Genomic DNA, 115,343 nt, shown 5'->3' on the forward strand with positions numbered 1-115,343 from the left:
CACCGTCGGCAACCCGCTCAAGCTCTCCGACTCTCCCACCACCATCACCACCCCACCCCTCCTCGGCCAGCACAACCAAGAGATCTACATCGGCGAACTCGGCCTGACACAGGAAGAGTTGCCGCAGCTCAAGGCGCAGGGCGTCATCTGACCGACCAGAGCCGATCCGAAGCGACCCGCCCCACCCGACCGGAGAGGTAGCCCCACCATGTCTTCTTCCGTATCCCGAACCGCGACGGTCACCGACCGGCTCGTGGAAGCCAACCGTGCCTACGCCGCCGGATTCACCGACCCGGGCATGGGTGCCCGCCCCGTCCTGCGTGTCGCCGTGGTGGCCTGTATGGACGCCCGTCTCGACCTGCACGCCGCGCTGGGCCTGGCGCTCGGTGACTGCCACACCATCCGCAATGCCGGGGGAGTCGTCACCGACGACACCATCCGATCACTGACGATCAGTCAGCGGGCGCTCGGCACACGCAGCGTGGCGCTGATCCACCACACCGGCTGCGGACTCCAGACCCTGACCGAGGGCTTCCGCCACGAACTGGAACTGGAGGTCGGCCAGCGTCCCGCATGGGCGGTGGAGGCCTTCCGGGACGTAGACCAGGACGTACGGCAGTCCATGCAGCGCGTGCGCACCTCGCCGTTCCTGCCGCACACCGACGACGTGCGCGGCTTCGTCTTCGACGTGACGACGGGGCTGCTGCGGGAGGTGGTCGCTAACTCATTCGGCCGAGTCTCCTGAATTGCTCGGCCGGACCTCTGGCGCGGCACCAGCGCATGCAGAATACTGTATGCAATCATCGTTCGACAGTGGATCACAAGCCACTCCCGAGGGGGTCGCCCCGTGTCGTACCGCACCGCTCTCTCCGAAGTCCTGGCAGACGTCGTAAGGCCCGTCGCCGAGGCGACCCGAGTGCAGGACAGATTCCCCCGCGGCACCGTCACTGCCCTCGGCCGGGCGGGGCTCCTCGGGCTCACCGTCTCCGCCGAACTCGGCGGTGGCGGAATGGAATTGAGGGAAGCTGCCGACGTGGTGACGCGGACAGCGCCCGTCTGTCCGTCCACCGCGGCCGTGCTCCTGTCCCACTACACGGCAGTCGCCGTGCTCGAGGCGTACGGCTGCCCCTGGGTGCGCGGCGAGATCGCCACCGGACGTCACCTCGCCAGTCTCGCGCTGGCCGAGTCGGAATCCGGGGCCGACGGCGGCGGGTCCGGAAACGCGGACCCGCTTCTCGCTCCGCGCTCGGTCGCCACCGGCTCCGGCGGTGTCGTTGCCCTGCGGGGCCGCAAGCGGGGGGTGGTCGCGGCGGGGGAGGCCGACACCTACGTCTGGTCCTCCCGCCCGCTCGCCGCCCCGGGCGGGCTGACGCTCTGGGCGGTCCCGGCGCACGCACCCGACCTGTTCGTCCCGGCTCGCCCCGGTGCCGAGGGTCCCCGTGGCACCGCGACGTCCACCGTCTTCGCCGACCCGGTGCTGGTGCCGGCCGAGGCGATGCTGGGCGCGGACGGCGGAGGGCTCGACGTGGTGCTGCGCACGGTCCTGCCGTGGCTCCTCGAACTGCGGGCGGCCGCGCAGCCGTTCCAACCGGCGGCCGCCGAGCCGTCCCGACCGCCGACCACCGAGCCGTCCCGACCGCCGACCATCGAGCAGGTCCGACCGCCGACCATCGAGCAGGTCCGGCCGACGCCCGCCGAGCCGGCGGACACCCGTCGCCAGGCCGACTCGCTCGCCGCGTCCTGAACCGCTGCGCAAGCAACCTCGCACCCTGGACGGCAGGGTTGTGTATACAGAAGTCTGTATGGAGTATTGACTGAGTCTCCGCACCTCTCGCCGGGGACCCGCGTGACGGAAGGCGAAGCGATCATGACGACCAGCGGCAGCGATGTGACGGTCGAGAGCGTGGTCCGGAGGGTGGTGGCCCGTCACCGCGGCGAACGCGGTTCGCTGCTGCCCGTACTGCACGCTCTCCAGGCCGAGTTGGGCCATGTGCCGCAGGAAGCGGTGCCGGTGCTCGCCGAGGAGCTCAACCTCTCCCGGGCGGACGTCCACGGAGTGGTGACCTTCTACCACGACTTCCGTCGCGAGCCCGCGGGCCGCACCACCGTGCGCATCTGCCGCGCCGAGGCATGCCAGGCCCTGGGCGCCGACCAACTGGTCGATTACGCCCGCGAGTCCGGCCTGACGCTGGGTGAGACGACAGCTGACGGCTCGGTCACCGTCGAGCAGGTCTTCTGCCTCGGCAACTGCGCGCTCGGCCCGTCCGTGGAGGCGAACGGACGCCTGTACGGCCGAGTCGGCCCCGCCCGACTCGGCGCGATCCTCGACAGGACGGTCTCCTCATGAGCAACCCCTCACGCTCCACCGCCACGGTGTACGTCCCCCGCGACTCCGCGGCCAGGTCCGTCGGCGCCGACGAGGTGGCGCAGGCGCTCCAACAGGCCTCCGTCGCAGGGGACTTCGCCCTGGACGTCGTACGCAACGGATCACGCGGCATGCTCTGGCTGGAGCCCCTCGTCGAGGTGGTGACTCCCGAAGGCCGTGTCGGGTACGGCCCGGTGGCCCCCGAGGACGTCGACGACCTCCTGGCCGCGGGCCTGCTCGACGGCGCCGACCACCCCCTCCGGCTCGGCATCGTCGACGAACTCCCGTGGCTGGCACGGCAGAACCGGGTCACATTCGCCAGGGTCGGCGTCACCGACCCCCTGTCGACGGAGGACTACGAGGCCCACGGCGGCCTCGCCGGACTGCGCGCCGCCCTGGAGCGGGCGCCCGCGGACGTGGTCGCCGAGGTCACCGCGTCCGGACTGCGGGGCCGCGGGGGCGCCGGATTCCCGGCCGGCATCAAGTGGAAGACCGTCCTGGAGTGCGCCGACGAGCTGAAGTTCGTCTGCTGCAACGCCGACGAGGGCGACAGCGGCACCTTCGCCGACCGCATGGTCATGGAGGGCGACCCCTTCATGCTCATCGAGGGCATGACGATCGCCGCGCACGCGGTGGGGGCGAGCGAGGGCTACCTCTACATCCGCTCCGAGTACCCCGACGCGATCGCCACGATGCGGCAGGCCATCGGGATCGCCCGTGAACACGGCTGGCTCGGCAGGAACATCCTCGGCTCCGCTCTCCACTTCGACCTGCACGTCCGCGTCGGCGCCGGTGCGTACATCTGCGGCGAGGAGACCTCCATGCTGGAGAGCCTGGAGGGCAGACGCGGCATGGTCCGCGCCAAACCGCCGATCCCGGCGATCGAGGGCCTGTTCGGCAGACCGACCGTGGTCAACAACGTCCTCACCCTCGCCACCGTGCCCGTCGTGATGGCCGAGGGCGCGCAGGCGTACGAGCGACTCGGCGTCGAACGTTCCCGCGGCACCCAGGTCTTCCAGCTCGGCGGCAACATCGCGCACGGCGGCATCGTGGAGACCGCGTTCGGCATCACCCTGCGCGAGCTCATCGAGGAGTACGGCGGCGGCACCCACTCCGGACGCCCCGTGCGCACCGCACAGGTCGGCGGCCCCCTCGGCGCCTACCTCCCGGAGTCGATGTTCGATCTGCCCATGGACTACGAGGCGTTCGCCGCCGCCGGTGCCATGGTCGGGCACGGCGGGGTGGTCGTGTTCGACGAGACCGTCGACATGGCCGCACAGGCCCGCTTCGCCATGGAGTTCTGCGCCGAGGAGTCCTGCGGCAAGTGCACCCCCTGCCGGGTGGGCGCGGTGCGCGGGGTCGAGGTGATCGACAAGATCGTCGCCGGCACCCACCGGGACGAGAACCTCGCCCTGCTGGAGGACCTCTGCGACCTGATGACCGAGGGCTCGCTGTGCGCGATGGGCGGGCTGACCCCGCTGCCCGTGCGCAGCGCCCTCACCCACTTCCCCGACGACTTCCTCGGCGGCCGTCGACTCCTCGACATCCAACCCGTACAGGCGAGTGGCCGCAGGGCGGAGGGCACGGCATGACACTCCTCAAGGAACCCGACTTCGGAACGCCGGAAAGGCCGGGACCGGCGACGGTGAGCGTGGAGGTGGACGGCCTGCCGGTGACCGTCCCCGAGGGCACCTCGGTGATGCGCGCGGCGGCCCAAGCAGGCGTCGACATACCGAAGTTGTGTGCCACCGACAGCCTGGAGGCGTTCGGCTCCTGCCGGCTGTGCGTGGTCGAGATCGACGGCCGGCGCGGCACCCCGGCCTCCTGCACCACCCCGTGCGCCGACGGCATGAAGGTGAGCACCCAGACCCCGAAGGTGGAGAAGCTCCGCCAGGGCGTCATGGAGCTCTACATCTCCGACCATCCCCTGGACTGCCTGACCTGCCCGGCCAACGGCGACTGCGAACTCCAGGACATGGCAGGGGTGGTGGGCCTCAGGCAGGTCCGCTACGGCTACGAGGGCGAGAACCACCTCGATGCCGAGAAGGACACCTCCAACCCCTACTTCGACTTCGACCCCTCCAAGTGCATCGCCTGCTCCCGCTGCGTCCGTGCCTGCGGCGAGGTCCAGGGCACCTTCGCGCTCACCATCGAGGGCCGGGGCTTCGACTCCAAGGTCTCGCCGGGCGCGGGGGAGTCCTTCATGGACTCCGAGTGCGTCTCCTGCGGCGCCTGCGTGCAGGCCTGTCCCACCTCCACGCTCCAGGAGCGCTCGGTCGTCGAACTCGGCATGCCGACCAGGTCGGTGGTGACCACCTGCGCCTACTGCGGGGTCGGCTGCTCGTTCAAGGCCGAGCTGCGCGGTGACGAACTCGTGCGCATGGTGCCGTACAAGGACGGCGGCGCCAACGAGGGCCACTCCTGTGTGAAGGGCCGGTTCGCCTTCGGCTACGCCACCCACCCCGACCGCATGCTCAAGCCGATGGTGCGCGACCGCATCACCGACCCCTGGCGGGAGGTCGAGTGGGACGAGGCGATCGGCACGGTCGCCCGGCGCATGCGCGAGATCCAGGACCGGCACGGCGCCGGCGCGATCGGCGCCATCACCTCGTCGCGCTGCACCAACGAAGAGGTGTACGTCGTACAGAAGATGGTGCGCGCGGCCTTCGGCAACAACAACGTCGACACCTGCGCCCGCGTCTGCCACTCCCCGACGGGCTACGGGCTCAAGCAGACCTTCGGCGAGTCGGCCGGCACCCAGGACTTCCGTTCGGTCGCCGAGGCCGACGTCATCATGGTGATCGGCGCCAACCCCACCGACGGGCACCCGGTGTTCGCCTCCCGGATGAAGCGACGACTCCGCGAGGGCGCGAAGTTGATCGTCGTGGACCCGCGCCGCATCGACCTCGTGCGCTCCCCGCACATCGAGGCCGCCCACCATCTCCAGCTGCGGCCGAGCACCAACGTGGCCGTCGTCAACGCGATGGCCCACGTGGTCGTCACCGAGGACCTCGTCGACCGGTCCTTCGTGGACGCCCGCTGCGAAGGCTTCGACGAGTGGGCCGAGTTCATCGCCCGCCCCGAGAACAGCCCGGAGGCCGTCGAGGAGATCACCGGCGTCCCGGCCGCCGAACTCCGGGCCGCCGCACGGCTGTACGCGACCGCACCCAACGGGGCCATCTACTACGGCCTCGGCGTCACCGAGCACAGCCAGGGCTCCACCATGGTCATGGGAATGGCCAACCTCGCGATGGCGTGCGGCAACATCGGCCGCGAAGGCGTGGGCGTGAACCCGCTGCGCGGCCAGAACAACGTGCAGGGCTCCTGCGACATGGGCTCGTTCCCGCACGAACTCCCCGGCTACCGGCACGTCTCCGACGACGCGGTCCGTACCGTCTTCGAGAACCTGTGGGGCGGACCCCTCCTCGCGGAGCCGGGACTTCGCATCCCCAACATGTTCGACGCGGCCATCGACGGCACCTTCCGCGGCCTGTTCGTGCACGGCGAGGACATCGCCCAGTCCGACCCCAACCTGGGGCATGTCACCGCCGCCCTCGAAGCGATGGAACTGGTCGTCGTCCAGGACCTGTTCCTCAACGAGACGGCCAAGTTCGCCCATGTCTTCCTGCCCGGCGCGTCCTTCCTGGAGAAGGACGGCACCTTCACCAACGCCGAGCGGCGCATCAACCGGGTGCGCTCGGTGATGAAACCGAAGACGGGCAAGCACGAGTGGCAGATCGTCAGCGAGATCGCCACCGCCATGGGCCACCCGATGTCCTACGACCGTCCCGCGCAGATCATGGACGAGATCGCCTCGGTCACCCCGACGTTCACGGGAGTCTCCTTCGAGCTCCTCGACAAGCTCGGCAGCGTCCAGTGGCCCTGCAACGAGGAGGCGCCCCAGGGCACGCCCATCATGCACGTGGACGAATTCGCGCGCGGCAAGGGCAGGTTCGTGGTCACCTCCTACGTGCCGACCAGCGAACGCAGCACCCGGCGCTTCCCCCTGGTCCTCACCACGGGCCGGATCCTCAGCCAGTACAACGTCGGTGCCCAGACCCGCCGCACCGGCAACGTCGCCTGGCACCCCGAGGACGTCCTGGAGCTGCATCCGCACGACGCCGAGGTCCGCGGCATCAACGACGGGGACATGGTCACCCTGGCCAGCCGGGTCGGGCGGACCACCCTGCGCGCGGAACTCTCCGACCGGATGCCGACCGGGGTCGTCTACACCACGTTCCACCATCCCGTCACCGGCGCCAACGTGGTCACCACGGAGAACTCCGACTGGGCCACCAACTGCCCGGAGTACAAGGTGACCGCCGTCCAGGTGGCGCTCGCCCGCCCCGACCGGACGGACAACACCGAGGACGCCGGGAACGACCTCGTGACGGTGGTGGACTGACATGACAGCGACCGTGCCGTCCGAGTGCCGGATGGCCAACGACATCGCCAGGAACCTCGCTCATCTGCCGGGGGAGGAGGCGGCCGAGGCGGTCGCGGGACACATCGGCAGGTTCTGGGATCCGCGCATGCGTGCCCGGCTGTACGAGTTCGTCGACGCGGGAGTGGAAGGGCTCGACCCCCTGGTGGTGGCCGCGGTGAAGCAGCTGCGCTGACCTGTGCGGTCTCCTCCCTGTACACCGCTCCACACTGCATACAGTATGGAGTAAGTGATCCCAAGGGCAGGTCTCCAGGGCCGGTCTCAAGGGCAGTCCCCTGGGCAGGGAGGAGCCGCTCATGCTGTTCCGGCAGCTCGAGTACTTCGTGGCGGTGGCGAGGGAACGGCACTTCGCCCGGGCGGCGGAATCCTGCTACGTCTCCCAGCCCGCGCTCTCCGCGGCGATCGCCAAGCTGGAGCGGGAGCTGAACGTCACGCTGATCAACCGCGGCCACAACTACCAGGGCCTGACTCCCGAGGGCGAGCGGCTCGTCGTCTGGGCCAAGCGGATCCTCGCCGAGCAGGACGCCTTCAAGGCCGAGGTCGCCGCCGTGCAGTCCGGCATCACCGGCACCCTCCGCCTCGGCACCGACCCCACCGCGTCCACGACCCTCGCCCTGCCTGTCGCCGCGTTCTGCGCGGCGCACCCGCTGGCCAAGGTCCAGGTCCGCTCACGGCTGTCCACGAAGGAACTCCACCGGCAGCTGCGCGACTACGAACTCGACGTGGCCATCGCCCACTTCGACCCGGACGACCAGGAGGGCCTCCAGGTCGTCCCGCTCTACCAGGAGCGGTACATGCTGCTCGTCTCCGACGACCAGCTGGTCTCCCAGAACCCGACCATGACCTGGGCGGACGCCGCCGAGCTGCCGCTCGCCCTGCTCACCCCCGACATGCGGATCCGGCAGATCGTCGACACGGTGTTCGCGGAGAAGGGGTTCGTGGTCACCCCACAGGTCGAGACGGACTCGATCGCCTCCCTCTACGCGCATGTGGGCGGCGGCGGTTGGGCCAGCATCGTGCCGCACACCTGGTTGCGCGCCATGCCGGTGGTCGGCCGGACCCGCGCGCTGCCCCTGATCGACCCGGAGGCCGGCGCCCAGGTCTCGGTGGCGATCCACGCGGCCACCCCCGGCTCGGTCGCGGCCCGCGCGTTCGTCAACGCGGCGACGGGCCTGTCCCTGGACGACTTCTTCGCCCGCCCCCTGCCGGCCGACCACCTCATGCACTGATCGGACCGACAGCTCCCGTCAAGCCGTCGCCGCACTTGTCACGCCGGGGCCGCCCCGTCACACCCCACCCGGCCATCACCCCCTCACGTTTTGACCCGCCCCATCACCGCCCTCACGTCCAACCCGCCCCGTCACCCCGCATACCGCGCCTGAACCGCCTTCCGGTCCAGCCCGCCCTTCGCCGTGTACGGCAGCGCGGCGGCCGTCTCCAGCCGCTCCGGGACCGCGAACGGGGCCAGATGTTCCCGGCAGTACCGCAGGATCTCCTCGTGCCCGGTGCCGTCCCCCTCCCGTACCACCACGACCGCCCCGACCCGCTGCCCGTACACCGGGTCCGGCACCGGGAACACAGCCGCCTCCGCGACTCCCGGGCAGCCCGCGAGGATGTCCTCCACCTGTTCGGGCGAGATCTTCTCGCCGCCCCGGTTGATGAGGTTCTTGATCCGCCCGGTCAGCGACAGATATCCGTCCTCGTCCAGTGCCCCCAGATCACCGGTGCGCAGCCAGCCGCCCACGAAGGTCCGGGCAGACTCCTCCCCGTCGTCCAGATACCCCCGGGCGACCGTGGGCCCCTGCACCCACACCTCGCCCTCGACACCCGCCGGGCAAGGACGCCCGCTGCCGTCCACGATCCGTACCTCGACCCCGGTCGGCCGGCCCACCGACCCCTGCCGCAGGGCTCCCCGCTGCGGCAGCGGTTCGCTGGTCGCCTGGTGGGTGGACTCGGTCATCCCGTACGCGGACAGCAGCGGCGCCCCGAAGGTCCGCTCCAGCGCCCGCTGGGTCGCCGTGTTGAGGGGCGCGCTGCAACTCCGCACGAACTTCAGCGGTGGTGCCTGCGGACCCGGGTGGTCCCGGTCCGAGCGCTCCAGCAGGATCTCGTGGATCGCCGGCACCGCCGTGAACCAGGTGGCGCCCGCCGCCCGCGCGTCGTCCCAGAACGTGCCCGCCGAGAACCGCCCCCGCTCCGGCAGCAGCACACAGCCCCCGCTGGCCAGGGAGGACAGCAGCGCCGCGAACAGCCCGTGGCCGTGGAAGAACGGCATCACCGCGACCGTGGCGTTCCCGGGCCCCAACTCGTAGCCGGCGCAGATGTTCCGGACGGAGGCCGCCACGTTGGCGTGGGTCAGCGGGACCATCTTCGCCCGGGCGGTGGTCCCGGCGGTGAACAGCACGAGCGCGTCCCGCTCCGACAACTCGGCCGAGGCTGCCGTGCCTTGATGTTCCTCGCACGCCGACACCTCCAGCGCCACCGTCGTCGTCCCCGCACCGGAGACGTCCACGCGCAACGGCCACGCGGGCACCGGCATCGCCGGCGCACCGGACACCGCCGTGTCGAACATGACGGCCTGTGCGCCCAACCTCGCGACACGAGCGGCGAGTTGCTGTTCCGGAAGGGCGGGGTCCAGGGGAGCGGTCACCAGCCCGGCCCGCGCCGCGCCGAGCAGTCCCACGACGAACTCGGCCGTGTTGGCGCAGATCAGCCCCACGGCGTCCCCGGGGCGCAGCCCCGCGTCGCCGAGCCGCGCGGCCACGTCGTCGGCGAGGGCCGCGAGCGCCCCGTACGACAGCTGCACGCGCTCGCCTCTCACCACGAGGGCGCGGGCCGAGGGGCGTTCACGCACCTGCCGGTCGAGGAGATCGGCGAGACCCGCGACCTCCGGAGGCCGGTACCTGTTCGCGTCGCGCACGGATGCCGCGGCCGGAACGGCCATGACCCCACCCCCTCGCACAGCTTCGACGAAACATCCTCTGCGAGCGTGCGGTGGCCCCCGGAGCGCGTCCAATACCCGCTGGCGAACGCCCGATAGCGGCTGTCTATCAAGGGAGTTGCCAGGCCCCCCACCTGCTCTCGATAGACGCCGTTTATCGGCTGGTCGCCGATGGGTCTTGGACGCGGGCGAGCGCGCTGCGGATGGTGAGAGAAGTAGCCGCTCCGGCAGGACCTGCCCAAGGAGGACCTCGGACCATGACCGCTCCCTCGACCGTGGAGACCGCGGCAGCAGCCGACGTTCCGACCGAGCTCACCGACGGGTACCACCTGGTCGTCGACGCGCTCAAGCTCAACGACATCGACACCATCTACGGCGTCGTCGGCATCCCGATCACCGACCTGGCCCGGCTCGCCCAGGCGCAGGGCATCCGCTACATCGGTTTCCGCCACGAGAGCAACGCCGGACACGCGGCCGCCATCGCCGGCTACCTCAACAAGAAGCCCGGCGTGGCCCTCACCGTCTCGGCCCCGGGCTTCCTCAACGGCCTGGTCGCCCTCGCGAACGCCACCACCAACTGCTTTCCCATGGTGCAGATCTCCGGCTCCAGCGAGCGCCACCTCGTCGACCTGAAGCAGGGCGACTACGAGGAGATGGACCAACTCGCCGCCGCCCAGCCCTTCGTGAAGGCCGCCTACCGGGTCAGCCGCGTCGAGGACATCGGCCGCGGCATCGCGCGCGCCCTGCGCACCGCGATCTCCGGGCGCCCCGGCGGTGTCTATCTCGACATCCCCGCCGCGGTGCTCGGCGCCATCATGCCCAAGGCCGAGGGCGACCGGACCCTGAGCCGGCTCGTCGACCCCGCCCCGCGCCAGCTCCCGGCACCGGAGGCCGTGGACCGCGCGATCGAGCTGCTGGCCTCCGCCGAACGCCCGCTGATCGTGCTGGGCAAGGGCGCCGCGTACGCCCAAGCCGACGTGAAGGTACGGCAGTTCGTCGAGTCCACCGGCATCCCCTACGTACCGATGTCCATGGCGAAGGGCCTGCTGCCCGACGGCCACCCGCAGTCGGCCGCCACCGCCCGTTCGCTCGCGCTGAAGAAGGCCGACGTCGTGATGCTGATCGGCGCCCGCCTCAACTGGCTGCTGGGCCACGGCCAGGCGGGGTGGAACCCCGACGCCAAGTTCGTCCAGATCGACATCGACCCCAAGGAGATGGACAGCAACCAGCCCATCTCCGCACCCCTCGTCGGTGACATCGAGTCGGTGCTGGACGCGCTGGCCGAACGCACCAAGCCGGGCCAGATCACGGCCCCTTCGGCCTGGCGCGAGGAACTCGGGGCACGCTCGGCGCAGAACGTCGCCAAGATGGCCGAGCGCCTGGAGGCTGACCCGCACCCCATGCAGTTCATGGGCGCCCTGAAGGCCGTACGGGACGTCCTGCGCGCGCACCCGGAGACGTACATCGTCAACGAGGGCGCCAACGCCCTGGACATCGCGCGCAACGTCATCGACATGCACGTGCCGCGGCACCGCCTCGACAGCGGCACCTGGGGCGTCATGGGCATCGGTATGGGCTACGCGATCGCAGCCGCCGTCGAGAGCGGCGCCCCGGTCGTGGCCATCGAGGGCGACAGCGCCTTCGGGTTCAGCGGCATCGAGATCGAGACGATCTGCCGCTACAAGCTGCCCGTCGTCACCGTGATCATGAACAACGGCGGGGTCTACCGAGGCGACGACACCAACCCGTACGACGACGAACCCTCGCCCACCACCCTGATGTCGGCGGCCCGCCACGACCTGCTCATCGAGTCGTTCGGCGGCAAGGGCTACCGGGCCACCACGCCCGCCGAGGTCACCGACGCCCTCACCGAGGCCCTCGCCCTGGGCGGCCCGGCGCTCATCGACTGCGTGATCGACCCCTCGGCCGGCACCGAGAGCGGCCACATCTCACACCTCAACCCCAAGGGCATCACCGTCGGCAACATCACGCCGGCCACCAAGTGACCACGTAACTTCACGAAAAGGAAGCAGACATGAGTGAAAAGCCGCTCGCCGGAATCAAGGTGATCGACTTCACCGGGGTCCAGGCCGGTCCCGCCTGCACGCAGATGCTCGCCTGGTTCGGCGCCGACGTCCTGAAGGTGGAGCGCCCCAACGGCGGTGATGTGACACGCCGTCAGCTCAGGGACATCGAGGACCTGGACGCCCTCTACTTCACGATGCTCAACAGCAACAAGCGTTCCCTCGCCATCAACACCAAGACCACCGAGGGCAAGGAGGTCCTGGAGAAGCTCATCAAGGACGCCGACGTCCTCGTGGAGAACTTCGCGCCGGGCGCCCTCGACCGCATGGGCTTCACCTGGGAGCGCATCCAGGAGCTCAACCCGCGCCTCATCTTCGGCTCGGTGAAGGGCTTCAACGACCAGTCGTCCTGGAACGACCTCAAGGTCTACGAGAACGTCGCCCAGTGCGCGGGCGGCGCCGCCTCCACCACCGGCTTCTGGGACGGCCCGCCCACCATCTCCGGCGCCGCCATCGGCGACACCAACACCGGGATGCACCTGGCCATCGGTATCCTCACCGCGATCATCGACCGGGGGAAGACCGGCCGGGGCCAGAAGGTCTCCGTCTCCATGCAGGACGCCGTCCTCAACCTCTGCCGCGTCAAGCTCCGTGACCAGCAGCGCCTGGAGCGGGTCGGCTACCTGGAGGAGTACCCGCAGTACCCGAACGGCGAGTTCACCGACGTGGTGCCGCGCGGCGGCAACGCGGGCGGCGGTGGCCAGCCCGGCTGGGTCCTCAAGTGCAAGGGCTGGGAGGACGACCCGAACGCGTACATCTACTTCACCGTCCAGGAGCAGAACTGGAAGCGCACCGCCGAAGTGATCGGCCACCCCGAGTGGGCCGAGGACCCGGAGTACGCCACCGCGCGCGCCCGCCAGTCGCACATCTTCGAGATCTTCGAGGAGATCGAGAAGTGGCTCGCGGACAAGACGAAGTACGAGGCGGTGAACATCCTGCGCGAGTGGGAGGTGCCCTGCGCCCCGGTGATGAGCATGAAGGAGATCGCCTACGACGAGGACCTGCGCAGGAGCGGCACGGTCGTCGAGGTCGAGCAGAAGGGCCGCGGCACGTATCTGACCGTCGGCAGCCCGGTGAAGTTCTCTGGGTTCAAGCCGGAGATCGTCGGCGCCCCGCTGCTGGGTGAGCACAGCTCGGAGGTGCTGGTCGAGCTGGGCTACGACGAGGAGACGATCGGTCGCCTCAAGGAGAGCGGCGTCATCGTCTGAGCGAACCGCCGAAGGGGCCGTGACCCACTGGGTCACGGCCCCTTCGGCAGGGTGAGGTACGGCTCAGACCGACGCTTCGGCCCGTCGCCGCATGAGCTCCCGCTCCCGTTCGCGCCGTGCGGTGACGTCCCGGACGACCGCACCGCAGTAGCTGCTGCCGTCGGGTCCGGACAGCAGCACCACGCTGAACTCGATGGACAGCTTGCGGCCGTCCGCGGCCAGCGCCGGCACGGTCAGCAGATCCGCGTCCCCGTACTTGCTGTACCCGCGCTCCATGGCGGCGTCGAAGCCCTCCTGGTGCCGCTTGCGGTGCCGCTCCGGGATGATGACGTCCAGACTTCGCCCCGCCACGTCGGCCGCGGTGAACCCGAAGATGCGCTCCGCACCCCGGTTCCAGTAACGGATCAGACCTTCGCTGTCGGTGATCACTATGCCGTCCGGCGCCTGAGCTGCCATGCCCAGCACCACCGCGGAATCCAGATCTTCCATGTCGCCTCCGAGCCGGGGCCGTTTGGATGAAGATAGTATACAGAATACTGTCGTCACGGACCCTGGTCGGACGGATATGCAGGTGAAGGGCACTCCGAAAGCTTGGTATTGTTGTCCATGTCGCCGCGGGGAACACCCCCGTCAAAGCGACAGACACCTGGTCCGGGTGGCGGAATGGCAGACGCGCTAGCTTGAGGTGCTAGTGCCCTTTATCGGGCGTGGGGGTTCAAGTCCCCCCTCGGACACCAGCTCATCGCACAACAAGAAGCGCCGACCCCGGCAGGGGCGGCGCTTTTCTTGTCCCGGGGCCGGACGGCTCAGCGCAGCTCGTGCCGGGTCCCCTCCGAGACGGTGCGCAGCTTGTCCGGGTTGGCCACGTTGTGGAGCGTCGAGATGCGGCCCTGCTCGTCGAAGTCGAAGGTGAGCGTGGCGATCACCCGGTCCGGGCCGCGGAAGACCACCCCCGGGCCGCCGTTCACCGAGGTCAGCTCCGCCCGCATCTGCCCGGGCTCGATGCCCTGGTAGGTCACGCTGCCGAGCGCCGCGAACCAACGGGCCACCGTCTCCGCTCCGACGACCGGCTTGAGGGCCTGCCGGACCTTCCCGCCGCCGTCGGTCCACAGCGTCACGTCCGGGGAGAGCAGCTCCATGAGGGTGTTGATGTCACCGCCGGTCGTCGCCGCGAAGAACCGCTCGGTGACGTCCCGTTGACGGGCCCTGTCCGCGGCGAAACGGGGCCGACGCGCCTGCACGTGTGCGCGGGCGCGGTGCGCGGCCTGCCGTACCGCCGCTTCCGAGCGTTCCACCGCCTCCGCGATCTCGACGTAGCTGAAGGCGAAGACCTCCTTCAGCACGAACACCGCCCGCTCCAGCGGAGTCAGCGTCTCCAGGACGACGAGCAGGGCCATGGACACCGAGTCCGCCGTGGCCACGTCGTCGGCGGTGTCCGGACCGGTGCGGATCGGCTCGGGGAGCCATGGCCCGACGTACGTCTCCCGCTGGTGGCGGGTCGAACGCAGCTGTTCCATCGCCACGTTGGTGACGATCCGGGTCAGATACGCCTTGGGGTCGGCGACCTGGGAGCGATCCGCCGACGACCACTTCAGCCAGGTCTCCTGGACCGCGTCCTCGGCGTCCACCGCCGTGCCGAGGACGCGGTAGGCGACCGAGAAGAGCAACGTGCGGTACCGCTGAAAAGCGAGCTGGTCGGGGCCGGCCTGCTGCGGCTGGGTCACTTGACGCTCCGGATCCGGGTGTGGCGGCCGCCGTGCGGCCAGAACGCGCCCGAGGCAGGAATCTTCTTCATACGGCCGAAGGTGGCCCAGGGTGCTGCGCTGACGATCTCCTTGTACCTCACGGCCCCCTTGCCGGTCAGCACGATCCGGCGCGGGCTGTCGTCGGGACGGGTGAACTGTACGACGGCGTCGCCCCGGCCCAGGCTGACGGGCGTGTGGTAATAGCCGAACCGGAACGGCCGGGGCTGCTTCCCGGCCAGGACCCGCAGGATCGACAGGGCCGCGTGCACGCCCGTGGGCATCCCGCTCTGGCAGGTCCCGTGCAGCATGCCGTAGCCCTGACGGACCGCCGCCGCGTCGCCCACGGCGTAGACGTCCGGGTGGGAGACCGAGCGCAGCGCGTCGTCGGTGACCACACGCCCGCGGTCGTCGACGGTCAGGCCCGCGGCGGCGGCCAGCGGTGAGACACGGGTGCCACTGGTCCACAGCACCACGTCCGCCGGAACGCCGGAGCCGTCCGCGAGTTCTACGCCGTCCGCCAGCACCCTGGTCACCTCGGCGCCGGCGCGCACCCGCACTCCGAGCCGGGCGAGCGCCGCGTCCACATGGGCCTTGGCCCTCGGGTGCAGCGTGGCCCCGGGCTCCTGCCGGCCCAGCAGTACCACCTGGAGCCGGGGGTGCCGTTCGGCGATCTCCGCGGCGGCCTCGACGCCGGTGAGTCCGCTGCCGCCGATCACCACCGTGCCGCCGTCGAGCCGTTCCAGGCGGTCGGCGAGAAGGGCGGCGGACTCCGGGCCGTCGAGGGTGTGGGCGTGCTCGTCCACACCGGGGACGGTGACGGTGTCCGCGATGCTGCCCAGGCCGTAGACCAGGGTGTCGTAGCGCAGGACCCGGTCGTCGTCGATCCGTACGGTCCTCGCCTCGGCGTCCACGGCGGTGACCCAGCCGCGGACGAACACGGCACCGGTGCCGTCCAGCAGCTCCGGGATACTCATCTCGGCCGTCTCCTGGCCGGTGGCGGTCATGTGCAGCCGAAGCCGCTCGGTGAAGGTGTCGTACGGGTTGACCAGCGTCACCCGCAGAGCTCCCCGCTTCCTGCTCCGTGCGGCCAGTTGTATCGCGGCGGAGAGGCCGGCGTATCCGGCCCCCAGGACCAGGACCTCGTGGCGCCGGGCCGCTGCCGAGTGCGTCGTCTTCATGGTCTGCCATCGCTTTCGTGTAGGTCGTTCCCGCCGTGCGGACGACCACCAGACGCAAGTGGGCCTCCGGAACGTGAGGCGAGATGCGTGTGACCTGCACCACGCGCTGAGTCGGTTAATTCGTTTGACCCGGACCGCCCGCGAGGCGCTCAATACCCGGCATGGCCGACATCCAGGGCACCTACGACGACCTGTTCTCCGCCGTCCCCGACGGACTGGCGGCGCTGCTGGACGAAGGGGACGTCGGCGGCTCGGTGGCCGTCTTCGTGGACGGTGAACCCGTGGTGGACGTGTGGGGCGGCTTTGCCGACGCCGGCCGGTCCGTGCCGTGGGCCGAGGACACGATCACCAACGTGTACTCCACGACCAAGACGATGACGGCCCTGTGCGCACTGATCCTCGCCGACCGCGGAGCACTCGACCTGGACGCCCAAGTCGTGCGGTACTGGCCGGAGTTCGCCGCCCAGGGCAAGGAGAAGGTGCTGGTGCGGCACGTGCTCTCGCACACCGCGGGACTGCCCCACTGGGAGGGGCCGGTCGAGGAGCTGTACGACTGGCAGGCCGCCACCGCCCGGCTCGCCGCCCAGCCGCTTCTCTGGGAGCCCGGCACCGCCGCCGGATACCACTCCGCCACCCAGGGCTTCCTGATCGGCGAGGTCCTGCGCCGGATCACCGGACGGACCGTCGGGGAGTTCCTCGCCGACGAGGTGACGGGCCCGCTCGGCGCCGACTTCCACATCGGGCTCGCCGCCGCCCACGACCACCGGGTCGCCCTCACCGTCCCACCGCCCGGCCGGGACGAGGACTACACCGCAGGCGCCGCCACCCCCGGCCCCGACGCGACACCCGCCTCCGCCACCGCCCTGCGCGTACGGGACGGCAACAGCGTGGCCTGGCGGCGCGCCCAGATCCCCGCCGCGAGCGGCTTCGGCAACGCCCGCTCCATCGCCCTCGTACAGTCCGCGCTGGCCTGCGGAGGGGCGGTCGGGGGCGTACGGCTGCTGTCGGCGGCGGGCGCCGCGCGGGCCACGGAGGAGCAGTTCAGCGGTGAGGACCGCGTGATCGGCATGACCCAGCGGTACGGCCTCGGCTACGGACTCTTCGGCACCGGCTTCGGCTGGGGCGGCTGGGGCGGCTCGCTCGTCATGATCGACCCGGACGCCCGCATGGTGGTGGCGTACGCGACCGACCAGATGCGCGAACCCGCCCAGGACACCCGGGGGTTGGGCCTCGTCATGGCCGCCTACGACGGCCTCCAGGGCCTGCGCCGCTGATCGCGAAAACCCGGTGCGCAGGGCCGGCCGGCTCCCTACACTCGCCATGACCAGGAACGGTCGCCAGGGACACGAGTGAGGGGAGTACGGCCATGTGCGTGCGCACAGCTCTCGCCGTTCTCCGGACGTCGTACGACGTGATCCTCGTGTCCCCGCCCCTCCGGTGCCCGCTGCGCGGCCGGCACCGGACGCCCGTCACGCCTGTCTGAACGGCCCTCTCACCGCCGTGGCACGTCTTCCTGACGTGCCGTCATGTCGTACGGGTCATCGCGCCGCCCTGTCACCACCGCACCGAAAGGCCACGGGCCGTGCGCACCAACCACCTCAACCCGCTCTCCGTCGTCCGCAATCTCGGCGTCCTCGCCCACGTCGACGCCGGCAAGACCACCGTCACCGAGCGGATCCTGTTCGCCACCGGGACCACCCACAAGCGCGGCGAGGTCCATGACGGCACGACCGTCACCGACTTCGACCCGCAGGAACGGGACCGCGGGATCACCATCTTCGCGGCCGCCGTCAGCTGCGCCTGGGCGGGCCACCGCCTCAATCTGATCGACACCCCGGGCCATGTCGACTTCGCCGACGAGGTGGAGCGCTCGCTCAGGGTGCTCGACGGGGCGATCGCGGTGTTCGACGCGGTCGCGGGCGTGGAGCCGCAGAGCGAGTCGGTGTGGCGGCAGGCCGACCGGCACGGTGTGCCGAGGATCGCCTTCGTCAACAAGCTGGACCGCGCGGGCGCCGACCTCGACACGGCCGTGGAGTCGATCCGGCGGCGGCTGCACCCGGCCCCGCTCGTCGTGCAGCTGCCCATCGGCCGCGAGGACGGCTTCACCGGTGTCGTCGATCTCGTCGGGATGCGGGCGCTGACCTGGACCGACGGCGGCCCGGTCGAGGAAGGGCCGGTGCCGGGCGTCCTGCGCGAGGAGGCGCTCGGCCGACGCCGGCTCCTGGAGGAGGCCGTCGCCGAACGGCACCCGGCCGCGCTGGAGGAGTTCTGCGACCGCGAGACCCTCGCCGCGGACACCCTCACCGCCGCCCTGCGGGATCTCACCCGCAGCGGCGACGGCGTGGTCGTCCTGTGCGGCTCGGCCTACCGCGACCGCGGGATCGAGCCGCTGCTGGACGCGGTGGTGGCGTACCTGCCGTCGCCGCTGGACGTGCCCGCCGTACGCGGTGAGCAGGGCGAGGAGCGGCCCTGCGACCCGGCCGCGCCCCTCGCGGCACTGGCGTTCAAGGTGAACGCCGGCCCGACGGGACGGCTGACGTACGTCCGCGTGTACTCGGGAACGATCGAGAAGGGAGCCACCGTGTGGGACGCGGGCGCGCGGCGCAGCGAGCGCGTCGGACGGATCCTGCGGGTCCGGGCCGACCGGCACGCCCCGCTGGAACGGGCGGTCGCCGGTGACATCGTCGCTCTCGTCGGGCTGAAGTCGGCCCGCGCGGGCTCGACGCTGTGCGCGCCGGACGCCCCGCTGGTACTCGAACCGCCGAGCGCGGCCGAACCGGTCGTGTCCGTCGCGGTCGAGCCCCAACGGTCCGTCGACACCGACCGGTTGGCCTCGGCGCTCGCCCGGCTGGCCGAGGAGGACCCCTCGCTCGTCGTCCGCACCGACGCCGAGACCGGCCAGACGCTGCTCTCCGGCATGGGGGAACTGCATCTGGAGGTGGCGGTGGAGAAGGTACGGCGTGAGCACGGGCTCGGCCTCAACGTCGGCCGCCCCAGGGTCAGTTACCGCGAGACGGTCGGGCGCGGGGTGTCCGGACTGGTCTTCCGGCACGTCAAACAGGACGGCGGGGCAGGGCAGTTCGCGCACGTCGTGCTCGACGTCGAACCGGCCGAGGAGGGCTTCGAGTTCCGTTCGGCGGTCGTCGGCGGGCGGGTCCCGCAGGAGTACGTCCGCGCGGTCGAGGCCGGCTGCCGGGACGCCCTGGCCGAGGGACCCCTCGGCGGGCACCCGGTCACCGGGCTGCGGGTCACCCTCACCGACGGGGCGACCCATGTGAAGGACTCCTCGGACACCGCCTTCCGCACGGCGGGCCGGTTCGGCCTCCGGGAGGCCCTGCGGGCCTGCGCGATGGTCCTCCTCGAACCGGTCGTCGAGGTCACGGTCACCGTGCCCGAGGACGCGGTCGGAGCGGTCCTCGGCGACCTCGCCGCGCGCCGCGGCCGGGTCTCGGGCTCGGCCGCGCGCGGTGGTTCGGCGGTCGTCACGGCAACCGTGCCGCTGGCCGAACTCTTCGGCTACGCGACGAGGTTGCGCAGCCGGTCGCAGGGCCGCGGCACGTTCACGGCCAGGCCGACGGGGTACGCACCGGCGCCGGCCGAGGCCGCGGTCCGGCGGTAGCGACCGGGTGGCCCGACCGGGTCTGGTGGCGACCGGGTGGCCCGACCGGGTCTGGTGGCGACCGGGTGGCCCGACCGGGTCTGGTGGCGACCGGGTGGCCCGACCGGGTCTGGTGGCGACCTGGTGGCCCGACCGGGTCTGGTGGCGACCGGGTGGCCCGACCGGATCCGGTAGCGACCGAGTGGCCCTCCCCGACCCGGGAGGGCCACACCCGCGATCCGGGCCGGCTCAGCAGTCCCTGAACTCCGGCGACTGGTTCAGCACCTGCGAGCGCACCGACGTGAAGCGGGCGTAGGTGTCGCCGTCCACCGACTCCGGGCGGAACGCCGCCACCCGGTGGCAGTTCTGGAAGGCCAGGGCCACGCCGAAGTGACGCTCCAGGCTGCCCCGGATGGCGTCGCTGGCGAGGGCGCGCAGGAGCTGGCCGCGCTCCTTCTCGGACGGGGGAGGGGTCTGGTTGTCGGCGAACTCGGCGATGCCGCCCTTGAGTCGGGTGGCGAGGTCCGCGATCAGGTCGTAGGCGTAGGGGAGGGAGGTGCGGACGGTGTCCACGAAGTCCTCCTCGCGGACGGTGCCCTGCTCGGCCTCGGCGAGGAGCTTCGGGGAGACGTCGAGAGACATGCGCTGCGGTTCCTGTTCTGTCGGGGGAGAGGAAGAGAAGGACGGGGTCAGGCGAGGGCGGCCGGGCCCGGTGTGAACTGCGGGTCCACCTGGGCCGTCAGGTCCAGGCCGGTCGCCGCGTTCGCCCAGGAGCGGGCGTTGCGGAGGTGGAACTCGACCGCGTGCCCGTGGAGGGCGGCCCAGTCGCGGGGGTGGGCGTCGACCGTGTCGCGCAGGATCGACAGGGCGTGCCGGTTGTGGGATTCCAGTGACTCCAGGTCGCCCTCCGCGCGGCCCTGTTCGGCCGCCCGCACCCAGGGCGACTGGACCAGGTGGGTCAACAGGTCGTCACCGACGTGCTCCTTGAGGAAGAGCAGGTCGTCCTCCCCGGTCACCTTGTTGCCGACCACGGCGATCCGGATCCCGAACTCCCGTGCATGATCGCGGTACTGGCGGTAGACCGAGACGCCCTTGCGGGTGGGTTCGGCGACCAGGAAGGTCACGTCGAAGCGGGTGAAGAGGCCGGAGGCGAAGGCGTCCGCGCCCGCCGTCATGTCGACGACGACGTACTCGCCGGGGCCGTCGACCAGGTGGTTGAGGTAGAGCTCCACCCCGCCCAGCTTGGAGTGGTAGCAGGCCACCCCCAGGTCGCTCTCGTCGAACTCGCCGGTCACCATCAGCGGGACGTCACCCACCCGCCGGACATGGCGGGCGTGCAACTCGTCGTCGCCCAGCAGGCGCAGCAGACGCGAGCCGCGTCCCGGCGGCGTCGTCTTGATCATCGCCTCGCGGGAGGCGATGCGCGGATTGGTGCCGCGCAGGAGGTCCTTGATGTCGGCCACGTGTGCGCCTAGGGGAGGGGCGCCCAGGGAGGCCGGGTCGCCGTCGTGGCCGAGCGCCTCGGCGAGGTGCTGGTTGATGTCGCCGTCCACGGCCAGCACCGGTACGCCGGACCGGGCCAGGTGACGGGAGAGGAGCGCCGACAGGGTGGTCTTGCCGCTGCCGCCCTTGCCGACGAACGCGATGCGCACTATCGCTCCGTCTTTTTGAAAATGGATGTCATGTTGCTAGGTTCTATGGCGTCCGTTCGATCACTGTCAAATCGCCCCGCGATCAAGCTGGAAGGCTTAATGCATATGATGTGCAAGTGCGTAACTACAGCATCAGGGCTGCGGGCCCGGACGACCTCGACGGTGCGCGAGCCGTGATGCTCGACACCGTCTACCGCGACTTCGGAACCGGATACGTGCCCCGCTGGCACGGCGACATCGTCGACCCGGCCGCCGCCTACCTGGCCCCCGCCCGCCACACCCTGCTCGTGGCCCTCGACCCGGACGACCGCCGGACCGTCGTGGCCACCGCCGCCCTCGACTCCCGCGGCCCCGCCCACCCGCCGAACCCGCGCGAACTCGCCGAGCGCTACCCCTCGGGCGAGACCGCGCAGCTGCGCCGGATCTACGTCCGCCCCGAGCACCGCAGGCGCGGCCTCGCCCGGCGCATGGTCGGCGACCTGCTCGCCTTCGCGGCCGCCGACGGCGGCTACCGCTCGGTCTACCTGCACACCGACCCGGCCGTCCCCGGCGCCGAACCCTTCTGGCGCTCCCTCGGCAAGGTCGTCCACGACGAGCGCGAGACCACGGGCGGCGTGAGCAACGTCGTCCACTTCGAGATACCGATGGGGCGATAGAACCACCATGCGACGCCGACACCTGCTGGGCTCCCTGCTGCTCGCCCCCGCCCTCACCGCCTGCTTCGCGTCCGCGGGCGGCGACTCCTCCGACCAGGGAGGCGACGGCTCACGCCTGCGCGTCGCCCTGGCCTTCCCGCCCGCCGAGAACCTCTTGCCGTACGGCGCCGACGCCACCCTCCTCAGCCGCCTCGGCGTCACCGAGGGCCTGACCGCCCTCGACGCCAACGGCGCCGCCGCCCCCGCGCTCGCCGAGTCCTGGCGCCGCGAGAACGACCGCAGTTGGCTGTTCACCCTCCGCGAGGCCACCTTCCAGGACGGCTCCGAGGTCACCCCTACCGCGGTCGCCGCCGCCCTCACCCACGCCATCGAGGCGAAGCCCGCCCCTGCCGCGCTCGCGGGCGTGACGCTGAAAGCAGAGGCGGCGGGGGACGCCGTACGGGTCACCACCAGGACGGCCGACCCCGTGCTGCCGCTGCGGCTGTCCAGCCCCAACCTCGCCGTGTTCGCCCCCAAGGCCTACACCGCGGCGGACGTCGACCCGGTCGGCACCGCCACCGGACCCTTCGTGCTGACCAAGGTCACCGGCTCCGGCTCCGCCGCCCTCGACCGCTTCGACGACTACTGGGGCGGCCGCGCCCAGGCCTCCGGCATCGACGCCCGTTTCGTCGCCGACGGCACCGCCCGCGCCAACGCCCTGCGCACAGGCCAGGTCGACATCGCCGAGGCCATCCCCGTCGCCCAGGCCGCCTCCCTCGACAAGGCCACCCTCAGGGAGACCGCGACCACCCGCACCACCAGCCTCCAACTCAACACGGAATCGGGCCCGTTCAAGGACCCCGAGCTGCGCGCCGCGGCCCGCGAGGCCGTCGACGGCTCCGCACTCGTCAAGGGCGTCTTCGAGGGGTACGCCGATCCCGGCGCCGGCATCTACGGACCGGCCGTCACCTGGGCCGAGGGCAAGCGCGTCCCGCCCACCGGACGGGCCGCCGCCGCGCGGCCGAACGGCACCGCGATCACCCTCGCCACCTACGACAACCGCCCCGAACTCCCCGAGGTCGCCCAGGTCCTCCAACAGCAGCTCCAGAAGGCCGGGTTCAAGGTCACCCTTCAGGTGCGCGAGTACTCCCGGCTCGAAAGCGACGCGCTCGGCGGGAAGTTCGACGCGTTCGTCGGAGCCCGCAACAGCCTCGTCGACACCGGTGACCCGGTCGGCGTGCTCGCGAGCGACTACACCTGCGACGGCGGCTACAACCTCGCCCAGCTGTGCGACAAGAAGGTCGACAAGGCGGTCGCCGACGCCGACCTCGTGTCTGGCACCGGCGAACGCCAGGAGGCGGCCCTGCGCGCCGAGGCGGCGGTCCTCGGCACCGACGCCGTGGTCCCGCTGGCCCACCAGAGCATCATCGTCGGCGTCGGCACCGACGTGCGGGGGGTGCGCCTCGACCCGTACGAGCGCACCCTGGTCGGCACCGGAACGCGACGCTGATCCATGCGGCACCGCGTCGTCACCCTCCTGTGGCGGGCCCTGCTCGCGACGGCCCTGGTGGTCGGGATCGGCCTGCTGCCGTGGCTGTCCCGCACCGACCCGGCGCTCACCGTGCTCAAGGCCCGCTCGGCGGACCGTGACCCCGACCCCCGCACCCTGGCCGACATCAGAGAGCAACTCGGCCTGGATCAGGGCCCCTTGCACCTGCTCGGCCAGTGGCTCGGTGGACTGCCCCGCGGCGACGCCGGAAGGTCGTGGCTGAACGGCACGGAGGTCACCCCGGCCGTCGTCCAGGCGCTCGGGGTGTCTCTGCTGCTGGTGACGGCGGCGCTCGTGGTGGCCGCCGGCACCGCCGCCCTGGTGTGCGCCCGCACCCTCGGTCTCGGCGCGCAGCGGCGCCTGGACGGGCGGCGGGCCGGCGGCGGCGCCTCGGCGATGCTCGCCGCGCTCCCCGAGTTCCTCACCGCCTCCGTGCTCGCCACCGTCGTCGGCGTCCAGCTCGGCTGGCTGCCCGCCCTCGGCTGGTACGGCCCCCGGTGGACGATCCTGCCCGCCCTCGCCCTGGGCCTGCCCGCCGGGGCCGTGCTCGGCCGCCTCCTCGACGACCTGCTGCCCGGCGCCTTCGCCGAACCCTGGGCCCTGGCCGCCGAGGCGCGCGGGCTGCGCGGCCGTACCGTCGCGGCCCAGGCGGTCCGCCGCTGCGTGCCCGCCCTGCTGCCCAACCTCGGCCTGTTCGTCGTCGGCCTCACCGCCGGATCCGTCGCCGTCGAGCAGATCTACGACATCCCCGGCCTCGGCCGCACCACCCTCCAGGCCGCCCTCGCCCAGGACCTGCCCGTCCTCCAGGCCGGCACCCTAGCCCTGCTGCTCCTCGCGGCCGCCGCCACCGGCCTCGCCGCACTCGCCGTCCGCCTCGTCACCGGCCCGGCGCTCCGCGACGGCGCCCTGGACTCGCTGCACCGGCCGCGCCCGTCCGCCCGCAGCACCCTGCCGTTCGTGTACGGCGGCCTGCTGACGGCCGTCGTCACGCTCGGCCTGCTCCGCGACCCGCTCGCCCTCGACACCGGCGCCCGACTCCAACCCCCCTCCTGGACCCACCCGTTCGGCACCGACGCGCTCGGCCGGGACCTGCTCGCCCGGGTCGGACACGGTGCCCTCGACACCCTGCTCGTCGCCGTGGCGGTCAGCGTCGCCGCACTGATCGTCGGCGTGCTGCTCGGGCTGCTGCCCCGGCTGTCCGGGCCGCTCGTCGACACCGTCAACGCCGTACCGCCGGTGCTCGCCGCCCTGCTCGTCACCGCCGTCGCCGGGAACGGGGCCACCACGCCCGCCGTCGCCGTGGCCACCGTCTCCTGGGCGGCGCTCGCCGCGCACACCTCGTCCCTGCTCCGCCAGGAACGCGCCACCCCGCATCTCGCCGCCACCCGTGGCCTGGGCGCGAGCCGCTGGTACCTCCTGCGCCACGAACTGCTGCCCGCGGTCCTGCCGCCCGTCACCCGGCACGCCCTGCTGCGGCTGCCCGGTGTCGCCCTCGCCCTCGCCTCCCTCGGCTTCCTCGGTCTCGGCACCCAACCGCCGTCCCCGGAATGGGGGTTGCTCCTCGCCGAGAACCAGCCCTACGCCGAACGCGCCCCCTGGGCCATCCTCGCCCCGGCCGCCGCGCTGGCCCTGCTGGGAGCGCTCGCGGTGAGCGCGGCGGGCGGGGTGCGGTGGCCCGGGCGGCGCGTGTCGCGACCCCGTACCGCTCCCTCCGGCTATGAACGGCACACCGCTGCACGTGAGTTGGCGGAGACCGGATGACGTCCACCTCGGTCGAGACGCCCCGGGTCAGGCTCTCGCCGCTGCTGCGGTTGCTGATCCTCACCCAACTCGCCTTCAACCTCGGCTTCTTCGCCGTGCTGCCCTTCCTGGCCGACCACCTGGGACGGGCCGTCGGGATGGCGGGCTGGCTCGTCGGGTTCGTGCTCGGCCTCAGGACCTTCAGCCAGCAGGGGCTGTTCGTGGTGGGCGGGGCGCTCGCCGACCGGTACGGGATCCGGCCCGTCGTCCTCACCGGATGCGCGCTGCGGATCGGCGGGTTCGGGTGGCTCGGGTACGCCGGGCGGACGGCGGCGGTCATCGGGGCGGTGCTGCTCATCGGGTTCGCGGCCGCGCTGTTCTCACCGGCCGTGGAGTCGGAGGTGGCGCGGCAGGCCGTCCTCCACGAGGAGGCGGGCGGCCACCGTACGCGCGTCCTCGCGTTGTTCACCGTCGCCGGGCAGGCGGGCGCGTTCGTGGGGCCGTTGCTCGGCGCGCTGCTGCTGTCGGTGGACTTCCGCACGGTGTGCCTCGCGGGCGCCGGGATCTTCGTGCTCGTCCTCGCCGGACACGCGTGGCTGCTGCCGCAGCGTGTTCCGGGGCGGCAGCAGGTGCAACTCAGGGGCGGTATGGGGACGTTGGTCCGCAACCGCGGTTTCCTCGCGCTGTGCTGCGCGTACGGCGCCTACCTGCTCGGCTACAACCAGCTCTACCTCGCCCTGCCCGAGGAGGTGGAGCGCGCCACCGGTTCGCAGTCGGCGCTGGCCTGGCTGTTCGCGTTGTCCTCGCTGCTGGTGGTGACCGCCCAGCTGCCCGTCACCCGCTGGGCCGGCTCCCGGTGGGCGCTGCGCCGGTCCATGGCGGCGGGACTGCTGCTGATCGGCGCCGGGTTCGCGGTCGTCGCGGCGGCCCGGCCCGCCGACTGGACCGGCGTCCGGGGACTGGTGCCGTCGGCGGGGTTCGTCGTGCTGCTCACCCTCGGGCAGATGCTCGTCGCCCCGGCAGCCCGCGCCTGGGTCCCCGACCTCGCGCCGGAAGGACGCCTCGGCCTCTACACCGGCGCGCTCTCCTCGGTCTCCGGCCTGATCGTCCTGGCAGGCAGCTCCCTCACCGGCTCCCTCCTGGACACCGGCCTGCCGACCGCGGTGCCCTGGCTGGTGCTGGCCGCGGTCCCGGTCGCGGCGGTCGGGCTGCTGCCGCGGGAGGAGGACGCCGACCGCCTGTCCGGGGAGCGTGGTTCGTGAGGCCGTGGGGCAGGGGGTGCCGGGCTCGGTTCGCGGGCGGGTGCGGGTGCTTGGGGGCTGGTCGCGCAGTTCCCCGCGCCCCTGGGGAGTTGCAGTCGACGCGCGCTGCAACGGCAACCGTGCCAGCGCAAGCGCAGGCCCTCGCGAGCCCCCACCGGTCGCCCACCCCGTGGGCGCCCGGCTCAACCTCACCCGGCGCCCGCACAGGCTCCCCGGCGATAAGGTCCCCCCATGGAGACTCAGGACATCCACGTGGAGATCGTCCAGGCGGCGGGGCAGGAACTCGTCGACGCCTTCGCGCGGATGCTGCCCCAGCTGTCCTCGACCGCCGAGGCACTCGACCTCGCCGCGCTCGACCGGATCCTGGCCTGTGACGCCAACACCATGCTGATCGCGAGGGCGTCGGGCGGGGCGGTCGTCGGTACCCTCACCCTCGTCATGTTCCCGGCGCCCGCGGGTCTGCGGGCCCGTATCGAGGACGTGATCGTCGATCACGCGGCCCGCGGTCAGGGTGTCGCGGGACTGCTGATCAGGGAGGCCATCAGGCTCGCCCGCGAGGCCGGGGCCCGCACCGTCGACCTCACCTCGCGCCCCGACCGGGCGGCGGCCAACCGGCTGTACGAACGCCAGGGGTTCCGACAGCGGGAGTCGACGGTGTACCGGGTTCCCCTGAAGGGCTGAGCCCCCTTCAAGCCCCTCTTGAAGCCCCATTCAGAGCAGAGCCCCGTTCAGAGCAGACCCCGTTCAGATCAAGGCCCCGCTTCAGGAAGCCACGACCTGCCGCCGTGCCGGCACCAGCTCCAGCAGCTCCTCCACCGCCGCCTGGTCCGCCCGGTGCGTGCGCCACAGCCACAGCACGTCCCGGCCGAACGACCAGAGCAGGGTCCCGAGGGCCAGTGCCACCACCCCGAAGGTCGCCGCGAACGGCAGGTACCCGGACGCGGCCACCAGCAGCAGGATCCCCTGGAGCGCGGCCACCGTCTTGCGGGCCATGCTCGGCGGCAGCGGGGCGTTCAGCCAGTTCCAGACACGGGCCGCCGCCACGAAGCCGTAGCGCATGCCGCCGATCAGCAGCACCCACGGACCCTGCGACATCGACACGTACACGCTGAGCACCAGGATCAGGAACGCGTCGACCTCCATGTCGAACCGCGCGCCCAGCGGGGTCGAGGTGCCCGTCGCCCGGGCCACCTTGCCGTCGACACCGTCGAGGATCAGCGCCACCGCCGTCAGGCCGACGAAGAGCGTGACCGGCGGGGAGTCCTGGAAGGAGTCCGCGACCAGGGCCGTCACTCCGCCGACCAGGGTGGCCCGGCCGAGCGTGACCCGGTTGGCCGGGCCGAAGGACCGCGGCCGGGTGCGGTGCAGCGCCCTGGAGAGCACGGCCCAGGTGGCGACGGCGAAGGCGAGGCCGGTCAGCCAGCCCGCCGGCCCCATGCCGATCGCCGTGCCGAGCAGAGCCAGCAACAGGATCTGAACGCCCGCTCCCACAGCGGTCTCCTGCTGGACCAGCCTTGCTTCGTAAGTGTTGTTCAGGGCCACCGCTGATTCCTCCGGCCAGATGACAGAGTCGATCAAGGCCGCGTACTGTGCGCGGCCTGTGCACACCTCGGTTACGTGACGAGGTACGTGCACGGGTTCCCGATCGTTCAGGAGGGTTTCGATGAAGGCCGCCGCACGCGCGTTCTGGCTCCGCTCGCCGGGGGAGGGCGAGCTGCGGGAGGTCGCCCTCCCCGCCCCCGGCGAGGACGAGGTGCTGGTCCGCTCGCTCTACTCGGGAGTCAGCAGGGGCACGGAGACACTCGTGTTCCGCGGCCAGGTGCCCGAGAGCCAGCACGCGGCCATGCGGGCACCCTTCCAGGAGGGCGACTTCCCCGGACCGGTGAAGTACGGCTACCTCAGTGTCGGCGTGGTGGAGGAGGGCCCCTCCGCGCTGAGGGGCAGGACCGTCTTCTGTCTGCACCCGCATCAGACGCGGTACGTAGTGCCCGCGAGCGCCGTGACGGTCGTACCGGACGACGTGCCGCCCGCACGGGCCGTCCTCGCCGGCACGGTCGAGACAGCCGTGAACGCCCTGTGGGACGCGGCCCCCCTGATCGGCGACCGGATCGCGGTGGTCGGCGGCGGCATGGTCGGCAGCTCGGTCGCCGCCCTTCTCGCCCGCTTCCCCGGCGTCCGCGTCCAGCTGGTGGACTCCGACCCGGCCCGCGCCGAGACCGCCGAGGCCCTCGGTGTCGGCTTCGCGTCCCCCGCGGACGCCCTCGGCGACTGCGACCTCGTCGTCCACGCCAGCGCCACCGAACAGGGCCTCGCCCGCGCACTGGAACTCCTCAGGACCGAGGGCACGGTCGTCGAGCTGAGCTGGTACGGCGACCGCCGCGTCGGCCTGCCGCTCGGCGAGGCCTTCCACTCCCGGCGGCTGACCGTGCGCAGCAGCCAGGTCGGCACCGTCTCCCCGGCCCGCGCCCACCGCGGTTACGACGGCCGGCTCGCCCTCGCGCTGGAACTGCTCGCCGATCCCAGGCTTGACGCCCTCATCACCGGGGAAAGCGCGTTCGAAGAACTTCCGGAGGTGATGCCCCTGCTGGCCAGTGGGGAGATTCCGGCCCTCTGTCACCTCGTGAGGTACGGCAAGACCGCCTGACCTGAGAAAAGAGTGAGATCCGGCTGAACAAGGGGACGCGGAGAGCCGTACTACACGGCATCCCCCGGCAGGGATCAGCCGGAGGACCAGACGCGCCGCACCTGGAGGGTCGTCCGTTGTTCAGCATCACCGTCCGCGATCACATCATGATCGCCCACAGCTTCCGCGGCGAGGTCTTCGGCCCCGCGCAGCGACTGCACGGAGCGACGTTCCTGGTGGACGCCACGTTCCGGCGCGAACAGCTGGACGACGACAACATCGTCGTCGACATCGGCCTCGCCACCCAGGAGCTCGGTGCCGTGGTCAGCGAGCTGAACTACAGAAACCTCGACAACGAACCGGACTTCGCCGGAGTCAACACCTCCACGGAGTTCCTGGCGAAGGTCATCGCGGACCGGCTCGCCGAGCGTATCGAGAAGGGCGCTCTCGGCGAGGGCGCCAAGGGTCTCGCGGGACTGACCGTCACCCTGCACGAGTCGCATGTCGCCTGGGCGAGTTACGAGCGTGCCCTGTGACCGACCTGACCACCGGGCGGGCGGCCACGCTGGACTACGTGCCCGTGCAGCACGCCGCCCTGAAGAAGGCCGAGATCATCCCGATGTCCCTGCGTTCCGTGCACTTCGTGATGCCCGGCGGCGTGGACGACCCGACCGCGCCGAGCGGCGGCAACGCCTACGACCGGCGGGTCTGCCTGGACCTGCCCGGCTTCGGCTGGCAGGTCGAGCGGCACGCGGTGGCCGGCAGCTGGCCCCGCCCGGGAGCGGCGGCCCGCGCCGAACTGGCCCAGACCCTGCGCGACCTGCCCGACGGCACCGTCGTCCTCATCGACGGCCTGGTCGCCTGCGGGGTCCCGGAGATCATCGTCCCGGAGGCGGAGCGCCTCGGCCTCGTCGTCCTCGTGCACCTGCCGCTCGGCGACGAGACCGGCCTCGAACCCGGGCTCGCCCTCGAACTCGACGCCAAGGAGCGCGAGGTGCTGCGGGCCGTGCCCGCCGTCGTCGCCACCAGCGACTGGGCCGTACGGCGACTCGTCTCGCACCACGGCCTCGCTCCCGAACGGGTCCACGTCGCCACCCCGGGCGCCGACATCGCCCCCCTCGCCTCCGGCACCGACGGCGTGTCCCGGCTGCTGTGCGTGGCCGCGGTGACGCCCCGCAAGGGCCAGCACCGGCTGATCGAGGCCCTCGCCGGCGCCCAGGACCTGCCGTGGAGCTGTGTGTGCGTCGGCGGGATCACCCAGGACCCCGAGTACGTCGCCCACCTGCGGATGCTCATCAAGCGGTACGGCCTCCAGGACCGCCTGCACCTCGCGGGACCCAAGGCCGGGGCCGAGCTCGACGCCAGTTACGCCGCCGCCGACCTGATGGTCCTCACCTCCTACGCCGAGACCTACGGCATGGCGGTCACCGAGGCCCTCGCTCGCGGCATCCCGGTGCTGGCCACCGACGTCGGCGGAGTGGCCGAGGCGGTCGGCCGCGCCCCCGACGGCGGGGTGCCCGGCATCCTCGTCCCCCCGGAGGACCCCGCCGCCCTCGCCGCCGAACTGCGCGGCTGGTTCGGCGAGGCGGACGTACGACGCAGGCTCAAGGCGGCTGCCCGGGGCCGGCGGGCCGCCCTGGACGGCTGGGCGACCACGGCCCGCAGCCTGGCCGGAGTGCTCGGCCGACTGCCGAACGAACCCAGGAGGGCGGCATGAGGAAGACGGCGACCAAGGAGAGCGGGAAGATCCCGGCACAGCCGGGCCCTCGAGAGGTGACGTCGGTGAAGCCTGCTGTCCCGTCCGACACGGAAACGGTCATCCCCGGTGCCGGACCCAGTGTCCGTCCCGGTGAGCGGCCCACCGTACGGCTGAGGGACGTCGGTCCCGACGACGCCCCCCGGTACGCGCCCGAGTGGCTGGAGCTGCGGGAAGGCCCCGATGCGGCCGCCCGGTCCGGGGATCTGATCGACCCGCTGCGGATCCGGCTGGCCAACCTGCCGGGCAAGGCGGGACTCGTCATCCACGACCTGGGCTGCGGCACCGGCTCGATGGGCCGCTGGCTCGCGCCCCGCCTGGACGGCCCCCAGCACTGGATCCTGCACGACCGGGACCCCTACCTGCTGCACTTCGCGGCCGTCGCCTCCCCGCGCTCCGCCGCCGACGGCAGCCGGGTCACCGTCGAGACCCGCCGCGGCGACGTCGGCCTGCTCACCCCGGACGCCCTCGCCGGCGCCTCCCTGGTGACGGCCTCCGCGCTCCTCGACGTCCTGACCCGCGAGGAGATCGACACCCTCGCCGCGGCCTGCACGGGCGCCGGCTGCCCGGCCCTGCTCACGCTGTCCGTGGCCGGCCGCGTCGAACTCAGCCCGGCGGACCCGCTGGACGAGGAGATCGCCGACGCGTTCAACGCCCACCAGCGGCGCGGCGGACTGCTCGGCCCGGACGCCATCACCGCCGCCTGCGAGGCGTTCTCCGACCGGGGCGCGACGGTACGGCTGCACCCGAGCGCCTGGCGTCTGGGTCCCGCCGACTCCGCGCTCACCGTGCAGTGGCTGCGTGGCTGGGTCGGTGCCGCCGTCGAGGAGCGGCCCGAGCTGAAGGAACGCGCCGAGCGCTACCTCCAGGACCGGCTCGAGGCGTGCCGCGCGGGCGAGTTGCACGTCGTCGTCCACCACAGCGACCTGCTGGCGCTGTCCCGGCCGACGGGCGGAGCGTCATGAGCGTGGAGACGGTGCGACCGGCCGGCGAGCGGCACGCGACGAAGGCCGGACGGCCGAGCCTGCCGGTCCGGAGCACCGACCGTGACACGGCGGGCTCCCGGGAGTGCGCGACGGTGTCCCACCGCGCCCTCACCCTGCGCACCGAAGTGCTCCAGACGGGCAACGACGTGCTCACGGCCCGCGCAGACGCCTTGGTGGCCCGCGCGGAGATTCTCGAAGCGGCCGGTGAGTCCGCCGCCGACCTGCGTGCCGCCGCGGCCGTCTCCGGGGACCGCATCGGCGTGATCGTGACCGGGCCCCGGCCCCGCCCCGCGCACACCCCTCGGTGGCGCAGCGCCCTGCGCTCCGTCCTCGACTCCCGCGCCCTGCGCACCCACTTCGGCACGGTCGCCGGTGTCACCATCCTCGCCGTGCTGCTGTGGCGCCTGGGCACCGGCGTCTTCGTCGAGGGACTGCGCCGGATCGACACCCCGGCCCTGCTCGCGGCACTCGCGATCGGTGTGCTGACCACCGCGTTCAGCGCCTGGCGCTGGCAGTTGGTGGCCCGCGGCCTGCGCATCCGGCTGCCGCTGGGCCCCGCCGTCGCCGACTACTACCGGGCCCTGTTCCTGAACGCGGCCCTGCCCGGCGGCGTCCTCGGCGACGTGCACCGCGCGGTACGGCACGGACAGAGCGCCGGGGACATGGGCCGCGGAGTGCGCGCGGTCGTCCTCGAACGGGCCGCGGGCCAGATCGCGTTGGCTCTCGTCGGCGGTGCCGTCCTGCTCACCATGCCGTCCCCGGTGCAGGCCGACGCGCTTCAGCTCGCCCCGGTCCTCGGCCTCGCCGGCCTGGGCGCGCTCGCCGTCGTCGCGGCCCTGCGCATGAACCGGGCCCCCTCCTCGCGCCGGGGCCGGGCCCTGCGCGCGACCCTCGCCGAGGCGCGCGAGGCACTGCTGTTCCGCCGCAACTGGCCCGGCGTCACGCTGTCCTCGGCCGCCGTCCTCGCCGGCCACCTCGGCATGTTCGTGCTCGCCGCCCGTATCGCGGGCTCCGGCGCCTCCGTGGCCGTCCTGCTGCCGCTGGCCGTGCTCGCCCTGCTCGCCATGGGAGTGCCCCTGAACATCGGCGGGTTCGGCCCCCGGGAGGGCGTCACCGCCTGGGCGTTCGCCGCGACGGGCCTCGGCGCGCAGGCCGGGCTCGCGACCGCGATCGTCTACGGCGTCCTCAGCTTCGTGGCGAGCCTGCCGGGCGCGGCCGTCCTGGTCGTCCGCTGGTACCAGGGGCTGCTGCGCCCGGCGGAGAAGCCCTACTCGGCGTCCGACGCGGTACCGGCATCGGATCCGGTACCGGCCTCGGATTCTGCCCCGGATTCGGCCCCGGTGCCGGATTCGGTCAGCATCGAGAAATACGTTCCGAAGGAAGCCGCGAGGCTCTCCAGCAACGCTTTCCCTTTTTCCGCGGAGCCCAGCGAAGGGCGCCCGATGACACCGGAATCGGTGTAACCGGACATACCGAGGGTGAGGAGATGACGACGGTCGTCCGCGATGAAATCGGAGGTCTCGTAACCGGGGCGGAGCGATTCGGGGTGCGCGTGCAGAAGAATGGAGGTCTCGATTTCTCCCGCATGCATGTCGGTGAGCAGCGAGGTGACCACTCCCGCGTCCAGCCGGGCCGCCTCCCAGTCCTCCGCGGCCGGGAACAGCGCCGTCCGCTCCCCGCGCGCGGACGCCTCCTGGACGACGTTTCCCAGCACGTAGTTGCCGCCGTGCCCGTTGACCACCACCAGGGCCTCGACGCCCGAGCGGCGCAGCGAGTCCGCGATGTCCCGAACCACCGCGTGCAGGGTGACGGAGGAGATGCTGACGGTCCCGGGCCAGGCCGCGTGCTCGTGCGAGCAGGAGATCGTCACCGGGGGGAGGAGGTGCACCGGGTACGCCGCGGCGATCTGCCGCGCGACGGCACAGGCGACGAGGGTGTCGGTCGCGAGCGGAAGGTACGCACCGTGCTGTTCGAAGCTTCCGACCGGAAGGACGGCGACCTGTGTTGAGACGCCCGCCCCTCGTGTCCGTACGTCTTCCGTAGTGTCCGTCGGCAACAGACCGTACGCCGCCGACCGTATTTCCGAACCACTCATCTTTTCTCGGCCTTTCGTCTCTGCTTAGGAACCAGATCATGACAGACAAAGTTGGCGTACTCGGCAAGAAGGCACCACAGCGTACGGGTGTGGAGCGCGTGGTGAATGCCCCGCTGCCCACCGTGTACGGGAAATTCCAGGCAGTCGGTTACCTCGATCACGACCGCGGTGACGAACAAGTCGCCCTGGTGCACGGGGACATCGGCTCGGAGGACGTTCTCGTCCGGCTGCATTCCGAGTGCCTGACCGGTGACGCGTTCGGCTCCCAGCACTGCGAGTGCGGCGACCAGCTCGACGCCGCGCTGCGGGCCGTGGTCAAGGCGGGCAGCGGGATCGTCGTGTACCTGCGCGGCCACGAGGGCCGGGGGATAGGCCTGCTCGCCAAGCTGCGTGCGATGGCGCTCCAGGCGGAGGGCCTGGACACCGTGGAGGCGAACCTCGCGCTCGGCCTGCCCGTGGACTCCCGGGACTACGGCGTCGCCGCCGGGATCTTCCACGACCTGGGCGTGAACTCGGTGCGGCTGATGTCCAACAACCCGCGCAAGCGCGAGGCCCTCGAGCGGCACGGCATCGAGGTCACCGAGACGGTGCCGCTGCTGATCACCCCGTGCGAGAGCAACATCACCTATCTGCGCACCAAGCGGGAGCGGCTCGACCACGTCCTGCCGCATCTGGACGCGGTGGCCCACCTGTCCTGATCGCCGGACGGATTCCGGGCCGGGAAATCCGGACAGGAAGAGGGAATGACCGACGACGTCCTCTTCCTCTCCGGAGCACAGGTCGCCCGCCTGCTCCACGTGGAGGCGGCCACCGCCTCGCAGCGCGCGGCCTTCACCGCGCTCGGCTCCGGGGCGGCCGACCCGCCGGCGAAGATCATGCATCCGAGCCGCTTCGACGACAGCGTGGCCTTCGCGTACGTCTCCCGGCTCTCCGCCGACTCCGGGGCCGTCGCGAAGTCCGGCAGTGTCGATCCGGGCAACGCGGCGGCCGGGCAGCACACCGCCCACGCCGCCGGCGTCGGCATCCAGGACGGGGGCGCCGCCCGGGCCGTGCTGCGGGCCGCACAGGGGGAGGCCGCATGAGCGTGGTCGTCGTCGGCGGCGGGGTCATGGGCACGAGCATCGCCCGCCACCTGGCCCGGGCCGGCGTACCGGACGTGGTCCTCGTCGAGCGGGACGAACTCGCCTCCGGCTCCACCTCCAAGGCGGCCGGCGGGGTGCGGGCGCAGTTCTCCGACGAGCTCAACATCCGCCTCGGGGCCCGCAGCCTGGAGGCGTTCGGGCGCTTCGAGCGGGACACCGGGCAGGACATCGGACTGCACCGGGTCGGCTATCTCTTCCTGCTGTCGACGCCGGAGGAGGTCGCCTCCTTCGAGGCGAGCGTCGAGCTCCAGAACTCCCTGGGCGTCCCGAGCCGCATGACCGACCCGGCCGAGGCCCGGCGGCTCTCCCCGCTCATCACCACGGACGGCCTGCTCGCGGCCGCCTTCTCGCCCGAGGACGGCCACTGCACCCCCGAGTCGGTGGTGCACGGCTACGCGGCCGACGCCCGCCGCCACGGCGCGACGATCCTGCGGCACACCGAGGTCACCGGCGTCGAACTCCACGGCGACACCATCACGGCCGTGGTCACCACCAAGGGCCGGATCGCCACCGACACGGTGATCTGCGCGGCCGGAGCCTGGTCGCGGGCCCTCGGTGCGATGGTCGGGGTCGACCTGCCGGTGGAGCCGCTGCGCCGCCAGATCGCGGTCACCGAGCCGGTGCCGGGACTGCCGCCCGACCTGCCCATGACCATCGACTTCACCAGCAGCCTCTACTTCCACGGCGAGGGCCCCGGCCTCCTCCTCGGCATGTCCGACCCCGACGAGAGACCCGGCTTCGACACCGCGACGCACGACCGCTGGATCCCCCGCCTCGCCGAGGCGATGGCCCACCGCGCCCCCGCCCTCCTCGACCTGCGCCGCACCGGTGGCTGGGCCGGCCTCTACGAGATCACCCCCGACCACAACGCCCTGATCGGCGAGGCCACTTCGGTCTCCCGCTTCCTGTACGCGACCGGCTTCTCCGGCCACGGCTTCCTCCAGGGACCGGCCGTCGGCGAGGTCGTCCGCGACCTGTACCTGGGCCGCGTACCCTTCGTGGACATCAGCCCGCTCAGCGCCGGCCGGTTCGCGGCCGACGCCCCGCGCCCGGAGGCCAACCGCGTATGACCGAGCTCCACCTGTGGCTGCGCCACGAGGTCCGTTCCACCGAGCGGCGCACGCCCCTCGTGCCGTCCGACGCCCGGCGCCTCGTCGAGGCCGGGGCAACGCTGACCGTCGAGGCGTCCCCGCAGCGGATCTTCCCGATCGAGCAGTACGAGGCGGCCGGCTGCGCGGTCGCCCCCGCGGGCTCATGGGTGGCCGAGGCGCCCCGGGAGGCGGTGGTCGTCGGCCTGAAGGAACTCCCCGACGAACCCGGCGCCCTGACTCACCGTCATGTCTACTTCGGACACGCCTACAAGCAGCAGCCCGGTGCCCCCGAACTGCTGCGCCGGTTCGCCGCCGGGGGCGGGGCGCTCCTCGACCTGGAGTACCTGGTCGACGACCAGGGCCGCAGGCTCGCCGCGTTCGGCTACTGGGCCGGCTATCTGGGTGCCGCCCTGGCCGTCCTCCAGCACCGGGGCAGGCTGACCGCGCCTCTCACGCCGACCTCGCAGCAGGAGCTGGAGGAGGTGCTGCGGCCGGTCGCCGGGGACGAGGAGTTCACGGCGCTGGTGGTCGGCGCCCTGGGCCGCAGCGGCCGGGGCGCGCGCGTCGCGCTGCGGGCCGCCGGACTCGACCCGACCTGCTGGGACCTCGACGAGACGAGGAACCTGGACCGGCCCGCCCTGCTCGCCCACGACCTCCTGGTGAACTGCGTCCTCGCCACCAGCCCCGTCCCGCCCTTCGTCCGCGAGGAGGACCTGGACGACCCGGCGCGCAGACTGCGCACCCTCTCCGACGTCACCTGCGACGTCGGCTCCCCGCTGAACGTCCTGCCGGTCTACGACCGCGTCACCGAGTGGACCGAGCCGGTCCGCCGGCTCCACAAGGAGCCCCCGCTCGACCTCATCGCCATCGACAACCTGCCGTCCCTGCTCCCGGAGGAGTCCAGCACCGGCTTCTCCGGCTCGCTGCTGCCCCTGCTGCTGGAGTTCGGCACCGGTGGGCCGTGGGGGCGCTGTCTGGAGCGGTTCCGTCAGGCGTGCCGTGAACTCGGCATCGAGGAAGGGGAGGCCCGCCGTGTCTGACCCGGTTCCCGCGACCGGCACCGTGCACTGGATCGGCGCCGGACTCTCCACCGGCAGCGGTCTGGCCGCACTGTGCGACACCGCCGACCGTGTGCTGCTGTGGCACCGCACCGAGGAACGGGCCGAACAGGCCCTCGAGGGACTGCGGCTCAACGGCCGGGCCGTGCCCCGTGCCTACACGCCGGCCGCGCTCGCCGCCGAACTGGCGCCCGGGGACGTCGTGGTGTCGATGCTGCCCGCGTCCGAGCACCCCGGCCTCCTCGCCGCCTGTGTGCGCGAGCGGGCCCACTTCGCCTGCTCCAGCTATGTGTCCGACGCCCTGCTCGAACGCGTGCCGGAGGCGCAGAAGGCCGGCGTCGTCGTCCTCACCGAGGCCGGACTCGACCCCGGGATCGACCACCTCTTCGCACACGACCTCGTGGCCAGGGCCGGCGCCGCGATCGGCGACACGACACCGGCGTCGTACGCCCTCACCTCCTACTGCGGCGGTGTCCCCGCCGTCCCGAACGACTTCAGGTACCGCTTCAGCTGGGCCCCGCTCGGCGTCCTCAACGCCCTGCGCTCGCCCGCCCGTTACCTCGACGACGGCACCCCCACCACCGTCGAGCGCCCCTGGGAGGCGACCCGGCGCCATGTCGTGGACGGCGAGACCTTCGAGGTCTACCCCAACCGCGACAGCGTGCCCTTCGTCGAGCAGTACGGGCTGCCGGACGCGTGGACGCCGCGGACCTTCGTGCGCGGAACCCTGCGGCTCGACGGCTGGCTGCGCGCCTGGGAGCCCGTCTTCGAGGAGCTGCGGACCGGCGACGACGCCCGGATCGCTTCCCTGGCCCAGGAGTTGGCGGCCAGGTATCCGACCACGGACGCCGACCGCGACCGGGTCGTGCTCGTCGTCTCCCTGGAAGCGCGCGCGGAGGACGGCCGCACCTGGTCCGGCGGCTACCTCCTGGACACGGTGGGCGACGAGGACGACAGCGCGATGGCCCGCTGCGTCTCCCGCACCCTCGCCCTGGGCATCGGCCACATTCTCGACGGCACCCTGCCGGCGGGCCTGAACCGCGCCGCCGAGACGGCCGCCCGCTCGCGGCAGTGGCTGGGCGAACTGGCCCGGGCGGGCCTGCACTTCACGCTGCGGGTGGACCAGGAGGCCGACGGGGCTGGCTGACGACCGCCTCGTGGACCAGACGCTTCAGGTCGGGGAAGACCTTCAGCGTCTTCGGCCGGACCTGGGTGTAGAACTGCACGCTCAGATCGCGGACCGGATCGACCCAGAAGGTCGTGGACGCGGCCCCGCTCCAGCCGAAGGTGCCGAGGCCCGCGGGGGCCACGGTGCGGGCGGGGTCGATCACCACGGAGACGCCGAGACCGAAGCCGAGGCCGTCGTTGCCGGGCTCGTCATGGGCGGGCTTGGTGCCGAACGCGCGCAGATCGGCGCCGCCCGGAAGGTGGTTGGAGGTCATCAGGCCGACCGTCTCGGCGGACAGCAGCCGGGTTCCGTCCAGTTCGCCCCGGCGGCGCAGCATCTCCGCGAAGCGGTGCACGTCGTGGGCCGAGGCCGCGAGGCCGCCGCTGCCGGACAGCAGCCGGGGGCGGCCCTTCAGCGGCAGTCCGGGGACCGGCTCGATCGTGCCGTCGTCCTTCTCGCCGTACAACTCCGAGAGTCTGTGCGCCTGTTGCTCGCTCACCCAGAAACCGGCGTCGGTCATCCCGAGGGGGCCGAAGATCCGTTCGGCGAAGAAGGCGTCGAGCGAGGTGCCGGACACGATCTCGATGACCCGGCCCAGCACATTGGAGGCGACCGAGTAGTTCCACTGCGTGCCCGGCTCGAACTGGAGCGGCAGGCCCGCGTACACGGCGACCGTCTCGGCGAGGGTCGAACCGGGCAGCACCGACGAGTCCAGACCGGCCTCGCGGTAGAGCGCGTCGACCGGGTGGGAGTGGTAGAAGGCGAAGGTCAGGCCCGCGGTGTGGGTCATCAGGTGCCGGATCCGTATCGGACCGTCGGCCGGGCGGGTCGTGAGGGTGTCACCGGCCCCGTCCACGTACACGCGCGGTTCGGCGAACTCCGGGAGGTGGTCGGCGACCGGGTCGTCCAGGGACAGCCGCCCCTCCTCCACCAGCAGCAGGGCCGCGACCGCGGTGACCGGCTTGGTCATCGAGTAGATCCGCCACAGCGTGTCGGTCTCGACGGGCAGTCCGGCAGCGAGGTCGCGCCGGCCGTGGACGGTGAGGTGCGCGACGCGGCCACCCCGGGAGACGCAGACCAGGAAGCCGGGCATCCGGCCCTCGTCGACGTAGTGCGCCAAGTGCTGGTCGAGGCGGTCGAGGACCTTCTCGTCCAGCCCCACCTCACCGGGATCGACCTCTTGCCGCAGCTGTGCCATCGTTCTCCTCCGTCACGTCCGTCGAGGCGCGGACCGGATACCCGCTCCGGACCGCCCTCAGACATCATCTTCGCTCAGGAAACCGTGACCGGCCGCGGGTCGGCGGGTAACGGCTGTGACGGGAATGCCGGGTGCGGGCGGGCGGGTTGATCGTGGTATGACTCAGGACGCGACGCAGGACGCACTGCTCCGGCTGCTCTCGCAGGGCCACGGCGGGGTACTGACCACGCTCAAGCGCGACGGCCGCCCCCAGCTGTCGAACGTCACCCACGCCTACTACCCCGACGAGCGCATCATCCGGATCTCCCTCACGGACGACCGCGCCAAGACCCGCAACCTGCGCCGGGACCCCCGCGCCTCGTACCACGTGACGACACCGGACCGCTGGGCCTACACGGTCGCCGAGGGCACCGCCGACCTGACCCCGGTGGCGAAGGACCCCCACGACGACACGGTCGAGGAACTGATCCGCCTCTACCGCGACGTCCAGGGCGAGCACCCGGACTGGGACGACTACCGCGCGGCGATGGTCCGCGACGGGCGCCTGGTGCTGCGCCTGCGGGTGGAGCGGGCGTACGGGATCCCGGCCAGGGGCGACCAGGGCTGAGCCCGGCCGGCCGCGCGGTGGGGGCGTCCTACGTCCCGGGGCGCAGGGCGGAAGGCCGATGCGCCGGGCGGTGCCGGCTGCCTACGCTGGCCCGCACACCGACACCGCGCGAAGAGGTCACCATGCCCGTGAACGGCCGTAGTCACATCCGCATCGCCCGCCCTTCCCGGGACCTCGCGGCCGCCGAGCGGTTCTGGGTCGAGGGGCTCGGGCTGGGGGTCGTCTGGCGTGCGGAGGGCGGTGCCGAACCTGGCGAGCACGACCTGCTGATGCTGGGCTGGCCGGACGCCGGCTGGCACCTGGAACTCGTCCGTGAACAGGGCCGGCCCGTCGAACCCCGGCCCACCGAGGAGGACCTGCTGGTCGTCTACGTCGACGGGCCCGTACCGGACGACCTGGTGGCCCGCCTGGAGACGCACGGCGGGAAGAGGGTGCCCTCGCCGAACCCCTACTGGAACGAGTGGGGCGTCACCGTCGAGGACCCGGACGGATACCGCCTGGTGCTGTGCTCCCGGAGCTGGAGCAACACGTAGGAGGCGACGGGTGGGAGCGCGGCCGGGCCCCCGGAGCCGTGACGGCGTCCGGGGGCCCGGCGGGACGTCCTCGTAGGGTCAGGCCGTGACCGTCTCCGGCCGCGGGGCCTCGCCGGGGGTGCGGGAGCCGAGGTCCTCCGTGGCGACCTCGTGGGTCTCGCGGGCGGTCAGCGCGGCGATCACCGGGGGGACGCACAGGGCCGCCGTGAACAGGGCCACCGACGACCAGTCCGTCCCGTCGGGACCCGCGATCTGCGCCGCGAAGGTCACCGCGAAACCGGCCACGGCGAAGCCGATCTGCGTGCCGATCGCCATCCCGGACAGCCGGACCCTGGTGGAGAACATCTCCCCGTAGAAGGACGGCCAGACCCCGTTCGCCGCGCTGTAGACGACGCCGAACGTGACGATGCCGAGCAGCAGGATGAGCGGGTAGGTACCCGTGGAGACCGCCCACAGGTACAGGAACATCATCACCGCGCTGCCCACCGCGCCGATCAGGAAGACGGGGCGCCGGCCGATGCGGTCCGAGAGCGTGGCCCACAGGGGGATCGCGGCGAGCGCGACCAGGTTGGCCAGCGCGCCCACCCAGAGCATCGAGGAACGGCTCATCCCGACCGCGTCGCTCGTGGCGTACGCCAGCGCCCACACCGTGAAGATCGTGGACACCGAGGCGATGACCGCGCCGCCGATCACCCGCAGCACATCCGCCCAGTGCTCCCGCATCAGCACCGCCAACGGCAGCTTCACGACTCCCGCGGCGGCGGCCTGCCGCTCGAACGCCGGGGTCTCGGCCAGCTTGCGGCGGATCACGAAGCCGGCCACGGCGACCCCGACGCTCAGCCAGAACGGCACCCGCCAGCCCCAGGACAGCAGCTGGTCCTCGGGCAGCGCGGCGACCGGCAGGAAGACCAGCGTGGCGAGCAGCTGTCCGCCCTGGGTGCCGCTGAGGGTGAAGCTGGTGAAGAAGCCCCGCCGGTGCGGTGGCGCGTGTTCCAGGCTCATGGAGTTGGCGCTGGCCTGTTCACCGGCCGCCGAGATGCCCTGGAGCACCCGGCACAGCACCAGCAGGACCGGGGCGAGGGTGCCCACCTGGTGGCGGGTCGGCAGACAGCCGATGAGGAAGGTCGACAGGCCCATCAGGACCAGCGTGAAGACCATGATCTTCTTGCGGCCGACCCGGTCGCCGAAGTGCCCCATGAAGAGCGCGCCGATCGGCCGGGCCGCGTAGGCGACCCCGAACGTGGCCAGGGACAGCAGGGTCGCGGTGGCCGGGTCGGATTCGTCGAAGAACACCTTCGGGAAGATCAGGGCGGCGGCGCTGCCGTAGATGAAGAAGTCGTAGTACTCCAGGGCGCTGCCGATCCAGGCGGCGGTGGCGGCCTTTTTCGGTTGCCCGACGGCGTCGGCGGGGACGGACACGGCGGTGCTCCTTCGGGGGGACTCCGGGAGCTACCCAGCTAATTAACGCACTGGGTAGTTAGTAGCGGTTGTCCGAGGATGTTGCGCCCGCGTTTCCCGCGTGTCAAGAGTCCCGGGCGGAGGGATTCAGTCCGCGACGCGGTCCGCGGTCAGGTACGCGATGACCATGTCCCCGAGCATCGCGCGGTAGTGCTCGCGCTGCTCCGGGGCGACCAGATCGCGGCCGAACAGCGCCCCGAAGGTGTGCCGGTTGGCCACCCGGAAGAAGCAGAACGAGCTGATCATCGCGTGCAGGTCCACCGCGTCCACGTCGGCGGTGAACAGCCCGGACTCCTGCCCCGAGGCCAGGATGCGGCGGATCACGTCGAGCGCCGGGGAGCCGATGCGGCCGAGCTTCTCGGAGGCGGCGATGTGCTCGGCCCCGTGGATGTTCTCGATGCTGACCAGGCGGATGAAGTCGGGGTGCTGCTCGTGGTGGTCGAAGGTCACCTCGGCGAGGCGCCGGATCGCCGCGACCGGGTCCAGGTGCTCGACGTCCAGCTCCTGTTCGGCCTCGCGGATCACGCCGTACGCCCGCTCCAGGACGGCCGTGAACAGCTGCTCCTTGCCGCCGAAGTAGTAGTAGATCATCCGCTTGGTGGTGCGGGTGCGGGCCGCGATCTCGTCGACCCGGGCACCGTCGTAGCCGGCTCGCGCGAACTCCTGGGTGGCCACGTCCAGGATCTCGGACCGGGTGCGGGCCGCGTCGCGGATCCGCCCGTGCGGTCGTGCCGGTTCGTCGACGGTGGTCATCGGGTCCCTTCGGGAAGTGCGGCCGGTGCCGCAGATTCTAGAAGGCGCGGGCGAACCCTTCCCCGGCGGCGGTCCGGCTGATATAGCTAACGTACTGGTTCGTACATTAGTGACGTTCATCGATCGGCTCAGGAGGTCCGCGTGGCCAAGGACTCGTTTCTCGTCGGACTGATCGGCGCGGGCGTCGGCCCCTCGCTGAGCCCGGCGCTGCACGAGCGGGAGGCGGACCGGCAGGGCCTGCGCTATCTCTACCGGCTCATCGACATCGACGCCCTCGGCGTACCCCCCGAGGCGGTCGGCGACCTGGTGCGGGCCGCCCGTGACCTGGGCTTCGACGGGCTGAACATCACCCACCCCTGCAAGCAGCTGGTCATCGGGCACCTCGACGCGCTAGCCCCGCAGGCCGAGGCGCTCGGCGCGGTCAACACCGTCGTCTTCGAGGACGGCCGGGCGACCGGCCACAACACCGACGTCACCGGTTTCGCCGCCTCCTTCGCGCGCGGGCTGCCCGACGTGCCCCTGGAGCGGGTCGTGCAGCTGGGCGCCGGCGGTGCGGGCGCGGCCGTCGCGCACGCCGCGCTGACCCTGGGCGCCGAGCGGGTCACCGTCGTGGACGCGCTCGCCGACCGGGCCGCCCATCTCGCGACCGCCCTGAACCGGCACTTCGGCGAGGGACGCGCGGCCGCGGCCGGCCCGGAGCGGCTGCCCGCACTGCTCGCCGGGGCCGACGGCGTGGTGCACGCCACCCCCACCGGCATGGCCGCCCACCCGGGACTGCCCTTCCCGGCCGACCTGCTCCGCCCCGAGCTGTGGGTCGCCGAGGTGGTCTACCGCCCGCTGGAGACGGAACTGCTGCGGACCGCCCGTGCGTTGGGCTGTGCCACGCTCGACGGCGGCGGCATGGCGGTCTTCCAGGCGGCGGACGCGTTCCGGCTGTTCACGGGCCGCGAGCCGGGCTCGGCACGGATGCTGGCGGACATCGCGGAGCTGGCGGGCGGGGTCGCGGCACCCGGGCGGACCACGCGCTGACGTCCTGGCTCGGCCCGCAACCACCGCTCGGTCACTGCCGGTTGACGGTGCGGGTGACACCCGCGAAGACCGTGGTCGCGAGGATCCAGCCCGCGATGATGAGGGCGTACGACAGCCACTGGTACCAGCCGCTCGGCGCGAAGGCGCCCTCCTGGCCGAAGGAGATCACCGGCAGCAGCAGGTCGAGGGTGAAGAACAGCGCGTTGAAGCGCGGGGCCTCGTCCGCCTTGAGCGGCGGCGGGTGGTGCAGGCCGTAGGCGATGGTGCCGACCGCGAGCAGGGAGACCAGCCAGACCCCGGCGCGCAGCGGGTGGAAGCCGTAGCCGACGGCCGCGTCCTGGACGTGGCCCCACAGCCGCCCGTACCAGGGCAGGGTGGCGCGGCGGCGGCGCTGCTTGGCGAGCTGGACCTGCCGGGCCGCGTAGTCGTCCCCGATCCTGCGGTACGCGGCGGTCAACTGCTCGTAGGCGTGCGGGACATAGCCCTCGCGGTCCCGCTCCAGCATCGGCAGCCGGCGCGCGGGCGGTTCCTGCGGGGTGAGCGAGGTGTAGACGAGCCCGTTGAACTGCACCTCGTCCGGAACCGACTCCGGCTCCAGGAAGAGCTCGTCGATCTGGGCGCGGCGCAGGGTGAGGGCGCCCTCCATGGCGGGGCCCTTGCGGATCCACAGCTCCCCGATGGTGGTGCTGCTCGCCCTGAGTGCCGCGTCGCCGGGGTTCGACAGATGCGCGTACGAGAAGTCGAGGCGGCCCGCGATCCGGGCGCCCCGCAGACCGATCCAGCCGAAGGTGTGCACCCGGCGCAGATGAACGTCGCCCTCGACGCTGAGGGTCTGGGCGTCGAGCACGATGTCGCCCGGGTTGCTGAGCCGGGCGTCGTTGAGGTTGACGGAACCGGCCACCGAAGTGCCGTTGAGCCGTACCTCGCCGTGGGCGCGCAGCCCCGGCGCCCACAGGTCGTCGCCGATGCTCATGTGGTTGAGCTGGAGCGCGGGCTCACCGGCGCCGTCCGCGACGATCTCGGCACGGTCCATGAACAGGGCCCCGGCGATCTGCGCCCCGCCCAGCCGCACCGGTCCGTTCACCCGGCAGTCCGTCAGCCGCAGCACCGCCTCGACGTGCACGGTGGCGGCGGTGAGGCCGGGCAGTACGGAGTTGCTGAGGTTCAACTGGCGCAGCCGGCAGCCGTACAGCAGCGGTACGTCGTCGAAGTGGCAGTGGCTGAGGCGTACGGCGTGGCCGACCGTCCCGTACTGGAGGGCGAGCACACCGGTGATCCGGGCGCCCGCCAGCTTCAGGGCGGGTATCTCCCCGTCCTCCCGCGGCCCGTTGAGCATCAGGAACCGCAACACGGAGGCCCGCACGGTGCGTTCGGGGCCCCAGCCGGCGCCGCCCGCCGCGTCCTCGTCGTCCGCCGCCCGGAAGTCCACGGCCTCGCCCCGGGGAAAGGCGCGCCACACCCGCCGTTCGGCCGGGGTCAGGTTGTTGATCTCCATCAGCGGTGACTCTCCAACGCACACGCCCCGGTGTCAACAGGTCCTCGACGACGCGGACGGCCCGGGAGCCTGTGCTCCCGGGCCGTCCGCAACTGCCGTACTAGGCGCGTGTGTTCCACTCCGCGATCACCGGCCGGTCGTGCTCCGTCGACAGCCGGCTCACCGTGCCCGTGGCCAGCTGGAAGAGCCGGCCGTCCGCCGGGGCGAGGCCCAGTCGGCGGGCTGTGAGGACCCGCAGGAAGTGGGCGTGGGCCACGAGGACCACGTCGCCTTCGCCAAGCGCGGTGTCCACCCGGGCCAGCACCCGGTCGGCCCGCCGGCCGATCTGCTCCGGCGACTCCCCGGGGTGCCCTTCGGGCCCGGGCGGGACCCCGTCGGTCCACAGGTCCCAGTCGGGCCGGGTCCGGTGGATGTCGACCGTGGTGACGCCCTCGTAGGCGCCGTAGTCCCACTCGTGGAGGTCGGGGTCGGTGACGGCCCCGGTGATGCCCGCCAGTTCGGCGGTGCGTATCGCGCGGCCCAGTTCGCTGGTGAGCGCGAGCGAGAAGGTCCGGCCCGACAGGAGCGGAGCGAGCAACTTGGCCTGTTCCTCGCCGTGCTGGGTGAGGGGCAGGTCGGTCCAGCTGGTGTGCTGTCCCGACACGCTCCACTCCGTCTCGCCGTGGCGGACCAGAAGAAGATCCCCCACGACGCGCCTACTTCTTCGCTTCGACGGCGTGGCCGCCGAACTGGTTGCGCAGCGCCGCGATCATCTTCATCTGCGGGGAGTCGTCCTGACGGGACGCGAACCGGGCGAAGAGCGAGGCGGTGATCGTGGGCAGCGGCACCGCGTTGTCGACGGCCGCCTCCACGGTCCAGCGGCCCTCGCCGGAGTCCTGCGCGTAGCCCTTCAGCTTGTCCAGGTGCTCGTCCTCGTCGAGGGCGTTGACCGCGAGGTCGAGGAGCCACGAGCGGATGACGGTGCCCTCCTGCCAGGAGCGGAACACCTCCCGCACGCTGTCCACCGACTCGACCTTCTCCAGCAGCTCCCAGCCCTCGGCGTACGCCTGCATCATGGCGTACTCGATACCGTTGTGGACCATCTTGGAGAAGTGCCCGGCGCCGACCTTGCCCGCGTGGACATAGCCGTACGGCCCCTCGGGCTTGAGCGCCTCGAAGATCGGCTGGAGGCGCGCCACGTCCTCCTTCTCACCGCCGACCATCAGGGCGTAGCCGTTCTGGAGGCCCCACACACCGCCGGAGACACCTGCGTCGATGAAGCCGATGCCCTTGGCGCTCAGCTCCGCGGCGTGCTTCTCGTCGTCCGTGTAGCGGGAGTTGCCGCCGTCGACCACGGTGTCACCGGGGGACAGGAGCTCGCCGAGCTCGTCCACGACGGACTGGGTGGCGGCGCCGGCCGGCACCATCACCCACACCACGCGCGGGGCCTCGAGCTTGTCGACCAGCTCGGCGAGGCTCGCCACGTCGGAGACCTCGGGGTTGCGGTCGTAGCCGATGACGGTGTGGCCCGCGCGGCGGATCCGCTCGCGCATGTTGCCGCCCATCTTGCCCAGGCCGATGAGTCCCAACTGCATGTCAGTGCACTTCCTTCAGTTCACGGTAGGCGGCCACCAGGGCGGTGGTGGAGGGGTCGAGACCGGGGACGTCGGCGCCCTCGGTCAGGGCGGGCTCGACGCGCTTGGCGAGTACCTTGCCGAGCTCGACGCCCCACTGGTCGAAGGAGTCGATGTTCCAGACCGCGCCCTGGACGAACACCTTGTGCTCGTAGAGCGCGATGAGCTGGCCGAGGACGGAGGGGGTGAGTTCCTTCGCGAGGATCGTGGTCGTGGGGTGGTTGCCCTGGAAGGTGCGGTGCGCCACCTGCTCCTCGGGCACGCCCTCCGCGCGGACCTCCTCGGCGGTCTTGCCGAAGGCGAGCGCCTGCCCCTGGGCGAACAGGTTGGCCATCAACAGGTCGTGCTGCGCCTTGAGTTCGTCGCTCAGCTCGTCGACCGGGCGGGCGAAGCCGATGAAGTCGGCCGGGATGAGCTTGGTGCCCTGGTGGATCAACTGGTAGTACGCGTGCTGTCCGTTGGTGCCGGGCGTGCCCCACACCACCGGGCCGGTCTGCCACTCCACCGGACGGCCGTCGCGCTGCACCGACTTGCCGTTGGACTCCATGTCCAGCTGCTGGAGGTACGCGGTGAACTTGGACAGGTAGTGGCTGTAGGGCAGCACGGCGTGCGACTGGGCGTCGTGGAAGTTGCCGTACCAGATGCCCAGCAGACCAAGCAGCAGCGGGGCGTTGGCCTCGGCGGGGGCGTTGCGGAAGTGCTCGTCGACGATCCGGAAGCCGTCGAGCATCTCGCGGAAGCGGTCCGGGCCGATGGCGATCATCAGGGAGAGACCGATCGCCGAGTCGTAGGAGTAGCGGCCGCCCACCCAGTCCCAGAACTCGAACATGTTGTCCGGGTCGATACCGAAGTCCGTGACCTTCTCGGCGTTCGTCGACAGGGCCACGAAGTGCTTCGCGACGGCCTTGTCGTCGTGGAGTCCGCCGGGGCCCTCGACGAGCCAGGAGCGGGCCGAGGTGGCGTTGGTGATCGTCTCGATCGTGGTGAAGGTCTTGGACGCGACGATGAACAGGGTCTCCGCCGGGTCCAGGTCCCGCACCGCCTCGTGCAGGTCGGCGCCGTCCACGTTGGACACGAAACGGAAGGTCAGCTCCCGTGCCGTGAAGGCCCGCAGGGCCTCGTACGCCATCGCGGGACCGAGGTCGGAGCCGCCGATGCCGATGTTGACGACGTTCCTGATCCGCTTGCCGGTGTGGCCGGTCCACTCGCCGGAGCGGACCCGGTGCGCGAAGTCGCTCATCTTGTCGAGGACGGCGTGCACGCGGGGCACGACGTTCTCGCCGTCGACCTCGACGACCGCGTTCGCGGGGGCGCGCAGCGCGGTGTGCAGGACCGCCCGGTCCTCGGTGAGGTTGATCCGCTCACCGCGGAACATGGCGTCACGCAGGCCGAACACGTCGGTGGCGGCGGCCAGTTCCTGGAGCAGGGCCAGGGTCTCGTCGGTGATCAGGTGCTTGGAGTAGTCGATGCGCAGATCACCGACGCGCACGACGTACCGCTCCGCGCGCCCCGGGTCCTTCGCGAACAGCTCGCGCAGATGGGGGGTCCCCTCGGCGCGGTGGTCCTCCAGGGCCGTCCACTCGGGGCGGCGCGTCAGCAGGGGGAAGTCAGACATGAGCAGGGGTCTCCTTGCCGGCCTCGCCCCGCAGGGCGACGGCGTACATCTCGTCGGCGTCGAGGCGGCGAAGCTCCTCGGCGATGAGTTCGGAGGTGGTGCGGACCTTGAGGGCGAGGGTGCGGGACGGCTGGCCCGGCAGGGACAGCGTGGCCAGCGGGCCCTCGGGGCGGTCGATGACGATCTCGCCGTTCGCGGTGCCCAGACGGACGGCCGTGACGACCGGACCGGCGGTGACCACCCGGTCGATCTTCACCTTGAGCCGTGCCTCCAGCCAGCGTGCGAGGAGTTCGGCGGCCGGGTTGTCGGCCTCGGCCTCCACCGCGCCGGAGGTGATCTGCGCCTTGGCCTGGTCCAGCGCCGCCGCCAGCATCGAGCGCCACGGGGTCAGCCGGGTCCATGCGAGGTCGGTGTCGCCGGGCGCGTAGGAGCGCACCCGGGTGGCCAGGACGTCGAGCGGGTTCTCCACCGCGTACAGGTCGGTGATCCGGCGCTGGGCCAGCGCGCCCAGCGGGTCCTTCGCCGGGTTCTCCGGCGCGTCCACCGGCCACCACACGACCACCGGGGCGTCCGGCAGCAGCAGCGGCAGGACCACCGAGTCGGCGTGGTCGGAGACCTCGCCGTAGGTCCTGAGGATCACCGTCTCGCCGGTGCCGGCGTCGGCGCCCACCCGGACCTCGGCGTCCAGCTTGGAGGACATCCGGTCGCGGGCGGTACGGGCGTGCCGCTTGATGACGACCAGGGTGCGCGAGGGGTGCTCGTGCGAGGCCTCCTCGGCCGCCTTGATCGCGTCGTAGGCGTTCTCCTCGTCCGTGACGATCACCATCGTCAGGACCATGCCCACGGCGGGCGTCCCGATGGCGCGGCGGCCGTGCACCAGCGCCTTGTTGATCTTGCTTGCCGTGGTGTCGGTCAGGTCGATCTTCATGGCCTGCGCCAGCTCCGTCCGTCTCGTGCGAGCATCTCGTCGGCTTCCTCGGGTCCCCAGGTACCCGACGCGTACTGCGCCGGACGTCCGTGGTTCGCCCAGTGCTCCTCGATCGGGTCGAGGATCTTCCAGGACTCTTCCACTTCCTGGTGACGCGGGAACAGGTTGGCGTCACCGAGGAGGACATCCAGGATGAGCCGCTCGTACGCCTCCGGGCTGGACTCCGTGAACGACTCGCCGTACGCGAAGTCCATCGTCACGTCCCGGATCTCCATCGAGGTGCCCGGCACCTTCGACCCGAACCGGACCGTCATGCCCTCGTCCGGCTGCACCCGGATGACGATGGCGTTGGAGCCGAGCTCCTCGGTGGCCGTCGTGTCGAACGGCGAGTGCGGGGCCGTCTGGAAGACGACCGCGATCTCGGTGACCCGGCGGCCCAGCCGCTTGCCGGTGCGCAGGTAGAAGGGGACGCCCGCCCAGCGGCGGTTGTCGACGTTCAGCCTGATGGCGGCGTAGGTGTCCGTGGTGGAGGTCTTGTCGATGCCCTCCTCCTCCAGATACCCGAGCACCTTCTCGCCGCCCTGCCAGGCACCCGCGTACTGCCCGCGCACGGCGCTCTTGCCGATGTCCTCCGGCAGCTTCACGGCCCGCAGGACCTTCAGCTTCTCGGTGAGCAGCGACTCGGCGTCGAAGGCGGCCGGCTCCTCCATGGCGGTGAGCGCCATCAGCTGGAGCAGGTGGTTCTGGATGACGTCACGGGCGGCGCCGATGCCGTCGTAGTAGCCGGCCCGGCCGCCGATGCCGATGTCCTCGGCCATCGTGATCTGCACGTGGTCCACGAAGGACCGGTTCCAGATCGGCTCGTACATCTGGTTGGCGAAGCGCAGCGCCAGGATGTTCTGGACGGTCTCCTTGCCCAGGTAGTGGTCGATCCGGAACACCTGGTCCGGCTCGAACACGTCGTGCACGAGGGCGTTGAGCTCGCGGGCGCTCTTCAGGTCGCGGCCGAACGGCTTCTCGATGACCGCGCGCCGCCAGGACCCCTCGGGGGCGTCCGCGAGGCCGTGCTTCTTGAGCTGCTTCACGACCTTCGGGAAGAACTTCGGCGGCACGGACAGGTAGAAGGCGTAATTGCCGCTGGTCCCGCGAGCCTTGTCGAGGTCCTCGACGGTCTGGCGGAGCTGCTTGAACGCCGTGTCGTCGTCGAAGTCGCCCGGGATGAACCGCATGCCCTCGGCGAGCTGCTGCCAGACCTCCTCACGGAACTCGGTCCGCGCGTGCTCGCGCACCGAGTCGTGCACGATCTGCGCGAAGTCCTCGTCCTCCCAGTCCCGGCGGGCGAACCCGACGAGCGAGAAACCCGGCGGGAGCATGCCGCGGTTGGCGAGGTCGTAGACGGCAGGCATCAGCTTCTTGCGGGACAGGTCGCCGGTGACGCCGAAGATGACGAGACCGGAGGGCCCGGCGATCCGGGGGAGACGCCGATCGCGCTCGTCGCGCAGCGGGTTCTCCCAGTCGGCGGTGATGGTCATTCCGCGTCAACTCCCTTGCTGTTCAGCGACTTGGTGACGGCGTCCAGCAGGTCCTGCCAGGCCACCTCGAACTTGGCGACACCCTCGTCCTCCAGCTGCCGCACGACTTCGTCGTAGGAGATCCCGAGCGCCTCCACGGCGGCCAGGTCGGCGCGGGCCTGCGCGTAGCCGCCGGTCACCGTGTCGCCGGTGATGCCGCCGTGGTCGGCGGTGGCGTTGAGCGTGGCCTCGGGCATGGTGTTGACCGTGCCGGGCGCGACCAGGTCGTCGACGTAGAGGGTGTCCTTGTAGGCCGGGTCCTTCACGCCGGTCGAGGCCCACAGCGGGCGCTGCCGGTTGGCGCGGGCGTCGCCGAGGGAGTTCCAGCGCTCACCGGAGAAGACCTCCTCGTAGGCCTGGTAGGCGAGCCGCGCGTTGGCGAGCGCCGCCCTGCCCTTGAGAGCGAGGGCCTGCTCCGTGCCGAGGACGGTGAGCCGCTTGTCGATCTCGGAGTCGACCCGGGAGACGAAGAAGGAGGCGACCGAGTGGATCGTGGCGAGGTCAAGGCCCCTCCTCGCGGCCTTCTCCAGGCCCGCCAGGTAGGCGTCCATGACCTCGCGGTAGCGCTCCAGCGAGAAGATCAGCGTGACGTTGACGCTGATGCCGAGGGCGATGACCTCGGTGATCGCGGGGAGGCCGGCCTTCGTCGCCGGGATCTTGATCATGACGTTCGGGCGGTCCACCAGCCAGGCGAGCTGCTTGGCCTCGGCGACCGTCGCCCGGGTGTTGTGGGCGAGACGGGGGTCCACCTCGATGGAGACCCGGCCGTCCCGGCCGCCGGTGGCGTCGTACACCGGGCGCAGCACGTCGGCGGCGGCGCGGACGTCGGCGGTCGTCATCATCCGTACGGCCTCGTCGACCGTCACGCCCCGGGCGGCGAGGTCGCTCAGCTGCTCCTCGTAGCCCGCTCCGGAGCCGATGGCGGCCTGGAAGATGGAGGGGTTGGTGGTGACGCCGACGACGTGCTTCGTGGCGACGAGCTCGGCGAGGTTCCCGGACTCGATCCGCTTGCGTGACAGGTCGTCCAGCCAGATGGAGACGCCCTCGTCGGACAGGCGCTTGAGTGCTCCCGCGGTCGCGGTAGCTTCGGTCACTTTGATCATCTTCTTTCTGGCGGTCGGATCAACCACGCGCGGCGGCCAGCGATTCCCTGGCTGCTGCGGCGACGTTCTCGGCGGTGAAGCCGTACTCGGCGAACAGGGTCTTCGCGTCGGCGGAGGCGCCGAAGTGTTCGAGGGAGACGATGCGTCCTGCGTCACCAATGAAGCGGTACCACGTCAGACCGATACCGGCCTCGATTGCGACGCGGGCTCGCACGGACGGCGGAAGGACCCGGTCCCGGTACTCCTTCGGCTGCTGCTCGAACCACTCCACGGACGGCATCGACACCACCCGGGTGCCGACCCCCTCGGCCTCCAGCCGCTCCCGCGCGGCGACGGCGAGGTGCACCTCGGAGCCGGTGGCGATGAGGACGACGTCGGGGGTCTCCTTCGACGACTCGGCAAGGACGTACCCGCCCTTGGCCGCGTCCGGGTTCGGCGCGTAGGTCGGCACACCCTGGCGGGTGAGCGCGAGGCCGTGCGGGGCCGGGTCGGTGGCGTGCCGCTTCAGGATCTCGGCCCAGGCGATCGCCGTCTCGTTGGCGTCGGCCGGACGGACCACGTTCAGGCCCGGGATGGCGCGCAGCGAGGCCAGGTGCTCGACCGGCTGGTGCGTCGGGCCGTCCTCACCGAGACCGATGGAGTCGTGCGTCCAGACGTAGGTGACGGGCAGCTGCATCAGCGCGGACAGCCGGACCGCGTTGCGCATGTAGTCGGAGAACACCAGGAAGGTGCCGCCGTAGATCCGGGTGTTGCCGTGCAGCGCGATGCCGTTCATCTCGGCGGCCATCGAGTGCTCGCGAATCCCGAAGTGGACCGTTCGGCCGTACGGGTCGGCCTCCGGCAGGGGGTTGCCCTCCGGGAGGAAGGAGCTGGTCTTGTCGATGGTGGTGTTGTTCGAGCCGGCGAGGTCGGCGGAACCGCCCCACAGCTCGGGCAGCACCGGGCCGAGCGCCTGGAGGACCTTGCCGGAGGCGGCCCGGGTCGCGACCGAGGCGCCCTCCTCGAACACGGGGATCGCGGACTCCCAGCCCTCGGGGAGCTGGCCCGCGACCACCCGGTCGAACAGCCGCGCCCGCTCGGGCTGCTCACCGCGCCACGCGGAGATCTGCTTGTCCCAGGCCGCGTGCGCCTCGGCACCCCGGTCCAGGGCCTGACGGGTGTGGGCGAGGACCTCGTCGGCGACCTCGAAGCTCTTGTCCGGGTCGAAGCCGAGGACGCGCTTGGTGGCGGCGACCTCGTCGGCGCCGAGCGCGGAGCCGTGGGCGGCCTCGGTGTTCTGCGCGTTCGGGGCGGGCCAGGCGATGATCGTGCGCATCGCGATGATCGAGGGGCGCCGGGTCTCGGCCTGGGCCGCCTTCAGGGCCGCGTGGAGGGCCTGAACGTCGATGTCGCCGTCGGCGCCGGGCTCGATGCGCTGGGTGTGCCAGCCGTAGGCCTCGTAGCGCCCCAGGACGTCCTCGGAGAACGCGGTCGCGGTGTCGCCCTCGATGGAGATGTGGTTGTCGTCGTAGAGGAAGACCAGGTTGCCGAGCTTCTGGTGGCCGGCGAGGGAGGAGGCCTCGGCGGAGATGCCCTCCTGGAGGTCTCCGTCGGAGACGATCGCCCAGATGGTGTGGTCGAAGGGGGACTCGCCCTCGGGGGCCTCGGGGTCGAACAGGCCGCGCTCGTAGCGGGCGGCCATCGCCATGCCGACGGCGTTGGCGACACCCTGGCCGAGCGGCCCGGTGGTGGTCTCCACGCCTGCGGTGTGCCCGTACTCGGGGTGACCGGGCGTCTTGGAGCCGTGGGTGCGGAAAGCCTTCAGGTCGTCGAGCTCCAGCTCGTACCCGGAGAGGAAGAGCTGGGTGTAGAGCGTCAGCGAGGTGTGGCCGGGGGAGAGGACGAAGCGGTCACGGCCGGTCCACTCGGGGTCCGCCGGGTCGTGCCGCATCACCTTCTGAAAGATCGTGTACGCCGCCGGGGCCAGGGCCATCGCGGTCCCCGGGTGTCCGTTGCCGACCTGCTGCACGGCATCGGCCGCCAGAAGGCGGGCGGTGTCGACGGCACGCCGGTCGAGTTCGGTCCATTCGAAGGTGTCCGGTGTCTGCGTGCTCATCTTCAAGAAGTCCTCGATCGGAGCGGGATTGCTGGTCTGACGTGTTCGAACTTAAAAGTCTGACTTTTACGGGGGAAGGTCGCGGTGTGCCAGCCTGTGGTGAAAGTGGGACACGGAACGCTTCAGGCGGGCGGCGCGAGAAGGACATGGCGGACAGAACGACCCAAGGCTCCATCCAAGGCGGAGCCGATGACGGCCAGGTGGACGGGATCAGAACGTTCCCCTTTCCCGTCGAGCTCAGCGTGGGCGGAGTGGGCATGCAGGTGGGGCCCATGGGAACCGACCGCACCTGGCATGCGGATGCCCCGCTGGAGCGTGTGCACCGCATCGACTTCCATGTCGTGATGCTCTTCGACGGCGGGCCCGTCCGCCACATGATCGACTTCGCCGAGTACGAGGCGACGGCGGGCGACCTGTTGTGGATCCGCCCGGGCCAGGTCCACCGTTTCTCCCCGACGAGCGAGTACCGCGGAACCGTGCTCACCATGCAACCCGGGTTCCTGCCGCGGGCGACGGTGGAGGCGACGGGGCTCTACCGCTACGACCTGCCGCCCCTGCTGCGGCCCTCGGAGCCGCAGTTGGCCGGACTCACAGCGGGACTGGCCCAGCTCCAGCGGGAGTACGAGGACACGGCGACCCTCCCGCTGAGCCTGCACACCGCGGTCCTGCGGCACACCCTGACGGCGTTCCTGCTGCGCCTCGCCCATCTGGCGGCGAGCTCGGCGGACGCGGGGCGGCAGGCGGAGTCGACGTTCACCCTGTTCCGGGACGCCGTGGAGAAGGGGTTCGCCACCAACCACAGCGTCAGCGCCTACGCCGACGCGCTCGGTTACTCCCGCCGGACCCTGGTGCGCGCGGTCCGCGCGGCGACGGGGGAGACCCCCAAGGGGTTCATCGACAAGCGGGTGGTCCTGGAGGCCAAGCGCCTGCTGGCCCACACGGACCTGCCGATCAGCCGGGTGGGGGCGGCGATCGGCTTCCCGGACGCGGCGAACTTCTCGAAGTTCTTCCAGCAGCACACGGAGATGACACCCGCTGCGTTCCGCGCGGAACTGCGCTGACTTCTCGGCACGTTCCGCGCGGAACTGCGCCGAGTTCTCGGAGAGTTGAGCGCGGGTCAGGTTTGTCATGTCCATTTGACCGAGTCTTTGCCGTGCATGACCCGTACGAGGGGCGAACTTTGCCCGGCGTGACCCGCGGTTCGCCCGGCCTTCACTCAGGGCCGGTCCGAGCCCCCTACTGTTGCCGCGCCGCCACCCCCACGAACGTCCGTCACCTCTGTCCGGAGGACAGTCATGGCCGCCGTCAAGGCACCCTCGCGCAACCGACGTTCCCTCTCCGCGCTCGCCGGAGCCCTCGCCCTCACCGCCGCCTCGATCGGCGTGTGGGCGGCGACCGCCACCACCGCCCAGGCCGCCGCTCTCCCCACCCCCGACCACGTGGTCGTCGTGGTCATGGAGAACCACGCCTACTCCCAGGTCATCGGCAGCTCCAGCGCCCCCTACCTCAACAACACGCTCAAGGCGGGGGGCGCGAACCTCACCCAGTCCTACGGCCTCACCCACCCGAGCGAGCCGAACTACTACATGCTGTTCTCCGGCTCCAACCAGGGCCGCACCGACGACAGTTGCGTGAGCGTCGGATCGATCTCCGCCCCCAACCTCGCCTCGGAGCTCATCGCGGTGGGCAAGACGTGGGCGAGCTACAACGAGTCGCTGCCCAGCCAGGGTTCGACGACGTGCAGCAGCGGCAACTACGCGCAGAAGCACAACCCCTGGTTCGGCTTCTCCAACGTGCCGACCAGCACGGCCAAGACGTTCGCGCAGTTCCCGACCGACTACACCACCCTGCCCAAGGTCTCCTTCGTCGTCCCGAACCTGTGCAGCGACATGCACGACTGCTCGGTCTCCACGGGTGACACCTGGATCAAGAACAACCTGGGCGCCTACGCCACCTGGGCCCAGACCCACAACAGCATCCTGGCCGTCACCTTCGACGAGGACAACAAGCTCTCCGGCAACCGGATCCCCACCCTCTTCTACGGGCAGCACGTCACCCCGGGCAGCACCAGCTCCACCACCTACAACCACTACAACGTGCTGCGCACGATCGAGGACCTGGCCGGCCTGAGCACCCACGCGGGCAACGCCGCCTCGGCCGCCGACATCACCGGCATCTGGAACTGACGCCGGTGTACCTCGCGGACTCCCGCTCCACGGACGCCCGCGGCACCCAGGCCGCCGCCGCACCGGACACCCCTCCGGTGCGGCGGCGGGCCGTCGTGCCGTCCACCGTGCTCGCCCTGGGCGCGGTCAGCCTCATCACGGACGTCTCCTCCGAGATGGTCACCGCCGTCCTGCCGCTGTACGTGGTCGCGGGCCTCGGCCTGTCCCCGCTCGGCTTCGGCCTCCTCGACGGCATCAACAACGGGGTCGGCGCCCTGGTCCGGCTGGCCGGCGGCCATCTCGCCGACCGGGGAGGCCGGCGGCACAAGCTCGTCGCGGGCCTCGGCTACGGCCTCTCGGCGCTGTGCAAACCGCTTCTGCCGCTCGCGCACACGCTGCCCGTCCTCGGCGCGGTGCTCGCGGTCGACCGCACCGGCAAGGGCCTGCGTACGGCCCCGCGCGACGCGATGATCTCGCTGGCCACCGAACCCGCCCACCGCGGGCGGGCGTTCGGCGTCCACCGCGCCATGGACACCACCGGCGCCCTCCTCGGGCCCCTGATCGCCTTCGCCGTCCTGCGGGCCACTGTCGACGGCTACGACGCGGTCTTCACGGTCAGCGCCTGCGTGGCCGTGCTCGGCGTCCTGGTACTGGTGCTGTTCGTGCCCCGGCACATCGACGCTCCCGCGGACGCCGTACGACCGCCTGAAGCCGTACGACCGCCCGACGCCGTACGGTCGTCCCAGCCGCCCGACGCCGTACGGTCGTCCCAGCCGCCCGGTGCCGTACGGCCGCCCCGGCCTCCCGAGCCGTCCCGGCCCCCGGCGGTGCGCGACGCGCTCGGGCTCCTGCGCCGGCCGGACCTGCGGCGGCTCACGGTGTGCGCGGCCCTGCTGGGCCTGACCACTGTCAGCGACTCCTTCCTGTACCTGCTGCTCCAGCGCGAGGGCGATCTGCCCGCCCACCTGTTCCCGCTGCTGCCTCTCGGTACCGCCGCCTCCTTCCTGCTGCTCGCCGTCCCGGTGGGTGCGCTCGCCGACCGCGTCAGCCGCCGCAGGCTCTTCCTGGCCGGCCACGGCGTCCTGCTGCTCGGCTACGGCCTGGTGCTCTGCCCTTGGCACGGCGTCCCGGCGGTGCTCGCCGTCCTCGTGCTGCACGGCACCTTCTACGCGGCCACCGACGGAGTCCTCGCCGCTGCCACCGCCTCGGTCGTCCCGGACCGGCACCAGGGAGCCGGGCAGGCACTGGTCGGCACCGGCCAGGCGCTGGCCCGGTTCGTCTGCTCGCTCGCCTTCGGCGCGGCCTGGAGCCTGTGGGACGGGCGGACCGCGCTCACCGTCACCGCGGCCGCGCTCGCCGTGAGCACCGTCGTGGCCGCGTCAGTGCTCCGGACCGTCGACGGGGCTCCCACGACCGCGACCCCCCAGGAGGCGCGCGCATGACACGGACGACCCGTCTGGTCACCCTCCTGGTCGCCGTCCTGCTGCTGGGCGCGGTCGGCACCGGGGCGGTGCTGCACGCCGCCCACCGCTCGGGTCTGAAGGACGAGCAGCAGGCCGACGGACCCACCGTGCGGGCCGGTACCGTCTCGCTGCGGCCCACGGCCCCGCGCCGGCTGCTGGTCCGCAACCTGGCCTGGGGCCCGCACCGCGACGAGATCGCGACCGTGCCCGCCGACGACCCCGGGGGCCCGCGCACCGCGTCGGGCGTGAAGTGCCTGCGCTTCCACGCCGCGGCCGGCACCGGCATCTGCCTCCAGGCCGTGCACGGCGCCCTGGAGGACACCTACCGCGCGGTGGTCCTCGACTCCCAACTGCGCGTACGGCACCGCTTCCCGGCCGCGGGCGTCCCCACCCGGGCCCGGGTCTCGCCCTCCGGACACATGGTCGCCTGGACGGTGTTCGTCAGCGGCGACTCGTACGCCGGGACGAACTTCTCCACCCGCACGGCCGTCGTCGACACCCGCACCTGGACGATCGACGACAACCTGGAGACCTTCCGCGTCATCAAGGACGGCCGGACCCACCACGCGGCGGACACCAACATCTGGGGCGTCACCTTCGCCGACGACGACCGCTTCTACGCCACGCTCGCCACCGGCGGCCGGACCTACCTGGTCCGCGGCGACGTCACCGCCCGCACCCTCACCACCCTGCACGGCAACGTCGAGTGCCCGTCCCTGTCGCCGGACGGCACCCGCGTCGCGTACAAGAAACGCGTCAAGGGGGCCTCGCCGGACGCCCCTTGGCGGCTGTACGTGCTGGACCTGCGGACCATGAAGGAGACCGCGACCGCCGAGTCCCGCAACGTCGACGACCAGGCCCTGTGGTCCGACGACCGCACCCTCGTCTACGCCCTGCCCGGTGACTACGGCTCGGACCTGTGGACGGTCCCCGCAGACGGCACCGGCACGGCCCGCCGTCTGATGACGTCGGCGGTCGCCCCCGCCTACCTGGGCTGAGGCGGGCCTGCCCCGGGAGACCGCGCCGGCCTCCCGGGGCAGGTTCGACCAGGCTGTCAGTGACCGAAGCTGAACCAGTTCACGTTCACGAAGTCGGCCGGCTGGCCGCTGGTGAAGGTCAGATAGACGGAGTGGGTGCCGGTGACCCGGCTGATGTTCGCCGGGACCGTTCTCCAGGACTGCCAGCCGCCCGTGTTGGCGATCGAGAAGCTGCCGACCGGGGCCGCCGTCGGGCTGTCCAGCCGTACCTCTACCAGACCGCTCACCCCGCCGGCCGCGCCGCTCGCCACCCGGGCGAAGAACTGGGTGGCCCCGGTGGAACCGAAGTCGACGTTCTGGTAGAGCGCCCAGTCGCCGTTGGCCAGCGAGGCGATGTTCTGGCCGCCCCCGGTGTCGGTCGTGGCCTCGGTGCCGACCCCGTTCTGGCCGTTGAAGGACTCCGCCTGGATCGTGCCGTAGGCGTCACGGCCGCCGGTCGGCGGGGGAGTGGTACCGCCTCCGCCCGAGGAGAGCACCTGCACGTAGTCCACGACCATGGGCACCCCGGACTGCGTGCCGGAGTCCAGCCCGCCGCCGAACGCGTCCGGGAACGCGCCGCCCATCGCCACGTTGAGGATGATGAAGTACCCGTGGTTGGTGGCGTTGGCCCAGGTCGTCGCGTCCACCTGGCTCGCGTTGACGGAGTGGAACTGGGTGCCGTCGACGTAGAAGCGGATCGTCTCGGGGCTCACCGAGCGGTCCCACTCCAGGGTGTAGGTGTGGAAGGCGGACTGGCAGGTCGCGCCGGGACAGGGGACGTTGTTGCCGATGCCCGTCGTCTCGTTGCAGGGGCCGCCCGGGTTGGTGCCGCAGTGCATGGTGGCCCACACGCGGTTCATGCCCTGGACGTTCTCCATGATGTCCAGCTCACCGACGCCCGGCCAGTTCTGGTAGTTGCCGCGGTAGGGCGCACCCAGCATCCAGAACGCGGGCCAGTAGCCCTCGGCGGCGGTGCCGGTGACGTTCGGCATCTGGATACGGGCCTCGACGCGCAGCTTGCCGCCGGCCGGAGGCTGGAAGTCGGTGCGGTTGGTCTCGATGCGGCCCGAGGTCCAGTTGCCGGCCGCGTTGCGCAGCGGGGTGATGCGCAGGTTGCCGTTGCCGTCCAGCGCCACGTTGCCGGTGCTGTTGGTCATCGTCTCGACCTCGCCGGTGCCCCAGTTCGCGGGGCCTCCCGGATACGAAGTCCCGGTCGCGTACTGCCAGTTCGAGGTGTTGACGCCGGTCCCCGCGGTGCCGTTGAAGTCGTCCACGAAGACCTGCGACCAGCCGGTCGGCGGGGTGGGGGCGGAGGCGTCGGCGGGGAGGGTGGCGGCGGTCGCGAGGGCCGCGGCCAGACCGAGGGTGCTCAGGACGGCGACGAGGGCCCGCCGCCGTCTGGGTATACCGGAGGTTTCGCTCATGGGGGTGCCTCTCGGGTACGGGGGGAAGTGAGCGCGGGTGTCTTCGGGAGCCTTTGAGAGCGCTCTCAAAGTGGGCCCAATGTGCTCGCAGTCACTCCGGCCGTCAAGAGGTTGAGCCGTGAAAGTCGTTTCGTCCCTGGTGAGTTCACCCTCTGAAACCGGGCGCGCCCACTGGACGGCGTACCCGTTGGAAGAGGCGCCCGCTAGACGGCGCTGGCCGCCTTCCAGTCCGCCCACGACAGGTTCCAGCCGTTGAGCCCGTTCGACGGCTCCACCGTCTTCTCGCCGGAGTTCTTCACGATCACGACGTCGCCGAGCATGGAGCTCTCGTAGAACTTGTAGCCGTCCACGGACCTGTCGCTCGCGCCCTTCGCGTCGTGCAGGCCGACGCAGCCGTGGCTGGTGTTCCTGTGGCCGAACACCGCGGTGGACGCCCAGTAGTTGCCGTGTACGAAAGTCCCGGAGGTGGTCAGGCGCTGGGCGTGCGGGACGTCGGAGATGTCGTACTCGTCGCCGAGCCCGACCGTCGAGGACTCCATGCGGGTCTGCTTGAACCGCTCACTGATGACCATGATCCCGGACCAGGTGGTGTGGTCGGAGTCGCCGCCGGAGACGGGATAGGTGGCGATGGTCGAGCCGTCGCGCCTGACCGTCATCTCCTTGGTGGCCAGATCGACCGTGCTGATCTGCTCGCGGCCGATGTGGAAGGTGACGTCCTTCGCCTGAACGCCGTAGACGCCGTCCGTGCCCTGGACGTCCTTGAGCCGCAGGCTCAGCGTGATCTTCGTGCCGGGTGCCCAGTAGGTCTCGGGGCGGAAGTCGAGCCGGGTGTCGCTGAACCAGTGGCCCACGATCTCCACCGCGGGCTCGGCGGTCACGGTGATCGCCTTCTGGACGGCGGCCCGGTCGGACACGGCGTGGGTGAAGTTCAGCGACACCGGCATGCCCACGCCGGAGGTGGAGTTCGCCTCCGGGGTGAAGTAGCCCACGAAGGTCTCGCCGGGGGACTTGGTGGTGAAGGTCGTCGTCCGGGCGGTCCCGCCTGCGGTGGTCGCCGTGACCGTGTACTTCGTGCCCGAGTACGGGTTCCTCGCCGAAGTCCACCTGGTCCTCGTCGCGTTGAGGGTCCCGGCCAGCGTGGAGCCGTCGTTGCCGGTCACCTTCACGGAGGCCAGCGTGCCGTCGGTGACGGTGACCTGGACGGGGCTCGCGAAGTCGGCCCTGGTGGTGCCGTCGGCGGGGGTGACCGCTATGGCCGCCTTCTTCGCGGCGGCCCGTGCGGACGGGGGCGCGGACGACTCCGTGGCGTCCGAGGCGTCCGCGGAGTCGCCGCATCCCGTCAGGACGGCGGCGGCGGGCACGGCGCCCAGGGCGGCGAGCAGCCCGCGCCGCGACCACCTCTCCCTCTCTCGTCCGGACCGGTTCGATATGTGCGGGACGCCCACGGCACACCTTCCTGAGATATCCGCCTTTGCGGGTGCATGCTGCCGCGCGCACATGTGCTGATCCTTGGAATCAGCGGTCCGCTTCCTGAGATTCCCGTGAGGACTCCGCTCGGAGGGGCGGTCCGGGCGCAGCCTCCCGCAGCCCGAATCGTTCGTGCGCCCGGCGCAGCGGCTCCGGCGCCCACCAGGCCCGGCGGCCCAGCAGCGCCATCGTCGCCGGGACCAGCAGCATCCGGACGACCGTCGCGTCGATCAGCACGGCCAGGGTCAGTCCGAGACCGATCTGGAGGATGGGCGAGAAGCCGCCGGTCATGAAGGCGCCGAAGACCACCGCGAGCAGCAGCGCGGCACAGGTGACGACCCGCCCCGACCGGCGCAGCCCGGTCACCACGGCCTCCCGCTCGTCCCCGGTGCATTGCCGTGCCTCCCGCATCCGGGCCAGGATGAAGATCTCGTAGTCCATGGCGAGCCCGAAGGCGATCGACACGACCAGCGGGGGCACGGTCAGGCTCAGTGCGCCCAGTCCTTCGCCGCCGAGCAGCCCGGCCCCGTGGCCGTCCTGGAAGACCCACACCACCACGCCGAGCGCGGCGCCCAGGCTGAGCAGGGTGGTCGCGATGGTGCGCAGCGGGAGCAGCACCGAGCCGGTGAAGGCGAACAGCAGGACGAAGATCCCGGCCAGGACGGTCAGTGCCGCCCAGGGCGCCCGCTCGGCGAGCATCGCGCGGAAGTCGACCAGCCGGGCCGCGACCCCGGTGACCTGGACGGGCTCGGCGCCGCGTATCTCCCGGACCCGTTCGACCAGGCCGGTGGCCGCCCCGCCGTCCACGCTGCCCGGCGGCCGCAGCTCCACGACCGTGGTGCCGCCCGGCAGGTCACGGGACTCGGCGTGCGGGACCAGGGCGCCGATCCGGCCTGCGGTCGCGGGGGTGGTGCCGGGCCCGAGGACGACCACCACGGGCGAGACCCCGGTGCCCTCGGGGAAGTGCGCGTCGACGGTGTCGTACAACTGCCGTGCCTCGGTGGTCGCGGGCAGCTGCCGGGCGTCGCCGATGGCGATGCGCAGGCCGGTCACGGGCAGGGCCAGGAGCAGCAGGACCGGGACGACGGTGACCAGGACGGCGGTCCGGCGGCGCTGCGCGACGCGGGCGAGGCGGGCGAAGACCCGGCCTTCCTCGTCCTCGGAGCGCGCCTTCGAGGGCCGGATCCGCCCGCCGAACCTCGATAGCAGCGCGGGCAGCAGCGTCACCGCGGCCAGCATGTCGACCACCACGACCGCGGCGACGGCCAGGCCGATGCTGCGCAGGAACACGCTCGGGAAGACCAGCAGTCCGGTCAGGGAGACGGCCACGGTGAGCCCGGAGAACAGGACGGTCCGGCCTGCCGAGGCGACCGTGCGGTGCACGGCCTCCACCACGTCGTCGGTGTGCCGGCGTTCCTCGCGGAAGCGGACCAGGGTCAACAAGGCGTAGTCGACGGCGAGTCCGAGGCCCAGCATGGTGGTGACCTGGATCGCGTAGACCGAGATGTCGGTGATCTGGCTGAAGACGAACAGGCCGAGGAACGCGCCCGCGATCCCGCTCACCGCGACCACCAGCGGCAGCGCGGCGGCGCGCAGTCCGCCGAACACGACGAGCAGCAGGGCGAGAACGACCGGCAGGGAGACCAACTCGGCTGTCTTCACGTCCTCCTGGGCCCGCTCACCGAGCTGCCTGCCGAGGAGTTCGCCGCCGCTGACGTGGACGTCGGGCGCGTCGATCCGCTTGACGGTCTCGACCGCCGTGTCCGTCGCCTCCTCCTCGGCCTCGTCGCTGAGACCGCCCTCGAAGGTGACGGGGATGACCAGGGCCTGTCCGTCGCGGGCGGTGAGGCCGGGGGTCGTGTACGGGTCCGGTACGTCGGCGACCCCGGCGATTCGCCGGACCTCGGCGACGGTCCGCTCGACCTGGGCGCGCAGGGCCGCGTCGGAGACGGCCTCGCCCGCGACGACCGCGGTGACGGACTCGCCGGTCGGGTCGATGTGGGAGAGGTGGTCGTCGGCCAGCTCGGACTCGGTGCCGGGGACGTCGGGCACGTCGTCGGAGAGGCCGGCGAAGACGCCCGTACCGAGGCCGAACCCCAGCAGCAGGAACGCGGCCCACAGGCCGATGACGGTGAGCGGGCGACGGGTCGCCGCCCGGGCGAGGGTGGAGAGCACGGGGGCCTCCCGGCGGGTTGGCGGTGGCTGGTGACACCGATGGCTGGTGACACCGGCGGTCGAAGGCAGCGGTGTTCGAGGGCCGCGCTGGTCGAAGGCAGCGGTGTTCGAGGGCCGCGCTGGTCGAGTGCACCGGTGGTGTGGGCACCCTCAGACTGCTGCTGTCGGCGTGCTCACCGGATCGCCGTCGCGGGCGGTTTCCGGGACTCCGCCGTACGGGTGAGGCCGGGCCCCGGCTCACTCCCACGGGGGAGGAATTCTCGGTACCCGTCGAGGAGTTGACCTTGGAGACAGCTACGAGGAGGCCGCATGTCCGAGGTACCACCCACCGTCCGTGAACTCCGTCTCGTCGTCACCGCGGACGACTACGACGAGGCGCTGCGCTTCTACCGGGACGTGCTCGGTCTGCCCGAGCGGGCCGCATTCTCGTCGCCCGACGGCAGGGTCACGATCCTGGAGGCGGGGCGGGCCACGCTGGAGCTGACCGACCCGAACCATGCCGCGTTCATCGACGAGGTGGAGGTCGGCAAGCGGGTCGCCGGGCACATCCGGGTGGCGTTCGAGGTGGACGACTCGACGGCGACCACGGCGAGGCTGGCCGAGGCCGGGGCGGAGGTGATCGCCGAGCCGACCCGCACGCCGTGGAACTCCCTCAACTCCCGGCTCGAGGCGCCCGGGTCACTGCAACTGACGTTGTTCACCGAGCTCGACGCATAAGAGCGTTCTCGACTGCCGGTCCGCGGGGGCTGGTCGCGCAGTTCCCCGCGCCCCTGAGGGCGCCTACGGCGCCCCCGGCGTCACCAGACCCGTCTCGTACGCGCGGATCACCGCCTGGACCCGGTCCCGCAGCCCCAGCTTGCTCAGGACGTTGCTGACGTGGGTCTTCACCGTGTGCTCGCTCACGAACAGGGTCGTGGCGATCTCGGCGTTCGACAGGCCCCGCGCCAGCATCCGCAAGGTCTCCACCTCCCGGGCCGTCAGGACGTCCAGGCAGCCGGGGGCGGGTCCGGTGGCCGTCTCCTCGCGGCGGCGGCGCACGATGTCCGCCACCAGGCGGCGGGTGACGGCCGGGGCGAGGAGGGAGTCCCCGCCCGCCACCACGCGGACCGCGTGGACGAGGTCGTCGCGGCGGACGTCCTTGAGCAGGAAGCCGCTGGCGCCCGCGTACAGAGCGTCGTACACGTACTCGTCGAGATCGAACGTGGTCAGCATGACCACCTTGCAGCTCGACCCCGCGCACACCCGGCGGGCCGCCTCCAGGCCGTCCATGACCGGCATCCGGATGTCGAGCAGGAGGACGTCCGGGGCGTGTCGGCGGACCGCGGCGACCGCCTCCGCGCCGTCCCCGGCCTCGGCGATCACCTCGATGTCCGGCTGCGCCTCCAGGATCATGCTGAAGCCGCTGCGGACCAGTTCCTGGTCGTCGGCGACGACCACCCGGATGCTCACCCGAGCGCCGCCTCCCGGCCGGCGCCTGCGGGCAGCCGTACGACGACCCGGAAGCCGCCCTCGGGGCCCGGCCCGGTCTCCGCGCTGCCCCCGCAGGCCGCCGCCCGCTCCCTGAGGCCGATCAGCCCGTGGCCGCCGACCATGCGCCCGGGCCCGGTGCCCTCGTCGGTCACCGTGAGTGTCAACTCGTCCTCTCCCCAGTCGAGTTCCACCTGTGCACGGGAAGCGTACGCGTGCTTGACGGTGTTGGTCAGGGCTTCCTGCACCGCGCGATAGGCGGCGACCTCGGTGTCCGGGGGAAGGGGGCGCGGGCGGCCACGGACGCGGAAGTCGACCCGCAGGCCGGTTGATTCGGAGACCTGGCGGACCAGGGACGGGAGCGCCGCGAGGTCGGGCTGCGGCAGCCGGGTGGCGCCGCTCCGGCGCTCCTCCTCCTTCAACACCCCAAGGATCCTCCGTAGTTGGCCCATCGCGTCCCGCCCGCTGGCCGCGATGGCGTCGAACGCCGCCTCGGCGCGGGCCGGGTCGCTGCGCACCACGACCGGTCCGGCCTCCGCCTGGACGACCATCAGGCTCACCGCGTGCGCCAGGATGTCGTGCATGTCCCGGGCGATCCGGGCCCGTTCCTGGGCGATGGCCCGCGCGGTCTCCGCGGCCCGCTCCCGCTCGAGGCGGGCGGCCCGGTCCTCGACCGCCGCGGTGTACGCGCGCTGGAGGCGGGCCAGCACACCGAGGCCGTAGGCGCAGACCATGCCGGTGAGGTGGAAGGCGTACTCGAAGGGCTGGGCGTGCTCCTTGAACTGCATGGTCAGCACGGCCCCGAGCAGCCAGCTCACCAGCATGCTGCGGCGCTGCCAGGGCAGGCCCTGGACAGCCATGGTGTAGAGGACGACGAGGCCGCTGTAGGGGACGTCGGGCGGAGGCGCATGGTAGTACGCCATCGCGGTGGTGACCGTCGAGACGGCCAGGGCGGTCGCGTAGGGGAAGCGGCGCCGCCAGATCAGCGGAACGGCCGTGCCCGCTCCCAGCAGCCAGCCGACCAGGGTGAGCCGGTCGTCGCCCTCGTCCGGGAACATCCACTGGAGGGACGCCGCGAACAGCACCAGCACGGCGAGCGCACTGTCGACGACGTACGGGTTGGCCGACCTCAGGCGGTTCACGACCCGGCCGTACGGGTGCGCCGACCTCGCGCGGGTCACGACCAGGTCGTAGCGGGACCGGGCGGCGGACATGGGCGGCTCCTCGGGGCCGGGGCCGTTCCAGTATCACGACGACGGGCCGGCCGGGGCCTCACCGGTGCGAGGGATTTCCGGTGCCCGGGCGGGGCGCGACCGCGGGCTGCCAGCCCAGCGCCCGCGAGATGCCCAGCGCCGCGAGCCGTACCGCCGGGACCAGGGCCGGTACCTGGTCGTCGGCCTGGGGTACGACGACCGACACGGCCGCGACCACCGTGCCGTCCGGGCCGCGCACCGGGGCGGCCACCGACAGGGCGTCGTCGGTGACCTGACGGCTGCTCACCGCCACGCCCGCGCGCCGCACTTCGGCCAGCACCCGGCGCAGCCGCGCCGGGTCGGCGATCGTGTGCGGGGTGAACACCGCGAGCGGACCAGCGCAGTACTCCTCCTGCTCCCGCGGCCCGCAGTGCGCCAGCAGCACCAGACCGACCCCGGTGGCGTGCAGCGGCCAGCGCGCGCCGACCCGGATGTGCACCCCGACCGCCGAACGCCCCGAGATCCACTCGATGTAGACGACGTCCGAGCCGTCCCGCACCGCCAACTGCACGTTCTCGTGGGTGGCTTCGTACAGGTCCTCCAGGTACGGCAGCGCGAGCTGCCGCAGCGCGACCCCGCGCGGAGCCAGCGCGGCGACCTCCCACAGCCGCAGCCCCACGTGGTAGATCCCGGCGTCGTCCCGCTCCAGCGCGCCCCACTCGGTCAGCGCGCCGACCAGCCGGTGGGCCGTGGTCAGGGTCAGTCCGGCCCGTCGGCTGATGTCGGTGAGGGACAGCGCCGGGTGGTCGTGGTCGAAGGCGGCGAGCACGGACAGCAGCCGGTCCGGCGCGGTGGGGGTTCCTCCGCGCGCACCGGTCCTGGAGTGCGGGGCCACGGTCACGGCCGGTCGACGACCCTCAGCAGGAGGGCCTGGAGCGTCTCGCGCTCGGCGGCGTCGAGCGGGGCGAGCAGGTCGTTGGTGACCCGTCGGCCGGCCTCGTCGGTGCCGCGCAGGAAGGCCCGGCCGTCCTCGGTCAGCACGACGATCTTGCTGCGCCGGTCGTCGGGGGAGGGGCGGCGCTCGGTCATGCCCAGCCGCTCCAGGTCGTCGACCAGGCCGACGATCGCGCTCGGGTCGTAACCGAGCCGGGTGCTCAGCTCCCGCTGGAGGGCGCCCTCGGAACCGGCGAGATACCGCAGCACCGCGTAGTGCCGCAGCCGCAGCCCCGACTCCTGGAGGAACGTGTTGAACAGCTGGCCCGAGCGCAGGCCGAGGCGGTACAGCAGATAACCGGTGTCCGCGTGCAGCCCGCGCATCCACGGCTCCTCCGCGTCCATGGGCTTCGGGGTCACGTGCTGGCTGGTGATGGCGAGCTCCCTGGGTCGGTACGACGTACAGATTCCAGCATGACTCACCCGGAGGTCTCCAACAACTATTGACGTCACCAATTATTGCTCTTAACTTCGACCTCGCAGTCGTACCCCTCGGGAAGGGACCCGCTCGTGCCCAGCATCGATCTCTCCGGCAAGGTCGCCGTCGTCACTGGCAGCGGCCGGGGCCTCGGCCTCGCCTACGCGCACGCCCTCGCCGCCCACGGCGCCTCGGTCGTCGTCAACGACGTGGACGAGGCGGTGGCCGAGCAGGCGGTGAAGACCATCACCGAGGCCGGCGGCCGGGCCGTCGCCGAGGTCGTCCCGGTCGGCACCACCGAGGCCGCCGAGCGGCTCGTGAACCGCGCGGTGGAGGAGTTCGGGCGGCTGGACATCCTGGTCACCAACGCGGGCATCCTGCGCGACAAGGTGCTGTGGAAGATGACCGACGACGACTTCGACGCGGTGATCACCACCCACCTCAAGGGGACCTTCACCTGCGCCCGCGCCGCCGCCGTGCGGATGCGCGAACAGGGTGAGGGCGGCTCGCTGATCCTGGTCGGCTCCCCGGCCGGGCAGCGCGGCAACTTCGGCCAGACGAACTACGCCGCCGCCAAGGCAGGCATCGCCGCGTTCGCCCGCACCTGGTCGATGGAACTGGGCCGCGCGAACATCACGGTCAACGCGATCGTGCCGGTCGCCGCGACCGCGATGACCGAGACCATCCCCGCCTTCGCCCCCTACATCGAGGCCATGCGCAACGGCGAACCGCTGCCGGACTTCCTGCGCAAGGGCGAGGGCTTCGGCACCCCCGAGGACTGTGCGGCCCTCGTGCCCTTCCTCGCCTCCGAGGCGGCCCGGGGCATCACCGGACAGGCCATCGGCATCGGCGGCGACAAGGTGGCACTCTGGTCCCATCCGCAGGAGATCAAGGCCGCGTACGCCGACGGCGGCTGGACCCCCGAGACGCTGGCCGACGCCTTCCCCACCTCGGTCGGTGCCGAGCTCCAGACGGTCGGCATCCCGGCGCCCAAGTTCCCGGAGGCATGATGGCCCCCTCGATGAACATCGACGACCTGGTCGCCATCGACGTCCACACCCACGCGGAGGTCTCCTCCAAGGGCCACTCCTCCCTGGACGACGACCTCCACGACGCCTCCTCCGCCTACTTCAAGGTCGAGGGCAAGCGGAAGCCCACGCTGGAGGAGACCGCCGCGTACTACCGCGAGCGCAGGATGGCCGCCGTGATCTTCACGGTGGACGCGGAGTCCGCGACCGGCACCGCGCCCGTCCCGAACGAGGAGGTCGCCGAGGCCGCCGCCGCCAACTCCGACGTGCTGATCCCCTTCGCCTCCATCGACCCCTTCCGGGGGAAGGCGGGCGTGAAGCAGGCCCGCCGGCTGGTCGAGGAGTACGGGGTGAAGGGCTTCAAGTTCCACCCCAGCATCCAGGGCTTCTTCCCCAACGACCGCTCGGTGGCCTACGACCTCTACGAGGTGATCGAGGAGACGGGCACCATCGCCCTCTTCCACACCGGGCAGACCGGTATCGGCGCCGGGGTCCCGGGCGGCGGCGGGATCCGTCTGAAGTACTCGAACCCGCTCCACGTGGACGACGTGGCGGCCGACTTCCCGCACCTGAAGATCATCCTGGCGCACCCGTCCTTCCCCTGGCAGGACGAGGCCCTCGCCGTCGCCACCCACAAGCCGGGCGTCCACATCGACCTGTCCGGCTGGTCGCCGAAGTACTTCCCGCCGCAGCTCGTGCAGTACGCGAACACCCTGCTCAAGGACAAGGTCCTCTTCGGCTCCGACTTCCCCGTCCTCACCCCCGACCGCTGGCTCGCCGACTTCGAGAAGCTGTCGATCAAGGATGAGGTGAAGCCGAGGATCCTCAAGGAGAACGCCGCCCGCCTGCTCGGGCTGACCAAGCCGTAAGGGGCCCCAGATGCGCAACGAGGGACTGGGTTCGTGGCCCGCACGCCGGGCCCGCAAGACCCCGCACCGCACCGCCCTGATCCACGGCGGCACCACGCTCTCGTACGCCGAGCTGCACATCCGCGTCACCCGCCTCGCGCACGCCCTGCGCGCCCGGGGCATCCGGCGCGGCGACCGGGTCGCCTACCTCGGCCCCAACCACCCCTCCTACCTGGAGACGCTGTTCGCGGCCGGAGTCCTGGGCGCGGTCTTCGTCCCGCTCAACACCCGCCTCGCCGGACCGGAGATCGCCTACCAGCTCTCCGACTCCGGGGCCAGGGCGCTCGTCTACGGTCCCTCGCACGCGGGCCTGGTCGCCGGACTGCCGGGCAGCACCGACGTCCGTACGTACGTCGAAGCCGGCGCCGAGTACGAGCAGTTGCTCGCCGGGGCGCCGGCCGAACCCATCGACGAGCCGGTGATCCCCGACGACACCTGCATCATCATGTACACCTCGGGCACGACAGGGCGGCCCAAGGGCGCCATGCTCACCCACGGCAACCTGACCTGGAACGCGATCAACGTCCTCGTCGACCACGACCTGATCGCCGACGAACGCGCGCTGGTCTCCGCCCCGTTGTTCCACACGGCGGGCCTGAACATGCTGACCCTGCCGGTGCTGCTGAAGGGCGGCACCTGCGTCCTGGTCGAGGCCTTCGACCCGGACGCGACCTTCGACCTGATCGCCCAGCACCGGATCACCTTCATGTTCGGGGTGCCGACGATGTTCGAGCAGGTGGCGCGGCACCCGCGCTGGGCGGACGCGGACCTGTCCTCCCTGCGCATCCTGACCTGCGGCGGCTCCCCGGTGTCGACCTGGCTGATCACCGCGTACGGGGAGCGGGGGCTCACCTTCCTCCAGGGCTACGGCATGACCGAGGCGTCCCCCGGCACCCTGCTGCTGGACGCCGAGCACTGCGCCAGCAAGGTCGGTTCGGCGGGCGTCCCGCACTTCTTCAGCGACGTCCGGGTCGTACGGCCGGACCTGGCGCCCGTGGACATCGGCGAGACCGGCGAGGTCGTGCTCCGGGGCCCGCACGTCATGCCCGGCTACTGGGGGCTCCCCGAGGAGACCGCCGCCTCCTTCACCGATGGCTGGTTCCGCAGCGGGGACGCGGCCCGGATCGACGAGGACGGCTATGTCTACATCGTCGACCGCATCAAGGACATGATCATCTCCGGCGGCGAGAACATCTACCCCGCCGAGATCGAGGACCTCCTCCTCGGCCATCCGGACATCGCCGAATGCGCGGTCATCGGCGTCCCGGACGAGAAGTGGGGCGAGGTCCCGAGGGCGGTCGTCGTCCCGCGCGAGGGCAAAGTGCCCGACCCCGACGAGGTGCTGGCCTCCCTGGCCGGCCGGCTCGCCAAGTACAAGATCCCCAAGTCGGTGGTGGTCGCGGACGAACTCCCGCGCACCGCCTCCGGAAAGCTCCTCAAGTCCCGGGTGCGCAAGCGCTACGGCAACAGTTAAGGAACCCCATGAGCCTCACCGTGAACGGCCTCGACGAACTGAAGAAGCTCGCGGGCAGCGACCTCGGCACCAGCGAGTGGATCGAGGTCACCCAGGAGCGGATCGACACCTTCGCCGACGCGACCGGTGACCACCAGTGGATCCATGTGGACCCCGAGCGCGCCAAGGACGGTCCGTTCGGCGCCCCCATCGCCCACGGTTACCTGACCCTGTCCCTGTTCATCCCCCTGTTCACCGAACTCCTGGACGTCCAGGGCGTGACGACGAAGGTCAACTACGGCCTCAACAAGGTCCGTTTCCCCTCGCCGGTGAAGGTAGGCTCCCGCATCCGCCTGGTCGGCAAGCTGACCGAGGTCGAGGAGGTGCCCGGCGGGGTCCAGATCACCGTCGACGGGGCGATCGAGATCGAGGGCGGCGCCAAGCCGGCGGCGGTGCTTCAGAGTCTTTCCCGGTTTTACGCCTAGGACTTCCGGGTGGAGGCAGTGGGGAACCGCGGGACCGTCGTGACTGGTCGCGCAGTTCCCCGCGCCCCTCAAGGGCGCCTGCCTCAGCCGGTGACGTCGACGAAGACCGGGTTCGAGTAGAACCAGGTGTCCGCCCACGGGTCGCCGTCGCCCGGCGCGTGCGGGATCGGGCCGTGCGGGTCGATCGCCGCACCGAGGTAACCCGCCCCGTGCCGGTTGCCGTCGCTGCCGCGCAGGCGGACGTAGAACGACTCGTCCCCGGCGGTCAGCGGGATGCGCAGGGTGTACGTCCCCTTCCGCCCCGACACGTCCCTGGTCTGTACGACCTTGGTGTCCGGCGCCCGCCAGCCGTCCCGGTCGGCCACCGGACCGCGCACCGCGCCCCGGATCACGTCCACGTGCGCCAACTCGGGGAGGATGCCCTGGGGGTTGGGGCGGGACGCGGAGGTGACCGTCACGTACAGCGTGAGCTTCTCGCCCTTGCGGACCCGCAGCCGGCCGCCCAGGGTGACCCCGCGCCCGGAGTCGCAGTCCCGCTTCACCCGGACGTCGAGCCCGTCCAGAAGGTGCCCATGGTCCACCCAGACGCGACCCGCGCGCAGACCCGCCATCACCGAGCGGTAGCCGTGCCGCGTCACACCGACGTGGGTACGGCTGAACTCGCCCGGCCAGAAGTCGCTGCCGGGCTGCGGGGTGTCGGTGTTCACCGGGTCAGGGAGCTTGCCGGTGTTGTCGAAGTTCTGCCCCGCGGGCCAGTCGCCGTTCTTCCAGGTGTCGAAGACCGTGCGGTGGTTGTCGGAGTTGGTGGTGATCGAGTACAGGCTGCCCTCGGCCAGCATCGAGTCCCACAGCCCGCCGACCGTCGCGGTCGCCCAGTCGAAACCGCCGTACGTCACATAGGCCTCGGCCGGATAGCCCGCCCAGGACTGCGCCGACGGCTTGTTCTCGTACTCGCCCCGGATCGACGTGGCGCCCCGCCACCCGGGGAGCGCCGCACCCTGGGCGCCCGGCGCGCCCTCCATGCCGATCATGACCTCGGGGGCCGCGTCCCGCCAGTTCCGCATCTCGTGCGGGGAGTCGATGCCGAGCCGCAGCGGATGGTTGGCGATGACGAGCACGTCGTCCACATAGCCCGAACGGCGCTGCTCCGCCAGCCACTTGATCGCCTTCACGGCGTGCGCCTCGTTGCGGGCGGTGTCGGCCGCGCCCGCGGAGCCCTCGGTGTAACCGAGCAGCTTGCCGTCGTAGGCCAGCTCGAACTGCGTGAGCAGATCGGTCTCGTGGGGGCCGGGCGCGGCGAACACCGTGCAGTGCTCGGCGGCCGGGATGTACCACTCCAGGCCCTGGAAGATCAGCTGACGCGGGTTCTCGGCGCGGGCCTTGACGATCTCCGCGTGCTCCAGCTTCGCGCCGAAGTTCGCGTGCCCGAAGTTGGAGTGCTCGTTGAACACCATCCAGTCCAGGCCGTACTTGGCGGCGGCCCGCGCCTGCTGGGAGAAGGTGTACTTCGCGTCGTGGCTGTAGACGGAGTGGACGTGATGGTCGCCCACCAGGTAGGCGAGGTGGGGGTCGTCGCCGCCCGGACCCCGCTTCCGGGAGGCGGCGAGAGCGGGAGTGGCGGCCGACCCGAGCGCGAACGCGGCGCCGAACAGGCCCGCACGGCGCAGGAGTCCGCGTCTGGACACGCCCTGGGCGTCGAGGTCGGCGGGGGAGACGGAGGGGTCGGCCCAGGAGGGGAGCTGCTGCTCGGTCATGGTGATCCTCGGGAAGGGGTCAGTGAGTCATGAAGGACGAGACGGGCAGCGCCCGCGAGACGATCCGGACGTCGCCGAGACGGCCGTGGAAGATCTGGTCGATCTTGTCGGCGTAGGTGTAGCCGCCGAGCAGCCACGGCTCGCCGACCGAGGTGATCCCGACGGCGGAGGCCTTCGGGTTGCGGACCACCGGGCAGCCCTGGACGTACAGCGTGGTGTGCCTGCCGTCGTTGACGACGGCCAGGTGCCACCAGGTCTCCAGCGGTGTCTCCTGGCCCCAGTTGGTGGCGATGCCCTCCTGGTTGAGCGGCCGCATGGCCCACTGCGGTTCGCGGTCGTTGGAGAGGGAGAGGGTGGCGAGCGGCTCGTCGGGGTCGTCGCCGGTCTTGCCCGCGGCGCCGCCGGTGCCCTGCCGACTGATCAGTCCCGCCCAGGCGTTGTGGTCCGGGTCCCAGTCGGCGGGCATGCGGTAGAACACCTCGATGGTGTAACCGTCCTTGAACTCCGCCGAGTTGAGCGGTGCCCCGTCGACCGTCCGGAGGTATGCGCCCTTCAGCGGGGACTTCCAGCCCCGGAACTCCAGGCTGCCGTGGCCGGGCTGGTCGGGGTGGTGGTCAGGGGACCAGCCCAGGGTGCCGCCGCCCACCGGTACCACGGTGAGGTCGTTGCCGCGGCCGGAGAGGTCACGGACGGTGCCGGAGACGGCCGAGTCGAAACGCCAGTACGCGGCCGTGCCCGGTACGAGCATCTTCGAGGCCGGGCGGGCGGCGCGCGCGGGCACCGGGGCGAAGCCGGCGAAGCGCTCCGCGAAGTCGACCTCGACCGTGAACCGGTCGGCGTCGCCGCTGAGTTCGATCTCCTGCCGCTCCAGCTCGTTGAGGCCCTTCCCGGCCCGGCCGAGGATCCACGGGGAGACCGTCTCCACGTCGATCACGCCCCGGTCCAGGTCGAAGCGGTACAGGCGGATCATGGCCGCGCCGCCGAAGTACCGGTTCTGGTAGTTCGTCAGGTGCAGGTGGACGTCGTTGCCCGCGCTGTTCTTCCGGGTGGCCCGGCCGGCGGGCCAGTAGTGCCCGTTGAGGGTGAGGAAGATCTGGTCGTGGTCCTTGACCAGCCGGTCCCACAGCTGCTGCCCGTAGTCGGACAGGGTGTCGTCCTCGACGACCAGTTCGTGGGTCGTGAGGATCACCGGGGTCCTCGGGTGGGCGGCCAGGACGCCTTTCGCCCAGGCGTATCCCTGGTCCGACAGCCGCCAGTCCAGGGCCAGGACCAGCCACTCGCGCCCGGCGGCCCGGAACAGGTGGTAGGTGTTGTAGCCGTCGGCGGAGGCGCCACCGAAGGTCCGGTGCCGCTTGAACCGGGACGGCCCGAACGCGTCCAGGTACGGCGTCGCACCGCGCTGGTCGGTGCTGGACGACTTCACGTCGTGGTTGCCCGCGAGGACGCTGTAGCCGACCCCGCGCCGGTCCAGCAGCTCGAACGCCTCGCTGATCGCGGCGAATTCGGGAGCCGCCCCGTTCTGTGTGAGGTCGCCCAGGTGGGACAGGAAGACGATGTTCTCGTCCTTCCCGTGCTCCAGCAGATACCTCAGCGAGGCCTCGACGGGGGCCTTGTCGATGCTCGGCCCGTCGAAGAGGTACTGCGTGTCCGGCATCACGGCGAGCGTGAAGCGCCGGCTGTCGGGGTCGGGGCGGTGGCCGGCCACCGAGGCGGGGGCCGCCTCCGCCACGGCGGGAAGGGTGACCGCGGCGCCGGCCGCGGCGCCCAGCAGCGCCGTGGCCCGCAGGAAACTGCGCCGGCCGGCACCGGCCTGCGGGGCCTCCTGGCCGTGGTCGTGCTCATGCGAAGTACACACGTGTGCTCCAAGACGGACGTGAGGAAGTCGGTGAGGGGGTGTTCAGAGCGCGCGCAGCGTCCAGCTCCAGCGGTGGACGCCCGGCGTGACGAGACAGGAAGCGGTGGTGTCGGGTCCGCAGGAGGCGGTGCCGAGACCCCGGTGGGCCGCGTCGATGTGCACCACACAGCCCGCCCTCGGGACGAGCTCGTCGTGATGTGCCACCGCGGTGAGATCCGCGGCGCGGTACCGGCCCACCCCGACCTGGCGCGGTTCGTCCAGGACGACCGAGAGGCCGGTGGCGTCCGGCGCCGAGAGCGTGAAGTGCCGTACACCGTGACGGCCGCCGCTCTCCTGCGGACGCAGATAGGGGGTGAACAACGCGTCCACGGGCAGCGAGTGGTGGCCGACCGGTGCCCCGAAGGCACGGTCCGGATACGACTCCCAGGGGCCCTGTCCGAACCACTCCATGAGGTCGAGCCCGGCGACCGTCTCGAACACCGACCCGACCCGCGCCACGTCGTTCAGGTCCTCCGGCAGCTCGGCCGACTCCGCCACGTGGATCCCACCCTCGACCGCGGTGAGGACCTGCACATGACGGACCACACCCGCCGCGCAGGCGTACTCGGCGTGCACCGTGACCCGGCCCTCGGACTCCCGTACGTCCGCGACCTTGCGCACCAGCGCGTCCAGACCCCAGTCCCGCCAGCGCGGGGCCATGCCGCCGAGCTCGTCGTTGTCGGTGGGCGCCCGCCAGAGGGAGAGCGCGGGGGCGGCCGTGAGCAGCGGATGGATCAGGAGGCCCTCGTCGTCGACCTCGACGGAACGATTCGGCACCGCGAGCGCCGGTCGGGGTGCGGCCTTGCGCAACCGCACCTGAGGCACGCACACCACCGTCCCGCGCGGCGCCCAGGGCTCGTCCCGGGCGGTGGTCACCCGCAGGGTCAGCCACGCCTCGCCGCCGTCCTCGGGCAGCTGGAACGGCAGCGGCACCGCCGCCGTCTGACCGGGCCGCAGATCGGGCAGTTCGGCGGGCGCGGTAAGGGTGCGGCCGTCGGCCAGCGACAGCTCCCACTGTCCGGCCAGCCAGTCGAGGCCCCGGAAGTGCTGGTGGTTGCCGAGCACGATGCCCTCGTGCCGGAAGCACTCGATGCGCACCGGCGCGGCGATCTCCCGGTGCTCGTACATCGCCGGCTTCGGGGTCCGGTCGGGGAAGACCATCCCGTCCGCGATGAAGGCACCGTCGTGGTCGGCCTCGCCGAAGTCACCGCCGTACGCCCAGCGGTGGCCGGGCGCGGCGACACCGTTGTCATAGAGTCCGGCGCCCCCACGCCCGACCGGTCTGCCGTCGTTCACACGCTGGAGGATGCCGTGGTCCCAGAACTCCCAGATGAACCCGCCCTGAAGACCCGGCGTGGACTCGATGGCCGCCCAATGGTCGGCGAGCGTGCCGTTGCTGTTGCCCATGGCGTGGGAGTACTCGCACCAGATCAGCGGCTTGGTCTGCCGGCCGGAGAGCGCGTGCGCCACGCACTCCTCCAGCGGGGCGTACATGGGGCAGGCGATGTCCGTGGCGTCGCCGGCCGCCGCCCAGTCGAGCTTGGCCGCACCCTCGTACTGGACCGGCCGGGTCGGGTCGTGCCGCCGCAGCCAGCCCGCGGCGGCGTCGTGGTTGGCGCCGTAGTCGGACTCGTTGCCCAATGACCAGATGATGACCGACGGATGGTTCTTGTCCCGCAGCACCATCCGCGCGACCCGGTCCACGAAGGCGTTCAGGTAGCGCGGGTCGTCGGCGATCTCGTGGGCGTGGTCGTGCGACTCGATGTCCGCCTCGTCGACGACGTAGAACCCCAGCTCGTCGGCGAGGTCGTAGAGCGCGGGGTCGTTGGGGTAGTGGCTGGTGCGGATCGCGTTGAACCCGAAGCGCTTGAGCGTGACCAGGTCGGCGCGCATGTCGTCGTACGACACCGTCCGCCCGGTCAGCGGGTGGAAGTCGTGCCGGTTCACGCCCCGGACGAAGATCCGCTCGCCGTTGACGAGCAGGTCCCGGCCGGAGATCTCGACGTCCCGGAAGCCGATCCGGTGCCGTGCGGTGTCGGCGACCGTGCCGTCGGCCCGGTGCAGCCGGACGGTCAGGTCGTACAGCTCGGGCGTCTCGGCGTTCCAGGTGCGCACGTCCTCGACGACGGCCTGGATGCGGGCCTCGCCGAGGAAGTCGGAGACCCGCTCGTCCTCGCGGTTGAACCGGTCGAACTCCGCGTCCTGCGTCAACGCCAGGCCGTCCAGCTCCCCGCTGACGTACCAGCCCTCGGGCAGCGCGCCCCTCGCGTCCCGCACGGCGCAGTCGACGCGCAACGAGCCGTCGTAGGAGGCGCGCACGGTCACGTCCGCCAGCCGCAGCGGGTCCGTCGCGTACAGCCGTACCGACCGGGTGATCCCGCCGTGCCACCACTGGTCCTGGTCCTCGATGTGCGAGGCGTCCGACCACTTGACGACCGTGAGGCGTACGACGCTGCGGGCGCCTGCGCTCACGAGGCCCGTCAGGTCGAACTCGGCCGCCAGGTGGGAGTCCTTGGAGATCCCGACGGGCCGCCCGTTCACGTGTACGAGGAGCACGCTCTCGGCGGCCCCGACCTGGAGCACGATCCGGCGTCCGGCCCACTCGGCGGGGACGTCCACCTCACGCTCGTACACCCCCGTCGGGTTGGCGGCGGGGGAGTGCGGCGGGAACTCGGGGAACGGCATGCGGACGTTGAGGTACTGGGGCAGGTCGTCGGTGCCCTGCATCGTCCAGACACCGGGGACGTGGGCCGTCGACCAGGAGCCGCCGACCGGCGTGTCCGGAGTGGGCAGCAACTGGAAGCGCCAGTCGCCGTCCAGGGGGAGTGCTCCGGAGCGCCGGTCGACGGCGTTCATGGGCAGCCGCCCCCACGAGGTCACCTCGGGCGCCTCCCAGGGGCGCAGGGCGATCAGGGGGTCGGTGGGGCGGGGGCCGCGGGGTGCGTCGGTCATGACCGTTCCGTAGTCGGTGGTGCGGGGGCGTGGCAGGACTGGCCGTGGCCGTGCAGGACCCGGCCCTGGAGGCCCCAGGCCGGGTCGACGCGGACGCCGAGCCGGTCCAGGGCGGTGGGGGCGATGTCGACGAGGCGCGGGGTGTCGAGCCGGGTGCCGCCCGCCATGCCGGGCTCGGCCAGCACGACGAACACCTCCCGCTCCGCGCGGGTGGCGCCGCCGTGGCCGCCGGTGTCGAGGTGCCCGTGGTCCGTGGTGACCAGCACGGTCCAGCGCTCCCGGGCGCGGGCGGGGTCCAGCCGGCGGGTCTCGACGGCCGTGAGGAGCCACCCGAGGTGGGTGTCCTGGGTGAGCAGGGCACGGTCGTAGGCGGGGCTGTGCGGGCCCTCGGCGTGGGCGGCCTCGTCGGTGGCGCCGAAGTAGACGAAGACGGCGTCCGGGTCGTCCTGGGTGAGCCAGCGCTCGGCGGTGCGGGCGACCAGGCGGTCCGCGGTGCCGTAGCCGTCGGTCTCACCGTCGTAGCGGACCCGGCGGCCGACGGCGGGGCCGAGGGTGCCGCGCCGGATCAGCTCCGGCCAGGACACCGCGGCCGCGGTGCGCAGCCGGCGCCGGGCGGTGCCGGCCCGGCTCAGGAAGTCGGGGTAGCGGGCGTAGTCGGCGCCCGCGAAGTCGTTGCCGCGTACGCCGTGCCGGTCGGGCCACACCCCGGTCAGCACGCTCGACCAGCCGGGCCCGGAGTCCGTGTACGCCATGCTGGTGGACGGCCCGTCCGGGGCCTGGCCGTCCACCTCTCCGTAGGGCAGCAGGCTGGTGCCGTGGGCGCCCGCCGCCATCAGGCCGTGCAGGACGGGTGCCACCGCGGGGGAGCGGGTGAGCAGGTCGTACCGCACCCCGTCCATCCCGACCACGAGCACCTTGCCGACGCTGTGACTCACCGCCCACCCCCTTCTCCAGTCGACCGCCCGGTGGGGCCGGACGGGGTGCTGGTTGCTTCGGCGGGCCGCCTGTCCGGGCCGCGGTGGGGCGGCGCGACGGTTGCGTGGGCGCGGCGCGGGCCGTCCCTCTCGACCACGGTGTGGCTCCCCGCGCACCCCCTTTCCTGCGGCGGCGGGCCGGCCAGAAGTCGCTGCCGGGCTGCGGGCTGCGCGGGGCGTCGTGGCCCGTCGAGCCGTGGGGCGGCGCGACGGTTGCCCGGGCGCGCCGCGACCTCGACCACGAGCACGTTGCCGCTGGTGTGGTTCACCGCCCACCCCCTTCCTCCCGGCACCCCGTCAGGTGCCCTGGACCGCGCCCTCGGTGGCGCCCGCGATGAAACCGCGGGCGAAGATGCTGAACACGATGACCAGGGGGAGTGCCGCCATCAGCACACCGGCCATGACCATGCTGTAGTCGGTGGTGTGGCCGACGTTGAGCTGGGCCAGCTCCACCTGGAGGGTCACATGGCCCGGGTCGGTGAGCACGACCAGCGGCCAGATGTAGTCGTTCCAGCAGTTGACGAAGGCGTAGATGGCGAGGAACGACAGCGCGGGCCTGATCATCGGCAGCGCGATGTTCCAGTACTGCCGGAAGAACCCGGCGCCGTCGATGCGGGCGGCGTCGAGGAGTTCGTCGGGCACGCCGTTCTGGATGTACTGGTGCAGCCAGAAGATGCCGAAGGCGTTGGCGAGGGACGGCAGGGCCAGCGCCTTGAGCATGCCCACCCAGCCGATCTTCGACATCAGGATGAACTGCGGCAGGATCGCCAGCTGGAGCGGCAGCATCATGAACAGCAGCAGCGTGCCGAAGAGGATCTTGCGTCCGGGGAAGTCGAACTTGGCGAAGGTGAAGGCCGCCAGCGAGTCGATGAACAGCACCAGGACGGTGGTGACGGTCGCGACCATCACCGTGTTGAGCATCGACCCGAAGAAGTCGATGGTGTTCAGCACGTGCCGGATGTTCTCCAGCAGGTGCGAGCCGAAGGTGAACTTCGGCGGGCTCTTGTAGATGTCCTGCGTGGTGTTGGTCGCCATGATGATCGTCCACGCGAACGGGAAGACCGAGACGAGGACGGCCACGATGAGAACGATGTGCGCCGTGAGGCCCTTGGGGCGGCGGAGTTTCCTGCCCGCCGTGGCCGGCCGTGCGGTGTCGAGGGCCGTCATGCCTTCCTCCCTCGTGTGGTGAGACGCCAGTTGACGGCGACGAGGATGATGATCAGGACGAAGAAGGCCCACACGATGGCCGCGCCGTAGCCGTAGTCGTTGTTGAGGAAGGCCGACTGGTAGAAGTACAGCAAGGTCGTCAGGCCCGCCTGGCCCGGGCCGCCGAGGTTGGCGTTGGCGGCGTTGCTGGCGAACAGGACCTGCGGTTCGCTGAAGCTCTGGAGGCCGTTGATGGTCGAGATGATGACCGTGAACAGGATGATCGGCCGCATGATCGGAATGGTGATCTGGAAGAACGTGCGGATCGGGCCCGCGCCGTCCATCTTCGCCGCCTCGTAGATCGAGCCCGGGATCGCCTGGAGACCGGCCAGGTAGATGATCATGTTGTAGCCGGTCCACTGCCAGGTCATCAGCAGCGAGATGACCACCTTGATCAGCCACGGATTGCTCAGCCACGGCACCGGCGAGATGCCGACTACGCCCAGGATCGCGTTGACCAGACCGAAGTTGTTGCTGAACACCGCGCCGAAGAAGATCGCCACGGCGACGATCGACGTCACGTTCGGCACGTACAGCGCGATGCGGTAGAAGCCCTTGAAGCGCCGCACCGAGTGCAGCAGCGTCGCCAGCATCAGGGCGCCGAAGAGGGTCGGCACGGTGGACAGCACCCAGATCACCAGGGTGTTGCGGATCGACAGCCAGAAGACCGGGTCGTCCCACAGGAACTTGAACTGCTGGAGCCCCACGAACTGCATGCTGCCCAGGCCGTCCCAGCGCTGGAAGGCCAGGTAGAGGGAGTAGAAGACCGGGAAGAACGAGAACGCGGCGAAGATCAGGTAGAACGGCGAGATCGCCAGGTACTGCCGCCAGTACGCCAGCGGACCCCGCCGTTTGGGCCGGGCCGAACCGGCGGGCGTGGTGCGCCGCGGGCGGAACCGGGCCGGGCCCGGCCCGCCGCGATGCCTGGGCACCGCGGCGGGACCGGTGACCGGAGGGGACGTCACCTCAGCTCACCCCCTGCCGCCGGGCGATCTGCTTGGCCTGGCCGACCGCGTCCTTCCAGGCGTCGTCGGGCTTCTTGCCCTTGGCCTCGATGTTGGTCAGTTCCGTCATGAAGGGGGCCATGACGGCGGCGTCGGCGGGCGCCTCGTAGGCCACCTTGATGGCCTTGGCGGCCGGGCCGAAGACCTCGATGATCTTCTGTCCGCCGAAGAAGGCGTCGGGGCCGGTCATGGCCGGCATGGCGTACGCGGCGGGCGCGGCCGGGAAGATGGCGGCGTCCGTGAAGCCGCGGGCGTCGTTGGCGGGGCTCAGGATCCAGCTGATGATCTTGAACGCCTCTTCGGGGTTGCGGCACTGCTTGGGCAGCGCCAGGTAGGAGCCGCCCTGGTTGGCCGGTCCGACCGGGTTGGCGCAGACCCGCCACTTGCCCTTGGTCTGCGGCGCCGCCTGCTCGATGTCCAGCGCGTGCCAGGCCGCGCCGAGCTCGGTGAGCAGGTTCTTGCCGACGGCGGCGTTCCAGGTGTTGTCGTTGATCTTGGCGTCGATGCCCAGGGTGTACGGCCGGACCGCCGTGGTCCACGCGGCGCGGATGTGGTCCCCGTCGCCGATGAAGTGGTTGTCCTTGTCGATGAACCGCTGGGTGCCCTGGCCGACCGCGATGTTGAAGACGGAGCCGATGTTGTTGACCAGGTAGGTGCCGGGGTTCTTCTTCTGGAGCTGGACACCGAGCTGGAAGTAGTCCTCCCAGGTCGTCACGAGCTCGGCGACCTTGGCGGGGTCGGTGTCCACCCCGCCCTTGGCGAAGAGGTCCTCGCGGTAGAAGAGCGCGGTGGGGCCGATGTCGATCGGGAAGCCGATCTGCTTGCCGTCCTCGGTCTGGGCCAGTTTGGTCTTCCAGTCCAGGTACTGCGAGGCGACCTTCTTGAAGCCGAGGTCGTTGAGGTCGAGGAAGCGGCCGGCGTTGGGCAGGAAGGACGCGATGTCCTCGCCCTTGATGCCGGTGATGTCGGGCACGGAGGTGCCCGCCGCGATGGTGGTGGTGAGCTTCTGCTTGAAGTCGCCGCCGATGGAGGCGGAGGTCAGCTTGACCTGGCCGGCGAAGTGCGTCTTGGCCTCGGCGACCACCTTGTCGCTGAGTGCGCCGCCCCAGTACCACAAGGTCAGGTCCTTGCCGTTCTTGGTGCCGCCCGAGCCCGAGCCGCCGCCGCAGGCGACGGTCAGTCCGGAGGCGGCCGCGGTGAGCGCGGCGGCCTGGAGGAAGCCTCTACGTGAAAGGTCCACGGGTCACTCCTGTTGTTCCTGTTCGTGGTGCTGAGGGGTGTGGGACGGACTGTGGGGGCGTTGTGAGGGTCAGTGGGGCCGGGGCGGGGTGACCGGGGCGTGGTGCACCGGCGGGCCGACGTCGGCCGGCAGCCGGTCGGTCAGGAAGCCGTACGTGCTGCGCAGCTCGGGGTCGGTCAGTGAGCGCCACCACCGGTCGACGCCGTACCAGCCGGGGGCCGCAAGGGCTCCGCCGTGCTCCTGGACGGAGAGCCCGGCCGCGAGCACGGCGAACCGCAGCCGCTCCTCCAGGGGCCAGCCGCCCAACGAGGCGGCGACGAACGCGGCGCCGAAGACGTCACCGGCGCCCGTGGCGTCCAGGACGCCGACGCCGAGGGCCGGGACGTCCGCGTACTCGCCGGTGCTCTGGTCGACGGCCACCGCGCCGTCGCCGCCGCGGGTGACCACGGCCACCGGCACCAGTTCGGCGAGCGTGCCGAGGGCCGCGACCGCGCTGTCGGTGCGGGTGTAGGCCATCGCCTCGGTCTCGTTCGGGAGGAAGGCGTGGCACAGGGCCAGCTGGTCCAGGAGGTCCTTCGACCACTCCTGGGTGGGGTCCCAGCCGACGTCCGCGTAGATGTCCGTGCCGTTCGCGGCCGCCTTGGCGAGCCAGGCGCGCGGTTCGGCCTCCAGGTGGACGAGGGCGGTGCGCGCCTCGGGCGGGTCGCCCATCAGCGCGTCCTGGGAGTACGGGGGCTCCTGGCCGTGGGTGACCAGGGCGCGGTCGGTGCCGTAGGCGAGGGCGACGGTGACGGGGGTGGGCCAGCCGTCCGCGGTGCGGGAGAGCGAGAGGTCGATGTCCTCCTGGTCGCACAGCACGTCCCGGCAGTGGTCGCCGTAGAAGTCGTCGCCGAAGACCGTGGCCAGCGAGGTGCGCAGGCCGAAGCGGGACGCGGCGACCGCCAGGTTGGCGATGCCGCCGGGGCCGCAGCCCATGCCGGCCGTCCAGATCTCCTCGCCGGGTGTCGGCGGCTTCCCGAGCCCGGTGAGGACGAGGTCGTAGAAGAGCAGCCCGGTCAGGAGCACGTCGGGCCTGTCGTCGTCCACGCGATGAGCCTCTCGTCAAAACTCGTCAATTTCGATGACGGGAATCGTGCGCTGCTCCGAGAGATTGGTCAATACCCGAGCAGAACTGAGCATGGATTTGATTGAAGATGACGAGTAGTGTTCACGCCGTGCTGGCAGAACGACGACACCAACTCATCCTGCGGGCCCTGCGCTCCGGTGGTCCCGCGTCCGTGACCGATCTCTCCGAGCAGCTGGGTGTGAGCCCCGCCACGATCAGGCGCGACCTGGTCAAGCTCGAGGAGGACGGCCTGCTCACACGTGTCCACGGCGGCGCCGTCGTGGAGGAGGGCGACCAGCCCTTCGCCGAGGTCGCCGAGGTGCGCGTGTCCGAGAAGGACGCCATAGCCGAGCGGGCCGCCGCCATGGTCGCCGACGGCCAGTCGGTGCTGCTCGACATCGGCACCACCGCCTACCGGCTGGCCCGCCAGCTGCACGGCCGCCGCCTCACGGTGATCACCAGCAACCTGGTGGTCTACGAGGAACTCGCCGACGACGAGGGCATCGAGCTGGTGCTGCTCGGCGGCATGCTCCGCCGCGAGTACCGCAGCCTGGTCGGCTTCCTCACCGAGGACAACCTGCGCCAGCTGCACGCCGACTGGCTGTTCCTCGGCACCAGCGGAGTACGCCCCGGCGGTCAGGTGATGGACACGACGGTCGTCGAGGTGCCGGTCAAACGGGCCATGATCAAGGCCGGTGACAAGGTCGTCCTGCTCGCCGACGCCGCCAAGTTCCCGGGTACCGGGATGGCGAAGGTCTGTGGTCCCGAGGACCTGGACGTGGTGGTGACGAACGCCCCGGCCGACCCGGTCACCCGCGCTTCACTGGAGGAGGCGGGCGTCCAGGTGGTCGAGACAGGAAAGGTGCAAGAGTGAGGCTCACGATTCTGGGCGGCGGCGGGTTCCGCGTGCCGCTCGTGTACGGCGCCCTCCTGGGCGACCGCGGCGAGGGCAGGGTCACCGAGGTCGTGCTGCACGACCTGGACGGCCGCAGGCTCTCCGCGGTGACCCGGGTGCTCGCCGAGCAGGCGGCACGCGTCCCCGACGCCCCCGCGGTGACCGCGACGACCGACCTCGACGAGGCCCTGCGCGGCGCCGACTTCGTCTTCTCGGCGATCCGCGTCGGCGGCCTGGAGGGCCGGGCGAACGACGAGCGGGTGGCGCTCGCCGAGGGCGTCCTCGGCCAGGAGACCGTCGGCGCCGGCGGTATCGCCTACGGCCTGCGCACGGTCCCGGTGGCCGTCGACATCGCCCGCCGGGTGGCCAGGCTGGCCCCCGAGGCCTGGGTCATCAACTTCACCAACCCGGCCGGACTGGTCACCGAGGCCATGTCCCGCCACCTCGGTGACCGCGTCATCGGCATCTGCGACTCCCCGGTCGGCCTCGGCCGCCGTATCGCGCGCGTGCTCGGCGCGAACCCGAACGAGGCGTGGATCGACTACGTCGGCCTCAACCACCTCGGCTGGGTCCGCGGCCTGAAGATCGCCGGCCGCGACGAGCTGCCCCGGCTGCTCGCCGACCCGGACCTGCTGGGCTCCTTCGAGGAGGGCAAGCTCTTCGGCGTCGACTGGCTCCAGTCCCTGGGCGCGATCCCCAACGAGTACCTGCACTACTACTACTTCAACCGCGAGGCCGTGCGCGCCTACCAGCAGGCCGAGAAGACCCGCGGCGCCTTCCTCGCCGACCAGCAGGCGCACTTCTACGACGAGGTCACCGACCCCGGCGTGAAGGCCCTGGACGCCTGGGACCGCACCCGCGCCGAGCGCGAGGCCACCTACATGTCGGAGAACCGGGAGACCGCGGGCGCCGGCGAGCGCGACGCCGACGACCTCTCCGGCGGCTACGAGAAGGTCGCCCTCGCCCTGATGCGGGCCATCGCCCGCGACGAGCGCACCACCCTGATCCTCAACGTCCGCAACCGGCGCACGCTCTCCGTGCTCGACGACGACGCCGTGATCGAGGTGCCCTGTCTCGTCGACGCCAACGGTGCCCACCCGGTGGCCGTCGCCCCGCTGCCCGGCCACGCCACCGGCCTGGTCTGCTCGGTCAAGGCGGTGGAGCGCGAGGTGCTGGCCGCCGCCGAGTCAGGCGCCCGCACCACCGCCGTCAAGGCCTTCGCCCTGCACCCGCTGGTCGACTCCGTGGGTGTCGCCCGCCGACTGGTCGAGGGGTACACCGCGGTCCACCCGGGGCTCGCGTACCTTAAGTAGCGCCCGCTTTCTGGAAAGCGCTTTCTCGAAGCTCTTCCGCCCTCCCTGGAGACTTTTCATGCACGACGAACGCACCCGCATCGAGGAGCGCGTCCAGCGCGCGCACGACCAGCGCATCAAGCCCGCGATCTACGCGGCCACCGTGCCCCTCGAGGTCGAGGCCTGGCAGGCGCCGGGTGAGCCGGTCTCCTTCGAGGAGGCCTCGGCCGCCCGCTACGAGCCCTTCGCGATGAACACCCCGTGGGGCCCGCCCTGGGGCACCACCTGGTTCCGGATGCGCGGCCAGGTGCCCGCGGAGTGGGCCGGCCGGCGCGTCGAGACCGTCATCGACCTCGGCTTCGTCGGCGACTGGCCCGGAAACCAGGCCGAGGCCCTGGTCCACCTGGCCGACGGCCGCCCCCTGAAGGCCGTGAACCCGCTCAACCAGTACGTCCCCGTCGCCAACCCCGCTGTCGGCGGCGAGCAGATCGACTACCTGGTCGAGGCCGCCTCCAACCCGGACATCCTCAAGGACAACTTCTCGAAGACCACGCCGATGGGCGACAAGCTCACGGCCGGCTCCGCGCCCCTCTACACCTTCCAGCGCGCCGACCTCGCGATCCTCGACGAGGAGGTCTTCCACCTCGACCTCGACCTCCAGGTCCTGCGCGGGCTCATGGTCCACCTCCCCGACCACGAGCCCCGCCGCCACGAGATCCTGCACGCGCTGGACCGTGCCATGGACGCCCTCGACCTGGACGACGTCGCCGGCACCGCGGCCGCCGTCCGCGAGGTGCTCGCCCCCGTCCTGGCCAGGCCCGCGCACGCCAGCGCGCACACCGTCTCCGGCGTCGGCCACGCCCACATCGACTCCGCCTGGCTCTGGCCGATCCGCGAGACCAAGCGCAAGACGTCCCGCACCTTCTCCAACGTCACCGCGCTCGCCGACGAGTACGACGACTTCATCTTCGCCTGCTCCCAGGCCCAGCAGTACGAGTGGGTGCGCGACAACTACCCGCACGTGTGGGCCCGCATCCAGGAGTCCGTGAAGAAGGGCCAGTGGGCGCCGGTCGGCGGCATGTGGGTCGAGGCCGACGGCAACCTGCCCGGCGGCGAGGCGATGGCCCGCCAGCTCATCCACGGCAAGCGGTTCTTCATCGAGCACTTCGGCATCGAGACCAAGGGCGTCTGGCTGCCGGACTCCTTCGGCTACACCGCGGCCTACCCGCAGCTGGCCAAGCTCGCCGGCAACGAGTGGTTCCTCACCCAGAAGATCTCCTGGAACCAGACCAACAAGTTCCCCCACCACACCTTCTGGTGGGAGGGCATCGACGGCACCCGCATCTACACGCACTTCCCGCCCGTCGACACCTACAACGCCCGCTTCTCCGGCGAGGAGATGGACCGCGCGGTCCGCAACTACTCGGAGAAGGGCGGCGGCACCCGTTCGCTGGCCCCCTTCGGCTGGGGCGACGGCGGTGGCGGCCCCACCCGCGAGATCATGGAGCGCGCCCGGCGCCTCGCCGACCTGGAGGGCTCGCCCAAGGTCGTCATCGAGCACCCGGACGACTTCTTCGCCCAGGCCCGCGCCGAGTACCCGGACGCCCCCGTCTGGGTCGGCGAGCTCTACCTGGAGCTGCACCGCGCCACCTACACCTCCCAGGCCCGCACCAAGCAGGGCAACCGGCGCTCCGAGCACAAGCTGCGCGAGGCCGAGCTGTGGGCGACCACGGCCGCGCTGCACGCGCCGGGCTACACCTACCCGTACGAGAAGCTCGACCGGCTGTGGAAGACGGTCCTCCTCCACCAGTTCCACGACATCCTGCCCGGCTCCTCCATCGCCTGGGTGCACCGCGAGGCGGAGGCCGAGTACGCGCGCGTGGCCGAGGAGCTGGAGGCGCTGACCGCCGAGGCGGTGGCCGCGCTGGGCGCCGGGAGCACCCGGGTCTTCAACACCAGCCCGTACGACCGCTCCGAGGTGGTCCGTACGACCGACGGGACGCCCGCCTTCGTCGAGGTCCCCGCGAACGGCAGCGCCCCGCTGGCCGACGCGCGGCCCGCACGCCCGGTGACCGTCTCCGGCCGGGTGCTCGACAACGGCCTGGTGCGGGTCTCCGTCGCCGAGGACGGCACCCTCGAGTCCGTCTTCGACCTGCGCGCCGGCCGGGAGGTCCTCGCCTCCGCGGGCAACCTGCTCCGGCTGCACACCGACCTCCCGAACTACTGGGACGCCTGGGACATCGACAGCCACTACAAGAACCGGTACACGGACCTCCTGGAGACCACGGCGATCGAGGTCGTCCCGGAGGACCCGCTCGAGGGCGCGATTCGCGTGACCCGCTCCTTCGGCAAGGGCTCGAAGATCACCCAGACGATCTCCGTGCGCGCCGGCAGCCCCCGCATCGACTTCGCGACCGAGATCGACTGGCACGAGGCCGAGAAGATCCTCAAGGCCGCCTTCCCGGTGGACGTCCGCGCCGCGCACTCCTCCGCGGAGATCCAGTTCGGCCACGTCCAGCGCCCCACCCACACCAACACCACCTGGGAGGCGGCCCGGTTCGAGGTCTCCGGCCACCGTTGGGTGCACGTCGCCGAACCGGGCTACGGCGTCGCGGTCCTGAACGACTCGACCTACGGCCACGACGTCTCCCGCACGGTCCGCGAGGACGGCGGCACGACCACCACGGTCCGTCTCAGCCTGGTCCGCGCCCCGCGCATCCCGGACCCCGAGGCCGACCAGGGCAAGCACCGCTTCACCTACTCGCTGCTGCCCGGCGCGAGCATCGACGAGACCGTCGCCGAGGGCTACTCCCTCAACCTCCCGCTCCGGGTGGCGGACGCGGCCGGTGCCCCCGAGCCGGTCGTCTCGGTCGACGGCCAGGGCGTCACCGTCGAGGCGGTCAAGCTCGCCGACGACGCGTCCGGTGACGTGGTGGTCCGCCTCTACGAGTCCGGCGGCGGCCGCGCCCAGGGCGTCCTGCGCACCGGCTTCCCGCTGGCCGGCGCCCAGGTCACCGACCTGCTGGAGCGCCCGCTGGAGGACGCCGAGGTCGAGGACGGCGGTGTGCGGGTGTCGCTGCGTCCCTTCCAGGTGCTGACGCTGCGGTTGCGGAGGGGCTGACGGATGGCGATGCAACCCTGGTTCACCGACGCCAAGTTGGGGATCTTCGTCCACTGGGGCATCTACGCCGTCGACGGCGTCCAGGAGTCCTGGTCGTTCTACGACGACATCGTCCCGCACGACCGGTACATGTCCCAGCTGGAGCGCTTCACGGGCGCCAGGTACGACCCGCGCGAGTGGGCCGACCTGTTCGCCCGGGCGGGCGCCAAGTACGCCGTCCTGACGACCCGTCACCACGACGGAGTCGCCCTGTGGGACACCGAGTTCGGCGACCTCAACCTCGGCAAGGACTACCTCGGCCCCTACGCCGAGGCCCTGCGGGAGAAGGACCTCAAGGTCGGCTTCTACTACTCCCACTCCGACTGGAACCACCCGGACTACGCCTCCACGCGCAAGCCGGGCCGCCCGCCGGAGCAGGAGGACAACCGCTACTCCGAGGTGGCCGCCGAGGACGAGGACCTGGACGCCTGGGAGCGGTTCATCGCCTACCGGGACGGCCAGATCACCGAGCTCGCCTCCCGCTACCGACCGGACCTGATGTGGTTCGACGGCGAGTGGGACCGCAGCGAGGAGCAGTGGCGCATCCCCGAACTCGCCGCGCTGATCCGGTCGTACGTGCCGGACGTCGTCTTCAACGCCCGCATGCTCAGCGAGGGCGACTACGCCACCCCCGAGCAGGGCGCCCCCATCGAACCGCCGGACGGTCCCTGGGAGTTGTGCCTGACGATCAACGACTCGTGGGGGTACCAGCACCACGACCACAACCACAAGTCGCTCGCCCAGCTGATCCGCTACTTCACCGAGACCATCGGCGGGGGCGGCAACCTGCTGCTCGACGTCGGCCCGATGGAGGACGGCACCATCCCCGAGCCGCAGGTCGAGCGGCTCGAAGGGCTGGGGGAGTGGATCGGGAAGCACTCCGAGGCGGTGTACAGGACCCGGCGCGGACTCCCCGCGGGGCACCACTACGGCCCCAGCACCCTCTCCGCGGACGGCCGGACGCTCTACCTGGTCCTCTTCGACGCGCCCCGCGCCGAGATCGGCCTGCGCGGACTCGTCACCCCGGTCCGCAGAGTCACCGTCCTCGGCACCGGCACGGAACTCGGCCACCGGAAGGTGGGCGGACTCCACGACGCCGTGGGCATCGTCTGGATCGACCCGCCGGCCGCGGCGGATCTCGACCCGTACGCCACCGTCCTCAAGGTCGAACTGGACGGGGAATTGGAGCTGTACCGGGGTTCCGGCCGGTTCTGACACAGCTGCGGTGCCTGCCGGTTGAGGGACCGGCAGGCACCGCTGGTTGAGAATCCGTTGTTCGAGGGACGGTGCTCAGCCGGTGAAGCCGGCCGTGATCGAGGTGAACTGCCAGTTGCTCTGGCTGATCCCGGAGCAGTTGCTCACCACGCCACCGCCCGGACACGGCCGGTCGCGGTTGACCGACCAGAAGGCGAGCCGCGCGATGTGGTGGCTGTTGGCCCAGTCCTTGATCTGGGTCCATATCGCCGGGGTCGTGTTCTCCTGCTGGTCGGAGAGCCCGTTCATGCCCGAGATGCCGATGTGGGCGTAGGCGGTCGCGTCGTCCCACCCGAAGGTCGACTTCAGCTTGGCCTTCAGCCCCTCCGTGGCGTTCACGGTGTTGCCGTACATGTCGGAGCCGCCGCCGAAGTCGAACGGCATGATGGTGAACACGTCGATGTTCGCGCCCAGCGACTGGGCCTGCTCGATGAGGCGGTTGCCGTAATAGGTCGGCCCGGTGGTCGAGGTGCCGAAGGTGACGATGGTCTTCAGGCCCGGGTTGTTGGCCTTGACCGTCTTCAGCGCGGTCAGGATCCTCGCCTGCACGGCCTCGTTCTCGAACTCGTCGGTGTTCTCGATGTCCATGTCGATCGCCTTGAGCGAGTAGGCGTCGATCACCTTCTGGAGGGCCGCCGCGAGCGCGCTCGCCGAGGAGCAGTTGGCCCCGAGCTTGCTGCCCTGCCAGCCGCCGAACGACGGCACGACGTCACCGCCGGCGGCCCGGATCTGGTTGATGGCGGTCTGGTCGACGCCGCCGGTCAGCGGCCGGGTGCTGTCCCAGGCGGGGGTGCAGCCACCGGAGTCCAGCATGAACGCCATCGTGAACCACTTGACGCCGGTCGCGCTCATCACGGTCGCCGGGTTCGGCGGATCGCCCCAGCCCTCGTACAGATAGGGCGCGGCCTGCTTGAAGCCGGTGCCGCCACCGGTGCCCGCGTCCGTCGTCACGCTCACGGAGTTGGAGGCGCCGGAGGTGTTTCCGGCCGCGTCCCGCGCCTTGACGGTGAAGGTGTACGCCGTGCTCGGCGAGAGCCCGCTGACCGTGGCGGTCGTTCCGGACACGGTCAGGACGTTGCTGGAGCCCCTGTAGATGTCGTACGCCGTCACCCCCACGTTGTCCGTCGACGCGTTCCACTTCAGCGACACGCTCGACGAGGTCTTGCCGGTGGAGGTCAGTCCGGTGGGCGCGGTCGGTGCCTGCGTGTCCGAACCACCGCCACCGCCGGGGCCGTCGAGGCTGATGTCGTCGGCGTAGTAGGTGCCCTGGGCGTACCAGCCGTGGACGTAGATCTGCGCGCTGGTCTGCGTGGACCCGGTGGTGAAGCTCGTGGTGAGCTGGCTGTACGCCGACGGGGAGGTCGTCCAGGTGGAGGGTCCGCCGGTCACGCCGAGGTACACGTACGAGCCGCGCACCCAGCCGCTGAGCTGGTACGTGGTGCCGGGCTGCACGGCGACGGTCTGGCTGCACTGCGCGTTGTCGCTCGAACTCACGGCACCCTGAAGGGCCTTGGAGCCACCGTGCGCGGGAGAGGAGACGACGGACCCGAGGTTGCCGGTGCAGGTCCAGGGGGAGAGACCGCCCGACTCGAAGCCGGGATTGGTCACGATGTTGGCCGCCTGGGCGGTCTGGGGAAGAGCGATGGCTCCGGCCAGCGCGAGGGCGGCGGAGCCGAGGAGAGCGAGAACTCTGGAACGTCTGAGTGGGTTGCGCACGCGATCTCCCTGAAGAAATGGGGGTGTTCGGGAGTGCAGAGAAGAGCGGGGGTGCGCAACCAAGTTGGTATGGACCAATGTCCCTGTCAAGACAGCGGACGGGAACTGGAACTTACTCAGGGGCGCGGGGAACTGCGCGACCAGCCACAGTTCACCCGCACCCGGCAGACAACCTAAAGCGGCAGTACCTCCGCCGCAGCCTCCATCGCAGGCGCCGGCGCGGGAACGGAGGGCAGCAGGGGCTGCTCCACCTCCTCCACCCGCTGACGCGGCACCGGCACCGACACCGGCCGAAGCTGCCGCGGCCCCGACACCACCGTGTAGTCCTGCCCCAGGAACGGCGGCTCGATCACCCCGGTCTCCTCACCGAGCGCCAACTGCACTGCCGCCCAAGGCACGTTGACCCCGCAGAGGGACAGCTGGTGCAGCCCGCCCGCAGGCCGCGTGTTGACATCCATCAGCACCGGGCGGTCGCCGAACATCCGGAACTGGATGTTGGACAGGTAGTGCAGTCCGAACCCCTCGGCGATCAGCCGCGCCGGCTCCAGCCACTGCTCGTCCTGCGTGAACCCGCGCCGACGGCCGTTCTTCGTGCGGCCGATCGCCAGCCGCACCCGGTTGTCGGTCCCGGTGAGCGTGTCCACCGACACCTCCGGCTGCTCCAGCCGCGGCATGACCAGCCAGTCCACCTGCTCGCCGGCCTGCTCGAGCGCCTCGACGACCATGTCCAGCGAGACGTACGGGCTCGGGAAGCCGTTGAGCTGCGCCAGCGAGAAGGGGGTGCGCGTGATCACGCGGAAGCCCACCCCGCCGGCGCCGGAGGCCGGCTTGAAGCACGCCTTGTGCCCGTCCGCCTCCAGCGCCTCAACGGCCGTCACCAGCTCGGCCGCGGTCCGCACCCGCCACCACGGCGGCACCGGGACACCGACCGACTGGACCGCCTCGTAGGCGACGACCTTGTCGTGGAAGACGGCCACGCCCTCCGGCGGCGGCGCCAGCAGCGCCGTACCGACGGCCGCGAAGTCGGCCCGGTGGGCCACGATCGCCGCCTGGTGCAGCCGGGGCACGAACACGTCGATGCCGCGCCGCTGGCACTGGTCGAGCGCGAACTCGACGTAGGCGGCGGGGGACAGGCCCTCCGGCTCCAGTTCGGCGGTGTCCGCCGCGGCCAGCACCGGCGAGTCGGGGTCGCCGTGCGTGGCGTGGATCTCGACGGCGCGATCGCTGGGATTTCGCCGCAACTGATCCATGAAGAACACGTTCTCCGCGTACGTGCGGTTGAGCCAGACGCGTACGCGAGAGAGCATGCAGGCCGCCTTTCGGGCATTTTCGGGCACGGCGAAGCGGGCCCGTGCCCGGGCAGGGTGATTGGAGGGACACCAAACCGCCCCTGGAAAGGGAAGTTCCATGCGGTGGTGTTGGGGCGATCATACGGCTTTCCCGGGGTCCCGCGTGCAACGCCCGTGTTACGGATTACCCGATCATGAACGCCCCCTGGGCGGTTCACTCTTGTACCAGGAAACCAAATGTGTTCTCGTGGTTCCACTCGGTGCTCGGAGGGGGCGAGAGGTGACGTCTACGGCCGGTGCCGCGGCACAGCTCCTGGCCATCAGCGATCTGCACATCGGCTACCCCGAGAACCGCGCCCTCGTCGAGGAGCTGCGTCCCGGGACCGACGACGACTGGCTCCTGGTGGCCGGTGACGTCGCGGAGACCGTCGCCGACGTCCGCTGGGCCCTCGAAACCCTGGCCGGCCGCTTCCGCCGGGTCGTCTGGGCGCCCGGCAACCACGAACTGTGGACCCACCCCAAGGACACCGTCACCCTGCGCGGGGTCGCCCGCTACGAGCACCTGGTCGCGATGTGCCGGGACCTGGGCGTCCTCACCCCCGAGGACCCCTACCCGGTCTGGGAGGGCCCCGGCGGCCCGGTCGCCGTCGCCCCGCTCTTCCTGCTCTACGACTACTCGTTCCTGCCGGCCGGCTGCACCACCAAGGAACAGGGCCTGGAGTACGCCCACGGCACCGGCATCGTGTGCAACGACGAGTACCTGCTGCACCCCGACCCGTACCCGACCCGCGAGGCATGGTGCCGGGCCCGGGTCGCCGAGACCGAGCGCCGGCTCGAAGCGCTCCCCGATGACCTGCCCATGGTGCTCGTCAACCACTACCCGCTGGACCGGCACCCCACGGACGTCCTGTGGTACCCCGAGTTCGCCATGTGGTGCGGCACCACGCTGACCGCCGACTGGCACCGCCGCTTCCGCGTCGAGACGATGGTCTACGGCCATCTGCACATCCCCCGGACCACCTGGCACGAGGGGGTCCGCTTCGAGGAGGTGTCGGTGGGCTACCCGCGGGAGTGGCGCAAGCGGCCGGAGCCGCCGGGCAGGCCGCGCCTGATCGTGCCCGGGGAGGTGGGCGCACGATGATCGAGGAACTCCTGCCGGACCCGGTGGTCGCCGTGGAGGCGTACGGCGCCGACGAGCGGGACGACGCCGGTCTGTACTCCGTCGAGGCCGGGCACGCCGGGCTGTACCCGGAGGAGGCCGCGCTCGTCGCGCACGCCGTTCCCAAGCGCCGCCGGGAGTTCACCCTGGTGCGCGCCTGCGCCCGGCGGGCGATGGAGAAGCTCGGTGTGCCGCCGCAGCCGCTCCTGCCCGGTGAACGGGGTGCCCCACGCTGGCCCGCCGGTCTCACCGGCAGCATGACCCACTGCGACGGCTACTGCGCCGCGGCCGTGGTCCGGGCCGCGGACCTGGCGTCCCTCGGCATCGACGCCGAACCCCACGGTCCGCTCCCGGAGGGTGTGCTGGAGAGCGTCTCCCTGCCGGGGGAGCGGATCAGGCTTCGGGAGCTCGCCGGGCAGCACCCCGCCGTCCACTGGGACAGGCTGCTGTTCAGCGCCAAGGAGTCCGTCTACAAGGCGTGGTTCCCCCTCACCGGCAAGTGGCTGGACTTCTCCGAGGCCGACATCGCGATCCACGTCGACCCCGAGGGGCCTCCCGGTGGCACCCTGCGCGCCGAACTCCTCGTGCCCGGCCCGCTGGTGGGCGGTGTGCGCCGCGGGGCCTTCGAGGGCCGCTGGACGGTCCAGGGCGGTCTCGTGGCGACCTCCGTGACCGTGCCGCACGCCTGAGCGGGCGGCACGGCCGAGGGCGCGGCACGGCCCCGGACGCTCCTACGGTTCCGGGGCGGACGCCCTTATGGCTCCGGCGGGCACCAGCCCCGCAGCAGCCTGAAGAACTCCTCCTCGTTGCCCGCAAGGCCCGCGTCCGCCAGCGCCTGTTCGGCCTCGGCGAGGACCGTCGGCGGGACCACCGGTGGCCGGGTGGTGTCGGGCGGACCCGACGCGGTGTCGAAAGCGGCCCGCACCGTGTGCAGCAGCCGCAGATACGCCTGGACGGCGGTGCGCTCACGGTCGGTCAGTACGGCGGTGGGCATCGGCGGCTCTCCCCAAGTCGTGGTCGGACATACGGCTGTGTGTCTCCAGCTTGCCGTCCACCACTGACAATCCGGTCTCCGTGCCCCTTCGTTCGCCCGCTTAGCGGAGGCGAAACCTCCCCGAAATCACCCTGGGGAAAGGGGTCCTACGCTGGGAGGAAGGGCTTTCGGCCGGCTCGCGGCGGCCGGTGAGACGGAGGGAGGTGGGCGCGTGGTCGACGACCCGCGCGGACGCCCGGTGCGCGCCGTCCGGCTGCGCCCGGTGGGCGACGCCGCACCAGAGCTGCGGTACCGCGTGGTGCACGGTTACCGCCGTGCCTACCGCATGGCCGGTGACGGCCCGGCACTGGTGCTCGTGCACGGCATCGGGGACTCCTCGGCGACCTGGGCGGACCTGATCCCCCCGCTCGCCCGCACCCACACCGTGATCGCCCCCGACCTGCTCGGCCACGGCGACTCCGACAAGCCGCGCGCCGACTACTCGGTGGCCGCGTACGCCAACGGCGTGCGGGATCTGCTCACCACCCTGGGCATCGAGTCGGCCACGCTGGTCGGGCACTCGCTCGGCGGGGGCGTGGCCATGCAGTTCGCCTACCAGTTCCCGGAGCGCACCGAGCGGCTCGTCCTGGTCGGCGCGGGCGGGGTGGGCCGCGAGGTCAACCCCGTGCTGCGGCTGGTCTCGCTGCCGGGTGCGCATCTGATGCTGTCGGCCCTGCGGCTGCCCGGGATGCGGCTGCAAGTGGGGCTCGCCGTGCGCCTGATGAAGCTCCTGGACACCGATCTCGGCCAGGACGCCCCGGACATCCTGAACCTCGTCGACGCGCTCCCCGACGAGACCTCCCGCAACGCCTTCATCCGCACCCTGCGCGCGGTCGTCGACTGGCGCGGGCAGGTCGTCACCATGCTGGATCGCTGTTACCTCACCGAGGGCATGCCGACCATGCTGCTGTGGGGCGACCGCGACAGCGTGGTGCCCGTGCGGCACGCCCACCGGGCCCACGAGGCGATGCCCGGCAGCCGCCTGGAGATCTTCGAGGGCGCGGGCCACTTCCCGTTCCACACCGATCCCGCCCGGTTCGTCTCGCTGGTCGAGGAGTTCACGGCCACGACGGGCCCGGCGCACTGGAGCCGGGAGCACTGGCGGGAACTGCTGCGCGAGGGACGGCCGGACGGTCCGCGCGCGCGTGCCGTGGAGCGGGACCTGAGGGAGGCGAGCGAACGCAGCGCCACGTGAGGGAGCGGATCTCAGCCCTGGGGCCCGCGATAGCCGAGGGACGCCTCGATCCGCCCCGCCAGGCGGTCCCGCTGCGCCGGCCCCCGCAGCGGCGAACCCGGGAGCAGCGTCCGGCACTTGCTGGCCAGGAGCAGACCGAAGCTCTCCGCGTCCCGCTCGTCGGCGAGCTCGAAACGGCTGCGCGCGGCGACCTTGCGGACCGTGGCCTGGAGGTCGGCGTCGTCGTGGAGGAGACGGGCCGCGACCGCGGCGCCCTCGACATGGTGGGAGCAGTGACCGGCGTTCATGTGCCACAGCTCGTGGCCGAGAATCACCAACTGGTGGTCCGGCGCGGTGCGTTCCTCGATCACGACGAGGTCCTGGTCGGCCATGTCGAGCCACAGTCCGCTCGCGGTGCCGGGCGGGAAGGGCGCCGTACGGAAGTGGACCGGGCGGCCCCGGCGTCTGCTCATCGCCTCGCACAGGGCGCCGTACAGGTGCTCGGGCCGGGCCGGCGCGGTCAGCTCCAGTTCCGCGACCAACTCGCCGCTGAGGCGGCGCATGTGCTTACCGATGCCCACAGTTGTCTCCCGGATCAGGACTCGGGCCGCTTGACGCTCTCCAGGAGCATGTCCAGCCACTCGGCGACCTTGTCACGGTGCTGGTCGGTGGGCAGCTGGGCGGCCCGCCAGGCGATCCCCCGGACACCGTGGTCCTGGAGCAGTCGCTCCAGCGGGTCGTGGGCGGCCGCGGCGGCCTCCCGCTCCCGGTCGGCGAGCTTGTGCAGCAGTTCCTGCTCGGTGCGCTGGAGCGCGCCCGCGAGCGCCTCGGGATCCTCGGCGGTGAGGAACCCGGCGTGCACCCGGAAAAACCGCTGGATGGCGTCGCAGTGCTCCATGGTGGGGCGGCGGTCGCCGTTGATGAGGGCGCCCGCCTGCTGCCGGGACATGCCGGCCCCGTCGGCGATCTCCTGCTGGGTGTACTTGCGGCCGCCCGGCTTGAGCCGGGTGCGGCGCAGCAGGTCGAGCCGTTGCAGGAACCGTGCCTGGACGTCCGGTTCGCCGGCCGTGCGTCCGCTCAGCAGCGCCTTGACGACGGGCTCGGGGACGCCGGAGGCCACGGACAGCCGCCCGGTGTCGAAGACCTGCGCGTGCGGGACGCCGAGCCGGTCGGCGAGTGCGGTGACGCGGGCGACGACGGCCGTCAGCACGACCGTTGCCGCGTCGTCCGGGCTCCCGAAGCCATCCGACACCGACAGATCTCCTACGTCTCTCACCCGACTTCTCACAGGCCCTCGCCGTGAACTTCCCGGAGAGTAGCCCGTTGTTCGAACTCACATCCAGGTCTCGCCACAACTGTGGCCAATTTCAGCCGTCAACCGTCATGGAATGCCACGATAGTTGACACGCCTCCTGACGGGGAAGCAGGATCAAGGCGCCGCGTGAAGGCCGCATAGGCAAGAGGGGTGACCTCCCGATGGCACATCAGGCAGGTGGGCAGCCGTCGGAACCGCGGCCCGGCCCCGAGGGGCTCGAAGCCCAGGCGTACCTTCAGGACTACGCCACGCTCCTGGAAGCCGTCCCCTTCCCGTCCGTCGTCCTCGACCACCGCTGGGACGTCGTTCTCGCCAACACTGCTTTCGCGTCACTTTTCCGCGCCGTTGGCCCGCATCCGACGGCCATGCCGGGTGACAACTTCCTCCGCTTCGTCCTGTTCCATCCGGATGCGAGCTCCGTCCTCGGGGAGCACGAATCGCGCTGGTGTCTGCCGGTGCTCGCGCAGTTCGCCGCCGCGGTCGAGCGGCACGGCCATGACCACGGGCTCCAGGCGATCCGGCGGGACATCGCCCAGGACCCGATCATGGAGGCCGCCTACCGGCACGGGCTGCCGCACTGGATCCGCGCGGTCGGCGTACAGGCCGTGGAGCACGACGGCTCCGTTCGGCCCCTGGTGCACCCGGATCCGCGGTGGGGTGCCACCGACTGCCGGGTCGTCGACGAGACCCCGCCCACGCTGCGCGAACTCGGCTGCACCAGACTGACCCTGGTGCTCCGCCCGGCCGGCGCCCGGCGCCGCCCGCGCCGCGCCGCCGGCCACCTCACGGTGGTGCCCGCCCCCGAGGCCTGACGGGCACCGTCGGCGTTCAGGTCGTCGACGGCGCCTCGTCAGTGATCGCCGGTCCCCGGGGAATCACGGCGTGCCACGGGGTCCCTGCCCCCGGTCCACGGCCGGCCCGGTGGATTCGCGGGCCGACCCCTGAATGCGGGCCGACCGCTGAATGCGGGCCGACCCCTGGATTCGGGTGGACCCCCTGGATTCGCTGACCGCTGTCGGCCCTACGCAAGCCGCTTGCATTTCTTGCGCTATTCTTGCGCGCATGACGCGACGACTTGCCGAGGTGGCGAAGAAGGTCGGGGTCAGTGAGGCCACGGTCAGCCGGGTGCTCAACGGCAAGCCCGGGGTTTCCGAGGGCACCCGGCAGGCCGTGCTGTCCGCGCTGGACGTGCTCGGCTACGAGCGGCCCACGCAGCTGCGCGGCGAGCGGGCCCGGCTGGTGGGACTGGTGCTGCCGGAGCTCCAGAACCCGATCTTCCCCGCCTTCGCCGAGGTCATCGGCGGAGCGCTGGCCCAGCTCGGGCTGACGCCGGTGCTCTGCACCCAGACCAAGGGCGGGGTGTCCGAGGCGGACTACGTGGAACTGCTGCTGCAACAGCAGGTGTCCGGGGTCGTCTTCGCCGGTGGGCTGTACGCGCAGGCCGACGCCCCGCACGACCACTACCGGCTGCTCGCCGAGCGCAGGATCCCGGTGGTGCTGGTCAACGCGTCCATCGAGGACCTCGGCTTCCCCGGGGTCTCCTGCGACGACGCGGTGGCGGTCGAGCAGGCCTGGCGGCACCTGGCCTCGCTGGGGCACGAGCGGATCGGGCTGTTGCTGGGGCCGGAGGACCATGTGCCCTCGGCGCGCAAGCTGGCCGCCGCACGGGCCGTGGGGGACCTGCCCGACGAGCATGTCGCCCGGGCGATGTTCTCGATCGAGGGCGGGCACGCCGCGGCCTCCCGGCTCATCGACCGGGGTGTCACCGGCATCATCTGCGCCAGCGACCCGCTGGCGCTCGGCGCCGTCAGGGCCGCCCGCCGCAAGGGCCTGGACGTGCCCTCCCGGGTCTCGGTCGTCGGTTACGACGACTCGGCGTTCATGAACTGCACCGAGCCTCCGCTCACCACGGTCCGGCAGCCCATCGAGGCCATGGGCAGGGCGGCCGTGGAGTTGCTGAACACGCAGATCAGCGGCGGTTTCGTGGCGCGCGAGGAGCTGCTGTTCGAGCCCGAGCTGGTGGTGCGGGGCTCGACGGCACCGCCGCCCCGTTCCTGAGATCCACCTACCTGTCAAATAATTTCAGATTGCGCGCGACATCTTGCGGACAGATGTCGCCGGTGCTTGAGTGTGCCCCGCCCACCGCTCCTGCCCAGAGGGGTCCACCGATGAGAAGCACCGGGTTCCGCCGTACGTTCGTCGCGCTCAGCGTCTGCTCGCTCGCCCTCGCCCTGACCTCCTGCGGGTCCGGCGGTGACGACTCCGCCAGTGGCAAGACCCGCATCACGGTCAACTGCATGCCGCCCAAGAGCGCCGAGGTCGACCGCCGGTTCTTCGAGCAGGACATCGCGTCCTTCGAGAAGCAGAACCCGGACATCGACGTCGTCGCCCACGACGCGTTCCCCTGCCAGGACCCCAAGACCTTCGACGCCAAGCTCGCCGGCGGACAGATGGAGGACGTCTTCTACACGTACTTCACCGACGCCCGGCATGTCGTGGACATCCACCAGGCCGCCGATCTCACCCCGTACGTCAAGGAGTTGAAGAGCTACGGCACCCTCCAGCAGCAGCTCCGCGACATCTACACCGTCGACGGCAAGATCTACGGCATCCCCCGCACCGGCTACTCGATGGGCCTGATCTACAACAAGAAACTCTTCGAGAAGGCCGGTCTCGACCCTGAGCAACCCCCGGCCACCTGGGCGGAGTTGCGCGCCGACGCCAAGAGGATCGCGGCACTGGGCGACGGCACCGTCGGGTACGCCGACTACAGCGCCCAGAACCAGGGCGGCTGGCACTTCACCGCCGAGCTGTACTCCCAGGGCGGCGACGTCGTCAGCGCCGACGGCAGGAAGGCCACCGTCGACACCCCCGAGGGCCGTGCCGTCCTCCAGAACCTCCATGACATGCGCTGGACCGACGACTCCATGGGCAGCAAGCAGCTCCTCGTGATCAACGACGTCCAGCAGCTGATGGGTTCGGGCAAGCTCGGCATGTACCTCTCCGCCCCGGACAACATCCCGATCCTGGTCAAGGAGAAGGGCGGCGACTACAAGGACCTCGCGCTCGCCCCGATGCCCGGAGGCAAGGGCACGCTCATCGGCGGCGACGGCTACATGGTCAACAAGAAGGCGAGCCCCGACCAGATCAGGGCCGCCCTGAAGTGGCTCGACCACATGTTCCTCACCCCCGGAGCGGGCTTCCTCGGCGACTACGCCCGTGCCAGGAAGGCCGACGCCCCGGTCGGCCTGCCCGAACCGCGTCTGTTCACCGGTGCCGCCGACGCCAAGGACCAGCAGGTCAAGAAGGCCAACGCCAATGTGCCGGTGGAGAACTACCAGGCCTTCCTCGACGGCAACCAGAGCCTGGACATGAAGATCGAGCCCCCGCACGCCCAGCAGATCTACTCCGTCCTCGACAGTGCTGTCTCCGCCGTCCTCACCAAGAAGGACGCCGACATCGACCGGCTCCTGGAAGACGCCTCGACCAAGATCGACGGCATCCTGGCCCGGGGCTGACCGCCATGACGAAGACGGCCGAGCGGCTCCACGAAGTCGCCGTCCCCCCGATCCAGGCGCCGCCTCCCGCAGGGGACCGGAGGCGGCGCCGCCTCGCCGACCAGGCCCGTGCCCACGGCTTCCTCCTCGGCGGACTGCTCTGCTTCGCCCTCTTCTCCTGGTACCCGGCGATCCGTGCCGTCGTGATCGCCTTCCAGAAGTACACGCCCGGCTCCGACCCCGAGTGGGTCGGCACCGCCAACTTCACCCGCGTCTGGCACGACCCGGAGTTCAGCGCCGCCTGGCGCAACACCTTCACCTTCACCCTGCTGGCCCTGCTCATCGGCTTCGCGATCCCGTTCGTCATGGCCCTGGTCCTCAACGAACTCCGGCACGCCAAGGCGTTCTTCAGGGTCGTGGTCTACCTCCCGGTGATGATCCCGCCGGTGGTCAGCGCCCTGCTGTGGAAGTGGTTCTACGACCCGGGCGCCGGCCTCGCCAACGAGGCGCTGCGCCTGGTCCACCTGCCCACCTCGAACTGGTCCAACGGCACGGACACCGCGCTCGTCTCCCTGGTGATCGTGGCGACCTGGGCGACCATGGGCGGCACCGTCCTGATCTACCTGGCCGCCCTCCAGTCCATCCCGGGCGAGCTGTACGAGGCCGCCGAACTGGACGGCGCGAACCTCCTCCAGCGCATCCGTCATGTGACGATCCCTCAGACCCGGTTCGCCATCCTCATGCTGATGCTCCTTCAGATCATCGCGACCATGCAGGTCTTCACCGAACCGTTCGTGATCACCGGCGGCGGCCCCGAGAACGCCACGGTCACCGTGCTCTACCTGATCTACAAGTACGCCTTCCTCTACAACGACTTCGGCGGTGCCTGCGCACTGAGCGTCATGCTCCTGCTGCTCCTGGGCGCCTTCTCCGCCGGGTACCTGCGCCTGACCCGGTCCGCGGAGGGGGACCTCGGATGAGCACCCGCACCCTGATCTCCCCGGCGGCGCTCGCCCGCCCCCGCGGCAGGGCCGTCTACTGGACCGTCCTCTCCTCGGTCGTCGTCCTCTTCGCGCTCGCCTTCCTCTTCCCGGTGTACTGGATGGTCACCGGCGCGATGAAGTCACCGGACGAGGTGGCCCGCACCCCGCCCACCCTCGTCCCCGAGCGGTGGCACCTCGGCGGCTACACCGACGCCTGGGAGCTGATGCAGCTCCCGCAGCATCTGTGGAACACCGTGGTCCAGGCCGCCGGCGCCTGGGCGTTCCAGCTGGTCCTGTGCACGGCGGCCGCCTACGCCCTGTCCCGGCTGAACCCCGCCTTCGGCAAGGTGATCCTGGGCGGCATCCTCGCCACGCTGATGGTCCCGGCCCAGGCCCTGGTCGTACCGAAGTACCTGACGGTGGCGGACCTGGGACTGCTGAACGACCCGCTCGCGATCTGGCTGCCGGCCGTCGCCAACGCCTTCAACCTGTATCTGCTCAAGCGGTTCTTCGACCAGCTCCCGCGCGACGTGCTGGAGGCCGCCGAGATCGACGGGGCCGGGAAACTACGGGTCCTGTGGTCGATCGTGCTGCCCCTGTCGCGGCCCGTCCTCGGGGTGGTGTCGATCTTCGCGCTGGTCGCCGTGTGGCAGGACTTCCTCTGGCCGCTGATGGTCTTCTCCGACACCGACAAGCAGCCCATCGGCGTGGCACTGGTCCAGCTGTCGCAGAACATCCAGCTCACCGTGCTGATCGCGGCGATGGTGATCGCCAGCATCCCGATGGTCGCGCTCTTCCTCGTTTTCCAGCGGCACATCGTCGCCGGGATCAGCGCGGGCGGCACGAAGGGCTGACCCCTCCCTCCGCAGAAAGGCAGGCTCCGTGGCACAGCAGGACTGGTGGCGCTCCGCCGTCATCTACCAGGTGTACGTCCGCAGCTTCGCCGACGGTGACGGAGACGGCACCGGGGACCTCGCCGGGGTCCGCGCCAGGCTGCCGTATCTCGCCGAACTCGGTGTTGACGCCCTGTGGTTCAACCCCTGGTACCTCTCCCCGATGAAGGACGGCGGTTACGACGTCGCCGACTACCGCGCGATCGACCCGGCCTTCGGCACCCTCGCCGAGGCCGAGAAACTCATCGCGGAGGCGCGGGAGCTGGGCATCCGGACGATCGTCGACATCGTGCCCAACCACGTCTCCGACCAGCACCCCTGGTTCCGGGCCGCGCTCGCCGCCGGTCCCGGCAGCCCCGAACGCGAGCTGTTCCACTTCCGGCGCGGTCGCGGCGCGCACGGTGAACTGCCGCCCAACGACTGGCCGTCCCAGTTCGTCTGCTCCACCGAGCCCGTGTGGACGCGGCTGCCCGACGGCGACTGGTACCTGCACCTGTTCACGCCGGAGCAGCCCGACCTCAACTGGGCCCACCCGGCGGTCCGCCAGGAGCACGAGGACATTCTGCGGTTCTGGTTCGAGCGCGGAGTGGCCGGCGTCCGCATCGACTCGGCCGCCCTGCTCGCCAAGGACCCGGACCTGCCCGACCTCGCCACCGGCCCCCACCCGCACCCCTTCGTCGACCGCGACGAACTCCACGACATCTACCGGTCCTGGCGGGCCGTCGCCGACGAGTACGGCGGTGTCTTCGTCGGCGAGGTCTGGCTCCCCGACACCGAGCGCTTCGCCCGCTACCTGCGCCCCGACGAGCTGCACACCGCCTTCAACTTCTCCTTCCTGGCCTGCCCCTGGGACGCGGAGCGGCTGCGCGCCTCGATCGGGACCACCCTCGCCGAGCACGCCCCGATCGGCGCCCCCGCGACCTGGGTCCTGTGCAACCACGACATCACCCGCACGGTGACCCGTTACGGCCGCACCGACACCGGCTTCGACTTCGCGGCCAAGGCGTTCGGCACCCCGAGCGACCTCGCCCTCGGCACCCGGCGCGCCCGCGCGGCGGCGCTGCTCTCGCTCGCCCTGCCCGGGGCCGTCTACGTGTACCAGGGCGAGGAACTCGGTCTGCCCGAGGCGGAGATCCCCCGCGAGCGGATCGAGGACCCGATGCACTTCCGCTCGGGCGGTACCGACCCGGGGCGGGACGGGTGCCGGGTGCCCCTGCCGTGGACGGCCGACGCCCCGCACGCCGGGTTCGGGGGCGAGCCCTGGCTGCCGCAGCCCGACGGCTGGGCCGCGTACGCCGCCGACCGCCAGGCCGCCGACCCCGCGTCGATGCTCGCCCTCTACCGCGAGGCGATCAGGCTCCGCCCGGCCTTCGGCGAGGGGCCGCTCACCTGGCTTCCCGCACCCGAGGGCGTGCTCGCCTTCACCCGGGACAACGGCGTCCGGTGCCTGGTGAACCTCGCCGACACCCCCGCCGAGGTGCCCGCGCCCTCCCGTGTCCTGCTGGCGAGCGGCCCTCTGGACCCGCGGGGGCGCCTGCCGAGGGACACCGCGATCTGGCTCCGAGCCTGAACCCCACCCCCACCGAGAAGGGATCAGCACATGCACGGATCTGTCAGGGGCATGTCAGCAGCGATCGGCGTGGTGCTCACCACCGGCCTGCTCACCGCCCTCGCCCCCACCGCTCACGCGGCCGCCGGCGCCACCCTCCCCTTCACCTCCGTCGAGGCCGAGTCCGCCACCACCACCGGTACGAGGATCGGCCCCGACTTCACCCAGGGCACGCTCGCCTCGGAGGCGTCCGGCCGGCAGGCGGTACGGCTCGGCGCGGGTCAGCGCGTCGAGTTCACCGTGCCGCGCGCCGCCAACGCCGTGAACCTCGCCTACAGCGTCCCCGACGGCCAGTCCGGCACCCTGAACGTCTACATCAACGGGACCCGGCTCGCCAGGACCGTTCCCGTCACCTCCAAGTACTCGTACATCGACACCGGTTGGATCCCCGGCGCCAGGACGCACCACTTCTACGACAACGCCCGCCTCCTGCTCGGCCAGAACCTCCAGGCGGGCGACAAGGTCGCCTTCGAGTCGACCGGCACCCAGGTCACCGTCGACGTGGCCGACTTCGAGCAGGTGGCGGGAGCCGCGGGCCAGCCCGCCGGGTCCGTGTCGGTGACCTCGAAGGGAGCCGACCCCAGCGGCAACGGCGACTCCACCCAGGCCTTCCGGGACGCGATCTCCGCCGCGCAAGGGGGAGTGGTGTGGATCCCGCCGGGCGAGTACCGGCTGACGTCCTCGCTCGGCGGCGTCCAGAACGTCACCCTCCAGGGCGCCGGAAGCTGGCACTCGATCGTGCACACCTCCCGCTTCATCGACCAGTCCGCATCCTCCGGCGGCGTCCACATCAAGGACTTCGCGGTCGTCGGCGAGGTCACCGAACGTGTCGACTCCAGCCCGGACAACTTCGTCAACGGCTCCCTCGGACCCGGCAGTTCGGTCTCGGGAATGTGGCTCCAGCACCTCAAGGTCGGACTCTGGCTGACGGGCAACAACGACAACCTCGTCGTCGAGAACAACCGCTTCCTCGACATGACCGCCGACGGCCTCAACCTCAACGGCAACGCCCGCGGAGTCCGCGTGCGCAACAACTTCCTGCGCAACCAGGGCGACGACGCCCTCGCCATGTGGTCCCTGTACGCCCCCGACACCGACAGCAGCTTCGAGAACAACACCATCACCCAGCCCAACCTGGCCAACGGCATCGCGATCTACGGCGGCACCGACATCGCGGTCAGGAACAACCTGGTCTCCGACACCAACGCCCTCGGCAGCGGCATCGCGATCTCCAACCAGAAGTTCCTCGACCCCTTCTTCCCCCTCGCCGGAACCGTCACCGTCGACGGCAACACCCTCGTGCGCACCGGGGCGATGAACCCCAACTGGAACCACCCCATGGGGGCGCTCCGGGTCGACTCGTACGACAGCGCCGTCAATGCCACCGTGAAGATCACCAACACGACGATCACCGACAGCCCCTACAGCGCCTTCGAGTTCGTCTCGGGCGGAGGGCAGGGCTATCCGGTCCGGAACGTCACCGTGGACGGCGCCACCGTCCGCAACACCGGGACGGTCGTCGTGCAGGCGGAGGCCCAGGGCGCCGCGACCTTCCGCAACGTCACGGCCGGCTCGGTGGGCTCGGCGGGCGTCTACAACTGCCCCTACCCGGCGAACTCCGGCTCCTTCGCGCTCACCGACGGCGGCGGCAACTCCGGCTGGAACACCACCTGGTCGGACTGCTCGACCTGGCCGCAGCCCGGCCAGGGCAACCCCGAACCGGACCCGAACCGCAACCTCGCCAAGGGCCGTCCCGCCACCGCGACCGGTTCCCAGGACGTCTACACACCCGGCAAGGCCGTGGACGGTGACCCGAACACCTACTGGGAGTCGGCCAACAACGCCTTCCCGCAGTCCTGGACCGTGGACCTCGGCGAGAGCCAGACCGTACGACGTCTCGTGCTGAAGCTGCCCCCGTCCTCGGCGTGGGGTGCGCGCACCCAGACCGTCACCGTCCTCGGCAGCACCGACGGCACCGGCTACTCCACGGTCGTCGGCGCGCAGGGCTACCGCTTCGACCCCGCGACCGGCAACACGGCCACCGTCTCCCTGCCCGCTGGTACCAATCCGAGGTACCTCCGCCTCTCCGTCAGCGCCAACACCGGCTGGCCCGCGGGGCAGTTCAGCGAAGTGGAGGCGTTCTCGACTCCGTGACCACGGCGTCCTGCACGGTCCCGCGTTTCGCCGCCTGGATCTGCTCGTACACATGGGTACGCAGTTCGGCGAAGCGCGTGGCCACCCGGGTGTGCACCTGGTCCCGCTCCTCGGGCAGATCGACCTTCAGCTGCTCCCGCACGACCGTGGGCGAGGCCGAGAGCACGATGACCCGCTCGCCCAGGTAGACCGCCTCGTCGATGTCGTGGGTGACGAACAGGATCGTGATGCCCCGCTCGCGCCACAGCTGTCGTACGAGATCCTCCAGGTCGGCGCGGGTCTGTGCGTCCACCGCCGCGAACGGCTCGTCCATCAGCAGGACCTCGGGCTCGTACGCCAGCGCGCGGGCGATGGCGACCCGCTGCTGCATTCCGCCGGAGAGCTGCCACGGGTAGGCGCCGGCCGCGTCCGGGAGACCGACCGACTCCAGTGCGTCGGTGACCAGCTCACGGCGTCGGGCCTTGGTCAAGTCCTTGTGCTTCAGCGGGAGTTCGACATTGTCGGCGACCCGCATCCACGGGAACAGGCTGCGGCCGTACTCCTGGAAGACGAAAGCCATGCCGGGCGGGGGGCCGGTCACCTTCCGGCCGGCCAGCCGGACCTCGCCCGCCGTCGGGGTGAGCAGACCGCCCATGCACTTCAGCAGGGTCGTCTTGCCGCAGCCCGACGGGCCCACCAGACAGACCAGTTCGCCCGCCTCGACGGTGAAGGTGAGGTCGCGGACCGCCTCCACCCGGCGCCCCGAGCCCTCGTAGACCTTGTTCAGGCCGGATACGCCAAGAAGTCCCTGCATGGACCGCCCTTTCACGTTCGGGGAACTCACGGGGACCGCCGGGCCGAGGCGCGCAGGCCGTGGTACCAGGCGAGGACCCGCCGCTCGACCAGCTGGAACACCACGGAGAGCAGACAGCCGAGCAGACCGAGCACGATGATCCCGGTCCACATGTCCGGTACCGCGAAGCTGCGTTGGAACTGGACGACGGTGAAGCCGATGCCGTTGCTGGCCGCGAACATCTCGCTGATGACCATCAGGATGATGCCGATCGACAGCGCCTGCCGCAGACCCGCGAAGATCTGCGGACTCGCCGAGGGCAGCACCAGGTGACGCAGGCGCGACGGGCCGGAGATGCCGTAGGTGCGGGCGGTCTCCAGCATCACCGGGTCGACCGCGCGGACACCCTCGACCGTGTTGAGCAGTACCGGCCAGACGCATCCGCTCGCGATCACCGTGACCTTCATGGTGTCGCCGATGCCCGCGAAGAGCATGATGACCGGGATCAGCACCGGCGGCGGGATCGCCCGCAGGAACTCCAGGACCGGTTCGCACACCGCCCGCACCCGCTGGTAGGAGCCGATCACGGTGCCGAGCGCCACCCCGGCCACGGCGGCCAGCGCGTAACCGGCCGTGAGCCGCCAGAGGCTGGGCAGGACGTCGTGACGCAGCCGCTCGGCGGTCCACACGTCCGGGAAGGTCTTCAGGATCGTGCGCAGCGGCGGCCAGAAGACGTCGGTGCTGTCCGCCGACGCCAGCCACCAGCCCGCGAACAGCAGTACCGGCAGGGCGAGCGCAAAGACCACTTGGAGAGCGATCCGTTTCACACCGCCACCTCCCCGCGCACCGACTGGTGCCAGGCCAGGGCGCGTCGCTCCACGGCACGCGCGCCCACGTTGACGAGCAGCCCCAGCAGACCGGTCACCACGATCAGCGCGTACATCTCCGGCACCGCCTGCGAGTTCTGTGCGACCCCGATCCGCGCGCCCAACCCCGGGGCCCCGATGACGAGTTCACCGGTAATGGCGAGGATCAGCGCGACGGCCGCGGCCAGCCGGACACCGGTGAAGACGTACGGCAGCGCGCTCGGCCACAGCACGTGACGGATCCGCGCCCAGGTGCCGAGGCCGTACGACCGCGCGGTCTCGTCGGCGACGGGGTCGACGTCCCGGACGCCGTAGAGCGTCTGGATGAGGACCTGCCAGAAGCCGGCGTAGACGACGAGGATCAGCACCGAGCGCAGTTCGCTGCCGTACAGCAGCACGGCCAGCGGGATCAGGGCGACGGAGGGGATCGGGCGCAGGAACTCGATGGTCGACGCCGTCGCCTCGCGCAGGTACGGCACGACCGACAGGAGGACGCCGGTGACGATGCCCGCGCAGGTGGCGATGGCCAGGCCCAGCGCCCAGCCGGTGAGGGTGTCGCCGAGGGCCGTCCAGAAGGTGCCGTCGGAGAGTTCGTCGGCGAAGGCGCGGGCGATGCGGCTGGTCGGCGGGAAGTACTCCTCCTTGACCAGGCCGAGCCGCGGCACCGCCTCGCCCAGGAGGAGGAAGGCCGCGAGTCCGGCGGTGCCCAGCAGGGCGTTCTGGAGTCTCACGGAAGGAGCGCGTCCACGTCGGGGGTCTTCTTGAAGAACCCGTCCTTCTCACCGAGCTTCGCCAGCGCTCCGATCGAGGCCCGGTCCGGCTCGGCCGGCCACTTCGGCAGGATCACCTGCTCCAGCACCGACGCCGGGATCTTCGTGTACGTCGTGATGATCTGCCGGGCCTCGTCCGGGTGCGCGTCGGCGTAGGCGAGGGACTCGGCGGTGGCCTGCTGGAACCGCTTCACCACGTCGGCGTTCTGCTGCTGGTACCGCGCGGAGGTGAAGTACAGGGCGACCGTGGTGTTCGCGGCCACGTCCACCAGCGGGGAGGCGATCACCTGGCCGCCCTGGCCCTTGATGGTGGCCAGCGCGGGCTCGACCGCGCAGGCCGCGTCGACCTGGCCCGCGTCGAGCGCGGCCGGCATCTGGTCGAAGGGGAGCTCCACGAACGTCACCTTGTCCGGGTCGCCGCCGTCCTTGCGGACCGACTCGCGCACCGCCGACTCGTTGATGTTCTTGAGGGTGTTGATGGCGACCTTCTTGCCCTCCAGGTCCTTCGCGGACCTGATCGGGCTGCCCGTCTTCACCGCGATGCCGGCGAAGTCCTTGCCCGCCACGCCAGTTGAGGCGATGCCGTTGGAGACCGCCTTGACCGGGACACCGTTGGTGCGGGCGATCAGCAGGGAGGTGACGTTGGAGAACCCGAAGTGGAACTGCCCGCCGGCCACGCCCGGGACGATCGCCGCGCCGCCGGACGCCTTGGAGATCTGGAGCTTCAGCCCGTGCCTGCCGTAGAAGCCCTTCTTCTGGCCCAGATAGACCGGCGCGACGTCGACGATCGGAATGAGGCCGAGTTTGACGGTGGTGGTGCCGCCTGACGACGATCCCGGGTCCGAGGCCCCCGAGTCACCGGACGAACCACAGGCCGACGCGGTGGCAAGTAACGCTCCGGCCGCGAGGACGACGAGCAGACGACGCATGGCTCCTCCTGTGCAGACTTCGTCGTTCCGACAGGCTGTGCGCAGACCGCACGGTACAACGTCAGCGTCGCGCAGGCCCAGATCGCCGACCCGCATCCGGAGCAACTGGTTGAGAACACAAGGGATTTACAGGTCCAGCACGAGCCTCTTCCCCCGGCACCGGGACACGCAGATCATCATCGTCTCCCCGGCCTGCCGCTCCTCGTCCGTAAGTACCGAGTCCCGGTGGTCCGGAGTGCCTTCGAGGACGTCGGTCTCACAGGTGCCGCAGGTGCCCTCGGTGCAGGAGAACAGCACCTCCACCCCACAGGCACGCACGGCGTCGAGTACCGACACGTCCGGGGCGACGGTGACCGTCGTGCCGGTCTGCGCCAGCTCCACCTCGAACTCGGTGTTCTCGCCCTCCTCCTGCTCCTTCGGCGCGAACCGCTCCACGTGCAGCAGTCCGGCCGGGCAGCGCTGCTCCACCGCGTCCAGGAGCGGGCCGGGCCCGCAGCAGTAGACGAGGGTGCCCTCGGGGACGCCGTCGAGCACCGACGGCAGGTCCAGCAAGCCGGTCTCGTCCTGCGGTGCGACGGTGACGCGGTCGCCGTAGCGGCTCAACTCCTCGGTGAAAGCCATGGAGTTGCGCGTCCGGCCGCCGTACAGCAGGGTCCACTGAGCGCCCTCGCTCTCCGCGGCCGCGAGCATCGGGAGGATCGGGGTGATCCCGATGCCGCCCGCGATGAAGAGGTAACGCGGTGCGGGCCGCAGGGCGAAGTGGTTGCGCGGACCGCGCACCCGCACCTTGTCGCCCTGGTTCAGGTGCTCGTGCACATGGGCCGATCCACCGCGCCCGACCGGCTCGCGCAGCACGGCGATCCGCCACCGGGCGCGGTCGGCGGGGTCGCCGCACAGGGAGTACTGGCGCTCCAGGCCCGGCCCGAGCAGCACGTCGATGTGGGCACCGGGCTCCCAGGCCGGGAGCTGTTCGCCCAGCGGGTGGCGCAGGGTGAGGGCCAGTACGCCGTCGGCCGCCGACTCGCGGTGCTCGACGACGAGTTCGGCTTCGTACGCGTCACTCATGAACGGTGTCCTCGCGGCTCGGGTCCTCGCGGCTCACTTCCGCGCGGCTCGTGTCCTTGCGGCTCGGGTGCGGACGGCTCGTGTCCCTGCGGGTGGGCGAGCATCCACTCCCACATCTCGATCGGGTCCTGCGCGGTGTGCTCGCGGCCGCAGTGGCAGGTGCCGTGCAGGGTGTCGGTGCCCGGCAGCCAGTCGATGCGGTAGATCTCCCCGGTGGGTCCGGCACTCACAGGACCTTCTCCACGGGCTTGTCGCCTTCCTCGACGAGACGGGCGAGGATGCGGCGGGCGGCGAGACCGCCGGTGTCGATGTTGATGCTGAGCTCCTGGTAACCGGCGCGCTCGGTGCCGAGCGTCCGCTGGAGCAGGTTGAGGGCGTCCACGTCCTGCATGACCACCGTGTGGTTGTTGCCCCGCAGGAACTCGGTGACCTCGGTGTCCTCGGTCGCCCAGTCGCGCGAGACCATCCAGAAGTCGTACACGTGCCCGTCGGCGGACGGTGTGATGGCGTAGGTGATCTCGGTGTGGAAGCCGTTCGGGTCGCTGCCGTCCGCCTCCGGCAGCACGCCGACCGGGGCGATGCGGCTGTGCAGCAGGTACAGGCAGGGAGCGTGGTACTCGATGTCCTGCCAGCGGGTGATCCGGCCCTCGATGCCGGTGGACTTCGCGTAGAAGGGCGGACAGGCGGCGTCGTCCATGTGCCGGCTCACCCGGACGATGCCGGCGCCCTCGTCGACCTCCGTGGTGATCGGCGTCTCGGCGACCTCGGGGGTGCCGATGTAACCGCCGTGCAGATACGTCTCGTGGGACAGGTCGAGGAGGTTGTCGACCAGCAGACCGTAGTCGGCGTCGATGGGCTCCATGCCGCGCACGGTGACCCAGCCGGGGGAGTCGAGGTGCCGGGCGCGGGGGATGGTGTCGGCGTCGGCGAGCGCCGGGTCGCCTATCCACACCCAGACCAGCGAGTCCTGCTCGACCACGGGGTAGGAGGCGACCCGGGCGGTACGCGGCACGCGCTTCTGGCCCGGCACGTACACACAGGTGCCCGTCGTGTCGTAGGTGAACCCGTGGTAGCCGCAGACCAGTTTGTCGCCGTCGAGCCGGCTGGGCTTCTCGTGCAGCGGGAACCGGCGGTGCACACAGCGGTCGGCGAGCGCGACGGGTGTGCCGTCCTCCTCGGTCCGGTAGAAGACGAGCGGCTCGCCGAGGACGGTGCGTCCGAGCAGTTCCTCGCGGCCGACCTCGTGGCTGTAGGCGGCGACGTACCACTGGTTCCTGGCGAAGGCGGTCATGTGCGGCATCGTTGCGGCTCCCGTCTGTCGTGGTGGTGGCATCGTCTTGGCGGCGGCCGGGGCCCGGCAATACCGCTTCCGTCTCACGGAAGGAGAGGGGCGGACCCCTGTCCCGGCACCGGTCGGACAGCGGTCGGGCACCGGTCGGCAAGCTAACTGTAAAGAACCTTGACAGTTATGTGGTCTAGTCCAATCATGGGCACCGATCCACCCCGCGTTTCTGTCCTTCCGCTGTCCCCGCCTGCCCTTTCCCCTGGGAGCGTCAGTGAGACGACTTCGCACACTGCTGTCCTGTCTGAGCGTCAGCGCTCTGTCCGCCGGGCTCGTCGGCCTCGGGGGAGGGGGCGCACTCGCGGCGCCCCTCTCGCCCTCGTCCTCCGGCTTCGGCAAGCCCCTGCCGGCCCAGGTGGCCGCCCCCTACGTCGAGTCCTGGACCGGCGGGAGCCCCGCCGACCTCGCCGCCGCCTCCGGCAACAGGTACCTCACCCTGGCCTTCCTCCAGACGGCCGCGCCCGGTTCCTGCACCGCCTACTGGAACGGCGACACCACCCTGCCGATCTCGAAGGCGGCCCTCGGCCGGGACATCGCCACCCTCCAGGCGCGCGGCGGAAACGCCATCCCCTCCTTCGGCGGCTGGTCCGCGGACACCACCGGCACCGAACTGGCGGACAGCTGCACCAGCGTCGACGCGATCGCCGGGGTCTTCCGGAGCCTGGTCACCACGTACGGCATCACCCGCATCGACCTCGACGTCGAAGGCGACTCGATCGACAACGCCGCCGGCATCGACCGCCGCAACAAGGCCATCGCCAAGGTGCAGCGCTGGGCCGAACGCACCGGCCGCACCGTTCAGTTCTCCTACACCCTGCCGACCTCCACCAAGGGCCTGGAGGCCAACGGCCTCGCCGTGCTCCGCAACGCCGTCGACAACGGCGCCCGCGTGGACGTCGTCAACCTCATGACCTTCGACTACTACGACGGCGCCACGCACGACATGGCGGCCGACACCGTGACGGCCGCCGAGGGGCTGCACGCCCAACTGGCCGCCCTGTACCCGAAGAAGAGCTCCGCCCGGCTGTGGCGCATGATCGGCGTCATCGAGATGCCCGGCATCGACGACTACGGCCCCGAGGAGACCTTCACGGTCGAGAACGCCGCCGCCGTCGAGAAGTGGGCCGAGGCCAGAAGGATCAACACCCTCTCCTTCTGGGCCCTCCAGCGCGACAACGGCGGCTGCCCGGGCACCGGGGGCTCCGACTCCTGCTCCGGCATCGCCCAGGACACCTGGGCCTTCAGCCACACCTTCGAGCGGTTCACGAGCCCAGGCCACAGCTAGCGGTCCACCGCAGAGCTGGGGCGTGGGCCCGGTGCGGAGAAACGCGCCGGGCCCACGCCCCAGCCGATTTCGCTACAAGTTCCGAAATTATTCGGGGCGAGGACGGCCACGTGGCCGAAACACGCGGTTCCTAGCGTCGGGACACACCACGCCACTGACCTCAGTACTCGTGAGGAATCCCGTGTCACAGGAGTCCCCGTGCCCCACCTCTCCCGCCGCACCGCCCTGCGGCTGACCGCCGGAACGGCCCTCGGCGCCGCGCTCCCCCTGGCCGGCTGCGGGCGCCAAGACGACGCGGCCGCTGCCTCCGGCGCCAAAAAGGTCGACGCGTCCCCGGCCACCGGCACCGTGAACGTCTGGGCCGCCCAGGGCGACGCCGACGTGCTCGGCTCGGTCGTCAAGCCGTTCAAGGCCGCCAACCCCGACCTGGTCGTGAAGACCACGCTGATCCCGAACGCGGAGTACTACACCAAGCTCCAGGCGGCCGTCGCGGCGCGCAAGGGACCGGACGTGGCCCAGTTCTTCCCCGAGTCGCAGGCGCAGTTCCTCGACTCCTCGACCCTGCGGCCCGTGCCGGACGGCCTGGTGGATCCGGGCAGCTTCTTCAAGAGCCTCTGGGACGCCGGCGTCGTGAACGACGTGGCCTACACGGTGCCCTGGTACGCGTACACGTACGCACTGGTCTACCGATCGGATCTGGCCAGGAAGGCGGGCGTCGAGGCGCCGACCACCTGGGCCGGGATGGAACCCTTCCTCAAGGGTCTCCAGAGCGCCGGTGCCGCCCACGCC

The 115,343-nt window shown here is 71.3% G+C and carries 99 protein-coding genes, 1 tRNA gene and 2 pseudogenes (1 of these 102 running past the window's edge); 56 read left to right on the top strand and 46 right to left on the bottom strand.

Annotated elements, in window-relative coordinates; all coding sequences use genetic code 11:
• From IF54_RS42015 to IF54_RS0104970, 8 genes and pseudogenes are all read left to right on the top strand, one after another.
• A pseudogene (locus IF54_RS42015) lies at positions 1-151 on the top strand (formyl-CoA transferase); the annotation flags it as partial.
• Positions 152-208: 57 nt separating this feature from the next.
• Positions 209-745: a beta-class carbonic anhydrase gene (locus tag IF54_RS0104940; protein ID WP_030314868.1), complete on the top strand. Its 537-nt coding sequence runs from the start codon at positions 209-211 to the stop codon at positions 743-745.
• 102 nt (positions 746-847) lie between these two features.
• Positions 848-1,744: an acyl-CoA dehydrogenase family protein gene (locus IF54_RS39415; RefSeq protein WP_037819333.1), complete on the top strand. Its 897-nt coding sequence runs from the start codon at positions 848-850 to the stop codon at positions 1,742-1,744.
• Between the two features lie 123 nt (positions 1,745-1,867).
• Positions 1,868-2,347 (top strand): formate dehydrogenase subunit gamma, encoded by a 480-nt coding sequence (locus IF54_RS0104950; protein WP_030314872.1) that lies wholly within the window; start codon positions 1,868-1,870, stop codon positions 2,345-2,347.
• Positions 2,344-3,957 carry a formate dehydrogenase beta subunit gene (locus IF54_RS0104955; RefSeq protein ID WP_030314875.1) on the top strand — a complete coding sequence of 538 codons (1,614 nt, stop codon included), beginning with the start codon at positions 2,344-2,346 and terminating at the stop codon, positions 3,955-3,957. Before IF54_RS0104950 ends, IF54_RS0104955 begins: the two co-directional genes overlap by 4 nt.
• Positions 3,954-6,770 (top strand): formate dehydrogenase subunit alpha, encoded by a 2,817-nt coding sequence (gene fdhF, locus IF54_RS0104960; protein WP_030314877.1) that lies wholly within the window; start codon positions 3,954-3,956, stop codon positions 6,768-6,770. Before IF54_RS0104955 ends, fdhF begins: the two co-directional genes overlap by 4 nt.
• Before the next feature lies 1 nt (position 6,771).
• The gene (locus IF54_RS0104965; protein WP_030314878.1) at positions 6,772-6,984 is read left to right on the top strand and encodes a formate dehydrogenase subunit delta; all 213 of its coding nucleotides are present in this window, start codon (positions 6,772-6,774) and stop codon (positions 6,982-6,984) included.
• Positions 6,985-7,105: 121 nt separating this feature from the next.
• On the top strand, positions 7,106-8,038 hold the full coding sequence (locus IF54_RS0104970; protein ID WP_030314880.1) for a LysR family transcriptional regulator: 933 nt from the start codon (positions 7,106-7,108) through the stop codon (positions 8,036-8,038).
• A 131-nt stretch (positions 8,039-8,169) separates the two neighbouring features.
• On the opposite strand, the gene IF54_RS0104975 is transcribed toward IF54_RS0104970, so the two are convergent.
• Positions 8,170-9,753: a FadD7 family fatty acid--CoA ligase gene (locus IF54_RS0104975; RefSeq protein ID WP_030314882.1), complete on the bottom strand. Its 1,584-nt coding sequence runs from the start codon at positions 9,751-9,753 to the stop codon at positions 8,170-8,172.
• 254 nt (positions 9,754-10,007) lie between these two features.
• On the opposite strand from IF54_RS0104975, the gene oxc reads away from it, so the two are divergent.
• Together oxc and frc are read left to right on the top strand one after the other, a co-directional pair.
• Positions 10,008-11,756 carry an oxalyl-CoA decarboxylase gene (gene oxc / locus IF54_RS0104980; RefSeq protein WP_030314884.1) on the top strand — a complete coding sequence of 583 codons (1,749 nt, stop codon included), beginning with the start codon at positions 10,008-10,010 and terminating at the stop codon, positions 11,754-11,756.
• A gap of 29 nt (positions 11,757-11,785) precedes the next feature.
• Positions 11,786-13,042: a formyl-CoA transferase gene (gene frc, locus IF54_RS0104985; RefSeq protein ID WP_030314886.1), complete on the top strand. Its 1,257-nt coding sequence runs from the start codon at positions 11,786-11,788 to the stop codon at positions 13,040-13,042.
• A 63-nt stretch (positions 13,043-13,105) separates the two neighbouring features.
• Here the strand turns inward: frc and IF54_RS0104990 are convergent, their stop codons facing one another.
• Positions 13,106-13,531, bottom strand: coding sequence for a PAS domain S-box protein (locus tag IF54_RS0104990; protein WP_030314888.1), 426 nt, complete (start codon positions 13,529-13,531; stop codon positions 13,106-13,108).
• Between the two features lie 160 nt (positions 13,532-13,691).
• On the opposite strand from IF54_RS0104990, the gene IF54_RS0104995 reads away from it, so the two are divergent.
• Positions 13,692-13,779: transfer RNA gene (locus IF54_RS0104995), tRNA-Leu, on the top strand.
• Between the two features lie 69 nt (positions 13,780-13,848).
• Here the strand turns inward: IF54_RS0104995 and IF54_RS0105000 are convergent.
• A complete protein-coding gene (locus tag IF54_RS0105000; RefSeq protein WP_030314890.1) occupies positions 13,849-14,766 on the bottom strand; it encodes an RNA polymerase sigma-70 factor in 918 nt (305 codons plus the stop codon).
• The gene (locus IF54_RS0105005) at positions 14,763-15,965 is read right to left on the bottom strand and encodes an NAD(P)/FAD-dependent oxidoreductase (protein ID WP_030314892.1); all 1,203 of its coding nucleotides are present in this window, start codon (positions 15,963-15,965) and stop codon (positions 14,763-14,765) included. The genes IF54_RS0105000 and IF54_RS0105005 overlap by 4 nt, the downstream gene beginning before the upstream one ends.
• 161 nt (positions 15,966-16,126) lie before the next feature.
• On the opposite strand from IF54_RS0105005, the gene IF54_RS0105010 reads away from it, so the two are divergent.
• Complete coding sequence (locus IF54_RS0105010) at positions 16,127-17,239, top strand: EstA family serine hydrolase (protein ID WP_030314893.1); 1,113 nt, start codon at positions 16,127-16,129, stop codon at positions 17,237-17,239.
• 308 nt (positions 17,240-17,547) lie between these two features.
• Positions 17,548-19,584, top strand: coding sequence for an elongation factor G (gene fusA / locus IF54_RS0105015; protein ID WP_030314896.1), 2,037 nt, complete (start codon positions 17,548-17,550; stop codon positions 19,582-19,584).
• A 228-nt stretch (positions 19,585-19,812) separates the two neighbouring features.
• Here the strand turns inward: fusA and IF54_RS0105020 are convergent, their stop codons facing one another.
• Together IF54_RS0105020 and IF54_RS0105025 are read right to left on the bottom strand one after the other, a co-directional pair.
• Entirely contained in the window at positions 19,813-20,205 is a 393-nt protein-coding gene (locus IF54_RS0105020) for an SCO5389 family protein (protein ID WP_030314898.1), read from the bottom strand.
• 47 nt (positions 20,206-20,252) lie between these two features.
• A complete protein-coding gene (locus tag IF54_RS0105025) occupies positions 20,253-21,215 on the bottom strand; it encodes an AAA family ATPase (RefSeq protein WP_030314900.1) in 963 nt (320 codons plus the stop codon).
• 116 nt (positions 21,216-21,331) lie between these two features.
• Between IF54_RS0105025 and IF54_RS0105030 the strand changes: the two genes are divergently transcribed.
• From IF54_RS0105030 to IF54_RS0105050, 5 genes are all read left to right on the top strand, one after another.
• The gene (locus tag IF54_RS0105030) at positions 21,332-21,871 is read left to right on the top strand and encodes a GNAT family N-acetyltransferase (RefSeq protein ID WP_030314902.1); all 540 of its coding nucleotides are present in this window, start codon (positions 21,332-21,334) and stop codon (positions 21,869-21,871) included.
• Between the two features lie 7 nt (positions 21,872-21,878).
• Positions 21,879-23,360 carry an ABC transporter substrate-binding protein gene (locus IF54_RS0105035; RefSeq protein WP_030314907.1) on the top strand — a complete coding sequence of 494 codons (1,482 nt, stop codon included), beginning with the start codon at positions 21,879-21,881 and terminating at the stop codon, positions 23,358-23,360.
• Between the two features lie 3 nt (positions 23,361-23,363).
• Entirely contained in the window at positions 23,364-25,160 is a 1,797-nt protein-coding gene (locus IF54_RS0105040; protein ID WP_030314909.1) for an ABC transporter permease subunit, read from the top strand.
• Positions 25,157-26,401 carry an MDR family MFS transporter gene (locus tag IF54_RS0105045; RefSeq protein ID WP_030314911.1) on the top strand — a complete coding sequence of 415 codons (1,245 nt, stop codon included), beginning with the start codon at positions 25,157-25,159 and terminating at the stop codon, positions 26,399-26,401. Before IF54_RS0105040 ends, IF54_RS0105045 begins: the two co-directional genes overlap by 4 nt.
• A gap of 231 nt (positions 26,402-26,632) precedes the next feature.
• Positions 26,633-27,082: a GNAT family N-acetyltransferase gene (locus tag IF54_RS0105050; protein WP_030314913.1), complete on the top strand. Its 450-nt coding sequence runs from the start codon at positions 26,633-26,635 to the stop codon at positions 27,080-27,082.
• An 81-nt stretch (positions 27,083-27,163) separates the two neighbouring features.
• On the opposite strand, the gene IF54_RS0105055 is transcribed toward IF54_RS0105050, so the two are convergent.
• Positions 27,164-27,943, bottom strand: coding sequence for a CDP-alcohol phosphatidyltransferase family protein (locus IF54_RS0105055; protein ID WP_020135587.1), 780 nt, complete (start codon positions 27,941-27,943; stop codon positions 27,164-27,166).
• A gap of 121 nt (positions 27,944-28,064) precedes the next feature.
• Here IF54_RS0105055 and IF54_RS0105060 point away from each other — a divergent pair, with 121 nt between their 5' ends.
• From IF54_RS0105060 to IF54_RS43230, 5 genes and pseudogenes are all read left to right on the top strand, one after another.
• On the top strand, positions 28,065-29,045 hold the full coding sequence (locus IF54_RS0105060; protein ID WP_030314915.1) for a 3-hydroxyacyl-CoA dehydrogenase NAD-binding domain-containing protein: 981 nt from the start codon (positions 28,065-28,067) through the stop codon (positions 29,043-29,045).
• A 116-nt stretch (positions 29,046-29,161) separates the two neighbouring features.
• Positions 29,162-29,560, top strand: a complete 399-nt coding sequence (locus IF54_RS0105065) for a 6-pyruvoyl trahydropterin synthase family protein (protein ID WP_020123858.1) — start codon at positions 29,162-29,164, stop codon at positions 29,558-29,560.
• Positions 29,557-30,741 carry a glycosyltransferase family 4 protein gene (locus IF54_RS0105070; RefSeq protein ID WP_030314918.1) on the top strand — a complete coding sequence of 395 codons (1,185 nt, stop codon included), beginning with the start codon at positions 29,557-29,559 and terminating at the stop codon, positions 30,739-30,741. The genes IF54_RS0105065 and IF54_RS0105070 overlap by 4 nt, the downstream gene beginning before the upstream one ends.
• Positions 30,738-31,745, top strand: coding sequence for a class I SAM-dependent methyltransferase (locus IF54_RS0105075; protein ID WP_030314921.1), 1,008 nt, complete (start codon positions 30,738-30,740; stop codon positions 31,743-31,745). Before IF54_RS0105070 ends, IF54_RS0105075 begins: the two co-directional genes overlap by 4 nt.
• Positions 31,742-32,917: pseudogene (locus IF54_RS43230) on the top strand (lysylphosphatidylglycerol synthase transmembrane domain-containing protein); the annotation flags it as partial. The gene IF54_RS0105075 and the pseudogene IF54_RS43230, both read left to right, overlap by 4 nt.
• Positions 32,918-33,033: 116 nt before the next feature.
• Here the strand turns inward: IF54_RS43230 and IF54_RS40930 are convergent.
• Positions 33,034-33,861: a creatininase family protein gene (locus IF54_RS40930; protein ID WP_078851881.1), complete on the bottom strand. Its 828-nt coding sequence runs from the start codon at positions 33,859-33,861 to the stop codon at positions 33,034-33,036.
• Between the two features lie 38 nt (positions 33,862-33,899).
• Here IF54_RS40930 and ribA point away from each other — a divergent pair, with 38 nt between their 5' ends.
• Genes ribA through IF54_RS0105110 form a run of 5 tightly spaced genes read left to right on the top strand, consistent with a single transcriptional unit; the run spans position 33,900 to position 38,299 of the window.
• Positions 33,900-34,559: a GTP cyclohydrolase II gene (gene ribA / locus IF54_RS0105090; RefSeq protein WP_030314925.1), complete on the top strand. Its 660-nt coding sequence runs from the start codon at positions 33,900-33,902 to the stop codon at positions 34,557-34,559.
• A gap of 45 nt (positions 34,560-34,604) precedes the next feature.
• Positions 34,605-34,943, top strand: a complete 339-nt coding sequence (locus IF54_RS39420) for a hypothetical protein (RefSeq protein WP_030314926.1) — start codon at positions 34,605-34,607, stop codon at positions 34,941-34,943.
• Positions 34,940-36,073, top strand: coding sequence for an NAD(P)/FAD-dependent oxidoreductase (locus IF54_RS0105100; protein WP_030314929.1), 1,134 nt, complete (start codon positions 34,940-34,942; stop codon positions 36,071-36,073). The genes IF54_RS39420 and IF54_RS0105100 overlap by 4 nt, the downstream gene beginning before the upstream one ends.
• Positions 36,070-37,134, top strand: coding sequence for a saccharopine dehydrogenase (locus tag IF54_RS0105105; protein ID WP_030314931.1), 1,065 nt, complete (start codon positions 36,070-36,072; stop codon positions 37,132-37,134). Before IF54_RS0105100 ends, IF54_RS0105105 begins: the two co-directional genes overlap by 4 nt.
• Positions 37,127-38,299, top strand: coding sequence for a saccharopine dehydrogenase family protein (locus IF54_RS0105110; RefSeq protein WP_030314933.1), 1,173 nt, complete (start codon positions 37,127-37,129; stop codon positions 38,297-38,299). The genes IF54_RS0105105 and IF54_RS0105110 overlap by 8 nt, the downstream gene beginning before the upstream one ends.
• Here IF54_RS0105110 and IF54_RS0105115 read toward each other — a convergent pair.
• Positions 38,259-39,518 (bottom strand): serine hydrolase domain-containing protein, encoded by a 1,260-nt coding sequence (locus IF54_RS0105115; RefSeq protein WP_051735333.1) that lies wholly within the window; start codon positions 39,516-39,518, stop codon positions 38,259-38,261. The two genes, IF54_RS0105110 and IF54_RS0105115, sit on opposite strands and share 41 nt — an antisense overlap.
• Positions 39,519-39,675: 157 nt before the next feature.
• Here IF54_RS0105115 and IF54_RS0105120 point away from each other — a divergent pair, with 157 nt between their 5' ends.
• Complete coding sequence (locus IF54_RS0105120; RefSeq protein WP_030314937.1) at positions 39,676-40,125, top strand: PPOX class F420-dependent oxidoreductase; 450 nt, start codon at positions 39,676-39,678, stop codon at positions 40,123-40,125.
• A 122-nt stretch (positions 40,126-40,247) separates the two neighbouring features.
• Positions 40,248-40,658, top strand: coding sequence for a VOC family protein (locus tag IF54_RS0105125; protein ID WP_030314938.1), 411 nt, complete (start codon positions 40,248-40,250; stop codon positions 40,656-40,658).
• Positions 40,659-40,736: 78 nt separating this feature from the next.
• On the opposite strand, the gene IF54_RS0105130 is transcribed toward IF54_RS0105125, so the two are convergent.
• Entirely contained in the window at positions 40,737-42,077 is a 1,341-nt protein-coding gene (locus IF54_RS0105130; protein WP_030314940.1) for an MFS transporter, read from the bottom strand.
• A gap of 126 nt (positions 42,078-42,203) precedes the next feature.
• The gene (locus tag IF54_RS0105135) at positions 42,204-42,869 is read right to left on the bottom strand and encodes a TetR/AcrR family transcriptional regulator (protein ID WP_030314941.1); all 666 of its coding nucleotides are present in this window, start codon (positions 42,867-42,869) and stop codon (positions 42,204-42,206) included.
• 141 nt (positions 42,870-43,010) lie between these two features.
• On the opposite strand from IF54_RS0105135, the gene IF54_RS0105140 reads away from it, so the two are divergent.
• Complete coding sequence (locus IF54_RS0105140; protein WP_030314944.1) at positions 43,011-43,898, top strand: shikimate dehydrogenase; 888 nt, start codon at positions 43,011-43,013, stop codon at positions 43,896-43,898.
• Positions 43,899-43,929: 31 nt separating this feature from the next.
• Here IF54_RS0105140 and IF54_RS0105145 read toward each other — a convergent pair whose 3' ends face one another.
• The 8 genes from IF54_RS0105145 to tkt all read right to left on the bottom strand — a co-directional run bounded on the left by IF54_RS0105145 (position 43,930) and on the right by tkt (position 54,318).
• Complete coding sequence (locus IF54_RS0105145) at positions 43,930-45,393, bottom strand: hypothetical protein (RefSeq protein ID WP_030314946.1); 1,464 nt, start codon at positions 45,391-45,393, stop codon at positions 43,930-43,932.
• A gap of 100 nt (positions 45,394-45,493) precedes the next feature.
• A complete protein-coding gene (locus tag IF54_RS0105150) occupies positions 45,494-46,081 on the bottom strand; it encodes a histidine phosphatase family protein (RefSeq protein WP_030314948.1) in 588 nt (195 codons plus the stop codon).
• A 7-nt stretch (positions 46,082-46,088) separates the two neighbouring features.
• Positions 46,089-46,967, bottom strand: coding sequence for a phosphogluconate dehydrogenase (NAD(+)-dependent, decarboxylating) (gene gnd / locus IF54_RS0105155; protein WP_030314950.1), 879 nt, complete (start codon positions 46,965-46,967; stop codon positions 46,089-46,091).
• A 1-nt stretch (position 46,968) separates the two neighbouring features.
• On the bottom strand, positions 46,969-48,621 hold the full coding sequence (gene pgi / locus IF54_RS0105160; RefSeq protein ID WP_030314952.1) for a glucose-6-phosphate isomerase: 1,653 nt from the start codon (positions 48,619-48,621) through the stop codon (positions 46,969-46,971).
• Positions 48,614-49,549, bottom strand: coding sequence for a glucose-6-phosphate dehydrogenase assembly protein OpcA (gene opcA / locus IF54_RS0105165; RefSeq protein WP_030314954.1), 936 nt, complete (start codon positions 49,547-49,549; stop codon positions 48,614-48,616). Before opcA ends, pgi begins: the two co-directional genes overlap by 8 nt.
• Positions 49,546-51,081: a glucose-6-phosphate dehydrogenase gene (gene zwf, locus IF54_RS0105170; protein ID WP_030314957.1), complete on the bottom strand. Its 1,536-nt coding sequence runs from the start codon at positions 51,079-51,081 to the stop codon at positions 49,546-49,548. Before zwf ends, opcA begins: the two co-directional genes overlap by 4 nt.
• A complete protein-coding gene (gene tal / locus IF54_RS0105175; protein ID WP_030314958.1) occupies positions 51,078-52,223 on the bottom strand; it encodes a transaldolase in 1,146 nt (381 codons plus the stop codon). The genes zwf and tal overlap by 4 nt, the downstream gene beginning before the upstream one ends.
• Before the next feature lie 19 nt (positions 52,224-52,242).
• Positions 52,243-54,318: a transketolase gene (gene tkt / locus IF54_RS0105180; protein WP_030314960.1), complete on the bottom strand. Its 2,076-nt coding sequence runs from the start codon at positions 54,316-54,318 to the stop codon at positions 52,243-52,245.
• 146 nt (positions 54,319-54,464) lie between these two features.
• Here tkt and IF54_RS0105185 point away from each other — a divergent pair, with 146 nt between their 5' ends.
• The 4 genes from IF54_RS0105185 to IF54_RS0105200 all read left to right on the top strand — a co-directional run bounded on the left by IF54_RS0105185 (position 54,465) and on the right by IF54_RS0105200 (position 58,944).
• Positions 54,465-55,379, top strand: a complete 915-nt coding sequence (locus IF54_RS0105185; protein WP_030314962.1) for a helix-turn-helix domain-containing protein — start codon at positions 54,465-54,467, stop codon at positions 55,377-55,379.
• A 234-nt stretch (positions 55,380-55,613) separates the two neighbouring features.
• A complete protein-coding gene (locus IF54_RS0105190) occupies positions 55,614-56,504 on the top strand; it encodes an alkaline phosphatase family protein (RefSeq protein ID WP_030314964.1) in 891 nt (296 codons plus the stop codon).
• 5 nt (positions 56,505-56,509) lie between these two features.
• Positions 56,510-57,925, top strand: a complete 1,416-nt coding sequence (locus tag IF54_RS0105195) for an MFS transporter (protein WP_030314966.1) — start codon at positions 56,510-56,512, stop codon at positions 57,923-57,925.
• Positions 57,922-58,944: a hypothetical protein gene (locus IF54_RS0105200; RefSeq protein WP_030314969.1), complete on the top strand. Its 1,023-nt coding sequence runs from the start codon at positions 57,922-57,924 to the stop codon at positions 58,942-58,944. Before IF54_RS0105195 ends, IF54_RS0105200 begins: the two co-directional genes overlap by 4 nt.
• A 56-nt stretch (positions 58,945-59,000) precedes the next feature.
• Here the strand turns inward: IF54_RS0105200 and IF54_RS0105205 are convergent, their stop codons facing one another.
• The 3 genes from IF54_RS0105205 to IF54_RS0105215 form a co-directional block, all read right to left on the bottom strand.
• Positions 59,001-60,386, bottom strand: a complete 1,386-nt coding sequence (locus IF54_RS0105205) for a glycoside hydrolase family 16 protein (protein WP_030314971.1) — start codon at positions 60,384-60,386, stop codon at positions 59,001-59,003.
• Positions 60,387-60,589: 203 nt separating this feature from the next.
• On the bottom strand, positions 60,590-61,831 hold the full coding sequence (locus tag IF54_RS0105210; RefSeq protein WP_030314973.1) for a L,D-transpeptidase: 1,242 nt from the start codon (positions 61,829-61,831) through the stop codon (positions 60,590-60,592).
• A 70-nt stretch (positions 61,832-61,901) separates the two neighbouring features.
• The gene (locus tag IF54_RS0105215; protein WP_030314976.1) at positions 61,902-64,028 is read right to left on the bottom strand and encodes an MMPL family transporter; all 2,127 of its coding nucleotides are present in this window, start codon (positions 64,026-64,028) and stop codon (positions 61,902-61,904) included.
• A gap of 309 nt (positions 64,029-64,337) precedes the next feature.
• Here IF54_RS0105215 and IF54_RS0105220 point away from each other — a divergent pair, with 309 nt between their 5' ends.
• The gene (locus IF54_RS0105220) at positions 64,338-64,745 is read left to right on the top strand and encodes a VOC family protein (RefSeq protein ID WP_030314978.1); all 408 of its coding nucleotides are present in this window, start codon (positions 64,338-64,340) and stop codon (positions 64,743-64,745) included.
• A gap of 63 nt (positions 64,746-64,808) precedes the next feature.
• Here the strand turns inward: IF54_RS0105220 and IF54_RS0105225 are convergent, their stop codons facing one another.
• Genes IF54_RS0105225 through IF54_RS0105240 form a run of 4 tightly spaced genes read right to left on the bottom strand, consistent with a single transcriptional unit; the run spans position 64,809 to position 68,005 of the window.
• Positions 64,809-65,477 (bottom strand): response regulator, encoded by a 669-nt coding sequence (locus IF54_RS0105225; protein ID WP_030314979.1) that lies wholly within the window; start codon positions 65,475-65,477, stop codon positions 64,809-64,811.
• Positions 65,474-66,709 (bottom strand): sensor histidine kinase, encoded by a 1,236-nt coding sequence (locus tag IF54_RS0105230; protein ID WP_030314981.1) that lies wholly within the window; start codon positions 66,707-66,709, stop codon positions 65,474-65,476. Before IF54_RS0105230 ends, IF54_RS0105225 begins: the two co-directional genes overlap by 4 nt.
• Before the next feature lie 58 nt (positions 66,710-66,767).
• Positions 66,768-67,589, bottom strand: coding sequence for an IclR family transcriptional regulator (locus IF54_RS0105235; RefSeq protein ID WP_051735334.1), 822 nt, complete (start codon positions 67,587-67,589; stop codon positions 66,768-66,770).
• Entirely contained in the window at positions 67,586-68,005 is a 420-nt protein-coding gene (locus IF54_RS0105240; RefSeq protein ID WP_030314984.1) for a MarR family winged helix-turn-helix transcriptional regulator, read from the bottom strand. The genes IF54_RS0105235 and IF54_RS0105240 overlap by 4 nt, the downstream gene beginning before the upstream one ends.
• Positions 68,006-68,191: 186 nt before the next feature.
• Between IF54_RS0105240 and IF54_RS0105245 the strand changes: the two genes are divergently transcribed.
• The 4 genes from IF54_RS0105245 to IF54_RS0105260 are packed head-to-tail and all read left to right on the top strand — an operon-like array spanning position 68,192 to position 71,973.
• On the top strand, positions 68,192-69,109 hold the full coding sequence (locus IF54_RS0105245) for an SDR family NAD(P)-dependent oxidoreductase (protein ID WP_030314986.1): 918 nt from the start codon (positions 68,192-68,194) through the stop codon (positions 69,107-69,109).
• Positions 69,110-69,120: 11 nt separating this feature from the next.
• Positions 69,121-69,996, top strand: a complete 876-nt coding sequence (locus IF54_RS0105250; protein ID WP_030314987.1) for an amidohydrolase family protein — start codon at positions 69,121-69,123, stop codon at positions 69,994-69,996.
• 10 nt (positions 69,997-70,006) lie between these two features.
• Positions 70,007-71,509 carry an acyl-CoA synthetase gene (locus IF54_RS0105255; RefSeq protein ID WP_030314988.1) on the top strand — a complete coding sequence of 501 codons (1,503 nt, stop codon included), beginning with the start codon at positions 70,007-70,009 and terminating at the stop codon, positions 71,507-71,509.
• Positions 71,510-71,517: 8 nt separating this feature from the next.
• On the top strand, positions 71,518-71,973 hold the full coding sequence (locus tag IF54_RS0105260; protein WP_030314990.1) for a MaoC family dehydratase: 456 nt from the start codon (positions 71,518-71,520) through the stop codon (positions 71,971-71,973).
• 83 nt (positions 71,974-72,056) lie between these two features.
• Here IF54_RS0105260 and IF54_RS0105265 read toward each other — a convergent pair whose 3' ends face one another.
• From IF54_RS0105265 to IF54_RS0105300, 8 genes are all read right to left on the bottom strand, one after another.
• Positions 72,057-73,727 carry a PHP domain-containing protein gene (locus IF54_RS0105265; protein ID WP_030314992.1) on the bottom strand — a complete coding sequence of 557 codons (1,671 nt, stop codon included), beginning with the start codon at positions 73,725-73,727 and terminating at the stop codon, positions 72,057-72,059.
• Between the two features lie 19 nt (positions 73,728-73,746).
• Positions 73,747-75,582 (bottom strand): LamG-like jellyroll fold domain-containing protein, encoded by a 1,836-nt coding sequence (locus IF54_RS0105270; protein WP_030314995.1) that lies wholly within the window; start codon positions 75,580-75,582, stop codon positions 73,747-73,749.
• Positions 75,583-75,624: 42 nt separating this feature from the next.
• A complete protein-coding gene (locus IF54_RS0105275) occupies positions 75,625-78,573 on the bottom strand; it encodes a glycoside hydrolase family 2 TIM barrel-domain containing protein (protein ID WP_030314999.1) in 2,949 nt (982 codons plus the stop codon).
• The gene (locus IF54_RS0105280) at positions 78,570-79,508 is read right to left on the bottom strand and encodes an alkaline phosphatase family protein (RefSeq protein ID WP_030315004.1); all 939 of its coding nucleotides are present in this window, start codon (positions 79,506-79,508) and stop codon (positions 78,570-78,572) included. Before IF54_RS0105280 ends, IF54_RS0105275 begins: the two co-directional genes overlap by 4 nt.
• A 336-nt stretch (positions 79,509-79,844) precedes the next feature.
• Positions 79,845-80,714, bottom strand: coding sequence for a carbohydrate ABC transporter permease (locus IF54_RS0105285; protein WP_030315006.1), 870 nt, complete (start codon positions 80,712-80,714; stop codon positions 79,845-79,847).
• Positions 80,711-81,685, bottom strand: a complete 975-nt coding sequence (locus IF54_RS0105290; RefSeq protein WP_199821185.1) for a carbohydrate ABC transporter permease — start codon at positions 81,683-81,685, stop codon at positions 80,711-80,713. The genes IF54_RS0105285 and IF54_RS0105290 overlap by 4 nt, the downstream gene beginning before the upstream one ends.
• Positions 81,686-81,719: 34 nt before the next feature.
• Positions 81,720-82,997 (bottom strand): ABC transporter substrate-binding protein, encoded by a 1,278-nt coding sequence (locus tag IF54_RS0105295; protein WP_030315014.1) that lies wholly within the window; start codon positions 82,995-82,997, stop codon positions 81,720-81,722.
• A 69-nt stretch (positions 82,998-83,066) separates the two neighbouring features.
• Complete coding sequence (locus IF54_RS0105300; protein ID WP_030315017.1) at positions 83,067-84,083, bottom strand: carbohydrate kinase family protein; 1,017 nt, start codon at positions 84,081-84,083, stop codon at positions 83,067-83,069.
• A gap of 128 nt (positions 84,084-84,211) precedes the next feature.
• Between IF54_RS0105300 and IF54_RS0105305 the strand changes: the two genes are divergently transcribed.
• From IF54_RS0105305 to IF54_RS0105320, 4 genes are read left to right on the top strand one after another with little or no spacing between them, the layout of a single operon-like run.
• Positions 84,212-84,976, top strand: coding sequence for a DeoR/GlpR family DNA-binding transcription regulator (locus tag IF54_RS0105305; RefSeq protein ID WP_020135535.1), 765 nt, complete (start codon positions 84,212-84,214; stop codon positions 84,974-84,976).
• Positions 84,973-86,310 (top strand): 6-phospho-beta-glucosidase, encoded by a 1,338-nt coding sequence (locus tag IF54_RS0105310; protein WP_030315020.1) that lies wholly within the window; start codon positions 84,973-84,975, stop codon positions 86,308-86,310. Before IF54_RS0105305 ends, IF54_RS0105310 begins: the two co-directional genes overlap by 4 nt.
• A 58-nt stretch (positions 86,311-86,368) precedes the next feature.
• Positions 86,369-89,410 carry an alpha-mannosidase gene (locus IF54_RS0105315; protein WP_030315021.1) on the top strand — a complete coding sequence of 1,014 codons (3,042 nt, stop codon included), beginning with the start codon at positions 86,369-86,371 and terminating at the stop codon, positions 89,408-89,410.
• Between the two features lie 3 nt (positions 89,411-89,413).
• The gene (locus IF54_RS0105320) at positions 89,414-90,664 is read left to right on the top strand and encodes an alpha-L-fucosidase (protein ID WP_030315023.1); all 1,251 of its coding nucleotides are present in this window, start codon (positions 89,414-89,416) and stop codon (positions 90,662-90,664) included.
• 75 nt (positions 90,665-90,739) lie between these two features.
• Here the strand turns inward: IF54_RS0105320 and IF54_RS0105325 are convergent, their stop codons facing one another.
• Entirely contained in the window at positions 90,740-92,419 is a 1,680-nt protein-coding gene (locus IF54_RS0105325) for a carbohydrate binding domain-containing protein (RefSeq protein ID WP_030315025.1), read from the bottom strand.
• Between the two features lie 173 nt (positions 92,420-92,592).
• Positions 92,593-93,726, bottom strand: a complete 1,134-nt coding sequence (locus IF54_RS0105330) for an ATP-grasp domain-containing protein (protein ID WP_030315027.1) — start codon at positions 93,724-93,726, stop codon at positions 92,593-92,595.
• A gap of 262 nt (positions 93,727-93,988) precedes the next feature.
• Between IF54_RS0105330 and IF54_RS0105335 the strand changes: the two genes are divergently transcribed.
• Both IF54_RS0105335 and IF54_RS0105340 read left to right on the top strand, forming a co-directional pair.
• Positions 93,989-94,849: a metallophosphoesterase family protein gene (locus tag IF54_RS0105335; RefSeq protein WP_030315029.1), complete on the top strand. Its 861-nt coding sequence runs from the start codon at positions 93,989-93,991 to the stop codon at positions 94,847-94,849.
• On the top strand, positions 94,846-95,556 hold the full coding sequence (locus IF54_RS0105340; protein WP_030315031.1) for a 4'-phosphopantetheinyl transferase family protein: 711 nt from the start codon (positions 94,846-94,848) through the stop codon (positions 95,554-95,556). The genes IF54_RS0105335 and IF54_RS0105340 overlap by 4 nt, the downstream gene beginning before the upstream one ends.
• 65 nt (positions 95,557-95,621) lie before the next feature.
• Here the strand turns inward: IF54_RS0105340 and IF54_RS0105345 are convergent, their stop codons facing one another.
• Entirely contained in the window at positions 95,622-95,861 is a 240-nt protein-coding gene (locus IF54_RS0105345) for a hypothetical protein (RefSeq protein ID WP_030315033.1), read from the bottom strand.
• A gap of 211 nt (positions 95,862-96,072) precedes the next feature.
• Here IF54_RS0105345 and IF54_RS0105350 point away from each other — a divergent pair, with 211 nt between their 5' ends.
• Complete coding sequence (locus IF54_RS0105350) at positions 96,073-97,095, top strand: alpha/beta fold hydrolase (protein WP_030315036.1); 1,023 nt, start codon at positions 96,073-96,075, stop codon at positions 97,093-97,095.
• Positions 97,096-97,106: 11 nt separating this feature from the next.
• Here IF54_RS0105350 and IF54_RS0105355 read toward each other — a convergent pair whose 3' ends face one another.
• Both IF54_RS0105355 and IF54_RS0105360 read right to left on the bottom strand, forming a co-directional pair.
• On the bottom strand, positions 97,107-97,637 hold the full coding sequence (locus IF54_RS0105355) for a hypothetical protein (protein WP_030315038.1): 531 nt from the start codon (positions 97,635-97,637) through the stop codon (positions 97,107-97,109).
• A 32-nt stretch (positions 97,638-97,669) separates the two neighbouring features.
• Positions 97,670-98,326 carry a helix-turn-helix domain-containing protein gene (locus IF54_RS0105360; protein ID WP_030315040.1) on the bottom strand — a complete coding sequence of 219 codons (657 nt, stop codon included), beginning with the start codon at positions 98,324-98,326 and terminating at the stop codon, positions 97,670-97,672.
• Positions 98,327-98,550: 224 nt separating this feature from the next.
• On the opposite strand from IF54_RS0105360, the gene IF54_RS0105365 reads away from it, so the two are divergent.
• From IF54_RS0105365 to IF54_RS0105395, 7 genes are all read left to right on the top strand, one after another.
• Entirely contained in the window at positions 98,551-99,201 is a 651-nt protein-coding gene (locus tag IF54_RS0105365; protein WP_030315042.1) for a hypothetical protein, read from the top strand.
• Positions 99,202-99,451: 250 nt separating this feature from the next.
• Positions 99,452-100,447, top strand: a complete 996-nt coding sequence (locus IF54_RS0105370) for a LacI family DNA-binding transcriptional regulator (RefSeq protein WP_030315044.1) — start codon at positions 99,452-99,454, stop codon at positions 100,445-100,447.
• A 110-nt stretch (positions 100,448-100,557) separates the two neighbouring features.
• Positions 100,558-101,907 (top strand): ABC transporter substrate-binding protein, encoded by a 1,350-nt coding sequence (locus IF54_RS0105375; protein ID WP_030315046.1) that lies wholly within the window; start codon positions 100,558-100,560, stop codon positions 101,905-101,907.
• Positions 101,908-101,912: 5 nt separating this feature from the next.
• Positions 101,913-102,866 carry a carbohydrate ABC transporter permease gene (locus IF54_RS0105380; RefSeq protein ID WP_030315047.1) on the top strand — a complete coding sequence of 318 codons (954 nt, stop codon included), beginning with the start codon at positions 101,913-101,915 and terminating at the stop codon, positions 102,864-102,866.
• Positions 102,863-103,723, top strand: coding sequence for a carbohydrate ABC transporter permease (locus tag IF54_RS0105385; protein ID WP_030315048.1), 861 nt, complete (start codon positions 102,863-102,865; stop codon positions 103,721-103,723). Before IF54_RS0105380 ends, IF54_RS0105385 begins: the two co-directional genes overlap by 4 nt.
• Positions 103,724-103,751: 28 nt before the next feature.
• Positions 103,752-105,332, top strand: a complete 1,581-nt coding sequence (locus IF54_RS0105390) for a glycoside hydrolase family 13 protein (protein ID WP_030315049.1) — start codon at positions 103,752-103,754, stop codon at positions 105,330-105,332.
• 51 nt (positions 105,333-105,383) lie between these two features.
• Positions 105,384-107,525, top strand: a complete 2,142-nt coding sequence (locus tag IF54_RS0105395; RefSeq protein WP_420790353.1) for a discoidin domain-containing protein — start codon at positions 105,384-105,386, stop codon at positions 107,523-107,525.
• On the opposite strand, the gene IF54_RS0105400 is transcribed toward IF54_RS0105395, so the two are convergent.
• The 7 genes from IF54_RS0105400 to IF54_RS0105430 form a co-directional block, all read right to left on the bottom strand.
• On the bottom strand, positions 107,494-108,318 hold the full coding sequence (locus IF54_RS0105400) for an ABC transporter ATP-binding protein (RefSeq protein ID WP_030315053.1): 825 nt from the start codon (positions 108,316-108,318) through the stop codon (positions 107,494-107,496). The genes IF54_RS0105395 and IF54_RS0105400 overlap by 32 nt on opposite strands.
• Before the next feature lie 26 nt (positions 108,319-108,344).
• Positions 108,345-109,124: an ABC transporter permease gene (locus IF54_RS0105405; RefSeq protein ID WP_030315055.1), complete on the bottom strand. Its 780-nt coding sequence runs from the start codon at positions 109,122-109,124 to the stop codon at positions 108,345-108,347.
• The gene (locus tag IF54_RS0105410) at positions 109,121-109,894 is read right to left on the bottom strand and encodes an ABC transporter permease (protein WP_030315057.1); all 774 of its coding nucleotides are present in this window, start codon (positions 109,892-109,894) and stop codon (positions 109,121-109,123) included. Before IF54_RS0105410 ends, IF54_RS0105405 begins: the two co-directional genes overlap by 4 nt.
• Entirely contained in the window at positions 109,891-110,862 is a 972-nt protein-coding gene (locus tag IF54_RS0105415; protein ID WP_030315059.1) for an ABC transporter substrate-binding protein, read from the bottom strand. Before IF54_RS0105415 ends, IF54_RS0105410 begins: the two co-directional genes overlap by 4 nt.
• A gap of 126 nt (positions 110,863-110,988) precedes the next feature.
• Positions 110,989-111,927, bottom strand: coding sequence for a PDR/VanB family oxidoreductase (locus tag IF54_RS0105420; RefSeq protein ID WP_030315061.1), 939 nt, complete (start codon positions 111,925-111,927; stop codon positions 110,989-110,991).
• Entirely contained in the window at positions 111,924-112,157 is a 234-nt protein-coding gene (locus IF54_RS0105425) for a hypothetical protein (protein ID WP_030315063.1), read from the bottom strand. Before IF54_RS0105425 ends, IF54_RS0105420 begins: the two co-directional genes overlap by 4 nt.
• A complete protein-coding gene (locus IF54_RS0105430; protein ID WP_030315065.1) occupies positions 112,154-113,227 on the bottom strand; it encodes an aromatic ring-hydroxylating dioxygenase subunit alpha in 1,074 nt (357 codons plus the stop codon). Before IF54_RS0105430 ends, IF54_RS0105425 begins: the two co-directional genes overlap by 4 nt.
• Positions 113,228-113,483: 256 nt before the next feature.
• Here IF54_RS0105430 and IF54_RS0105435 point away from each other — a divergent pair, with 256 nt between their 5' ends.
• A complete protein-coding gene (locus tag IF54_RS0105435; protein ID WP_030315066.1) occupies positions 113,484-114,554 on the top strand; it encodes a chitinase in 1,071 nt (356 codons plus the stop codon).
• Between the two features lie 198 nt (positions 114,555-114,752).
• On the top strand, positions 114,753-115,343 hold the beginning of the coding sequence (locus IF54_RS0105440; protein ID WP_030315068.1) for an extracellular solute-binding protein. It continues 708 nt past the right edge of the window; only the first 591 of its 1,299 coding nucleotides appear in the window; its start codon is at positions 114,753-114,755; its stop codon lies off the right edge, out of view.

The organism is Streptomyces sp. NRRL B-3229, from assembly GCF_000719505.1.
Classification (GTDB): Bacteria; Actinomycetota; Actinomycetes; order Streptomycetales; family Streptomycetaceae; genus Streptomyces; species Streptomyces griseorubiginosus.

Bases quoted from the DNA above. Each gene is read 5' to 3' on its own strand.
- IF54_RS0104940 (WP_030314868.1), top strand. From the start codon at position 209: ATGTCTTCTTCCGTATCCCGAACCGCGACGGTCACCGACCGGCTCGTG.
- IF54_RS0104950 (WP_030314872.1), top strand. From the start codon at position 1,868: ATGACGACCAGCGGCAGCGATGTGACGGTCGAGAGCGTGGTCCGGAGG.
- IF54_RS0104955 (WP_030314875.1), top strand. From the start codon at position 2,344: ATGAGCAACCCCTCACGCTCCACCGCCACGGTGTACGTCCCCCGCGAC.
- fdhF (WP_030314877.1), top strand. From the start codon at position 3,954: ATGACACTCCTCAAGGAACCCGACTTCGGAACGCCGGAAAGGCCGGGA.
- IF54_RS0104965 (WP_030314878.1), top strand. From the start codon at position 6,772: ATGACAGCGACCGTGCCGTCCGAGTGCCGGATGGCCAACGACATCGCC.
- IF54_RS0104970 (WP_030314880.1), top strand. From the start codon at position 7,106: ATGCTGTTCCGGCAGCTCGAGTACTTCGTGGCGGTGGCGAGGGAACGG.
- IF54_RS0104975 (WP_030314882.1), bottom strand. From the start codon at position 9,753: ATGGCCGTTCCGGCCGCGGCATCCGTGCGCGACGCGAACAGGTACCGG.
- oxc (WP_030314884.1), top strand. From the start codon at position 10,008: ATGACCGCTCCCTCGACCGTGGAGACCGCGGCAGCAGCCGACGTTCCG.
- frc (WP_030314886.1), top strand. From the start codon at position 11,786: ATGAGTGAAAAGCCGCTCGCCGGAATCAAGGTGATCGACTTCACCGGG.
- IF54_RS0104990 (WP_030314888.1), bottom strand. From the start codon at position 13,531: ATGGAAGATCTGGATTCCGCGGTGGTGCTGGGCATGGCAGCTCAGGCG.
- IF54_RS0105005 (WP_030314892.1), bottom strand. From the start codon at position 15,965: ATGAAGACGACGCACTCGGCAGCGGCCCGGCGCCACGAGGTCCTGGTC.
- IF54_RS0105010 (WP_030314893.1), top strand. From the start codon at position 16,127: ATGGCCGACATCCAGGGCACCTACGACGACCTGTTCTCCGCCGTCCCC.
- IF54_RS0105020 (WP_030314898.1), bottom strand. From the start codon at position 20,205: ATGTCTCTCGACGTCTCCCCGAAGCTCCTCGCCGAGGCCGAGCAGGGC.
- IF54_RS0105035 (WP_030314907.1), top strand. From the start codon at position 21,879: ATGCGACGCCGACACCTGCTGGGCTCCCTGCTGCTCGCCCCCGCCCTC.
- IF54_RS0105040 (WP_030314909.1), top strand. From the start codon at position 23,364: ATGCGGCACCGCGTCGTCACCCTCCTGTGGCGGGCCCTGCTCGCGACG.
- IF54_RS0105045 (WP_030314911.1), top strand. From the start codon at position 25,157: ATGACGTCCACCTCGGTCGAGACGCCCCGGGTCAGGCTCTCGCCGCTG.
- IF54_RS0105050 (WP_030314913.1), top strand. From the start codon at position 26,633: ATGGAGACTCAGGACATCCACGTGGAGATCGTCCAGGCGGCGGGGCAG.
- IF54_RS0105060 (WP_030314915.1), top strand. From the start codon at position 28,065: ATGAAGGCCGCCGCACGCGCGTTCTGGCTCCGCTCGCCGGGGGAGGGC.
- IF54_RS0105075 (WP_030314921.1), top strand. From the start codon at position 30,738: ATGAGGAAGACGGCGACCAAGGAGAGCGGGAAGATCCCGGCACAGCCG.
- IF54_RS40930 (WP_078851881.1), bottom strand. From the start codon at position 33,861: ATGAGTGGTTCGGAAATACGGTCGGCGGCGTACGGTCTGTTGCCGACG.
- ribA (WP_030314925.1), top strand. From the start codon at position 33,900: ATGACAGACAAAGTTGGCGTACTCGGCAAGAAGGCACCACAGCGTACG.
- IF54_RS39420 (WP_030314926.1), top strand. From the start codon at position 34,605: ATGACCGACGACGTCCTCTTCCTCTCCGGAGCACAGGTCGCCCGCCTG.
- IF54_RS0105100 (WP_030314929.1), top strand. From the start codon at position 34,940: ATGAGCGTGGTCGTCGTCGGCGGCGGGGTCATGGGCACGAGCATCGCC.
- IF54_RS0105105 (WP_030314931.1), top strand. From the start codon at position 36,070: ATGACCGAGCTCCACCTGTGGCTGCGCCACGAGGTCCGTTCCACCGAG.
- IF54_RS0105115 (WP_051735333.1), bottom strand. From the start codon at position 39,518: ATGGCACAGCTGCGGCAAGAGGTCGATCCCGGTGAGGTGGGGCTGGAC.
- IF54_RS0105120 (WP_030314937.1), top strand. From the start codon at position 39,676: ATGACTCAGGACGCGACGCAGGACGCACTGCTCCGGCTGCTCTCGCAG.
- IF54_RS0105125 (WP_030314938.1), top strand. From the start codon at position 40,248: ATGCCCGTGAACGGCCGTAGTCACATCCGCATCGCCCGCCCTTCCCGG.
- IF54_RS0105135 (WP_030314941.1), bottom strand. From the start codon at position 42,869: ATGACCACCGTCGACGAACCGGCACGACCGCACGGGCGGATCCGCGAC.
- IF54_RS0105145 (WP_030314946.1), bottom strand. From the start codon at position 45,393: ATGGAGATCAACAACCTGACCCCGGCCGAACGGCGGGTGTGGCGCGCC.
- gnd (WP_030314950.1), bottom strand. From the start codon at position 46,967: ATGCAGTTGGGACTCATCGGCCTGGGCAAGATGGGCGGCAACATGCGC.
- pgi (WP_030314952.1), bottom strand. From the start codon at position 48,621: ATGTCTGACTTCCCCCTGCTGACGCGCCGCCCCGAGTGGACGGCCCTG.
- opcA (WP_030314954.1), bottom strand. From the start codon at position 49,549: ATGAAGATCGACCTGACCGACACCACGGCAAGCAAGATCAACAAGGCG.
- zwf (WP_030314957.1), bottom strand. From the start codon at position 51,081: ATGACCATCACCGCCGACTGGGAGAACCCGCTGCGCGACGAGCGCGAT.
- tal (WP_030314958.1), bottom strand. From the start codon at position 52,223: ATGATCAAAGTGACCGAAGCTACCGCGACCGCGGGAGCACTCAAGCGC.
- tkt (WP_030314960.1), bottom strand. From the start codon at position 54,318: ATGAGCACGCAGACACCGGACACCTTCGAATGGACCGAACTCGACCGG.
- IF54_RS0105185 (WP_030314962.1), top strand. From the start codon at position 54,465: ATGGCGGACAGAACGACCCAAGGCTCCATCCAAGGCGGAGCCGATGAC.
- IF54_RS0105190 (WP_030314964.1), top strand. From the start codon at position 55,614: ATGGCCGCCGTCAAGGCACCCTCGCGCAACCGACGTTCCCTCTCCGCG.
- IF54_RS0105200 (WP_030314969.1), top strand. From the start codon at position 57,922: ATGACACGGACGACCCGTCTGGTCACCCTCCTGGTCGCCGTCCTGCTG.
- IF54_RS0105205 (WP_030314971.1), bottom strand. From the start codon at position 60,386: ATGAGCGAAACCTCCGGTATACCCAGACGGCGGCGGGCCCTCGTCGCC.
- IF54_RS0105220 (WP_030314978.1), top strand. From the start codon at position 64,338: ATGTCCGAGGTACCACCCACCGTCCGTGAACTCCGTCTCGTCGTCACC.
- IF54_RS0105230 (WP_030314981.1), bottom strand. From the start codon at position 66,709: ATGTCCGCCGCCCGGTCCCGCTACGACCTGGTCGTGACCCGCGCGAGG.
- IF54_RS0105240 (WP_030314984.1), bottom strand. From the start codon at position 68,005: ATGCGCGGGCTGCACGCGGACACCGGTTATCTGCTGTACCGCCTCGGC.
- IF54_RS0105250 (WP_030314987.1), top strand. From the start codon at position 69,121: ATGAACATCGACGACCTGGTCGCCATCGACGTCCACACCCACGCGGAG.
- IF54_RS0105255 (WP_030314988.1), top strand. From the start codon at position 70,007: ATGCGCAACGAGGGACTGGGTTCGTGGCCCGCACGCCGGGCCCGCAAG.
- IF54_RS0105260 (WP_030314990.1), top strand. From the start codon at position 71,518: ATGAGCCTCACCGTGAACGGCCTCGACGAACTGAAGAAGCTCGCGGGC.
- IF54_RS0105265 (WP_030314992.1), bottom strand. From the start codon at position 73,727: ATGACCGAGCAGCAGCTCCCCTCCTGGGCCGACCCCTCCGTCTCCCCC.
- IF54_RS0105275 (WP_030314999.1), bottom strand. From the start codon at position 78,573: ATGACCGACGCACCCCGCGGCCCCCGCCCCACCGACCCCCTGATCGCC.
- IF54_RS0105285 (WP_030315006.1), bottom strand. From the start codon at position 80,714: ATGACGGCCCTCGACACCGCACGGCCGGCCACGGCGGGCAGGAAACTC.
- IF54_RS0105315 (WP_030315021.1), top strand. From the start codon at position 86,369: ATGCACGACGAACGCACCCGCATCGAGGAGCGCGTCCAGCGCGCGCAC.
- IF54_RS0105320 (WP_030315023.1), top strand. From the start codon at position 89,414: ATGGCGATGCAACCCTGGTTCACCGACGCCAAGTTGGGGATCTTCGTC.
- IF54_RS0105330 (WP_030315027.1), bottom strand. From the start codon at position 93,726: ATGCTCTCTCGCGTACGCGTCTGGCTCAACCGCACGTACGCGGAGAAC.
- IF54_RS0105340 (WP_030315031.1), top strand. From the start codon at position 94,846: ATGATCGAGGAACTCCTGCCGGACCCGGTGGTCGCCGTGGAGGCGTAC.
- IF54_RS0105345 (WP_030315033.1), bottom strand. From the start codon at position 95,861: ATGCCCACCGCCGTACTGACCGACCGTGAGCGCACCGCCGTCCAGGCG.
- IF54_RS0105355 (WP_030315038.1), bottom strand. From the start codon at position 97,637: ATGCGCCGCCTCAGCGGCGAGTTGGTCGCGGAACTGGAGCTGACCGCG.
- IF54_RS0105365 (WP_030315042.1), top strand. From the start codon at position 98,551: ATGGCACATCAGGCAGGTGGGCAGCCGTCGGAACCGCGGCCCGGCCCC.
- IF54_RS0105370 (WP_030315044.1), top strand. From the start codon at position 99,452: ATGACGCGACGACTTGCCGAGGTGGCGAAGAAGGTCGGGGTCAGTGAG.
- IF54_RS0105375 (WP_030315046.1), top strand. From the start codon at position 100,558: ATGAGAAGCACCGGGTTCCGCCGTACGTTCGTCGCGCTCAGCGTCTGC.
- IF54_RS0105380 (WP_030315047.1), top strand. From the start codon at position 101,913: ATGACGAAGACGGCCGAGCGGCTCCACGAAGTCGCCGTCCCCCCGATC.
- IF54_RS0105385 (WP_030315048.1), top strand. From the start codon at position 102,863: ATGAGCACCCGCACCCTGATCTCCCCGGCGGCGCTCGCCCGCCCCCGC.
- IF54_RS0105395 (WP_420790353.1), top strand. From the start codon at position 105,384: ATGTCAGCAGCGATCGGCGTGGTGCTCACCACCGGCCTGCTCACCGCC.
- IF54_RS0105400 (WP_030315053.1), bottom strand. From the start codon at position 108,318: ATGCAGGGACTTCTTGGCGTATCCGGCCTGAACAAGGTCTACGAGGGC.
- IF54_RS0105415 (WP_030315059.1), bottom strand. From the start codon at position 110,862: ATGCGTCGTCTGCTCGTCGTCCTCGCGGCCGGAGCGTTACTTGCCACC.
- IF54_RS0105420 (WP_030315061.1), bottom strand. From the start codon at position 111,927: ATGAGTGACGCGTACGAAGCCGAACTCGTCGTCGAGCACCGCGAGTCG.
- IF54_RS0105430 (WP_030315065.1), bottom strand. From the start codon at position 113,227: ATGCCGCACATGACCGCCTTCGCCAGGAACCAGTGGTACGTCGCCGCC.